Annotated in this window: 116 protein-coding genes and 4 tRNA genes (1 of these 120 cut by a window edge); 49 read left to right on the top strand and 71 right to left on the bottom strand. The window is 59.9% G+C overall.

All coding sequences use genetic code 11. From position 1 onward, the window contains the following. Window positions 1–1096: the 5' portion of an HlyC/CorC family transporter gene (locus DM08_RS06905; RefSeq protein ID WP_035383907.1), read on the bottom strand. The gene continues 188 nt to the left of window position 1, outside the view; only the first 1096 of its 1284 coding nucleotides appear in the window; the start codon lies at window positions 1094–1096; the stop codon falls past the left edge of the window. Window positions 1097–1178: 82 nt separating this feature from the next. After that, complete coding sequence (locus tag DM08_RS06900; protein WP_051937893.1) at window positions 1179–2039, bottom strand: HDOD domain-containing protein; 861 nt, start codon at window positions 2037–2039, stop codon at window positions 1179–1181. Between the two features lie 333 nt (window positions 2040–2372). On the opposite strand from DM08_RS06900, the gene DM08_RS06895 reads away from it, so the two are divergent. The 9 genes from DM08_RS06895 to DM08_RS06860 all read left to right on the top strand — a co-directional run bounded on the left by DM08_RS06895 (window position 2373) and on the right by DM08_RS06860 (window position 11452). Then, on the top strand, window positions 2373–3398 hold the full coding sequence (locus DM08_RS06895; protein WP_237560241.1) for an ABC transporter permease subunit: 1026 nt from the start codon (window positions 2373–2375) through the stop codon (window positions 3396–3398). Next, window positions 3395–4174 (top strand): ABC transporter ATP-binding protein, encoded by a 780-nt coding sequence (locus DM08_RS06890; RefSeq protein WP_035383905.1) that lies wholly within the window; start codon window positions 3395–3397, stop codon window positions 4172–4174. Before DM08_RS06895 ends, DM08_RS06890 begins: the two co-directional genes overlap by 4 nt. Further along, a complete protein-coding gene (locus DM08_RS06885; RefSeq protein ID WP_035383904.1) occupies window positions 4171–4884 on the top strand; it encodes an ABC transporter ATP-binding protein in 714 nt (237 codons plus the stop codon). Before DM08_RS06890 ends, DM08_RS06885 begins: the two co-directional genes overlap by 4 nt. A 12-nt stretch (window positions 4885–4896) precedes the next feature. Further along, on the top strand, window positions 4897–5343 hold the full coding sequence (locus DM08_RS06880) for a phosphate-starvation-inducible PsiE family protein (RefSeq protein WP_051937891.1): 447 nt from the start codon (window positions 4897–4899) through the stop codon (window positions 5341–5343). 153 nt (window positions 5344–5496) lie between these two features. Then, window positions 5497–9171, top strand: a complete 3675-nt coding sequence (gene metH / locus DM08_RS06875) for a methionine synthase (protein WP_035383903.1) — start codon at window positions 5497–5499, stop codon at window positions 9169–9171. Between the two features lie 18 nt (window positions 9172–9189). Further along, the gene (locus DM08_RS12845; protein ID WP_152555800.1) at window positions 9190–9873 is read left to right on the top strand and encodes a hypothetical protein; all 684 of its coding nucleotides are present in this window, start codon (window positions 9190–9192) and stop codon (window positions 9871–9873) included. Window positions 9874–9997: 124 nt separating this feature from the next. Continuing rightward, complete coding sequence (locus DM08_RS06870; RefSeq protein WP_035383902.1) at window positions 9998–10684, top strand: FKBP-type peptidyl-prolyl cis-trans isomerase; 687 nt, start codon at window positions 9998–10000, stop codon at window positions 10682–10684. A gap of 102 nt (window positions 10685–10786) precedes the next feature. Then, window positions 10787–11236 (top strand): FKBP-type peptidyl-prolyl cis-trans isomerase, encoded by a 450-nt coding sequence (locus DM08_RS06865; RefSeq protein ID WP_081908811.1) that lies wholly within the window; start codon window positions 10787–10789, stop codon window positions 11234–11236. Between the two features lie 140 nt (window positions 11237–11376). Next, window positions 11377–11452, top strand: a tRNA-Phe gene (locus tag DM08_RS06860). 40 nt (window positions 11453–11492) lie between these two features. On the opposite strand, the gene DM08_RS06855 is transcribed toward DM08_RS06860, so the two are convergent. The 3 genes from DM08_RS06855 to DM08_RS06845 form a co-directional block, all read right to left on the bottom strand. After that, window positions 11493–12503, bottom strand: coding sequence for a tyrosine-type recombinase/integrase (locus tag DM08_RS06855; RefSeq protein ID WP_051937889.1), 1011 nt, complete (start codon window positions 12501–12503; stop codon window positions 11493–11495). A gap of 10 nt (window positions 12504–12513) precedes the next feature. Further along, a complete protein-coding gene (locus tag DM08_RS06850; RefSeq protein WP_035383901.1) occupies window positions 12514–12732 on the bottom strand; it encodes a DUF4224 domain-containing protein in 219 nt (72 codons plus the stop codon). 130 nt (window positions 12733–12862) lie between these two features. Beyond that, window positions 12863–14188 carry a replication endonuclease gene (locus DM08_RS06845; RefSeq protein ID WP_161780271.1) on the bottom strand — a complete coding sequence of 442 codons (1326 nt, stop codon included), beginning with the start codon at window positions 14186–14188 and terminating at the stop codon, window positions 12863–12865. On the opposite strand from DM08_RS06845, the gene DM08_RS13020 reads away from it, so the two are divergent. Continuing rightward, window positions 14102–14806 carry a hypothetical protein gene (locus DM08_RS13020; protein ID WP_051937885.1) on the top strand — a complete coding sequence of 235 codons (705 nt, stop codon included), beginning with the start codon at window positions 14102–14104 and terminating at the stop codon, window positions 14804–14806. The genes DM08_RS06845 and DM08_RS13020 overlap by 87 nt on opposite strands. A 131-nt stretch (window positions 14807–14937) precedes the next feature. On the opposite strand, the gene DM08_RS06835 is transcribed toward DM08_RS13020, so the two are convergent. From DM08_RS06835 to DM08_RS06785, 11 genes are all read right to left on the bottom strand, one after another. Further along, the gene (locus DM08_RS06835) at window positions 14938–15447 is read right to left on the bottom strand and encodes a hypothetical protein (protein ID WP_035383899.1); all 510 of its coding nucleotides are present in this window, start codon (window positions 15445–15447) and stop codon (window positions 14938–14940) included. After that, a complete protein-coding gene (locus tag DM08_RS06830; protein WP_035383946.1) occupies window positions 15447–16133 on the bottom strand; it encodes a DUF3800 domain-containing protein in 687 nt (228 codons plus the stop codon). The genes DM08_RS06835 and DM08_RS06830 overlap by 1 nt, the downstream gene beginning before the upstream one ends. A gap of 619 nt (window positions 16134–16752) precedes the next feature. Further along, the gene (locus DM08_RS06825) at window positions 16753–18420 is read right to left on the bottom strand and encodes a coiled-coil domain-containing protein (protein WP_035383898.1); all 1668 of its coding nucleotides are present in this window, start codon (window positions 18418–18420) and stop codon (window positions 16753–16755) included. Window positions 18421–18442: 22 nt separating this feature from the next. Beyond that, window positions 18443–18994 (bottom strand): hypothetical protein, encoded by a 552-nt coding sequence (locus DM08_RS06820; protein WP_035383897.1) that lies wholly within the window; start codon window positions 18992–18994, stop codon window positions 18443–18445. A gap of 3 nt (window positions 18995–18997) precedes the next feature. Continuing rightward, window positions 18998–19303, bottom strand: a complete 306-nt coding sequence (locus DM08_RS12840) for a hypothetical protein (RefSeq protein WP_152555799.1) — start codon at window positions 19301–19303, stop codon at window positions 18998–19000. A 343-nt stretch (window positions 19304–19646) separates the two neighbouring features. Beyond that, a complete protein-coding gene (locus DM08_RS06810; protein ID WP_035383895.1) occupies window positions 19647–20066 on the bottom strand; it encodes a hypothetical protein in 420 nt (139 codons plus the stop codon). Between the two features lie 2 nt (window positions 20067–20068). After that, window positions 20069–20278, bottom strand: a complete 210-nt coding sequence (locus tag DM08_RS06805; protein ID WP_237560239.1) for a hypothetical protein — start codon at window positions 20276–20278, stop codon at window positions 20069–20071. Between the two features lie 152 nt (window positions 20279–20430). Further along, entirely contained in the window at window positions 20431–21609 is a 1179-nt protein-coding gene (locus tag DM08_RS12835) for an adenine nucleotide alpha hydrolase family protein (RefSeq protein ID WP_152555798.1), read from the bottom strand. A 9-nt stretch (window positions 21610–21618) separates the two neighbouring features. Next, a complete protein-coding gene (locus DM08_RS12250; RefSeq protein WP_051937883.1) occupies window positions 21619–22677 on the bottom strand; it encodes a tetratricopeptide repeat protein in 1059 nt (352 codons plus the stop codon). A 16-nt stretch (window positions 22678–22693) separates the two neighbouring features. Next, on the bottom strand, window positions 22694–23563 hold the full coding sequence (locus DM08_RS06790) for a helix-turn-helix transcriptional regulator (RefSeq protein WP_237560238.1): 870 nt from the start codon (window positions 23561–23563) through the stop codon (window positions 22694–22696). 273 nt (window positions 23564–23836) lie between these two features. Further along, window positions 23837–24364: a hypothetical protein gene (locus tag DM08_RS06785; protein ID WP_035383944.1), complete on the bottom strand. Its 528-nt coding sequence runs from the start codon at window positions 24362–24364 to the stop codon at window positions 23837–23839. A 245-nt stretch (window positions 24365–24609) separates the two neighbouring features. Between DM08_RS06785 and DM08_RS06780 the strand changes: the two genes are divergently transcribed. Then, window positions 24610–24858 (top strand): helix-turn-helix domain-containing protein, encoded by a 249-nt coding sequence (locus DM08_RS06780; protein ID WP_035383891.1) that lies wholly within the window; start codon window positions 24610–24612, stop codon window positions 24856–24858. A gap of 379 nt (window positions 24859–25237) precedes the next feature. On the opposite strand, the gene DM08_RS06775 is transcribed toward DM08_RS06780, so the two are convergent. Then, entirely contained in the window at window positions 25238–25663 is a 426-nt protein-coding gene (locus DM08_RS06775; RefSeq protein WP_035383890.1) for a hypothetical protein, read from the bottom strand. A 174-nt stretch (window positions 25664–25837) separates the two neighbouring features. On the opposite strand from DM08_RS06775, the gene DM08_RS13015 reads away from it, so the two are divergent. From DM08_RS13015 to DM08_RS12830, 8 genes are all read left to right on the top strand, one after another. Next, window positions 25838–26008: a hypothetical protein gene (locus DM08_RS13015; RefSeq protein ID WP_161780268.1), complete on the top strand. Its 171-nt coding sequence runs from the start codon at window positions 25838–25840 to the stop codon at window positions 26006–26008. Then, window positions 26005–26502 carry a hypothetical protein gene (locus DM08_RS06770; RefSeq protein ID WP_035383889.1) on the top strand — a complete coding sequence of 166 codons (498 nt, stop codon included), beginning with the start codon at window positions 26005–26007 and terminating at the stop codon, window positions 26500–26502. The genes DM08_RS13015 and DM08_RS06770 overlap by 4 nt, the downstream gene beginning before the upstream one ends. A gap of 86 nt (window positions 26503–26588) precedes the next feature. Then, on the top strand, window positions 26589–27083 hold the full coding sequence (locus DM08_RS06765; protein WP_051937879.1) for a hypothetical protein: 495 nt from the start codon (window positions 26589–26591) through the stop codon (window positions 27081–27083). A gap of 638 nt (window positions 27084–27721) precedes the next feature. Continuing rightward, entirely contained in the window at window positions 27722–28135 is a 414-nt protein-coding gene (locus DM08_RS06760) for an antirestriction protein (protein WP_035383888.1), read from the top strand. 662 nt (window positions 28136–28797) lie between these two features. Further along, window positions 28798–30042, top strand: a complete 1245-nt coding sequence (locus DM08_RS06755) for a DUF3631 domain-containing protein (RefSeq protein WP_051937877.1) — start codon at window positions 28798–28800, stop codon at window positions 30040–30042. Between the two features lie 73 nt (window positions 30043–30115). Continuing rightward, window positions 30116–31297 (top strand): site-specific integrase, encoded by a 1182-nt coding sequence (locus DM08_RS06750; RefSeq protein WP_035383887.1) that lies wholly within the window; start codon window positions 30116–30118, stop codon window positions 31295–31297. Window positions 31298–31797: 500 nt separating this feature from the next. Then, the gene (locus tag DM08_RS06745) at window positions 31798–32766 is read left to right on the top strand and encodes a 5'-nucleotidase (RefSeq protein ID WP_035383886.1); all 969 of its coding nucleotides are present in this window, start codon (window positions 31798–31800) and stop codon (window positions 32764–32766) included. A gap of 281 nt (window positions 32767–33047) precedes the next feature. Continuing rightward, window positions 33048–33182 (top strand) — tRNA-OTHER (locus tag DM08_RS12830). 202 nt (window positions 33183–33384) lie between these two features. On the opposite strand, the gene DM08_RS06740 is transcribed toward DM08_RS12830, so the two are convergent. The 7 genes from DM08_RS06740 to rpmH all read right to left on the bottom strand — a co-directional run bounded on the left by DM08_RS06740 (window position 33385) and on the right by rpmH (window position 37867). Then, window positions 33385–33651, bottom strand: coding sequence for a BrnA antitoxin family protein (locus tag DM08_RS06740; protein WP_035383885.1), 267 nt, complete (start codon window positions 33649–33651; stop codon window positions 33385–33387). After that, window positions 33635–33934, bottom strand: coding sequence for a BrnT family toxin (locus DM08_RS06735; protein WP_035383884.1), 300 nt, complete (start codon window positions 33932–33934; stop codon window positions 33635–33637). Before DM08_RS06735 ends, DM08_RS06740 begins: the two co-directional genes overlap by 17 nt. A 221-nt stretch (window positions 33935–34155) precedes the next feature. Continuing rightward, the gene (gene mnmE / locus DM08_RS06730; protein ID WP_035383883.1) at window positions 34156–35547 is read right to left on the bottom strand and encodes a tRNA uridine-5-carboxymethylaminomethyl(34) synthesis GTPase MnmE; all 1392 of its coding nucleotides are present in this window, start codon (window positions 35545–35547) and stop codon (window positions 34156–34158) included. Then, window positions 35525–37165 (bottom strand): membrane protein insertase YidC, encoded by a 1641-nt coding sequence (gene yidC, locus DM08_RS06725; RefSeq protein ID WP_035383882.1) that lies wholly within the window; start codon window positions 37163–37165, stop codon window positions 35525–35527. Before yidC ends, mnmE begins: the two co-directional genes overlap by 23 nt. 18 nt (window positions 37166–37183) lie before the next feature. Next, window positions 37184–37393, bottom strand: coding sequence for a membrane protein insertion efficiency factor YidD (yidD, locus tag DM08_RS06720; RefSeq protein ID WP_088177603.1), 210 nt, complete (start codon window positions 37391–37393; stop codon window positions 37184–37186). Beyond that, the gene (rnpA, locus tag DM08_RS06715) at window positions 37393–37791 is read right to left on the bottom strand and encodes a ribonuclease P protein component (protein ID WP_255358311.1); all 399 of its coding nucleotides are present in this window, start codon (window positions 37789–37791) and stop codon (window positions 37393–37395) included. The genes yidD and rnpA overlap by 1 nt, the downstream gene beginning before the upstream one ends. Beyond that, on the bottom strand, window positions 37733–37867 hold the full coding sequence (gene rpmH, locus DM08_RS06710) for a 50S ribosomal protein L34 (protein ID WP_035383880.1): 135 nt from the start codon (window positions 37865–37867) through the stop codon (window positions 37733–37735). The genes rnpA and rpmH overlap by 59 nt, the downstream gene beginning before the upstream one ends. Before the next feature lie 119 nt (window positions 37868–37986). On the opposite strand from rpmH, the gene DM08_RS06705 reads away from it, so the two are divergent. The 11 genes from DM08_RS06705 to DM08_RS06660 all read left to right on the top strand — a co-directional run bounded on the left by DM08_RS06705 (window position 37987) and on the right by DM08_RS06660 (window position 45764). Further along, a complete protein-coding gene (locus DM08_RS06705; RefSeq protein ID WP_035383879.1) occupies window positions 37987–38466 on the top strand; it encodes an MEKHLA domain-containing protein in 480 nt (159 codons plus the stop codon). Window positions 38467–38559: 93 nt separating this feature from the next. Next, the gene (gene ccmA, locus DM08_RS06700) at window positions 38560–39174 is read left to right on the top strand and encodes a cytochrome c biogenesis heme-transporting ATPase CcmA (RefSeq protein ID WP_035383878.1); all 615 of its coding nucleotides are present in this window, start codon (window positions 38560–38562) and stop codon (window positions 39172–39174) included. Next, the gene (ccmB, locus tag DM08_RS06695; protein WP_237560237.1) at window positions 39171–39854 is read left to right on the top strand and encodes a heme exporter protein CcmB; all 684 of its coding nucleotides are present in this window, start codon (window positions 39171–39173) and stop codon (window positions 39852–39854) included. The genes ccmA and ccmB overlap by 4 nt, the downstream gene beginning before the upstream one ends. Before the next feature lie 16 nt (window positions 39855–39870). Then, entirely contained in the window at window positions 39871–40608 is a 738-nt protein-coding gene (gene ccmC, locus DM08_RS06690) for a heme ABC transporter permease CcmC (protein ID WP_035383877.1), read from the top strand. 145 nt (window positions 40609–40753) lie between these two features. Continuing rightward, window positions 40754–40897, top strand: a complete 144-nt coding sequence (gene ccmD / locus DM08_RS12550) for a heme exporter protein CcmD (protein WP_081908809.1) — start codon at window positions 40754–40756, stop codon at window positions 40895–40897. Continuing rightward, the gene (ccmE, locus tag DM08_RS06685; RefSeq protein ID WP_035383876.1) at window positions 40894–41364 is read left to right on the top strand and encodes a cytochrome c maturation protein CcmE; all 471 of its coding nucleotides are present in this window, start codon (window positions 40894–40896) and stop codon (window positions 41362–41364) included. Before ccmD ends, ccmE begins: the two co-directional genes overlap by 4 nt. An 11-nt stretch (window positions 41365–41375) precedes the next feature. After that, the gene (locus tag DM08_RS06680; RefSeq protein ID WP_035383875.1) at window positions 41376–43361 is read left to right on the top strand and encodes a heme lyase CcmF/NrfE family subunit; all 1986 of its coding nucleotides are present in this window, start codon (window positions 41376–41378) and stop codon (window positions 43359–43361) included. Further along, the gene (locus DM08_RS06675; RefSeq protein WP_035383874.1) at window positions 43358–43885 is read left to right on the top strand and encodes a DsbE family thiol:disulfide interchange protein; all 528 of its coding nucleotides are present in this window, start codon (window positions 43358–43360) and stop codon (window positions 43883–43885) included. The genes DM08_RS06680 and DM08_RS06675 overlap by 4 nt, the downstream gene beginning before the upstream one ends. Further along, the gene (locus tag DM08_RS06670; RefSeq protein ID WP_035383873.1) at window positions 43882–44373 is read left to right on the top strand and encodes a cytochrome c-type biogenesis protein; all 492 of its coding nucleotides are present in this window, start codon (window positions 43882–43884) and stop codon (window positions 44371–44373) included. The genes DM08_RS06675 and DM08_RS06670 overlap by 4 nt, the downstream gene beginning before the upstream one ends. Beyond that, entirely contained in the window at window positions 44370–45632 is a 1263-nt protein-coding gene (gene ccmI, locus DM08_RS06665) for a c-type cytochrome biogenesis protein CcmI (RefSeq protein WP_035383872.1), read from the top strand. The genes DM08_RS06670 and ccmI overlap by 4 nt, the downstream gene beginning before the upstream one ends. A 45-nt stretch (window positions 45633–45677) precedes the next feature. Beyond that, window positions 45678–45764: transfer RNA gene (locus DM08_RS06660), tRNA-Leu, on the top strand. 328 nt (window positions 45765–46092) lie between these two features. On the opposite strand, the gene DM08_RS12245 is transcribed toward DM08_RS06660, so the two are convergent. The 10 genes from DM08_RS12245 to DM08_RS06610 all read right to left on the bottom strand — a co-directional run bounded on the left by DM08_RS12245 (window position 46093) and on the right by DM08_RS06610 (window position 56385). Further along, entirely contained in the window at window positions 46093–46659 is a 567-nt protein-coding gene (locus DM08_RS12245) for a hypothetical protein (RefSeq protein WP_152555797.1), read from the bottom strand. Beyond that, entirely contained in the window at window positions 46643–47020 is a 378-nt protein-coding gene (locus DM08_RS06650) for a hypothetical protein (protein ID WP_035383871.1), read from the bottom strand. Before DM08_RS06650 ends, DM08_RS12245 begins: the two co-directional genes overlap by 17 nt. A gap of 9 nt (window positions 47021–47029) precedes the next feature. Continuing rightward, window positions 47030–47962 (bottom strand): tetratricopeptide repeat protein, encoded by a 933-nt coding sequence (locus DM08_RS06645; RefSeq protein ID WP_035383870.1) that lies wholly within the window; start codon window positions 47960–47962, stop codon window positions 47030–47032. A 150-nt stretch (window positions 47963–48112) separates the two neighbouring features. Continuing rightward, entirely contained in the window at window positions 48113–48364 is a 252-nt protein-coding gene (locus tag DM08_RS06640) for a GIY-YIG nuclease family protein (protein WP_035383869.1), read from the bottom strand. Window positions 48365–48373: 9 nt separating this feature from the next. Beyond that, on the bottom strand, window positions 48374–49870 hold the full coding sequence (gene lnt, locus DM08_RS06635; RefSeq protein ID WP_035383868.1) for an apolipoprotein N-acyltransferase: 1497 nt from the start codon (window positions 49868–49870) through the stop codon (window positions 48374–48376). Between the two features lie 75 nt (window positions 49871–49945). Further along, on the bottom strand, window positions 49946–50749 hold the full coding sequence (gene dapB / locus DM08_RS06630) for a 4-hydroxy-tetrahydrodipicolinate reductase (RefSeq protein WP_035383867.1): 804 nt from the start codon (window positions 50747–50749) through the stop codon (window positions 49946–49948). Further along, complete coding sequence (locus DM08_RS06625; protein WP_035383938.1) at window positions 50746–51069, bottom strand: outer membrane protein assembly factor BamE; 324 nt, start codon at window positions 51067–51069, stop codon at window positions 50746–50748. Before DM08_RS06625 ends, dapB begins: the two co-directional genes overlap by 4 nt. 59 nt (window positions 51070–51128) lie before the next feature. Next, window positions 51129–53744, bottom strand: a complete 2616-nt coding sequence (locus tag DM08_RS12825) for a L,D-transpeptidase Cds6 family protein (protein WP_152555796.1) — start codon at window positions 53742–53744, stop codon at window positions 51129–51131. Window positions 53745–53845: 101 nt separating this feature from the next. Then, window positions 53846–55513 (bottom strand): DNA repair protein RecN, encoded by a 1668-nt coding sequence (recN, locus tag DM08_RS06615; protein WP_035383866.1) that lies wholly within the window; start codon window positions 55511–55513, stop codon window positions 53846–53848. Further along, window positions 55513–56385 (bottom strand): NAD kinase, encoded by an 873-nt coding sequence (locus DM08_RS06610; protein ID WP_035383865.1) that lies wholly within the window; start codon window positions 56383–56385, stop codon window positions 55513–55515. Before DM08_RS06610 ends, recN begins: the two co-directional genes overlap by 1 nt. Before the next feature lie 59 nt (window positions 56386–56444). Between DM08_RS06610 and hrcA the strand changes: the two genes are divergently transcribed. From hrcA to malQ, 4 genes are all read left to right on the top strand, one after another. Beyond that, window positions 56445–57461 (top strand): heat-inducible transcriptional repressor HrcA, encoded by a 1017-nt coding sequence (hrcA, locus tag DM08_RS06605; protein WP_035383864.1) that lies wholly within the window; start codon window positions 56445–56447, stop codon window positions 57459–57461. 226 nt (window positions 57462–57687) lie between these two features. Then, on the top strand, window positions 57688–58971 hold the full coding sequence (gene glgC / locus DM08_RS06600) for a glucose-1-phosphate adenylyltransferase (RefSeq protein WP_035383863.1): 1284 nt from the start codon (window positions 57688–57690) through the stop codon (window positions 58969–58971). Window positions 58972–59031: 60 nt separating this feature from the next. Beyond that, window positions 59032–60756 (top strand): glycoside hydrolase family 57 protein, encoded by a 1725-nt coding sequence (locus DM08_RS06595; RefSeq protein WP_035383936.1) that lies wholly within the window; start codon window positions 59032–59034, stop codon window positions 60754–60756. Between the two features lie 31 nt (window positions 60757–60787). Beyond that, window positions 60788–62290: a 4-alpha-glucanotransferase gene (gene malQ, locus DM08_RS06590; RefSeq protein ID WP_035383862.1), complete on the top strand. Its 1503-nt coding sequence runs from the start codon at window positions 60788–60790 to the stop codon at window positions 62288–62290. A gap of 20 nt (window positions 62291–62310) precedes the next feature. Here malQ and DM08_RS06585 read toward each other — a convergent pair whose 3' ends face one another. Further along, the gene (locus DM08_RS06585) at window positions 62311–63603 is read right to left on the bottom strand and encodes an NAD(P)/FAD-dependent oxidoreductase (protein ID WP_081908807.1); all 1293 of its coding nucleotides are present in this window, start codon (window positions 63601–63603) and stop codon (window positions 62311–62313) included. Further along, a complete protein-coding gene (gene pgl, locus DM08_RS06580; RefSeq protein WP_035383861.1) occupies window positions 63510–64211 on the bottom strand; it encodes a 6-phosphogluconolactonase in 702 nt (233 codons plus the stop codon). Before pgl ends, DM08_RS06585 begins: the two co-directional genes overlap by 94 nt. Window positions 64212–64262: 51 nt before the next feature. Between pgl and gnd the strand changes: the two genes are divergently transcribed. The 3 genes from gnd to DM08_RS06565 are packed head-to-tail and all read left to right on the top strand — an operon-like array spanning window position 64263 to window position 67658. Then, window positions 64263–65180: a phosphogluconate dehydrogenase (NAD(+)-dependent, decarboxylating) gene (gene gnd / locus DM08_RS06575; protein WP_035383860.1), complete on the top strand. Its 918-nt coding sequence runs from the start codon at window positions 64263–64265 to the stop codon at window positions 65178–65180. Then, the gene (gene zwf / locus DM08_RS06570; protein WP_035383859.1) at window positions 65180–66685 is read left to right on the top strand and encodes a glucose-6-phosphate dehydrogenase; all 1506 of its coding nucleotides are present in this window, start codon (window positions 65180–65182) and stop codon (window positions 66683–66685) included. The genes gnd and zwf overlap by 1 nt, the downstream gene beginning before the upstream one ends. A 7-nt stretch (window positions 66686–66692) precedes the next feature. Further along, complete coding sequence (locus DM08_RS06565) at window positions 66693–67658, top strand: glucokinase (protein WP_035383858.1); 966 nt, start codon at window positions 66693–66695, stop codon at window positions 67656–67658. Between the two features lie 65 nt (window positions 67659–67723). Here DM08_RS06565 and tal read toward each other — a convergent pair whose 3' ends face one another. Next, window positions 67724–68809 (bottom strand): transaldolase, encoded by a 1086-nt coding sequence (gene tal, locus DM08_RS06560; protein WP_035383857.1) that lies wholly within the window; start codon window positions 68807–68809, stop codon window positions 67724–67726. Between the two features lie 225 nt (window positions 68810–69034). Between tal and glgA the strand changes: the two genes are divergently transcribed. Together glgA and DM08_RS06550 are read left to right on the top strand one after the other, a co-directional pair. Then, the gene (glgA, locus tag DM08_RS06555) at window positions 69035–70480 is read left to right on the top strand and encodes a glycogen synthase GlgA (protein ID WP_035383856.1); all 1446 of its coding nucleotides are present in this window, start codon (window positions 69035–69037) and stop codon (window positions 70478–70480) included. 58 nt (window positions 70481–70538) lie between these two features. Further along, a tRNA-Val gene (locus tag DM08_RS06550) sits at window positions 70539–70615 on the top strand. A 155-nt stretch (window positions 70616–70770) separates the two neighbouring features. Here DM08_RS06550 and ssb read toward each other — a convergent pair. Then, complete coding sequence (gene ssb, locus DM08_RS06545; protein ID WP_035383855.1) at window positions 70771–71247, bottom strand: single-stranded DNA-binding protein; 477 nt, start codon at window positions 71245–71247, stop codon at window positions 70771–70773. 1 nt (window position 71248) lies between these two features. After that, the gene (locus DM08_RS06540) at window positions 71249–72625 is read right to left on the bottom strand and encodes an MFS transporter (protein ID WP_081908806.1); all 1377 of its coding nucleotides are present in this window, start codon (window positions 72623–72625) and stop codon (window positions 71249–71251) included. A 154-nt stretch (window positions 72626–72779) separates the two neighbouring features. Between DM08_RS06540 and DM08_RS06535 the strand changes: the two genes are divergently transcribed. From DM08_RS06535 to DM08_RS06510, 6 genes are all read left to right on the top strand, one after another. After that, window positions 72780–73133, top strand: a complete 354-nt coding sequence (locus DM08_RS06535) for a hypothetical protein (protein ID WP_035383854.1) — start codon at window positions 72780–72782, stop codon at window positions 73131–73133. Window positions 73134–73230: 97 nt separating this feature from the next. After that, window positions 73231–74178: a glycine--tRNA ligase subunit alpha gene (glyQ, locus tag DM08_RS06530; protein WP_035383853.1), complete on the top strand. Its 948-nt coding sequence runs from the start codon at window positions 73231–73233 to the stop codon at window positions 74176–74178. A gap of 2 nt (window positions 74179–74180) precedes the next feature. Next, window positions 74181–76319: a glycine--tRNA ligase subunit beta gene (gene glyS, locus DM08_RS06525; RefSeq protein ID WP_035383852.1), complete on the top strand. Its 2139-nt coding sequence runs from the start codon at window positions 74181–74183 to the stop codon at window positions 76317–76319. A gap of 114 nt (window positions 76320–76433) precedes the next feature. After that, window positions 76434–76964, top strand: a complete 531-nt coding sequence (gmhB, locus tag DM08_RS06520) for a D-glycero-beta-D-manno-heptose 1,7-bisphosphate 7-phosphatase (RefSeq protein WP_035383851.1) — start codon at window positions 76434–76436, stop codon at window positions 76962–76964. Between the two features lies 1 nt (window position 76965). After that, window positions 76966–77673 carry a lysophospholipid acyltransferase family protein gene (locus DM08_RS06515; RefSeq protein ID WP_035383850.1) on the top strand — a complete coding sequence of 236 codons (708 nt, stop codon included), beginning with the start codon at window positions 76966–76968 and terminating at the stop codon, window positions 77671–77673. Between the two features lie 4 nt (window positions 77674–77677). Next, window positions 77678–78421: a M48 family metallopeptidase gene (locus DM08_RS06510; RefSeq protein ID WP_051937868.1), complete on the top strand. Its 744-nt coding sequence runs from the start codon at window positions 77678–77680 to the stop codon at window positions 78419–78421. Between the two features lie 13 nt (window positions 78422–78434). On the opposite strand, the gene DM08_RS06505 is transcribed toward DM08_RS06510, so the two are convergent. From DM08_RS06505 to DM08_RS06490, 4 genes are all read right to left on the bottom strand, one after another. Then, window positions 78435–78785: a hypothetical protein gene (locus tag DM08_RS06505; protein ID WP_035383849.1), complete on the bottom strand. Its 351-nt coding sequence runs from the start codon at window positions 78783–78785 to the stop codon at window positions 78435–78437. A gap of 17 nt (window positions 78786–78802) precedes the next feature. Then, window positions 78803–80176: an adenylosuccinate lyase gene (purB, locus tag DM08_RS06500; protein ID WP_035383848.1), complete on the bottom strand. Its 1374-nt coding sequence runs from the start codon at window positions 80174–80176 to the stop codon at window positions 78803–78805. A 60-nt stretch (window positions 80177–80236) separates the two neighbouring features. Further along, window positions 80237–81322 (bottom strand): tRNA 2-thiouridine(34) synthase MnmA, encoded by a 1086-nt coding sequence (mnmA, locus tag DM08_RS06495; RefSeq protein WP_035383847.1) that lies wholly within the window; start codon window positions 81320–81322, stop codon window positions 80237–80239. Between the two features lie 143 nt (window positions 81323–81465). Continuing rightward, window positions 81466–81912: an NUDIX hydrolase gene (locus tag DM08_RS06490; protein ID WP_035383846.1), complete on the bottom strand. Its 447-nt coding sequence runs from the start codon at window positions 81910–81912 to the stop codon at window positions 81466–81468. Between the two features lie 98 nt (window positions 81913–82010). Here DM08_RS06490 and DM08_RS06485 point away from each other — a divergent pair, with 98 nt between their 5' ends. Continuing rightward, window positions 82011–83441 carry a PAS domain-containing sensor histidine kinase gene (locus tag DM08_RS06485; protein ID WP_081908805.1) on the top strand — a complete coding sequence of 477 codons (1431 nt, stop codon included), beginning with the start codon at window positions 82011–82013 and terminating at the stop codon, window positions 83439–83441. Beyond that, the gene (locus DM08_RS06480) at window positions 83428–84126 is read left to right on the top strand and encodes a response regulator (protein ID WP_051937866.1); all 699 of its coding nucleotides are present in this window, start codon (window positions 83428–83430) and stop codon (window positions 84124–84126) included. The genes DM08_RS06485 and DM08_RS06480 overlap by 14 nt, the downstream gene beginning before the upstream one ends. Here the strand turns inward: DM08_RS06480 and DM08_RS06475 are convergent. Beyond that, window positions 84106–86646, bottom strand: coding sequence for a [protein-PII] uridylyltransferase (locus DM08_RS06475; RefSeq protein WP_035383844.1), 2541 nt, complete (start codon window positions 86644–86646; stop codon window positions 84106–84108). The genes DM08_RS06480 and DM08_RS06475 overlap by 21 nt on opposite strands. A gap of 12 nt (window positions 86647–86658) precedes the next feature. Next, window positions 86659–87450, bottom strand: coding sequence for a type I methionyl aminopeptidase (gene map, locus DM08_RS06470; RefSeq protein WP_035383843.1), 792 nt, complete (start codon window positions 87448–87450; stop codon window positions 86659–86661). 223 nt (window positions 87451–87673) lie between these two features. Between map and DM08_RS06465 the strand changes: the two genes are divergently transcribed. Beyond that, window positions 87674–88006 (top strand): hypothetical protein, encoded by a 333-nt coding sequence (locus tag DM08_RS06465; RefSeq protein WP_035383842.1) that lies wholly within the window; start codon window positions 87674–87676, stop codon window positions 88004–88006. Window positions 88007–88017: 11 nt separating this feature from the next. Continuing rightward, complete coding sequence (locus DM08_RS12535) at window positions 88018–88353, top strand: hypothetical protein (protein ID WP_081908804.1); 336 nt, start codon at window positions 88018–88020, stop codon at window positions 88351–88353. A gap of 95 nt (window positions 88354–88448) precedes the next feature. On the opposite strand, the gene DM08_RS06455 is transcribed toward DM08_RS12535, so the two are convergent. From DM08_RS06455 to DM08_RS06335, 26 genes are all read right to left on the bottom strand, one after another. Then, entirely contained in the window at window positions 88449–89909 is a 1461-nt protein-coding gene (locus tag DM08_RS06455; protein WP_051937864.1) for a DEAD/DEAH box helicase, read from the bottom strand. Window positions 89910–90216: 307 nt separating this feature from the next. After that, window positions 90217–90609 (bottom strand): hypothetical protein, encoded by a 393-nt coding sequence (locus DM08_RS12820; RefSeq protein WP_152555795.1) that lies wholly within the window; start codon window positions 90607–90609, stop codon window positions 90217–90219. A gap of 96 nt (window positions 90610–90705) precedes the next feature. Further along, the gene (locus DM08_RS06450; protein WP_035383840.1) at window positions 90706–90936 is read right to left on the bottom strand and encodes a hypothetical protein; all 231 of its coding nucleotides are present in this window, start codon (window positions 90934–90936) and stop codon (window positions 90706–90708) included. A gap of 10 nt (window positions 90937–90946) precedes the next feature. Continuing rightward, window positions 90947–91510: a ribonuclease HII gene (gene rnhB / locus DM08_RS06445; RefSeq protein ID WP_035383839.1), complete on the bottom strand. Its 564-nt coding sequence runs from the start codon at window positions 91508–91510 to the stop codon at window positions 90947–90949. Between the two features lie 170 nt (window positions 91511–91680). Then, complete coding sequence (gene lpxB, locus DM08_RS06440; protein WP_035383838.1) at window positions 91681–92832, bottom strand: lipid-A-disaccharide synthase; 1152 nt, start codon at window positions 92830–92832, stop codon at window positions 91681–91683. A gap of 4 nt (window positions 92833–92836) precedes the next feature. After that, window positions 92837–93607 carry an acyl-ACP--UDP-N-acetylglucosamine O-acyltransferase gene (lpxA, locus tag DM08_RS06435; RefSeq protein WP_035383837.1) on the bottom strand — a complete coding sequence of 257 codons (771 nt, stop codon included), beginning with the start codon at window positions 93605–93607 and terminating at the stop codon, window positions 92837–92839. Continuing rightward, window positions 93607–94062: a 3-hydroxyacyl-ACP dehydratase FabZ gene (fabZ, locus tag DM08_RS06430; RefSeq protein ID WP_202593380.1), complete on the bottom strand. Its 456-nt coding sequence runs from the start codon at window positions 94060–94062 to the stop codon at window positions 93607–93609. The genes lpxA and fabZ overlap by 1 nt, the downstream gene beginning before the upstream one ends. Next, the gene (gene lpxD / locus DM08_RS06425; protein ID WP_035383836.1) at window positions 94059–95117 is read right to left on the bottom strand and encodes a UDP-3-O-(3-hydroxymyristoyl)glucosamine N-acyltransferase; all 1059 of its coding nucleotides are present in this window, start codon (window positions 95115–95117) and stop codon (window positions 94059–94061) included. Before lpxD ends, fabZ begins: the two co-directional genes overlap by 4 nt. Window positions 95118–95129: 12 nt before the next feature. Then, a complete protein-coding gene (locus tag DM08_RS06420) occupies window positions 95130–95657 on the bottom strand; it encodes an OmpH/Skp family outer membrane protein (RefSeq protein ID WP_035383835.1) in 528 nt (175 codons plus the stop codon). A gap of 16 nt (window positions 95658–95673) precedes the next feature. Next, on the bottom strand, window positions 95674–97968 hold the full coding sequence (gene bamA / locus DM08_RS06415; RefSeq protein ID WP_035383834.1) for an outer membrane protein assembly factor BamA: 2295 nt from the start codon (window positions 97966–97968) through the stop codon (window positions 95674–95676). A 3-nt stretch (window positions 97969–97971) separates the two neighbouring features. Then, a complete protein-coding gene (rseP, locus tag DM08_RS06410; RefSeq protein ID WP_035383833.1) occupies window positions 97972–99327 on the bottom strand; it encodes an RIP metalloprotease RseP in 1356 nt (451 codons plus the stop codon). A 4-nt stretch (window positions 99328–99331) separates the two neighbouring features. Continuing rightward, on the bottom strand, window positions 99332–100519 hold the full coding sequence (gene ispC, locus DM08_RS06405) for a 1-deoxy-D-xylulose-5-phosphate reductoisomerase (RefSeq protein WP_035383832.1): 1188 nt from the start codon (window positions 100517–100519) through the stop codon (window positions 99332–99334). Further along, complete coding sequence (locus DM08_RS06400; RefSeq protein ID WP_035383831.1) at window positions 100516–101340, bottom strand: phosphatidate cytidylyltransferase; 825 nt, start codon at window positions 101338–101340, stop codon at window positions 100516–100518. Before DM08_RS06400 ends, ispC begins: the two co-directional genes overlap by 4 nt. After that, on the bottom strand, window positions 101333–102097 hold the full coding sequence (gene uppS, locus DM08_RS06395; protein WP_035383830.1) for a polyprenyl diphosphate synthase: 765 nt from the start codon (window positions 102095–102097) through the stop codon (window positions 101333–101335). Before uppS ends, DM08_RS06400 begins: the two co-directional genes overlap by 8 nt. 62 nt (window positions 102098–102159) lie before the next feature. Continuing rightward, window positions 102160–102717, bottom strand: a complete 558-nt coding sequence (gene frr, locus DM08_RS06390) for a ribosome recycling factor (RefSeq protein WP_035383829.1) — start codon at window positions 102715–102717, stop codon at window positions 102160–102162. Between the two features lie 12 nt (window positions 102718–102729). After that, entirely contained in the window at window positions 102730–103455 is a 726-nt protein-coding gene (gene pyrH / locus DM08_RS06385; protein ID WP_035383828.1) for a UMP kinase, read from the bottom strand. Window positions 103456–103458: 3 nt separating this feature from the next. Further along, complete coding sequence (gene tsf / locus DM08_RS06380) at window positions 103459–104361, bottom strand: translation elongation factor Ts (protein WP_035383827.1); 903 nt, start codon at window positions 104359–104361, stop codon at window positions 103459–103461. Between the two features lie 70 nt (window positions 104362–104431). Continuing rightward, entirely contained in the window at window positions 104432–105160 is a 729-nt protein-coding gene (rpsB, locus tag DM08_RS06375) for a 30S ribosomal protein S2 (protein ID WP_035383826.1), read from the bottom strand. A 194-nt stretch (window positions 105161–105354) separates the two neighbouring features. Further along, window positions 105355–106113 carry a flagellar brake protein gene (locus DM08_RS06370; protein WP_035383825.1) on the bottom strand — a complete coding sequence of 253 codons (759 nt, stop codon included), beginning with the start codon at window positions 106111–106113 and terminating at the stop codon, window positions 105355–105357. An 8-nt stretch (window positions 106114–106121) separates the two neighbouring features. Beyond that, window positions 106122–106454: an EscU/YscU/HrcU family type III secretion system export apparatus switch protein gene (locus tag DM08_RS06365; RefSeq protein ID WP_035383824.1), complete on the bottom strand. Its 333-nt coding sequence runs from the start codon at window positions 106452–106454 to the stop codon at window positions 106122–106124. Then, the gene (locus DM08_RS12530; RefSeq protein ID WP_081908801.1) at window positions 106438–107451 is read right to left on the bottom strand and encodes a flagellar hook-length control protein FliK; all 1014 of its coding nucleotides are present in this window, start codon (window positions 107449–107451) and stop codon (window positions 106438–106440) included. Before DM08_RS12530 ends, DM08_RS06365 begins: the two co-directional genes overlap by 17 nt. A 17-nt stretch (window positions 107452–107468) precedes the next feature. After that, on the bottom strand, window positions 107469–107789 hold the full coding sequence (locus DM08_RS06355; protein WP_035383822.1) for a flagellar protein FliT: 321 nt from the start codon (window positions 107787–107789) through the stop codon (window positions 107469–107471). Between the two features lie 3 nt (window positions 107790–107792). Next, window positions 107793–108242: a flagellar export chaperone FliS gene (gene fliS, locus DM08_RS06350; protein WP_035383821.1), complete on the bottom strand. Its 450-nt coding sequence runs from the start codon at window positions 108240–108242 to the stop codon at window positions 107793–107795. A 13-nt stretch (window positions 108243–108255) separates the two neighbouring features. After that, complete coding sequence (gene fliD, locus DM08_RS06345; protein ID WP_035383820.1) at window positions 108256–110238, bottom strand: flagellar filament capping protein FliD; 1983 nt, start codon at window positions 110236–110238, stop codon at window positions 108256–108258. 19 nt (window positions 110239–110257) lie between these two features. After that, window positions 110258–110623, bottom strand: coding sequence for a flagellar protein FlaG (locus tag DM08_RS12225; protein WP_051937860.1), 366 nt, complete (start codon window positions 110621–110623; stop codon window positions 110258–110260). 75 nt (window positions 110624–110698) lie between these two features. Next, window positions 110699–111001: flagellin (locus tag DM08_RS06335; RefSeq protein WP_035383819.1), on the bottom strand; the 303-nt coding region annotated here is incomplete at its 5' end.

Raw genomic sequence — 111001 nt, 5'->3', positions numbered from 1 at the left:
CCAGCTTGCGATTGAGGTCGCGCAAGGGCATCGTACCTTCCACCAGTACGCTGCCATCTGCTTGCGGACGCAATTTCCCGGAGTGCATGGGGGTCTGTGTGGTGAAGTCGCCGACAATCTCTTCCAGAATATTCTCCAGTGTCACCAGACCCAGCAGCTCGCCGTATTCGTCCACGATCAGCCCGAGGCGCAAATGCCGCTCCTGGAACTGTTGCAGCTGGGTCAGCAAGCGGGTGTCGGCAGGTATGAAGTACGGCTCCTGCAAGCGTTCGCGCAGCTCGTCGCGGCTGAATGACTCGTGTTGCAGCAAGGCCAGGGCGCGCCGCACGTGCAGCAGGCCGACGATATTGTCCAGGATGTCTTCGTATACCGGCAGCAAGGTGTGGTGGCAGGTCGCGAGTTGCTCACGCAATTGCTCCACCGGGGCGTTCAGGTCGAGCGCCTCGATCTGGTTGCGCGGGACCATCACGTCATTCACCGAGACACGCTCTACATCGACCAGGTTGAGTAGCATCTTCTGGTGCTTGCGCGGCATGAAGTGCTCGGCTTCCAGTACCTGCATGCGCAACTCTTCCAGGCTGCCCTTGTGCTTGCTCTGGTCGGTCTGCACCTTGATGCGCAACATCCACAGGAAGAGTCTCACCAGTGCGGTGGCGACGAACACCACGGGGTGGAACAGCTTGATGATCGCAGCCAGCACATAGCTGGAGGGCAAGGCCACCCGCTCCGGGTGACTCGCGGCGATGACCTTGGGCATGATCTCGCTGAACACCAGAATAATGAAGGTGATGGCCAGTGTGCCCAGCAGGATGACCCATTCCTCATGCCCGAACAGGCGTTGCAGGATCAGGTCGGTCAGCATGGCCGCCGCCACGTTCAACAGCGTATTGCCGAGCAGGATGGAACCGAGCAGTTTGTCGGTGTGGCCCAGCAGCTTGGAGGTCAGTCGGGCGCTCTTGATGCCTTTGCGCATCAGGTGGCTCAGGCGATAGCGGTTGAGTGCCATCATGCTGGTCTCCGAGGCGGAGAAGAAGCCGGAACAGAGCAGGATGGCAATCAGGGCGAGGAACAACGCACCCAGCGAGAAGTCGTCCAAGGTCGAATCTGATTAAAGGGATGGGCGCAGTATCCGGATGCCCGGAGACGGTGTCAAGAATGTGCGGAGACGGCGCGTCAGGCTAGAGCAGGGCATCGGCCAGGTCGTCCCTCAGGTCCTGCTGGTCGTCTTCATGCAGCCCCAGATATTCAGTGGCCAGATCGCACAACTGGCCGGTTTCCATGGCGGCCTCCCCCAGCACTTCGGCGGACAGTTTTTCGGCCACATGCGCGATGGCGATGAGCGCCCGGACCTCGTCGGAGACGATGTTCAGTTTCGGGTCGAAGGCTTCCGGATCGTGGTGGTGGCGGATGGCTATGACGATGTTCTGAGGGAGTAGCCAGTTCTTGGCCAGCAGCCCGCCGACGATGGCATGGGTGCAGCGATAGCGTTTGGATTCGAGGGGCGGCAGGTCCTGTGCGTTCTTGCCGGCGTATTCCACCAGTTCGGCATAGTCCGGGAAGCGTCGCATCATCACGGGTATGGCGGCATCGTGGAACAGGGCGTAGGTATAGGCACTGTCCGACGAGATGCCTCGCAGCTTGCGGGCGATGAGCCCTGCCGCCGTGGCGACGTTGCTGGCCTGAGTCCAGAACCTTTCCAGGAACTCGGGGGACAGGTCGGAGCTCATGCTCGTGCGCAGGGCGGCAGCTACGACTACGCACACGATGTTGCGTGATCCTAGCCGGGTGACGGCCTGCGCCACGCTGTTGGTGGCATCGCCCCGTCGAAAGAAGGGAGAGTTGGCCAGTTTGAGCGTGAAGGCGGACATGCCCACGTCCGCAGCGATCAATCGCGTTGCCACGGCCAGATCCGGGGATTCCTTCTGGAACTCGGCCATCACCTGGGTGACCAGGACCGGGCATACCGGTATCTCGATGGAGGCCAGGGTGTGCTGGATTTCAGCCGGGCTAAGTGCGTGCTGGTTCTCTGCGGTTTCCATAAGTACACTCTTGGATGGTGAGGGCGTGGCCGGGTCGCTCGGCCAGTGCGCGCTAGGATACCCGAGATGGTCGGGCTTGAGAATCGCCCGCCAACGGTTGAGCTGCTGGGGCGAAGGCAGCATGAGGGGCCGCGCCTGTTGCCGGATAATCCGGTGCTGCCTGAAAAATCTTGCGCCATCGTTCCAGATTGGGCGGGAAGTCAGTAAAATCGCGCCTTCTGATCTCCTACTCATTTGCATTGTGACCATGACCGAACACTGGGTGTCGAGGCAACCCTAGCGATGCGATGCTCGCCAAACTCCCGTTGGTTCTGGGTGGTATCGACCCTCGTCCTGCTGTGCCTGCCGTTCGCCACCGATGCCTTGCTCGGGCGCGGCTGGGTGCGCATCGCGGATTTCGCCTTGCTTTACATCATGCTGGCGTTGGGGCTGAACATCGTGGTCGGCTACGCCGGGCTGCTCGATCTGGGCTACATCGCCTTCTTCGCGGTCGGAGCCTATAACTACGCGTTGCTGTCCTCGCCACAGTTCGGGCTGCACTGGCCGGTGTGGGTGATCCTGCCCTTGGGCGCGCTGCTGGCCTGTGGTTTCGGTGTGTTGCTGGGTGCGCCAACCTTGCGCTTGCGCGGCGATTACCTCGCCATCGTCACTCTCGGTTTCGGCGAGATCATCCGTATCTTTCTCAATAACTTGAACACGCCGGTCAACATCACCAACGGCCCGCAGGGCGTCAGCATGATCGATCCCATCGCGCCGGGCGGCTTTTCCTTCGGTGCGACGCATGAGCTGTTCGGCTTCAGCCTGCCGTCGGTGCACCTGTATTTCTACCTGTTCCTGGCCTTCACCGGCCTGGTGATTTTCGTTTCGCGCCGACTGGAGCATTCGCGCATAGGCCGTGCCTGGATGGCGATCCGCGAGGACGAGGTCGCCGCGCAATCGATGGGTATCAATACTCGCAACGTCAAACTGCTGGCCTTTGCCATGGGCGCGACCTTCGGCGGACTGTCCGGCGGGCTGTTCGCCGGATTCCAGGGCTTCGTCAGCCCGGAGAGCTTCGGCCTGCTCGAATCGGTGATGATCCTGTGCATGGTGGTGTTGGGCGGCATGGGCAACATCGCGGGCGTGGTGCTGGGCGGCTTGCTGTTGGCATTGCTGCCGGAAGCCTTCCGCCACGGAGCCGGGCCGCTGCAACAGGCCCTGTTCGGCCATATCCTGATCGACCCGGAGAGCTTGCGTATGTTGCTGTTCGGCGTGGCCCTGATAGTCATCATGCTGGTGCGTCCGGCGGGACTGTGGCCGTCGGGCAAGCGCCGCCGTGAGCTGGAGGATGAGGGTGCGGCGACCGGAGGCGGAGCATGACGACCGTCACCGACACCTTGCTCGAACTCAAAGGCGTGGGCAAGCGCTTCGGCGGACTGGCGGCGCTGTCCGATGTCTCGCTGCACATCCGGCGCGGTGAGATCTACGGCCTGATCGGTCCCAACGGCGCGGGCAAGACCACGTTGTTCAACGTCGTCACCGGCTTGTATCAGCTCGACGAGGGCAGCTTCACCTTCGCGGGCCAGGCGTATGCCCGTTGCAAACCGAATGTGCTGGCTGAGGCGGGCATCGCGCGCACGTTCCAGAACATCCGCCTGTTCGCCAACATGACTGCGCTGGAGAACGTCATGGTCGGTCGCCACGTGCGCACCCGCTCCGGTATCTGGGGCGCGCTCAGCCGCAATGCCGCGACGCGCGCCGAGGAGCGCGCCATCGTGCAGCGCGCCCGCGAGTTGCTGAGCTACGTTGGCATAGACCGCCCGCACCAGACGCTGGCCAAGCATCTGTCCTATGGCGAGCAGCGCCGGTTGGAGATCGCCCGCGCCCTGGCGACCGAGCCGCAACTGCTGGCGCTGGACGAGCCGGCGGCGGGCATGAATGCGACCGAGACCGAAAGCCTGAAGGGTTTGATGCAGACCATACGCGCCAGTGGCGTGACCGTGCTGCTGATCGAGCACGACGTGAAACTCATCATGGGGCTGTGCGACCGTGTGGCGGTGCTGGACTACGGCCAGAAGATCGCCGAAGGCATCCCGGACGAAGTGCGTACTGACCCCGCCGTGATCGCGGCGTATTTGGGCGGAGGCGAGGAATGAGCGCGTTGCTCCACGTCCAGGACCTCAAGGTCAGCTACGGTGGCATCCAGGCGCTCAAGGGCATCAGCCTGGAAGTGCGTGCGGGCGAACTGGTCGCGCTCATCGGCAGCAACGGCGCGGGCAAGACCACCACGCTGAAGACGCTGGCCGGTCTGCTGCGTCCGACGGAAGGCAGCATCCACTATCAGGGCGACGATCTGGCGCGTGTCCCGGCGCATCAGCGAGTGCGCGACGGGCTGGCGCTGGTGCCGGAAGGGCGCGGCGTGTTCGCCCGGCTGACGGTGGCCGAGAATCTGCACATGGGCGCGTACACCCGGAGCGACACCGCCGACATCGCCGCCGATCTGGAGCGCATGTACGCCACCTTTCCGCGCCTGGCCGAGCGTCGCCAGCAGCTGGCGGGAACGCTGTCGGGCGGTGAACAGCAACTGGTGGCGATGGCGCGGGCGCTGATGTCGCGCCCCAAGCTGCTGATGCTGGACGAGCCCAGCATGGGACTGGCGCCGCTGATGGTCGCCAAGATCTTCGAGACGGTGCGTGAGATCGCGGCGCAAGGCGTGTCTATCCTGTTGGTCGAGCAGAACGCCAAGCTCGCCTTGCAAGTCGCGCAACGCGGCTATGTGCTGGAAAGCGGCAAAATCACGCTGGCCGACGCAGCGGCTACCTTACTTGGCAGCGATGGAGTGCGTCGTGCCTATCTTGGCGGATGATTGGAGGGACTTATGTTTGAACAACGCTTGCTCACCGGGTTGAACGGCTTCAATCGTTTCCTGCATGTATTGCTTGCCGTGGCGATGGGGGCGGCCAGCGTGATGGTGATCCTCGACTTCGGCTCGTCGGCGCTCGCTGCCTGGCACGGTGGCAACGCGGCGCAAGGCTTCTTCCATGCGCTGGGTTCGTTGTTCGTGCTATGGACGCTGTCCACGCTGATCTCGGCGGAGATCACTTACGTGCAGACCGGGCGCGTGTACGTGCGGGTGTTCGTCGAGGTGGCGATGATCTCGGTGATACGCGAGCTGATCATCCAGCCGGTGCAGGTGATGACCAGCGCCACGGCGACAGCCCAGTCGTTCAACCCGGTGCACTACGGCCTGCTGCTGGGCGGCCTGCTGATCTGCGGGATAGTCTACAAGCTGGTGAGTTCTTCCCCCGCCGGTCCCGAGCACTAGGCAAGATGCGGGTCGCCCCCCCCCCGCAGAGCACTATGGGGTCGATTTGTAACCATCGCCTTGCTCGGTTCGGGCATGACCGGGCTGGGGCGGAAGCGCGGTAAGTGGCCGGTTGCGTGGTAAAATCCGCGCTCATTTTTCGAGCCGACAGCCATGACCTCTTCCATCGCCCAACTCCTTCAGCAACGCATTCTCATTCTCGACGGCGCCATGGGCACCATGGTGCAGCGCCACAAGCTGACCGAGGCGGACTATCGCGGCGCGCGTTTTGCGGACTGGCATCGCGACCTCAAGGGCAACAACGATCTGCTGGTTATCACCAAGCCGGAAGTCATCAAGGGCATTCACTGCGAATACCTGGCGGCGGGCGCGGACATCATCGAGACGAATACCTTCGGCGCGAACGCGACCACGCTCAAAGCCTACGGCATGGAGTCGCTCAACTACGAGCTGAACAAGGCGGGTGCGGCGCTGGCGCGGGCGGCGTGTGACGAGTTCGAGAGCGCCGACAAGCCGCGCTTCGTCGCGGGCGTGCTCGGCCCGACCGACAAGACTGCGACCATCTCGCCCGACGTGAACGACCCGGCGGCGCGCAACATCACCTTCGATGCGCTGGTGGCCGACTACGCCGAAGCCACCAACGGCCTGATGGACGGCGGCGCCGACCTGATCCTGATCGAAACCGTGTTCGACACGCTGAATGCCAAGGCGGCCATCTTTGCGGTGCAGCAGGTGTTCGAGCAGCGCGGCGAAACGCGCCCCATCATGATCTCCGGCACCATTACCGACAAGGCGGGGCGTACCCTGTCCGGCCAAGTGACCGAGGCGTTCTATAACTCGCTGGTGCACGCGAAGCCCATCTCCATCGGCTTCAACTGCGCGCTGGGCGCGGAAGAACTGCGCCAGTACGTGGCCGAATTGTCGCGCGTGGCCAACTGCTATGTCAGCGCACACCCGAACGCCGGTCTGCCCAATCCGCTCGCTCCCACCGGCTACGACGACACGCCGGAAAATATGGCGGGGCACATCAAGGAATGGGCCGAGAGCGGATTCCTCAACATCATCGGCGGCTGCTGTGGCACTTCTCCGGACTTCATCCGCGCCATCGCCGAGACGGTGAAGGACATCGCGCCGCGCAAGCTGCCCGACATCACGCCCGAATGCCGTTTGTCCGGACTGGAGCCCTTCAACATCGGCGACTCGTCGCTGTTCGTCAACGTTGGCGAGCGCTGCAACGTGGCCGGTTCCGCCAAGTTCAAGCGCCTCGTCATGGAAGGTCAGTACGAAGAAGCGCTGGAGATCTGTAAGCAGCAGGTCGAGACCGGCGCGCAGGTGATCGACATCAACATGGACGACGCCATGCTGGACGGCAAGGCCGCGATGGTGAAGTTCCTCAACCTCGTCGCGTCCGAGCCGGACATCTCCAAGGTGCCGGTAATGATCGACTCCTCCAAGTGGGAGATCATCGAGGCGGGCCTGAAATGTGTGCAGGGCAAGTCCATCGTCAACTCCATCTCGCTCAAGGAAGGCGAGGAGGCATTCATCCACCATGCCATGCTGGTGAAGCAATACGGCGCAGCGGCGGTGGTGATGGCGTTCGACGAGCAAGGCCAGGCCGACACCTATGCGCGCAAGACCGAGATCTGCAAGCGCAGTTACGACATATTAGTGAACCAGGTCGGCTTCCCGCCCGAAGACATCATCTTCGACCCGAACATCTTCGCCATCGCCACCGGCATCGAGGAGCACGACAACTACGCGGTGGACTTCATCGAAGCCACCGCGTGGATCAGGCAGAACCTGCCCTACGCCAAGATCAGCGGCGGCGTATCCAACGTGTCGTTCTCCTTCCGGGGCAACGAGCCGGTGCGCGAGGCGATCCACACCGTGTTCCTCTACCACGCCGTCAAGGCGGGCATGAACATGGGCATCGTCAACGCCGGTCAGCTCGGCGTGTATGAGGAACTGCCGAAGGACCTGCGTGACGCGGTCGAGGACGTGGTGCTGAACCGCAGCCCGGACGCGGGCGAAAAACTCGTGGCACTGGCCGAGAACTTCAAGGGCGGTGCGAAGGCGCAGGTGGAAGACCTGGCATGGCGCAACGGCACGGTGCAGGAACGACTGTCACACGCGCTGGTGCGCGGCATCACCACGTTCATCGTGGAAGACACCGAAGAGGCGCGTCTGCAAGCGGCGTCGCCGGTCGAGGTGATCGAAGAATCGCTGATGAGCGGCATGAACGTGGTCGGCGATCTGTTCGGCGCGGGCAAGATGTTCCTGCCGCAGGTGGTGAAATCGGCACGGGTGATGAAGCAGGCCGTGGCGCATCTGATCCCGTTCATCGAGGCGGAGAAGGCCAAGAGCGGCGACACCAAGCCCAAGGGCAAAATCCTGATGGCGACGGTGAAGGGCGACGTGCACGACATCGGCAAGAACATCGTCACCGTGGTGTTGCAGTGCAACAACTTCGAAGTCATCAACATGGGCGTGATGGTGCCGTGCCAGCAGATATTGGATGTCGCGCGCGAACACAACGTTGACATCATCGGTCTCTCCGGTCTCATCACGCCTTCGCTGGAAGAGATGGCGCATGTGGCGAAAGAGATGGAGCGCCAGGGCTTCAAGGTGCCGCTGCTGATCGGCGGCGCCACCACCTCGCGCGTGCATACCGCCGTGAAGATCGCGCCGAACTACCCGAGCGGCACCGTGGTGTACGTCACCGACGCCTCGCGCGCGGTGGGTGTGTGCAGCAACCTGCTGTCCGAAACCCTGAGCGCCAACTACGTCGCCGAGATCAAGGCCGACCAGCAGGCGGCGCGCGAGCAGCATGAAGGCAAGCAGGGCAAGGCGAGTTATGTACCGCTGGCCGAAGCGCGCGAACACGGCCTCAAGACCGACTGGGCGAGCTACGTCCCGCCCAAGCCCGCCTTCCTCGGCGTGAAGGAGCTGCGTGACTACCCGCTGGCCGAGCTGGTGCCGTTCATCGACTGGTCGCCGTTCTTCCAGGCCTGGGAGCTGGCGGGCCGCTTCCCCAAGATTCTGCAAGACGAAGTGGTCGGTGCCGAAGCGACCAAGCTGTACGCCGAAGCGCAAGCCATGCTGAAACAGCTCGTGGACGAAAAATGGCTCACCGCCAACGCCGTGTTCGGCCTGTTCCCGGCCAACAGCGTGGGCGACGACATCCAAATCTACAGCGACGAATCGCGCAGCCAGGTTGCGATGACCTGGCACAACCTGCGCCAGCAGACCAAGAAGCCCGCCGACATTCCCAACTATTGCCTAGCCGACTTCGTCGCGCCCAAGGACAGCGGCGTAGCCGACTACCTCGGCGGCTTCGCCGTCACCGCAGGCATCGGCATCGAGCGCAAGATGAAGGAATTCGAGCAAGCCAACGACGACTACAGCGCCATCATGCTGCAAGCGCTGGCTGACAGGTTAGCCGAAGCCTTTGCCGAGCACCTGCACCAGCGCGTGCGCCGCGAGTTCTGGGGCTACGCCGCCGCCGAGGCCTTGGACAACGAAGCGATCATCGCCGAGCAATATCGCGGCATCCGCCCCGCGCCCGGTTACCCCGCCTGCCCCGAGCACAGCGAAAAAGGCCCGCTGTTCGACTTGCTGCAAGCGCCTCAGCACGCGGGTATCACCCTCACCGAAAGCTACGCCATGCTGCCCACAGCGGCGGTATCCGGCTTCTACTTCTCCCACCCCGAAGCGAAATACTTCGCCACCGGTAAGGTGGACAAGGAACAGGTCGCCGACTACGCCCAGCGTAAGGGCTGGACGGTGGAAGAGGCGGAGAAGTGGCTGGCGCCGGTGTTGAGTTACTAACGAGAAAATTGCATTTCGATGAAAATCCCGACCCCAAGAATATTCTGGTTGTTCTGGCAAATATTGCTTTTGCTCGTGATAACCGGCTGTGCGTCTTATGAAAACTACGACTATTACGCACCGATAGATGAGGACAAAAAGAGTGCTTCTGACTTTTTCTCCTCCCGGGATTTTTTTCAATTTTCCCCACTACAAGGAGTTACCGCCTTAGGGCCAGTCGGAATACCTCTTATCCCAGTTTCAATTCCGAGCAGAGCTGAGGTACTGGAGTTAGAAGTTCATTTCGAGCTTAATGAAAATCTGACTTTCTCTTTATTGAAGAAACCCTGTATCCAAGCGGACGATTCAGAATTGATATGCGCGGAAAAATTTTCAATTTTTGGTTTTGCTGAATCAAATATCCCTAAACCGATGACAAGAAAATCATTGGATATCAGCTCTGCTGAGTTGATTGGGGGAAGCGAGAGAGTAACGAATTTGCAAATATTCAAACAGTCAGAGTTTGAGTTTACGCCAGTTTGGCATTGGCTAGTTCTCAATGCCACATACGAATTTCGATGTCACAAAAAATGCCCTTCCTCTTTTCAATTTAACCCATCCGGTCTTTTTGAAGTTAACAGCGCCAGTAAATTTAATACCACCGTCTTGCTCAACCGCAAGACAAGAGAAAGATATACTGCCTTAGTCAATCCGACCAACTAATCCAACGAATATCTGCTATAGGAAATCAGCCAGGTAGGGTGGGCACTCGTGCCCACGCGGAACGAATCGGTGGGCAACGCTGTGCTTTTGCCCACCCTACGAAAATCAATCATAGGAAATCAGCATGACCGAACTCATCAAAACCGACACCACCCTCGGCGAAGGCGCGGAAGCGCAGGCCGGGCAGACCGTTATCGTGCATTACACCGGCTGGCTGTTCGACGCGGCTGCGCCTGACAACAAGGGCGCGAAGTTCGACAGTTCGCTCGATCGCAACGAGCCGTTTGATTTTCCGCTGGGCGGCGGGCGCGTCATTCGTGGTTGGGACGAGGGGGTGGCGGGGATGCGTGAGGGCGGCAAGCGCACTTTGGTCATTCCGTCGGAGCTGGGTTACGGCCCGCGCGGGGCGGGCGGCGTGATCCCGCCGAATGCCACGCTGGTGTTCGAGGTGAAGCTGCTCAAGGTGATCCGCACCGAGTGCATCGACACCCAGGTGGGCGAGGGTGCTGAGGCGCAGGAAGGTCAACACGTGACGGTGCATTACACCGGCTGGCTGTTCGATAAGAACGCGCCGGAGAACAAGGGCACCAAGTTCGACAGCTCGCGCGACCGCAACGAGCCGTTCGACTTTCCGCTGGGGCAAGGTCACGTCATCAGCGGCTGGGACATTGGCGTGCAGGGCATGAAGGTGGGCGGGCAGCGCACGCTCATCATCCCGCCGGAGATGGGCTATGGCCGTCGCGGTGCGGGCGGGGTGATCCCGCCGAACGCCACGCTGGTGTTCGATGTGGAGCTGCTGGGTCTGGACTGATCCCGGCCTCGCCCGATGCTTTAGGGCACGCACCGTCCGGTGTCGTGCCCGCCGCACAGGCTACGCTTGCACCTTTCCCCTGTTTCTTTTCCGAGGTATGTCATGAAGAGTTTCCTTCTCCCGTTCGCCGTGGTGCTGGCCGGCATCGGTCTGATCTACACCACCGTCACCAAGCCCAAGTTGCCGCCGGTGCCGTCCTCCAGCGTGACGCAGCTTGTCGTTACCGAACTGAAGACCGGCGAGGGCAAGCTCGCCGCGTCCGGCCACAAGGTGCTGGTGAACTACACCGGCTGGCTCTACGACGAGGCCGCGCCAGAGCACAAGGGCGCGAAGTTTGACAGCTCGGCTGACCATGGCGGCGCCTTCGAATTCCCGTTGGGAAGCGGGCAGGTCATCAAGGGCTGGGAGCAGGGCGTGGAGGGCATGAAGGTCGGCGGTCAGCGCAGGCTGGCGATCCCACCCGCTCTGGGCTACGGCGACCACGGTGCGGGCGGCGTGATTCCGCCGAACGCGACGCTGCTGTTCGACGTGGAACTGGTGGACGTGCATTGATCGGAGCGGCGCCGGAACCGCGCGTCAAACGGCCAGTTTGCAGGCCATTCGATAATGAAACATCGGGCTGGCGTAAAAAGCGAATTACGGTATAATGCGCGCCTTCGCCAAGCCGGACACGCTCCGGTGAAGTAGAAAATGGCTCGGTAGCTCAGTTGGTAGAGCAGCGGATTGAAAATCCGCGTGTCGGTGGTTCGATTCCGCCCCGAGCCACCAAGAATACAAAGGCTTGCGTCAGTGCAAGCCTTCTTCATTTCTACAACTCTTTTTCCGTTTCTACAATTCTTCCGGCCAGTGGGCGCACTTTATCCCCTTTCCGGTTCCGAGTGTAGTGCTCAGTCATGGCTCGATTGCGATGCCCTAACAGCCGTTGGGCGTGTGCTAGGTCTTCGGTATCTGTCGCTGTTTTGGCGCGGATGTCCCGAAACTGGAAGCTGACTTTCGCCGCTATCCTGGCCTTGTCGAAGCGAGAGCGCAAAGCGCCGTAGGATAGGCGCTGGCCGTTCCCATCTTGCAGCAAAGCATCTACGGCGAGGCCGTAACCTTCGCGGCTCTGTATGCGCTCCAGCAGTGCTAGCAACTCTCCTTCCACTTCGATGCGCAGCTTCTTTCCTGTTTTGTTCTGTGCTAGGCACAGTGTCCCTTCGCGGATGTCGCTTCGATTCATCTTGAGCAAGTCGGCGGGGCGCTGGCCGGTCAGGTGTGCCAAGTCCATCGCATCCTGTACGGCGGCATCTGCTTTATTCCATACGGCAAGGAATTCGGCATCCTCGATGTAACGATCCCGCCCGGCTTCCCTGTGTCCCTTTACGCCCATGCACGGATTGGTGGCATCGGTATAGCCGCACTCCCTGGCGAAGTTGAATACATGGCTGAAAAGAGCGCGCTCCCGGTTCGCTCGTACTTTAGCGGTCTTTCCGCGCTCTTCCAGATAGCGCTTGATATGGTGGGGCTTGATGGTCTCGATAGGCATGCCGCCAAACACGGCCACTAGCCTTTCCAGCTCCTTTTCATTGTCGAGCTGGGTGCGTGGTGCCTTGCTGGGTAACACCTGTTTTTTGTAACGGGCTACGATCCCGGAAAACGTGCAGTCATTCGGATCGGGCTGCTCGCTTTCGATTTCAGCCCACAGCCGTTTGGCTAAGCCTAGATCGTCTGCCAGCTTTGTCCACTTGCGCGGGCTGTCGGTGGAGACGTGGTAATACATCTTCCCCTTGAGGTGCATCCGTGGCGGGAGATTGTGGTTTGTTGTTCTTTTTCTTCCCATGATGACTCTCTTAAACTGCCGACCAGTTTGGCTCAATGTTGGCGGACATTTTTGGAATGGCCTGGTTGAATCCGCCCAGCTTTGCTTGGGCGTGCTCCAGCAACACTTTTGGACTTCCATTCGCGCCGATGGCGAACTTGTACCCGTTCAATTTGAGCCAAGCGATTTGCCTGGCCTTGGTCTTGCGCTCAGTCAATTCGGCAAGCTCTGCTTGGGATAGGAATTTCATCGCTTACCTCACAATTCCGCGCTTTGTCCGGTGTGCCGCCTGTTTGGCTTTGAGGCGTAAGCCCATTGCGTTTTCTGGCTGGGTTGGTTCGGACGATTGTTCTTGCGCGTCTTGTGTGTGGTGCTATTCTTCATTCCGGCCTCCAATTTTGGGCTGGTCGAGCGCCGGATTCTGGCGATTCACGGTGCTTGACTTCTTTCCCTTCCCGATTTCCCCCGATTTCATTTCCTTCACTGCTTGAAGTTAGTGCCTGTTCACACTCCAGACCCTTTGAAACCTTGTGCGTAGAGTTATTTACACGAGTCCAAGGGGCGGAAAAACGGTCTTGCCGTGCGCTTTCTTTCTCGCGCACAATCCATTCACCCTCGCGGGTGGTGATACGAACCTCGCCGTTGACAATCACGCCGCGCACGCGCTTGTTTACTTCGCCGTAGTAGGTGGCGCTTTCTCGCTCTTCCCAGAGAGGTTTGAGGATCAAGCCAGCGCGGTGCAGGCGGGTGTATGCGCAGAAGTCCCCCTCGTCGGCGGCTTTCCAGGCTTCGCCCAGGACGCTTTGCCAGGATTCCGGCACGGCCTGAAGGCGGCGCAACTCGCGGTAGGGGGTAACGGGTGGAGCGCCGAAGAATTGAAACTGGCGGATTCTCCAGAGACTTGCCCAGGCTTCGACACGCTCCGCCGTTGCTCGGCTGTCAGTGGGGGTGTCGGCTTCGTAGTCATCGCCCACGGCATGGCCGTCGATGTTCTTGGAGATGTATTTGGCAACGTAGCCGGTGGCGCTGCCCTTGGCCGGGTCTATGGCCTTCACGGTAAGGCGGCGTTCCTGGGCGCCGGGTTCGTCCGGGCTGTCGCGCAGGGTGTAGTCGCGGAGAATGGCGGTCAAGTTGTCTTGATGTTCTGGCTTGACGAACACCAGCATGTGCCAGTGCGGTGTGCCGTCGTGGTGTGGCTCGACTACGCGAATGCCGAAGTAATCCACGCCTTCACGTTGTAGCTTCGCCATGACAGGTGCCCACACCTTTTTGCAGAGGTATCGGTGCGCCTTATTCGGGCTGGTGTCATCGTATTTCAGGTTGGCGGAACCATCGCCGGAATGGCGGGCGTGCATCCGGCTGGGTGTGGTCAAAGTGAGGAACAAGCCAACGAATCCAAGCTGCCCGGAAAATTCCTCTAGGCCGCGCACGCGGGTCATCAATTCAGTGCGGCGAATGGCCGGATTGCTGGTGTTGGTTGCGGCCAACTCCGCAAGGGTGCAGACCTCGCCGGTCAGGTCGTGGACGGCTTCGAGGTTTTCCATCAGCTTCGCGTTTTTGCGCTTCTGTTGTTGGCGGCGCTTTACGGTTTCATCTGAGGCGTACATACCGGCACGCTTATGGACGAAGCCGGTTTTAATCGCAGCAGCCTCTATTTTCTGAAACCGTTTGCGCAGTTGCTTAAGCTGTGCACCACTTACTTCCAATCTGGAGCCATGATGAAACCAATCCTCCCTCAAGTCGGCAAGGTGTACGAGTGCGGCCTGGTGCCCGGCGTGCGCGTCCAGGTGGTCAGTACATTGCCAGTCTATTATCAGGAGGATTTCAGCGAGTCACCGGACGTGAACAGGCTGACCAATTTTATGGTCACCACCAAATTTATCCCGGAGGAAGGTGGCGCGTTCGATCCGAACGATGAGGAGTTATGTGCTGAGTACGAATTTGTCGGCGACGAATGGGCGCACTTCGGCTTTACCCTGGCCGATCCAGACCACTACGAGCACGTCGAATCCCTCAGTGGTAACGCTGTCACGTTGACCGATGCCACTCGCCTGCGCCTGGAAGAAATCGCCTCCGCCCTGGGTGCCACCCCGCAGCATGTAATGGAACGTCTGCTCAGCGAACACCTCGTGCTAGGCCGGTGGCTATGCACCCCAGAGCCGGAAGTGCCCGAAACCGATCCCCCAAAAATCGACCCCAAATTAGAGGCGTGGCTACATGAGGACCAAGGAAAAACCACTTTCACGCGTGAAAACACCGCTTCCGCAGAAAGGGTCTATAAAACCGCGCAAATGGCGTTACTGAAGGTTTTTGGCGAAAACTGAAGGAAAGTGGGGTAAAGCGCGCTTAAACAAAATGTTTACTTCTGGGTGATTTTTTAATATATTCGCACAGTTCCTTTGCCTAAGGCTTTGGTACGTGGCAGCGCCTCAGTCGCCAAAAGACTGGGGCTTTTTTACGCCCTTCGTTCTTCCAAAAGCGTATTTTCCCGCCTGATCCTCTTCAAGTAATCCAAGTCATACACCGGATATGCGGTAATAAATTGAAAGGGCTTACCTTCAGCATCTGGATCGTTGAGCACAACAAGGTAGTTTTCCTCATGAACTAGGAACGACCGACGCTTAACCTGTCGCCCACGACCAGATTGGCGAGTCCCGACATACCGAAATACAGTTCCATTTGTGGCTTGAATTACTTCTCGTATCCAAAGCATGCGCTTGGCACGCTCCAATGAGAAGGTATCGTGATCCAGCCCTTCGCGATATTGACTAGTCTTGGAAAAAGCGTGATCAAATTGCCACGGAGGGAAATTTACGTGCGCGCCAGTCCAATCGTGTAGCATCACACGCTGGCCATCAGGGGCTTGCACATAAGTTTCTAAATAAACTTTCCGGTACGCATTGATCAAATCGGAGTCAGACAAGCCATCAAAAGTAAGAAAGGGCCACAACGATTCCCTTGGCATCACTTAGCCCCAACCCACTTGAAGATATTGAATTTTGGCTCGGCCGGGCCAGTGTAAAACTTTAAGCTTTGCTGTCCCAAACCTTGCGCAAGCTGTTCACAAAATACTAGCTTTGCTTTGCTAGCATTCCGATCATTCCATTGGTAACCAACTGCACCGATAAGCAAATCCGCCAACTGTCCTAACGGTTGCGTGTGCGACTCAACTGGCTCTAGGCACTCAATACGGGCACGCCCGCGCAATTTCCTGGCCAAGACTTCTCGCAATGTTGCAAAACGTCCTTTATCGCTATTACGTTGCCAATCAAGATAAAGAAAGTATGTCTCGCCAGGCTCCAACCAATGCACTAATAACTGATAGTACAACTTGTAAAAACCCAACTCGGCATCGCCATTGCTGAATTTTTCGTGATCCAACGTTGTGCGATCAACCAAAATACATCGAAAAGACAACTCAGGAGCTTCCAGAAAGAGTTTCTGGATCGCCAGATAGAAATCAAGCTTATTGGGCGAAACCCGACTCCATCCTATTTCGCCTTGCGCTCGATACCTTGCCTTCAATTCGTGGATAGCACGAACCAGTTCATGCTTTTTCTCTCGCGGGCAGCAGATAGCACCAATAACTGCAAAACGATCCGATGGATCGGACGTATGGCGACTCTCGTCACAATAGACGTTAAATACCATAGCGGGGCTGCTCTCTGATGTCATTCCGCGATTCTACTCATCTACTTGCCTAAATCCAATAATTGATACGCGCCCCCCAATATCAGTCTTTCTACAATTCCAAACGAGGCCTTGCAGTCAGTGGGTTACAACGTCAGAAAATATTCCGGTTTGTAGAAAACCGGGAGGCTATGCGGCTAATTTTAAAGGATTCGGATTCGGGTTGAAAATCCGCGTGTCGGTGGTTCGATTCCGCCCCGAGCCACCAAACAAAACAAGCGCTTAGGTCACCCATCGTGGTGGCCTTTTTGCTTTCTGAAGTCCGCATGCCATCCCAGTCCGCGAGCCACTCGCAATGCCTTGATGAGAAAGGGCGAATTGCCCCAATAAATCCGCATGCCATTTTGCGATGCCAAGTAGGGGTAGGCCCTGCCCCCGGCTGCTAGGCCGTTGGGACTGACCTGGGGACGGAGTGTGCCCGAGGTGGGCCATAGGGCACCCAGTGGGAGCGACTAGGGGATGGTCTCACTCTCCCTATCCGGCAGGGCTACGGGGGCAGAGTGTGGTAGGTATGGAGCAGCGCTTGGCATCGAGTCGTCGGGTGCGGCGGGTGTTTCGGGCGGCTAAAATCGAGCCTGAGCTAAACACCAAATACCTTCAGTACTGAGTCCGTGATTCCCTCAAGCCCACGACCAGTTACCCCGCCCCTCTTTCCAAAGTGCGGCATTTCCTCATAGATGTAGTAACCACTGGTCCCCGAGAAGCTGTCATTAAACAACTCTTTCTCGCCCAGTAAGTATGAGGCGAAAGTTTCGCATCTGTATGTAGAGTATTTGATGTTGGCACTAAATCCCATTGTGGCTGCCTGATTGATTGCCCGCCCACTATCTGCGGATTCAATTCGAATCCCTCGGCATCCTTTAAGTGCGATATTGACTGGCCCATGAAACACCAAATACCTGAGTTGCAGCGTTAGCCATGCATGTAAGCTACCTAGTTGCCAGTGCTTAGTAATTTTTGGAGACGCGCCCTTCTGATAAGAAAGGCCTATTAGGCAATGAGGCTGCAACACAACTGATGACCCTTCGGGTATCTCTACCCAACCAACCTCACTCAGCGGATCATTCGTTGATGAGATAACTACGGTTTCTCCATCAACTCCTGAAATTTGCGTTAATGCAACCATCCCTGCCGCCATGCTGGTCAAGGGATATGCCCAGTCCAGCAGCCATTTCGTGCGAATCTTTCCATTGGTGGGGATACTTTGCAGATATTCAGGGTGAATCAAAAGCTCTTGAGATGCACGCAACGTAATCGGGATGGAAACCGATGAGACTTTCTGAGTTTCGTGGGATTTTGCTGAAATGCCGCCCACGCCTGTCATTAACCCATTCGTATCAGGAAGAATACATACCGGTGGTCGGCGTGCGGCGAAAGGCGCTATAACAAAATAGAACAATGCCTTGATAATCAGCGGCGAAAAAATAATGCCAACTAAAATCATAATGGCAGCAGGAATTTTTTCTCCCGCTAAGTTAAGCATTCTCCCTACCAGATTCTCACGAACACTTTTCTCCTTTTCTTTGATTTCAGCATTCAAATCCTTGAGTGCAGTTCCGGTAAATTGACTAAGGCTCTTTAAGGAGCTTTCTAACTTCTTATTTAATAAATTCAGCTTAGCTTCCGCAGCATTTCGTGCTTCTGTCTTTTTGTTATAGTCGTCAATTAGCTCTTTATCTTTACTATTCAGCCCCTTATAGCCAATAACTTCAGTTCTAAAATAGTCGCCTAAGTGTTCAGTATGGTTCGCAACCATTTCGTCGTACCTTTTCCTATTATCAAGATGAGCTTGATAAGCAATTTTCTGCTCATTTATCAATTTAGGTAAACTGGCACTTGTTGTCAGTCTTTGCTGCAAAGTTTGCAACGCTTCTTTCTCTTTACCCAGAAATTGTTCTTTTGCCTTGCATTCTGCTTTGTTGATCAAAAAGGCAGGGGTAATACCTATAGAGCTGCAATTGATTGTTTTGAGCTCACTGTCAATCGCACGAATTCGCTCTTCAACCTTATCTTTCGTTTCAGCTTTAAGTTTAGCAACTCGACCACCAGTCTCAGATTGCAATTTTTCAATTGATGACTGGAGATTTAACTCTCCACTCTTTAGCTCCGTAATTTCAGTTTTAGTGATTTCCAGTGAGCGATATTTGCTTTGGACAACTGCACCAACGACTAGGATTATTACGATGATGAAAAATGAAACGATGTGGCGCACCACCCATTGAGCCAATCCAATAAAGGGATTTCGCATACTTTCCTTATTTTCTGGTGAGTTATATGTTTACTAAAACTGCGGGGGCGACACTGATAGCCATCCGAAAATTGATCGAGGTGACCACCCCCTTGAATGAGATCAAATCGTTAGTCTTCAGTGTAGTTAGGTAATCCCGATCTTTGTCACTCTTTGCGAGAGTACTCACTGTGGCCGTTAAATGACTTTTGCCATTAAAGTTAGGCTGAGTGATGATTAGGTAAGTCCCGTCTTCCTGCGGTGAGATTTCGTATATGGGCAACTCCCACTGAACAAGTTTTCCAATAATCCCTTTCTCCAGATTCGACCGCTGGAGGTCAGTGTAATCACTTCCCAGCAAGAACACATCTGAAACAAACTCAAATTCGATGGGCAAAGGATCCGACTTATCAATGAGACTGATAATTTCACTGTTAGATGGAACGTGCGTTTCAATCTTTTGCTGATCACCACAAGCGCCTAATACTAACAGCAACGAAATGCAAGAAAACTGAATTGACTTGTTTATAACTTTCGCTATTCCGACTTCGCCTGAAATTATAGCGGCCCGACTATAGGAAATCGCCAATTCCATCTTTTATTCTGTCGCACATTCTAGGACATATACAGGAGCTGACCAGTCACGTTGCCCATCAGGACGATAGACATATACCTTAATCCCACCTTCGATCTTGTAGACAGGTGCTGACCAATCTCTTTGTCCATCGGGTCTGTATTGAATGATCTTGTCACCATTCCTGACAAGCACGTTTGCTGACCAGTCACGTTGTCCATCAGCTCTCATTTGCACTAGAGTGCCTCCATCCTCTACACAGGGGAAGGCGTATTCAGCAAAAGAGTTATTGAAAAACAGCAGTGTAATAAATCCGAAAATAGTCTTCATGATGTTCTGCTTAATTTACAATTTTGTTGGCAGGCACAGACCAATCCCTGCGCCCATCCGGTCTCACTGGCACAATCTTCCCGCCCTCTGAGCGATAGGTGTTGGCGCTCCAGTCTCGTTGACCGTCGGGGCGTATAGGCACAGCTTGTCCACTTTCGACTCTGTAGCGGTTTGCACTCCAATCACGTTGGCCATCTGGCCTGATGGGGATGATCTCAGTTCCTTCTTTGAGCGGCATGTTATCGCCCGCAAACACAGAAGGCGATAGCGCGGCACCCAGCAGTAGAGATGTGGCGAGTGCTTTAACAACATGGCTACAGAATGAAATGTTCATCGTTTGTCCTTAGATGTCGATTGAAGTGTCGTCACCACCCCAGGGTGAGTCACCTGAAGATGGATGGTCGGCCGTATTCAGCTCAGACTGCATATCATCCAAAGCGCTCGAAATGGAAGATGCGGTAATCGCATTTGCAACCAGATTTCCCGCTGCAACGCCAGCCATTACCCCAAGCGCAGTCTTAAGTGTGTCGTTTCCACGGTTTATTCCGCCCGCCATAACCTGACTGTAGTTCGCAGGATTGGCCCGAGCCAGCATCAGGGTTTTGATGGCTTCGGAGTCTCCGCTATTCAAGATGTAATCTTCGGCCTCTTTACGCCGCCGCTGTACTTCTTGCTCGGCCTCCAGTTTTTTCTTCTTTTCGGCACTGCTTCCAATCATCCCCAAAATAACAAGGGCAGCGAACAGCCACATGAGCCATGACATGATCATTCCCCTTTGTTGATTTGTTTGGAAAGCCAAACCACCTGCTGATTAGGCTTGGCCGCGAACACCTTGCGCCAAACATAGATGATGCCCAGAACAGCAAGAGCCAATAAGGCCAATTGCAGCGCAACCGCCAGCAATTTCACCATGATGATGAGCATCCCGAGTTTGATAAACACGAATGCCATGAGCAAGCCGACAATCCAGACCATTTTCATTCCCTCCTTAGTGGCTTGATCGAAATGACCAAGTGAGGGCATCATAAAAAGGTTGGGCGACAGGGTGTGTCGTTATTCGCCATAATTTTCTCGGATGGAAATTTTGTAGCGCTAGTTTCTCGCTTCTGGATCAACATCCGATTAGGCTATTTGGAAAAAACGGTCCGATACCACTCCGTCAGTATCGGGTTGTCCTCAGGTAAAGTTCGGACGTTCGATTTCAGTTGGGGGGGATTATCTGAAAGCACGGCAGAATGAGTATCGAGTTGCAAATTATCCTCCGATAGCCGCCGAACTTCCCCACTAATATCCAAGTGTTGTGCGGCTAGCGTGGTAGCTTGATCGGTCAATACAATGTTGAACTCGGCACGATCTAAAAAGTCCTTGAGATGTACATTCCCTTTACACAGCTCACCCAGCAGCATTTGATAAGCTGCCTCGTTAATTTGTAGTGTCGCGCTCAGTTGCCCATCGTGAACTTTGGCAAGTTGTTCTCCTAGCTTATAGGCAACCAGTCCCGCCAGCGCCCCATAGCCGAATGCCACCGACAATGAGAATAGTCCCCCGATTGCGCCTCCGCGAATTGCGTTGATTGATGATTCGCCTAGAGTTTCACCGGCAACTCCATATGCAAGGCCAAACCCGAGTAAAGCAGAAGTCCCCGCACTACCGAGAAACGCGAGTGGATCAACATAGATTGATACGGTTTGATAGGTTGATATAACGCCTGCGATAATATTCTCAGCACCTCCTATAGTTGCGATGGCTGGATTAAAAGCACCCAGTTTCCAAGCATTTTCTGCTGCAAACGCAAGCGCAATTTCCACGCCGCCTTCAACAAAAGTATCGAAAAATGTTTCACTACTCATCGTTAGTGTTCCATTTATCGCTTGAAGGAGATCGGTGGAGCCTTCTGCGATAGCAAGCACACCAAATGCTCCATCCGCCCAATGAATACTCAAATAGCCTTTGGGGATTCCTGCATCCACTAGCCATTGGCCCAAAGTGCCCGAGCCGCCCAGTCCGGGGATTGGAATGCCGGCTTTAGTTGGAAGATCAGTTAGCACTATGTGTGCGGCATGATGAATAGCTCTGCTCGGTCCATGCTCCATGAAGGTTCGAGGGACATCTACTAACAAATCATGCCCCCCTTTCCAGCGATGGCCACCACCTTTGACAAAATCAGCGTCGGCACACTCGCTGATGATTGGTAGCTTTTTATCAACCCATTTCAAAACTACATCAGAGGGTAGTTTTACATAAGCAGCTTGACTTGGCGCTATGACTGCCGACCCTGCAATTAGGGTTGATTGTGAGTTGTCCATCGAGGCCTGTTAACCTTGAACATCCGAAGTAACGATCTTTGATAGCTCTACTTGATATTCATCCCATATCGCGTCAACACCCTTTGAGGTGGAGCTCTTTAGGACTTTGATAAACTTCTCGGAATCCTTGTATTTGTCACTTGTTGTCGCAAAATAAGCGGCAAATCCGGCCAAAGTTACACCACTTGCTGCCCAAGCCAAAGGGCCCAAAAGGTGAGCTCCCGTAAAGAATGTCGTAAATGCTGTTACAGCACTTGCGCCCCAACCAAGTGCGGCACCCACACCAGTCAGAACCAAACCAATCCCCGTCACAGCACCTCCAATGCCAATCGCGGCCTTAAGATGCGTTATCTTTTCCAGTTTTGTGGGGGCAACAACCATTTCACTCAACTGAAGCGCAGCCTCGATTTGAGCCGGGACGATTTGCAGTAGATTCTTGAATATATTTCGTACGGAAGTGGTAAGGATTTGTGCATCAAAATAGGTTAAGAATTTGTCATCACCAGACTTACTGCTCATGATATTCGCAAATTTTGCGTCTATAGTGCTTTCTAATGCTGCTTTAAATTTCTCCCTTTTGATTTGGCTTTCAGTCATCTTTACTGGCTGAGCCTCCTGAGTGAGGCTGGTTAGCCTGTCAACTTCAGTATGACCTACGCTTGGCTCATTTTTTCCTGCAGCAGGAAGCACTTTTGGCTTGGTAACTGCAAGCTTGAAATCCTCGTAATCCACTACTCCATCGCCTGAGATATCTCCAACACGCTTGCCGTCAATAATGACCTGACCTTTCTGGCACATCAGTCCTAGTTTGTATTGAGATTCTTCGTGCCCATTCTCGGCAGCTAACTGGTACCAGAATATTGCCTTGTCATAATCAACCGCAACACCATCGCCCGTTTCATATCGGGTGCCAATCGTACATTGAGCCTCCACATCCCCTTGCTCTGCTGCTTTCTGGAGCATCTCGAATTCAGAAATTTGCTTGGTTATAGGAGCTCCACATCCAACGCATGCCGCTGCCTTGTCAGAAATATCCTTGCCGCACTCGTCACACTTAATCATTGCCATTTTTCTCTCCCTTGATTTAGACCAAACTGCCGACTCGCTCAACGTACGCTTTTAACTCACGCTCTAACTCTTCCTGCAATCCCTCTGGGCTGATGATGCGTATGTTGGGTATCCAGTACCTGACAATCGGCAACACCTGATTTACATGCCCAACTTTGGCGGAGAGGATCAATCCACCATCTTCCAATTCTTTTTCGATGACCTGGTTGGCGATCAGCTTGCGGCGTTTGAAGTAGCTCGCCACTTCGCGGGAGATCTTCAGCACGATCTCTTTCTTTTCTTCGCCCATCCAGATGCCATCTTCTTCGGCAAGTCGCTGGTCTATGGAAGGGGCTGGCTCGAAATGAGTGTCAGTCAACCGCAGCGCGGCAATCTTTGCGAAGGAGTAGGTTTTGAGCTTGTCTCCATCGCGTGCGGCCAAATACCAGATGCCCTTGTGGTTCATTAGTTTGAACGGCGCGATGGCTTGGTATCTCTTGATGCCATCTGCCTTGCTGTAGTCAAACGCAATGTGGCGGCGTGCGATGATGGCTTGTTCCAGCTCGCGGAATAGTTGTTCCTTGCCTGCCAGACTCTCGTAGCTGTGTCCCTTTACCAATAAGGCAGATTGAATGCGGGCATCAAAAATGTCGCGCATGAACTCGTCAGACAGCGAGGGGAATAGCCCCCGAACACCGGCCAAACCTGCAAAACGCTCTATATCCCGCGTCGTGAGTTTCCCAAGATATGCCGGGTCAAGATGATATTTGGTACCTGATCGTTGAATGGGCAGATACGCAAAGCGTTCATTTATGTCGCGCTGAACCGTACGGACATTCACGCCAAACTCATCAGCCAAATCGTGCAGGTCAAGCTTCTCCCCTTGATTAAGCTTCACTAGCATCATTGAAAGTCGATACACCAGTGTGTCGTGTGTGCCTGAGCTCATGGTTCACCATACAGTTTGCGAAGGCACATATTCTGCGGGCCAGTCCTGACAGGGTGTGTCGTTTTTTCTATCCCAGCAACATGTCACCAATCGTAACTCAGCTACTCCACTATCCATATATGTCCCTTGGCTTAGCTTCTGAGCAGATCTTCGCTGGGTCAATACAAGATGGCTAATGGGCGTAACCACAGCCAATTCTTTTTATGCAGCGTGGTATCGGTCAACTATTCATCAAAGCAAAGATTTGGGGATTTCTCGGATCATTTTCCCAACTAGATTCTGGACTGCCGGAACAAAGCCCGCCGCCGCCGCACTGCAAGTGCTATCTGTTGTCCCAACAATCGACCCATGGTACTTATAGGTCTCTTTTACGCTGGCAGACTTGCCATTCGATGAGGTCAGAGTTACGTCAAGCGACCAGCTTGTATCGAAGGCTGTTGCGTTATCGAGCCTATCCAATCGACCAGTAATTGTTATCGGAGCACTCTCAGAATAGGCCCCAGCAATTGTCAACTCTGAAACAAGAGCATTCCTGACGAATTGCCCATAGCTCTCGCCATCGATCGTATTAATCGGTCCCTTGTAGTTACAAGAGGCTTTGGTGTTTGGTGCCTCAGTAAAATTACCCACATTGACCATAACCCCGTTCCAGGATCGGGCTGCCATGACATTGTCGGCAGACATTGAATACCTGTTAGTAACATAGCCACACCCTGTAACCAACATTGCCGCCACCAAAATTGCGATATTTTTCTTCATGCCCTGCATCATCCCTGAATGATCTTATTTCTCTGACTTATAAGCTGTTTCGAGCTGCATACAAAAGTATTGCGTCAGTGCGGCTCCAATCGTAATTCATCCACTCCACTATCCCTATATGTCTCTCGGCCTAGCCGGGTGGTCTATGCCCCGTGACTCTTAGCGCTGAAGTCGCAAGGTTTTCAGAATAGCGCATACATGCGTATGCAGACAAGCGAAGTTGGTTATATGACCCTCCCTAGTCCATGGGAGACAAGAAACAACCAATCAGAGTATTTGGCGCTGTACTGCATGAACTAAGACTGCAGAAGGGTTTGACTCAAGACCGCCTAGCCGAACTGGCCGACACGGAACGCAGTCACATCAGCGCACTGGAACGGGCAGAAAAGGGCCCGGCGTTTGCGACCGTCTTCCGTCTTGCTAAGGCACTGGATATTCCTGCCAGCGAGCTAATCGCCCTAGTTGAGAGTCGGCTCTCCCAAGAGTCTGATTAGTCCCCACTACTTTCTAGTTCTCCCCGTAGCCCCGAGATAACTCTTGGGGCTTTTCTTTTTCTATCCCCAAGAAAGGACTGCCGATGCCCCCTCCCCGCCGTACCCGTATCCAGCGCAACCTTCAATCCGCTGCCTCTGAAGCCACTCGATCATCCCTCAACCTCGCCAGCAAAGCTATCGTCAGCACGTTCAAGTGGGCATCTACCGACCACACTCGATTTAGTCGTGCCATGTCACTCATGCCCGAGATGGGCCTCTGGGACTCCGTGGAGTACATCATGAGGCAACTCGCGACGTCGGTCGTGACCACGTTGATCGGGGCTGTATGGGTGTTCCTGCTCATCGCCTACGTGCTACCGTATCTAATAACCATTTGAAATCAGTGTACTACTGAGCAATCCATCCCGTCATCCTCGTCATATATCCACTCGTCGATCATCAGCGGTTCATGCCCCATGTCCCAGACGATCGAGCGGTATTCGACCTCAAACCATTCCCGGAACATTTTGAGCGTGCGTTTCTGAGGCCAAGCGGATTCGTCCAGTATCCATTCGCCAAGGAAATACTCGAAGAGCATTTTCCAGCGTTTCTCCACCCACTTGATCGCATCACCTGTCCCATCCACAGCATCGACAGGGCTATCGTACGAGGGGATTAGAAACATCTCCCCATCATCGTTGGCTTGCTCCAAGGAGTAGTCAGTGGCCGGTTCGGGGCCTGCGACTCGCGCCCAATCCACATAAGGCTGTTTGTATCGAATGACCACGGCAGCGCGGTTCAGTTGAAATCGTGGTTTTTGTTTCATGGCTTTCCCTTCTTAACTTTTCCTCAAATCGTACCAGCTTCCCTCTGATAACAAGAGCCTTCGACGACGCTATGGGCTCAATAATTATGAAAGCGTCGTATCCCTCGAAAGCTCCTTTGGCCATCCCGGTCATTGGAGCTTTCTTTTTTCCCATCACCCAAAAGGAGCAATCCTATGCACTGGTTCTTTCTGATCCTTGTCGCACTCGCCATCACTTTCATCGCTCTCGGCGCATTGAGCGTCTGGGTAGCTGCACTGTCCTTGGCTCTCAAGTTGGCGATGGCTTGCCTTGCCGCCTTTGCCACCTATACCGCCCTTAATCTCATCATCAGGAGGAAGTCATGATCGACATTCACAACTTCACCGAAGCCCACAACCTGCACAGGCAAGGACGCATCCCTTTCCGGCTTGTTCAGGATCAGGCAATGGTTCTACTGAGTGCCTGCCCGTGGCCTGGCCGACACATCCACGATGCCATCGAGATTGATGCTCACGACATCGACCGACTGCTGTCCAGGCCAGATGCCGCAGCGTCCTATGCCGACATGCTGGGCGGGAACTTCCATGTCTGCGAAACCGAAACCGACCTCAAGCAGATCGTGGGCATGGATATGGAGTTTGCTAAATCCCACGGCGGAAGATGGCCCAACGTCACGGATCAAGTCATGGGGTGGGATGCCTGCGACTACCTTAAGGAACCATCCGGCGAAGCTCAATGGGCATTTTTCCTGCTCTGCTGGAACGATGCGGGTGGGCCTGTCTATTACATCCCGAAACAGCTCTGGCTGGCTGCTCGCATAGCTGAACACATTGCTCTAACACAGCAGAATTGGGCGTAATTGCAAATGCTTACTAGCGCCATATCCGCCATCTTATATGAGGTACCAGTTATCTCGTCACTTCAACACACCACAAGGAGTTACACATGAGCAAGAAGGAAACACAAACTGAAGTTGCAACATCCGCACCCGAGATGCGCATACTCAAGGTTGCATCATGCCCATCACTCAGTCAGAAGTCCGAGCTGATGTATCACATAGGTTGCGATGCCGAAGGGGCGATTTACTTCCGCATCAACGCCAATTCCGCCAAGGGATATTTCAGCCGCGAATGGGTGCCCTCCGAGAAGATCGGCAAGGCGCTAGGGAATGGCGCACTCATCACCTCCTTCACCCTGCAGCAGGTCTATGTTGGCAAGAGCCAGAACAACGGTGGTTTCCTCTTGGCGGCATTGCTGGCAGAGGGGCTTGTTCAGGCATCCGCTGTCCGGGATCGTTGCCACGAGGTCGCAGACGGAAAGGCGTTCTTCGATGCAATGCAGCAACTCATCGAGTCTGGCGTGAGTCTTGATCCTGATACCCGACCAAGGAAGCCATCGAGAAAGAAACAGTCATCAGAAACCGCACCATCAGCCGAGTAAAACTGTTCTGCGGATATCCAATCCGCGTGCCACTCAAGAAAGTCCTTCCATTGTCCTTGAATTCAAAGGGCATCTTTTTCGCTGAAATTTCCCTCGCTTCAATGACAAACCTATACCGGGCCTGACACAGCAATTCCTCGCAATACCCCCTCCATTCCCAACACGCAAGGAGTTCTTCAATGCACGTTCTGACTCTCATCGTCGTCGCTCTGCTTTGCCTCGCCAGTCGATCCACCCGATGGATAGGTGTGGCTGGCCTGACCTTGCTGTCACTTTTGTTTCCGCCGCTCTTCCTGATCGCTCTGATTCTGGGAGGCATTGGATATTACTTTTACCACCACTGGAGAAAACACCATGAATTTCCTAGATTGCCTTTCATCCGCCGTTGATGCTGCTCTGACTTGGGATATGCCCGAGGAGGGCTTCGCAGAAGCTGTCCATTCCCACGCTTGCCTACTGGCTGGTATCAGTCCGGACGACATGCTCTGGCATTACAGCAACGATTGATTTCCCGCAGTACTTCAATACTTCCTCCCCAGCAGTTTCTTCCAATTGAACTCACATGCGATCCGCGCCATGCGGAAGCTCCCGTTCGTCTGGAGAAGTTGCCGGGGAGTCTTTCATCCCAAGGAGACAAAATGAACACGCCATCCATTTCCGCAGTCCTCATCCCAGAAGAGTTGCGCATCACTCATACCGCCAAGCTGTTCGGCCTCCACTTTCCTCTGCAGCTTGAGCCTTTCGTCTACTCCATGGCCGATAGCATGTGCGAGGAGTACCAGGGCGGCTATTGGGATTTCTTTGCGCTGTCCAACGGCGGCTTCTACATGGCACCGCACTCGGGCACGCCATTCAAGGTCGGTTGCGAGAATGGTTTTGATGGTGCACTGTCACCTGATGCGTTCGGGATCGTCTGCTGCCTGTACGCATACAGCCATCTGTCGTTCGGTGATGGGCAGTTCGCTCTAAGCTGCTCAGAACACTATCACCTGCTGCGCGAGTACATGCTGGATCACCCGGAGGCCGGGCAGGTGCTGAGGGCCATCGACTGATGCCCTGCGACTAGGGGGATTTGCCGCAACGCCGCAACACGGGACATAACTAACTGAACTGTATGGGTTTTGGTGTTGCGGATTCATCGTCAGCCTATCCGAAACGCATTGTTGATCTCCCCGGTTTCGCATCGCCCTATTTAGCCGAAACATTTTTCCCCATATTTTTCAACGAAGTTGCGGCGTTGCGCCAATCCCCCCCCGACATCTACACAAGCATCCTGCTGCCCAATTTTCGACGTTTGCTAGCGATTTCGTGACACGTTACTAGACTTCGAGCAACTCGCCGTTCGACTGGAGACTTAATAGGTTTAGCACGGAATGTTCTTCGCTTGATAAACGTCCATCCAAAACAGTTTCGCCCCAAGCAAGACACTTTTCAATGAATGTATTTGTTTGCTATCAAGTAGTTGCAATCGCCTTGCTCGACGTGTAGCATGCGTACATTGCCAACTTTCTGGAGTAATACTCACCTGATATCTCCCGCCTGACCTACCTCACGCCGACTATTCGGCACCACTTTCAGCCTTCTGGCGCTTGCCGATTTCGAGTACTCGGAATTCGTAAGCACGGAGCTTCCACCGCGCAGGATAAATCCTGCGGCATGACGGACGCGAAGCTCAAAAAACCATCGTGCAACCTCCTATTTAAGGAAAAATACCATGGCAATTAAAGCTAGCAGTGGTGGCGAACTGTTCCCACCAGTTTCACCGTTTCCAGATCCAATCAACCTTGCCGAGCTGCTGGATGAAGTCTCCAAGCTGATTCGGCGCTACATCGTGCTTACCCCTCATCAGGCCGATGCGGTCAGTCTGTGGATTGCCCTTACTTGGGGCATCGATTCTGTCCAGATTGCCGCACTTCTGCTGATCAATGCGCCCGAGAAGTCATGCGGGAAATCGCAACTTCTAGAACTGGTCGGACGTATGTCAGCTCGTCAGCTTTCGGTGTCGAACATCACCCTAGCGGGCCTGTTTCGGGTGATTGAGAAATATTCGCCAACGCTGCTCATCGACGAAGCCGACACGTTCTTCCGTGAAAAAAATGAGCTGACTGGTCTGATCAACGCCGGGCACTCTCGCTCGGCTGCTTATGTACTTCGCATCGTTGGTGAAAACCACGAGCCCATGCGATTCTCGGTCTGGGGAGCTAAGGCCATTGCCGGAATTGGCCTTGAACGGCACCTTCCCTCAGCGACGATGAGTCGGGGAATCCAAATCAACTTGCGCCGTAAAACGCTCGAAGAAAGGGTGGAGCGACTTCGACACGCCGATGCTGGATTGTTTGGGCACATTGCATCAAAACTTGCGCGCTTTGCAGTTGATTTTTGTGATGCCATCCGCACTGCTCGTCCACCCGTCCCTGATGCGCTTGGCGATCGTGATCAGGACAACTGGGAGCCTTTGCTTGCCATTGCTGAGCTGGCTGGTCATGGGTGGCTTGAACGAGCCACAGCTGCTGCGCTTGCTCTGTCCAATCTGAATGAGCCGTCGACCAGCTTCGGAAACGAGTTGCTCGGCGACATCCGGGATGTGTTTCAGGGGAAGCGTGTCGGTCGCATCACCACTGCCGAGATGATCGGGGGGTTGATCGAGGATGATGAGCGGCCCTGGGCGACGTACAACTACGGCAAGCCGATCACCCCACGCCAGCTTGCGAAGCTTCTTTCACCGTACGGCATCAAGTCAAAAACCGTCCGGCAAGGCCCGTATAGCACGCCCAAGGGCTTTGAGCTTACCCAGTTCGAAGATGCTTTCGACCGCTACCTAACTTCACCGAAAACACCAGAGGAAATTCCGGACACCTCGGCAACATATGACGAAGAAGCGCCTGACGATGGTTTAACCCCGTTCCAGCGGACTTGGGTGAATGGACTGCCCCCAGGTAGGACCGAGGCCGATTTCTGACTATGTATCTCGCTAACCCCTCCCTTCGAGGGGAGGGGCGCGGCCACCTATTCACTCAATATGGAGATTTAATATGCCAATCGTACAACTCACGCAACAACTCATCCCCAGCCTGCAGTGTCCAGACGGGAAGCTTCGCATCGAGTACTGCGACCGTGATCTGCCTGGACTAGTCCTTGAGGTCAGGAGAAATGGCGGCAGTACGTACCAACTTCGTTACAAAGGAAAGGAGGATGGCAAGACCAAGTACGCCAAGATAGGTCGCGGTGATGTGGTATCGCTTGCCGAGGCCCGGAAGAAGGCCCGTGCATTGAAGGCTGAGATTCAACTCGGCTCCGATCCACGTGCTGAGGCTGAAGCCAAGAAGGCTGTGATTACCCTAGACGAGCTGTGGCAGCACTACCTCGCCTATGCCAAGCCAAGAAAGCGATCCTTCACGCGGGACGAGCAGCTATATCGCATCCGCATCCAGGGCAAGTTCGGCAAGATGCGTCTGAATCAAATCACCCGGCATCAGGTGCAGTCATTCCACACTGCGTTGCTGGCGGAAGGGTTGGCCCCGGCCTCTGCAGATCACCATCTGAAGCTGCTCAAAAGGATGTTTAATCTTGCTCACGATTGGGGGATGTTCGAGGGCAGTAATCCAGTTGCCCGTATTCAGTTAGCTAACCCGGACAACAAGGTCGATCATCTGCTGAACGACAGTGAACTGCAGAAGCTGCTGACCGTGCTGCACACCGATGAGAATCGCCCCGTGTGTAATATCGCACTGTTCCTGCTCTCGACCGGTGCCCGCCTGAACGAAGCTCTCTCTGCAAAGTGGGAGCATATCGACCGGCAGAATAGGTTATGGCGAATTCCGGCCAGCACGAGCAAGTCCAAGAAGGTCAAAACCATCCCGCTAAACGACACCGCACTAGAAATCTTGGATCATGTCGGAACGGAAGGTAGGTTCGAGGATGTGTTCGTGAACGCTCAAACCGGGTTGGCCTACACCACCATAACCCGCGTATGGCACCGACTCCGGGGGAAGGCTGGGCTGCCTCAGCTTAGGCTCCATGATCTGCGCCACCAGTACGCCAGTCTGCTTGTTAGCGCAGGGCAGAGTTTGTACACCGTGCAGAACCTGTTGGGTCACGCCAGTCCGGTCACAACGCAACGTTACTCGCACTTGTCAGCGAAGACCTTGCAGGCGGCATCGAACACAGCCTCGGAGATCATCAGGGAGGTGATGCGTACCAAGCAGGCTGCTTAGCAACACCATGGCTCGGGACGGGGAAACCTGTCTCGGGCCTATTTCTTTCAATATATTTTTTCGACCCATTTTGACAGGGCAGGCAAACCGCCACGGAATGCTGCCATTCCGTTTGAACGAAGGATGTACGGCGGGCAGATACAATTGCTTCAGTAGGTTATGAACCAGAGGCGGACGATATGAGGTACAAGTCATCTGTCTGAGATTCAGTCGGGGGCAGCCATCCTCGACAATTGAGGGTATGGCCGCTTTCCACATCATTTCGAACATCGTCCCCTCATCGAGACTAGGCCGAATATCTAGTCCCTCGGCCTATATATTCATGCGGGGCAATGTGGTTCAATGTATCTCTGAGTCTGCGTATCTATATTAACCATGTGACAAGGAGATTCCATAATGAACAAACACTTATGTTTCATAAGGATATCTTCGATATTTGTCTATCCCTATGTAAAATAGGGTGAGGACCAATGTGTCTCTACAATCGTTAGATTTTTCCTATGGCATACCCGATAGAACGCAAATTAGTTATCAGCATCGCATCCAGCGCGCTGTTTGATCTATCTGAATCCCACGACATCTATCTGACCAAAGGGGTCGATGAATATCGGAAGCATCAAGAAGAGAACATCGACATCCCCTTTCCGAAGGGGGTTGCCTTTCCTTTTATCCGTCGCTTTTTAAGTATTAACAAAGCATTCCCCAAGCAATTGCCTGTCGAGGTAGTGCTTCTATCAAGAAACTCTCCAGAAACAGGATTAAGGGTCTTTCGCTCAATTCGACACTACGGCCTTGACATCACTCGTGCAGGATTCATGAGGGGAAATTCTCCTCATGAATACATACCCGCATTTAACGCTTCATTATTTCTAAGTTCTAACGAGGACGACGTTCAAAAGGCTATCGATGCCGGCCATCCGGCCGGAGTGGTGCTTCCTTCAATAGTCTATGACGATGAGCTTGACGGAGAATTAAGGGTTGCCTTCGACTTTGACGGTGTAATTGCCGACGACGAAGCAGAATCTGTTTTCAAGAGAAATAACAATCTCGATGAATTCCAAGCCCACGAAACAGCAAAGCAATCCGTACCGCACAAACCCGGTCCTCTAGCTGACCTATTTAAGAAGCTTTCGTTTATGCAAAAGCTAGAGGAAAAGCGTCAAAAGGATGATTCTGCATACAAGAAGATTCTGAGGATTGCAATCGTCACAGCTCGTAATGCCCCCGCCCATGAAAGAGTTGTAACCACATTGAAAGTGTGGGGAGTGTCAGCAGACGAGTCATTTTTCCTAGGCGGAATGCAAAAGTCACGAATACTGACGGTTCTTAAGCCTCACATGTTTTTTGATGACCAACGGAGTCATTTGGAATCGCCTGCTGGCGATATTCCAATGGTTCATATTCCGTTCGGGATCGCAAACAGAAATCCAACAACTCATCCAACCACACCTGCGCAAGAATCCGCGTAGGCCGGTAAGTTCAAATGTTGAACGTCCGGTGTTGATTAGGTATGTAGAACAAATTCTGCTTCGACAAAAAGTCAGTAATTGCGGGAGCTGCCAATCGAATTTCCCTTGCCAATCGACGCACTCGACGACTTGACGTGCCCCCCCAGCCGGTTCGGTCATTACGCCAGCAGTTCGGTCGCGGGGAGGTTCGGAAAAAGCCCGGTCAGCACGCGAGAAAGCCATTGAACCTGTTCGGGAAACTGAAAATTTGTGGAAAAGTGTGCATGATTGAGCTCGGTATAGGCTCGGTCGCCGTGGCAACCAAAGGGGAGGTCAAAAAATTCCCTTACGTTTCTTCAACTATGAGGTGAAAGACCGGACTGTTTTTTGTCTTGAAAATCCGCGTGTCGGTGGTTCGATTCCGCCCCGAGCCACCAAACAAAACAGGCGCTTAGGTCACCCATCGTGGTGGCCTTTTTGCTTTCTGAAGTCCGCATGCCATCGCAGTCCGCGAGTCACTCGCAATGCCTTGATGAGAAAGGGCGAATTGCCCCCAAAAATCCGCGTGCCATTTTGCGATCATCCTAACATGGCGATGGACACTGTTAAGGCGGCACTTATTCTCATCCGTCGGTGAAACTAGTGGCTGTGCAGCTTTTCCTGCAACCATACCTTGATAAGGGACTGGTAAGGTACGTCGCGGGAATTGGCGGCGGCTCTGATCGAGTCCAGCATGTGCTGCGGTAAGCGCAGCGAAATCGTTTTTGTCGAGGGCTTCAGGTTGGGCAGGGTTACGCGCTTGGCCTGCGACCAGTCCAAGTATTCGGTGGAGTTGTTGGCTTCCCAAAAGGCGCGCTCTTCAGCCTCGCTGGCGAATTGCGGTAGAGTTTTAGTTGGCTTGTTCATAGATGCTTCGCTCCTTTCTGTGCATGTCTCGGGCCGAAATCACGCGAATCCTTTTTCCTGCATCCCGCAGGGTGAATGTAATGTGCAATAGCCGTCCGTCATCGGTTTGGCCCAACGCGTGGAGTCGGGGCTCCTGCTGACTGTGCTTCACGTCATGCAGGAGCAATAGCGGATCGTTGAAGAAAAGCTGTTCCGCCTCGGCTATCGAAACGCCGTGCTTCTCATTTTTCCGAGAATTCCCATCGTCCCAATCAAACCCGGTGATTTTGGAGAAATCAGTCATGTGTGTATATTATGAAACTATACGAATATTGCAAGAAAATTTTCTGTTCTGGCCAGAGGCGGTGTAGCCATTTCGTTATTTGATGTGGCTGTTATTCTAGATGGCGAGCGATGCAGGTTGCTGATTGATAATGATTAAAAACTCTCTGCGCAACTCTGGTTTTTTTGAAAATCCGCGTAACTAGAACGTGACGACGGCACGACGTTTCCGGCGCAGCTTGGTTATTTGCCTATGCAGAATCGGCTGAATATCTCGCCGAGCAGGTCGTCGGCGGTGAATTCGCCGGTGATGGTGTTGAGGGCTTCCTGAGCGAGTCGGAGTTCTTCGGCGAAGAGTTCGGCGCGGGCGATCTCGGCGGCGGCGTGTGCGAGGTGGCTGCGGGCGGAGGATAGGGCGCGAAGGTGGCGTTCGCGGGCCATGAATACGCCAGCTTCCTGATGCCAGCCGATGAGGGCGAGCAGGCGCTGGCGCAGCTCGTCCAGCCCGGTGCCGGTTTTGGCGGAGAGGTAGAGGTGCTCGGTGGGCGCAAGTGGTTCGACTGGCCTGTCCTGAGCGGAGTCGAAGGACTCACCGCGAACGGGAATCTCGAACTCATCACCGCTCAGCAAATCACTCTTGTTGAACACGAACAGGCGCGGAATCGCGGCGGGGAGTTGGGTGAGGATGTCCTGGTCAGCCGGGGTGAGGCCGTGGCGGGCGTCGAGCAGGACGAGGATGAGGTCGGCCTTTTCGGCGGTGCTGCGGGTGCGGGCGATGCCCATTTGTTCGACCACGTCGCTGGATTCGCGCAGCCCGGCGGTGTCGTGGATGTGCAGCGGCACGCCTTCGAGCTGGATGGCCTGGCGGATCACGTCGCGGGTGGTGCCGGGGATGTCGCTGACCAGAGCGACCTCTTCGCCGGAGAGACGGTTGAGCAGGCTGGATTTGCCGACGTTGGGCTGGCCGACCAGCACGATGTGCGCGCCTTCGCGCAGCAAGCTGCCCTGACGGGCGAGGCTGCTCACTTGCTCCAGCTCCGCACGCACGGCGGCGAGCTGGCGGTTGCGGCGGTCGAGATCGAGCTCGTCCACCTCTTCTTCGGGGAAATCCAGCATCGCTTCGACCAGCATCCGCAGGCGGATCAATTCGTCCACCAGGGCGTGAATGGCACGGGAGAAGTCACCTTGCAACGAGCGCATGGCGCTGCGCGCGGCCTGCGCGGTGGTGGCGTCGATCAGGTCGGCGACGCTTTCGGCCTGGGCCAGGTCGAGCTTGTCGTTGAGGTAAGCGCGTTCGGTGAATTCGCCGGGGCGGGCCAGTCGTGCGCCGAGGTCGAGGCAGCGTTGCAATACGGCTTGCAGCACCGCCGGACCGCCATGTCCTTGCAGTTCCAGCACGTCTTCGCCGGTGTAGGAATGCGGCGCGGGGAAGTAGAGCGCGAGGCCTTGATCCAGCACGCTGCCGTCGGCATCGAGGAAGGAAGCGTAGCTGGCGCGGCGCGGCGCGGGTGTTTTTCCGGTGATGGCTTGCGCCAGCGCAGTCAGGCCGTGGCCGGAGATGCGCACCACGCCGATGCCACCGCGCCCGGGGGCGGTGGCGATGGCGGCGATGTTATCGAGGGTCGTTCGCTGCACCTTTGGGGGCAGATTCCAGACTGCGGGTGATGTACCACTGCTGGGCGATGGACAGTGCGTTGTTCACGATGGAATACAGCACCAGGCCCGCAGGGAAGAAGAAGAACACCACGGCGAAGACCAGCGGCATGATTTGCATCAGCTTGGCTTGCAGCGGGTCAGCCGGGGTCGGGTTCAGCTTGGTCTGGATGAACATGCTGATCGCCATGGCCAGCGGCAGGATGTAATACGGGTCAGCCGCCGAGAGGTCGGTGATCCAGCCCACGAACGGCGCGTGGCGCATCTCGACGCTGGACAGGATGGACCAGTACAGCGCGATGAACACCGGGATCTGGATCAGCATCGGCAAGCAGCCGCCGAGCGGATTGATCTTCTCGGTCTTGTACAGCTCCATCATCTCCTTGTGCAGGCGCTCGCGGTCGTCGCCGTACTTCTGCTTGATGCGCTCCAGCTTGGGCGCGACCACGCGCATCTTGGCCATCGAACGATAGCTCGCGGCGGAGAGCGGGAAGAAGGCCAGCTTGATCAGCACGGTCAGCAGGATGATGGCGACACCCCAGTTGGAGACGATGCCCTGAATCTGGGTCAACAGCCAGAAGATAGGCGTGGCGATGATGGTCAGCCAGCCGTAATCCACGGTCAGGCCGAGGCCGGGCGCGATCTCGTCCAGCTTGGCTTGTGCCGGGCCGGCGTACAAAGGCACGGTGACTTTACCCGATTGTCCCGGTGCGACGGCGGCCACCGGCACGATCACACCGGCAGCGAACAGGTTGTTGCCCAGCGCCTTGGTGTAATACTCGCGCTGCGTCTTGTCCTTGGGCAGCCAGGCCGAGACAAAGTAGTGTTGCAGCATGCCCACCCAGCCGTTGTCAGCCGTTTTCGGGTAGTCGGTCTTGCCCTTCTCGATGTTGGAGAAATCGACCTTCTGGAACTTCTCTTTGTCGGTATACACCGCCGGGCCGGTATAAGTTGGCACGAACTTGGAGTCGCCTTCGGGGGCAGACTTGTCACGCACCAGCTGGAAGTAGGCCGATGCTGCGATCGGGGTCGCGCCAGTGTTCTGGATCTCGTAGCTCACGTCCACCACATAGCTGCCGCGATGGAAGGTGTAGACCTTGCTGACGGTGGCATTCGGGATGTCGGTGGCGGTCAGGCGAACTTCAAGCACGTTCTGGCCAGCGGCCATGCTGTATTCGGTGGCGGTGCTGCTGAAGGCGGAGTTGTGTGTCGGCAAGCCCGCACCCAGCAGTCCGGTCTGGGCCAGGTAGTTGTGTGCGCCCTGTTCCTGCATCAGCACGAACAGCTTGCTCTTGTCCTTGGCGTCACGGTGCTGGGCCAGCTCCAGATGGCGCAGGTCGCCACCAACGGTGTTGATCTCGGCGACGAAGTTGTCGGTTTTGACGAGGATCTTCGTACCGCTGGCACGCTTGACTTCGGTCGCCACTGTGGCGGCAGCGTTGGCTGCCGGGGCTGCGTTCAGCGCGGTGGTCGCCGTAGGCACGCCGGAAGCGGCGGTGACCGGCGCAGGCGCGGGATGTTGCGCGCGCTGCCAGTTCTCCCACACCAACATGGAAGAGACAGAAAAGATCAGAAAGAGAAACAGCCGTTGAAGGTCCATGATGATCTTTGCGTAAATTCAAGGGACGGGGTCGTAACCGCCGTCGTTCCACGGGTTGCAACGCAACACCCGTTTGATAGCCAGCCATGCGCCGCGCACCGAGCCGTGTTTCTCCACCGCCTCGCTGGCATAGCAGGAACAGCTGGGAGTAAAACGACACGACGGCGGAAACATCGGACTGATCGCACATTGATAGCCGCGTATCAGTTTGAGCAGTAGCCAGCGCATCACGCCTGCACCGCCTGAAACAACTGCGTCAGCGCCTCACGGCACTCCGCCATCGCTTCACGCCGTACCGGACGACGCACTCGCACCACCACATCCAGCGCGCATTCCACGGGGAAGAGTTGCCGGAAGGCTTCCCGCACCGTCCGCTTGGCCAGATTACGCGCCACGGCGGTCGGCATCACCCGTTTGCTGGCGACGATGCCGAGGCGGGAGACTCCCACCTGATTCGCCCGCTGGTAAATCACAAAACACTTGTTGGGCAGGCCCTTGCCAACCATCACCGCATCGAACTCGACACGCTGGCGCAAGCGGCGCTCGCCCGAAAAAACCTGTCTTTCCTTAGACGGCAAGACGTGCGCGGCCCTTGGCGCGACGTGCGCGAATGACGGCGCGGCCACCCTTGGTTTTCATGCGGACCAGAAAACCGTGAGTGCGCTTTCTCTTGGTGACGGAAGGTTGGTATGTACGTTTCATTTGGAGACTCCTGTGGCGAATTGTAAAAAAGCGCGCAATTACAATGCCTGAGCGACTTTCTGTCAAGCTGTTTGTGCCCGAAAAGACAAGGGGCGCGGCGGCTGGCTATAATCCGCGTCATGCCGGAATCCATCAAAAAACCAGTCATATCCGCCGAGTTGGATGCTCGGTTGCATCTGATCTTCGATAGCTTCCATAGATTGACCGGGCGGGTGCTGGTCGAGTCGAACCAGCACGAGCGCTTGTCTGACCTGCTGTGGGACGCGCCGCGCGCCATTCTGGCCCACGGCACGGAGGCTGATCCGGTGTTCTTCTATGGTAACCGGCTCGCGCTGGAGCTGTTCGAGCTGGATTTCGCGGCCTTCACCCGGTTGCCGTCGCGCTATTCCGCTGAGCCGTTGGCGCGCGAGGCCCGCGCCCGGCTGCTGGAGCGGGTGACGCAGCACGGCTACATCGACGACTATTCCGGCGTGCGCATCTCCAGTAGTGGCAAGCGCTTCCGTATCGAGCGCGTCATCGTGTGGAATCTGCTGGATGAAGCTGGCAAGCTGCATGGTCAGGCGGCGACTTTCACTGAATGGCTTGGTTTGCCGGACTGATGCGGGGGGAGCCGGTCATGCCGATTCCGGTGCCTGCCGCGCAGCTTCGTATATAATCCCGCGCTGTTTGTATTTCAGGATCGCGCTGTAACCATGCTGGAAGTCAGCAACCTGGCTTGTTCCCGAGGAGACCACCCGCTGTTCACTGACCTTAGCTTCGCGCTGGAGGCGGGTGAGCTTTTGCAGGTGCAGGGCGAGAACGGCAAGGGCAAGACCAGTTTGCTGCGCACGTTGTGCGGCTTCATGCAGCCGGTGGCGGGCGAGATACGTTGGCGCGGCGAAAACATCGAGGAGCTGGACGAGGATTACTACGCCGAACTGCTCTACCTCGGCCATCACAATGCCATCAAGGATGAGTTGAACGCGCTGGAGAATCTCCAGATCTCTGCCGGGCTGGCCGGTATCGCGTTGAGCGAAAAGGAGGCCGTCGCCGCCTTGCGCCGCATGGGACTGAAAGGGCGCGAGCATCTGCCGGTGAAAGTGCTGTCGCAGGGACAACGGCGCCGTGCCGCACTGGCGCGCATGTTGGTGTCGGACGCGCCATTGTGGGTGCTGGATGAACCATTGACCGCGCTGGATGTCGGAGCCGTCGGTCTGATACAGGAATTACTGGGCGAGCATCTGGCGCGCGATGGCATGGTGATCTTCACCACGCACCAGCCGCTAGTGGTCGAGGGCGTCGAATTGCGGCGCTTGGTGTTGTCGTGAAGAAGCTCTCGTTGATCGCCCTGTTGCTGCTGGTGATCCGGCGCGACCTGTTGCTGGCTATGCGTCGCCGCGCCGATGTGCTGACCACGCTGATCTTCTTCGTGATGGTGGTGAGCCTGTTCCCGCTGGGCGTGGGGCCGGAGCTGGACATGTTGCGCAAGATGGCTCCCGGCGTGGTGTGGGTGGCCGCTCTGCTGGCTTCCATGCTGTCGCTTGCGCGCTTGTTCGCGGCAGACTACGCCGACGGCACGCTGGAGCAGATGATGTTGGCACCGCAATCCTTGTCGGTGCTGGTGCTGGGCAAGATGGTGGCGCACTGGATGGTGTCCGGTCTGCCGCTGGTGTTGATGGCACCGGTGCTGGGCTTGCAGTTCGACATGGCTCCGCAGGCGCTGGGGATATTGATGTTCGGTCTGTTGCTGGGTACGCCGGTGCTGAGCATGTTGGGCGCGGTCGGCGCGGCGTTGACACTGGGCTTGCGCGGTGGCGGAGTGCTGGTCTCGCTGCTGGTGTTGCCGTTGTGCATCCCGGTGCTGATCTTCGGTACCGGTGCGGTCGAGGCGGTGAACAGCGGCTTGAGTCCCAATGCGAATCTGGCGTTGATGGGCGCGATCGTCACCATGGCGCTGGTGTTCACGCCCTGGGTGACGGCGCAGGCCTTGCGTATTTCTATGGAATGAGTTTCGGGAGTTAGACTTGGCAATCAACTGGTTCAAATATTCGGCACCGACCAACTTCTACAGTCTGGCGGGCAAGCTGATCCCCTGGTTCGCAGCCGCTGCGCTGCTGCTCTTCGCGGCGGGCATGTATGTCGGCTTCGTGGTCGCGCCTACCGACGCAGTGCAGGGCGAGGCCTATCGCATCATGTTCATCCATGTGCCGGCCTCCATCCTGTCGATGTTCGTCTATCTGATCATGGCGGGTTATGCCGCACTGGGATTGATATTCAAGACCCGCCTCTCGGCGATGATGGCCTCGGCGCTGGCCCCGACCGGCGCGCTGTTCGCCTTCATCTCGCTGTGGACCGGCGCGCTGTGGGGCAAGCCGATGTGGGGCGCGTGGTGGGTGTGGGATGCGCGCCTGACGTCCGAACTGATCCTGCTGTTCCTGTATCTGGGCTTCATTGCGTTGCACGCCTCCATCGACGACCCGCGCCGTGCCGACCGCGCTGCCGCCTTGCTGGCCATCGTCGGCTCGGTCAACGTGCCCATCATCTATTTCTCGGTGAAGTGGTGGAACACCTTGCACCAAGGCTCGACCATCAAGTTCAGCGGGACTTCCATGCACGTCGCCATGCAGCAGGCGCTGTTGCTGATGCTGCTGGCATGCTGGTGCTATGCCATCGCGGTCGCCTTGGCGCGGGTGCGCAGCATCATTCTGGAACGCGAAGGCGCGACACAATGGGTGGGTGAATTATCTGAGGTGCGGTCATGACACGGTGCGCGTATGCGGTGGGTGCGGGACAACGTAGTTGCGGTGTAGGCTCATGCGCACAGCGCGTGATGCCGAAGCCAATGACCGCGACTCACCTCCAACGAAACTCGGTCAGTTATCACAAAAGCGTGATGGAGGTGAAGGCATGAGCGATCACAGTTTCTTTATCTGGGGCTCCTACGGTATGGCGGCCCTGATCTTTGTAATCGAGATATTGCTGGTGCGGCAGCGCCGCAAGAGCACGTTGCGCGCTTTGCGTTTGCAACGTGACGCAGGAGACGAGGCATGACCAAGAGACAAAAACGGCTGGCTTTCATCGTGGGTGGTCTGGCGCTGGTGGGCGCGGCGGCGGGTCTGGTGCTGTATGCGCTGAAGGACAACGTCAGCCTGTATTTCACCCCGACCCAGGTGGCCAACCATGAAGCGCCGCAAGGTCGCAACTTTCGTATCGGCGGTCTGGTCGAGCCGGGCAGCGTCAAGCGCGAAGGCGACGGTCTGACGGTGCATTTCCGCGTCACCGACAACGTGCAGGGCATGGATGTGGTCTACAAGGGCATCCTGCCCGACCTGTTCAAGGAAGGCAAAGGCATCGTCGCGCAAGGCAAGCTGGAAGCGGGCAACCTGTTCCGCGCCGACGAAGTGCTGGCCAAGCATGACGAGAACTACATGCCGCCGGAAGCCAAGGCTGCGCTGGATGCCGCCGCCAAGGCGCAATCCGGTGTGCCCGCTGCTGCCAGCGCCCCGGCTGTGAAATAAGGAAAGACGGCATGATTCCAGAGATCGGTAATTTCGCCCTCATCGTCGCGCTGCTGCTGGCGCTGTTGCAGGGCGTGCTGCCCATTTGGGGCGCGGCACGAGGCAACGCGGTGTTGATGGGCATGTCGCGCTTCATGGCGGCCGGGCAATTCGTGTTCGTGGCGGTGGCCTTCGGCTGTCTGCTGCAAGCCTTCATCGGCAACGACTTCTCCGTGCTCTACGTGGCGCAGCACTCCAATTCGCAATTGCCGGTGCAGTACCGCATCGCGGCGCTGTGGGGCGGTCACGAAGGCTCGTTGCTGCTGTGGACGGTGATCCTGACCGTGTGGACGGTGGCGGTGGTGATGTTCAGCAAGCACTTGCCGGAAGAGATGGTGGCGCGCGTGGTCGGCGTGATGGGGCTGATCTCGGTCGGCTTCCTGCTGTTCATGTTGTTCACCTCCAACCCCTTCGACCGTCTGCTACCCGCCGCGATGGATGGCCGCGACCTCAACCCGCTGCTGCAAGACCCCGGTCTGGTGATCCACCCGCCGATGCTGTACATGGGCTACGTCGGCTTCTCGGTGGCGTTCGCTTTCGCCATCGCCGCGCTGCTGGGCGGTCAGATGGATTCCACCTGGGCGCGCTGGTCGCGTCCGTGGACGACGGTGGCCTGGGTGTTCCTCACCGTGGGCATCGCGCTGGGTAGCTGGTGGGCCTATTACGAGCTGGGCTGGGGTGGCTGGTGGTTCTGGGACCCGGTGGAGAATGCGTCCTTCATGCCCTGGCTGGTGGGCACCGCGCTGATGCACTCGCTGGCGGTGACCGAGAAGCGCGGCGCGTTCAAGAGCTGGACGGTGTTGCTCGCCATCGCCGCATTCTCGCTGTCGCTGCTGGGGACGTTCCTGGTGCGCTCTGGCGTGCTGACTTCGGTACACGCCTTCGCCACCGATCCCAAGCGCGGCATCTTCATCCTGTCCTTTTTGGTCATCGTCATCGGCTCCTCGCTGCTGCTATTCGCTTGGCGCGCACCCAAGATCGGTCTGGGTGGCCGTTTCGAGCTGGTATCGCGTGAATCCCTGCTGCTGACCAACAACGTGTTGCTGTCGGTGGCCTCGGCCTCGGTGTTCATCGGCACGCTGTTCCCGCTGTTCGTGGACGCGCTGGGCATGAGCAAGCTCTCAGTCGGCGCGCCGTACTTTAACAAGGTGTTCGTGCCGCTGATGGTGCCGATGATTTTCATGATGGGCCTCGGCCCGCTGGCGCGCTGGAAACAGGCGAGCGTGCCTGATCTGGCGAAGCGCGTGCGCTGGGCCTTCGCCTCTAGTCTGGTCATCGCACTGATCCTGCCGGTGGTGCTGGGCAAATGGTCGGCCATGATCTCGCTGGGTTTGCTGATGGCGTTCTGGGTGTTCACCACCTGTGCGCTGGACCTCCGCAAGCGTCTCGGTGGCCGTGACAAGGTGTTGTGGGAGCGCCTGCGCAGCCAGTCGCCCAGCTATTACGGCATGCAACTGGCGCACCTAGGCATCGGCATCTTCATCGTCGGCGTGACGCTGGTGAAGGGCTACGAGATCGAGCGTGACGTGCGCATGAACGTGGGTGACACCGTGTTGGCGGGAGGCTACACCTTCCGCTTCGACGGCGTGCGCGAAGAAAAGGGGCCGAACTACATCGCCGCACAAGGCCGGGTGACCATCACCCGAGACGGCAAGCAGGTGACGCAGTTGTTCCCCGAGAAGCGCCAGTACAACGCTTCCGGCATGCCGATGACCGAGGCATCCATCGAAAGTGGCCTGCTGCGCGACCTGTACGTTTCGCTGGGCGAGCCCATCCCCGAATCGGAGGGAGCCTGGGCGGTGCGCGTCTACGTCAAACCGTTCGTGGACTGGATCTGGGCGGGCTGCCTGATGATGGCGCTGGGCGGCATCCTGGCCATCTCCGACCGTCGCTACCGCATCCACGCCCGCCGCAAACAGGCGGCGCACACTGAACAACTCAAGGAGCAAACAGCATGAAGCGTTTCATCCTCCCCTTGGTGATCTTTCTGGTACTGACGGGGTTTCTGTACAAAGGCCTGAGTCTGGATCCGCGCGAAGTGCCCTCGCCGCTGGTGGGCAAGGCCGCGCCAGCCTTCGTGCTGCCGCTGCTGCACGAGCCGGAGAAGACTTTCTCGCCCAAGGATATGGCCGGCAAAGTGTGGCTGCTCAACGTCTGGGCGTCCTGGTGCGGCGCGTGCAAGGACGAGCATCCGGTACTGATGGCGCTGTCGCAGCAGAATCTGGTCCCCATCGTCGGCCTGGATTACAAGGACAAGCGCGAAGACGGTGAAGCCACGCTGCGCAAGGCGGGCGATCCTTACTCCCTGACCATCGCCGATGCCGACGGCAAGGTCGGTTTCGACTACGGCGTGTATGGCGTGCCGGAGACCTATGTCATCGACAAGCAGGGCATGATCGCTTACAAGCTGATAGGCGCAGTCACCGCGCAGAACCTGCGTGACACCATCCTGCCCCTGGTTGCGGAGTTGCAAGCCAAATGAGATACCTGTTGATCGCCCTGTTGTGCTTGCTGCCGCGCTTCGCGCTGGCGGGTGAGGCCAAGGACATCGCCGACGACCCGGTGATGGAAAAGCGCATGATCCTGCTGGCGGAGAAGGTGCGCTGCCTGGTGTGTCAGTCCGAAGCCGTGTCCACCTCGCATTCCGACTGGTCGAACGACGTGCGCCAGATCATGCGCGAGAAGATGAAGGCGGGCGCGACCGATCAGGAGATCCTCGATCTGCTGGTCGAGCGCTTCGGCAAGTCGGTGTTGTTCGATCCGCCCATCGACGAGGAGACCGCGCCGCTGTGGGTCGCGCCGTTCGCCCTGATGTTGCTGGGCGGCATAGGACTGTTCTTCAAGCTGCGCAAACGCCAGACCGAACTGACCACCACCGAACTTTCCAGTGCTGAGGCGCAACGCGTCAGCGCACTGCTGGACGATGCCGCCGAGTCGGCCCCGTCGTCGAAGAAGGATTCCCAAGCATGACCCAATTCTGGATGATCTGCGCCGCGCTGCTGCTGGTGGCGCTGGCTTTCGTGGTGCTGCCGCTGTGGCGCAGCCGTGTACGCAACAACGATGTGGCGCGCGATGCGGCCAACCTCGCCATCTTCCGCGACCAGATCGCCGAGATGGATGCCGACCTTGCCAACGGCCTGTTGACCGAGGAGCTGTACGAGCAGGGCAAGCGTGAATTGCAGGCGCGGCTGCTGGATGAGGTGAAGTCGTCGCAGGCCGACGGCCTGACGCAAGGCGACCCGCACCGCAAGCTGGCCATCGGCTTGGTCGTGGTCATCCCGCTGCTGGCGCTGGGTTTGTACGGAGTGGTGGGCAATCAGAACGCCTTTCTGCCGCAGGTGACGCATGCTGCCGCCGACGGTTTTGGTGCCATCCGTTCCGAGGCGGCGCTGGAAGAGTTGCAGAAGAAGCTGGCGCAGGAGCCGGCCAATGCCGAGGGCTGGTTGCTGCTTGCCCGCTCACTGGTCGAACTGGAGAAATATCCCGAGGCGGTGGGCGCGTTCAAGAAACTGGTGGAACTGGTACCGAACGAATCCCCGGTCTGGGCCGACTATGCCGATGCGCAAGCCATGGCCAACGGCCAGAGCCTGGTGGGCGAGCCGACCAAGATGCTGGACAAGGCGCTGGCCATCGATCCGGCCAATCCCAAGGCACTGGCACTGTCCGGCTCGGCAGCGATGGAGCGTGGCGACTATCCGGCAGCCATCCGCCACTGGGAGAACCTGCTCAAGCAGATGCCCAAGGACAGCGAGGATGCCAAGATGGTCGAGGGCGGAGTCCAGCAGGCGCGTGAGTTCCTGAAGCTATCCAAGAGCGGCAAAGCGCCGATGATGGCCGCGCCCCAGCAGCCGGAGAAGATCGTCAGCGACGGCAAGGAGCGCATCACGGGCACCATCACCTTGGGCGATGTGGTCAAGGCGAACGCAAGTCCGGAAGACACGCTGTTCGTCGTGGCGCGCGCAGTCCCCGGTCCCAAGATGCCGCTGGCCATCATCCGCAAGCAGGTCAAGGATCTGCCGCTCAAGTTCACGCTGGATGACAGCATGGCGATGTCGAGCGAGATGAAATTGTCCAACTTCGATCAAGTGGTGGTGATCGCCCGCGTGTCGAAATCCGGCACCGCCATGCTGCAAGCCGGTGATCTGGAAGGCATGAGCCAGCCGCTCAAGCCGGGCAGCAAGGACGTGAACGTGACGATCAACAACATCGTCCAGCAGGGCGCGAAGTAGAAGTTGAACCGCAGGGGCGATTCGTGGATAATGCGCCCCTTCCCAGCCGGGATGGTGGAACTGGTAGACGCGCCGGACTCAAAATCCGGTGCCAGAGATGGCGTGGGGGTTCAAGTCCCCCTCCCGGCACCAAATAGCAAACGGGCTACGTTACAACGTAGCCCGTTTTGTTTTCTGCCGTTGTTGCGTCATCGCCGTTCAGCCACGCCTCTCAGCCCATGCGCCCGACATCGGATTTTTCCAGTCGTATGCGCCGAAGCGGATGCCCGCGCCGACTTCCATGTCATAGGATGCAGCAAGACGCAGCCTTGTTTGTCGCAGTATTACTGCAGGGTGAGTGACCTGTTGAAAGCGCTGCCTCTGACGGGCTTTCGGCGAGAGGTTCTGCATCGTTCGGCCCGGTGGGCTCTTCAAATGGCGCATTTGATCGGTCTGCGTACCTTGGGCAACACCCCGCCCTTTACAGCGCCCCCGCCTGACGCCGCGCCTTGGCTGCGCGCTCGTTGGACGACTGCTGGCGGAACGCCTTGTCAAAGCTCGTCGTGAAGTAACGCAGCTCCATGCCAAACCCCATGTGCGGGGCAGAAAGCTCGATAATGGCATCGCCTTGATGCAGCTTGGCATAAGCGTCGCCGACGAAAGGCACGCGCTTTTCGTCCAGCGTGTACTTAGCGGCCAGCGTGTTTAACGTCCGCTTGAAATTGCTGCTTTCCAGATCCCCCATGCCATCGCCTTTTGGCATCTTCATCAGCACTGCCGCCAGCTTGTCGGTACGATCAAAGATGAAAGTGATCTCCGACAATCCCTCGATCTCCAGCCCCGCGCCATCGCTTTGCAACATGCGCCCGCCGGAATACTGATTGGTTCCCGCCGCACTCAGCACCGTCTTGCTACCAAGCTGCTGCTTCACCTGCGCATAGCTGACTACGCCCAACTCCAAGCCAAGCGGAGCAGCGTTACCGGCGAAGGCCCAACCAGAAAATAGCACGCCCACCAGCGCCACCCCCCACTCAATCAACTTTTTCATGGCTACCTCCCTGTATGATGCGAATTGCCGTTTGCTTTCCATCATGATGGATGGAAATATTCAAACCATTTCCACCTGCACTCACTGTCTCCACGGCAGAAGCCGTATCCCCACGCTGAATGCGGGCCAGATCAATTTGCCTTAACCCTGCAATCATCAGCCCCACAGCTATTATTCCCCCGATGCCAAGCAATAAAATTGCCCACATAAACAATTGATCCGTTGCACTAATTAATTTCACCGCAAACCCACCGCCCACCAAAGCTGAGAAGACGGAAGTCAATATCGACTTGGCTATTTCCAACATAAATTGGCCATGCTTCTCTCTCGCATACGCCGATTTGAATTCTTGATCAGACATCACTCAACCTCATTCTTGAGCAATAATTTTGGCCAACGCATCGGCCGATGCGTTATCCCCGATTGCGCGATACAGAGCGACTCCCTCCTCACCCCATTCCCGCCATGGACGGCCAAGGACCACATCGTTCTTTTCAAAGGAAAGCGCAGCTAACTTCCCGCAGGCTGCCGCCTCCCAGCTCTTATCTCCGATCAGACGGATGGCGTTGTAGCCTGCCGTCAGCTCCTTTTCTGCGTCCTTCAATTTGCCCTGTCGTCGTAATACGTCACCAAGATTCAGTTGGTATCTTGCTAGACTATGCGCATCACCGTTCTTGCGATTAATTTCAATGGCCTGACGCAACTTGGTCACCGCTTTGGCGTAATCTTTGCGATCCAAATAAATCACTGCCATGTTGTTCAATATAGTGGGTTTCTTCGCCCCATCGGACTGGAGCGCCAGCGACTCCTGATACAAGGCCAGCGCACGCTCGGTATCGCCGCGCGCTTGTGCCACCAGCCCCAGGTTGCTGAGCATTGACGCCTCAAGGCTTTTATCTCCCAACTCCCGAGCAGCCTTGAGGGCGCGTCGGTCATACAGCTCAGCGCGATCCAGATCGCCCACGCCCTGATAGACAGAACCCAGCCAGACATAGGCCGCGACCAACTCCTTCGTACTCTGCGACAGTGCTTCAAGCTGCTGGAACGCGGGCAAGGCATCGCGTGCCCGTCCTTGCGCGGAAAGCGCCTTCCCCAGACATAGATGGGCTAACATCTCCCCAACCCGATCCAAGCCGCCACGTTGCAACAGTGCTCGCGCCTCGTTTTCTGCACGGGCATAGTCCTGCGCATTGTAATAATTAAAACAAATGTCCGTTGCATCCGCATGTGCCAGCGGCGCGGCCAATAATGCTGCCAAAAACACGGCGGCCAAACGCGCGCCGCTCAAAAATTGCCTTCCCATTACTTTTCTCCTGGAGTCTTGATCAGGCGAAACCGCCCGGCGCGGAACTTTATCATTAGTTACGTTATTAGCAAGGTGGTGCGCGAAGTCATCGAAACTTTCGCGCGGGCCTATCCTGCCAGCGAAAAACACTCTGTCCAGTGCGAGGACTCAAGCCACTGATGCAGCCAGTGCCAGCTTGGCGGCGCGCGGCAGTTTCTTGATAGCCGCCTCGCGCCTCAGCGCCGCTGAACGATCTTCGCAAGACTCCGCATAGACCAACCTCACGGGCAAGCGGCTGCGCGTGTACTTGGCACCTTCGCTGGAACTGTGGGCGGCGAGGCGGCGGTCCAGGTCGTTGCTGATGCCGCAGTACAGCGTGCCGTCGGCGCATTCGAGCAGGTAGCAGAACCAGCCAGACATTCCCGCTCCCTATCCCGCTTGCGGGCGAGGGCATGATTTGCGCAGCATTCTTGCGCTGCCCAGCATCAGCACCAGCAAGCCCAGTACCAGTGCGTTGCCCCAGCGGGCGTAGGGCGTCAGGCCGGAATAGCCTTGCGCCATGCCGCTCAGTACCGCTTCCTGGAATGGCGGCAGGGCGGCTTGCACCACGCCGTCGCGACCGATGATGGAGGTCTGGCCGGTGTTGGTGGCGCGTAGCATCATGCGGCCACTTTCCAGCGCGCGCAGTTGCGAGATCTGGTTGTGCTGGGCGGCGGCGTGGGAATGGCCGTACCAGGCATCGTTGGTGACGTTGACCAACAGCGTGGCGGCGGGCAGCGCGCGCACGATCTCTTCGCCGAACACGTCTTCGTAGCAGATGTTGACGGCGACCTGCTGGCCGGCCACCGCCAGCGGCACTTGCGTCTTGCCGCCGCGTCCGAGGTCGGACATGGGGATCTGCAGCACGTCGTTGATGAGTGCGCCGAACAGCGAGCGCAGCGGAATGAACTCGCCGAACGGCACCAGATGATCCTTGCGGTAGTGCTGCTCGGGCGACGCGCCCAGACTGACCACGCTGTTGTAGTAGTTCTCGCCATCGCGCTCAAACAGGCCCGCCAGCAGATCGCCGCCCTGAGCATGCACCGTGGCGGTCAGCGCGGCGAGATAGTCGGGCGACAGGTCATCGCGCAGCAGCGGCAGCGCGGTTTCCGGCAACACCACCAGTTTGGCATCGCCGGATTGGGCGGCCAGCTTGCGATACAGCTCCAGCGTGCCGAGGCGGAAACCTTCCTCGAACTTGCGGTCTTGCGGGATGTTGCCCTGCACCAACGCCACCTTGAACGGCGCGCCTTGCGGCTGCGTCCACTCGACGGTGCGCAGACCGAGACCCGTCAGCCACAGCAGTGCCAATACGCCCAACGCGACCTTACATTTCTCCGTCCATGCCCAAGCCAACAGACCTGCACTCACTGCCACCAGCAGCGACACGCCGTACACGCCGAGCAGCGGCGCGTAAGCGGCCAGCGGGCTGGGAGGGGTCTGCGAATAGCCCAGCGACAGCCACGGGAAACCGGTGAACAGGTAGCCGCGCAACAATTCGACGGCGACCCAGCAGGCGGGCATCGCCAGCGTCAGCCGCACCCAGACGGGCGCGGTGCAGCGCGCTTGCAGCGCTCCGGCCAAGCCGGGCAGCAATGCGAGAAAGGCGGCGAACAGCAGGATGGCAGCACCCGCCAGAGGCGCGGCCATGCCGCCGAAATCGTGCAGGGCGACGTAGATCCAGCCGACACCGGCGGCGAACAGCCCCAGACCAAACCACCAACCCAGCCTGAACGCCGCCCGCGCGGAGTCGGCCCGCAGCCACAGGACGAAGAGCGCGGCGAGCGTAATGATGGGGACGGGAAACAGGCCGAACGGCGCGAAGCCGCCCACGGTCAGGAATCCGATCAGGCAAGCAAAGATATTCGGGGCGGCGAAGAACTTCATTGGATGCGACTACCCTCTCCCCCACCCCTCTCCCTCATGGGCGAGGGGTGTGCAGGTTGCTCGTATCAGGTCGATTTACTTCAGGCTCAGCACGTCCTGCATGTCGTACATCCCGGCGGGGTGCGCTTGCAGGAAGCGGGCGGCGCGCAGTGCGCCCAGGGCGAAGGTGGCGCGGCTGCTGGCTTTGTGAGTGATCTCGATGCGTTCACCGATACCGGCGTAAAGCACGGTGTGATCGCCGACGATGTCGCCGCCGCGCACGGTGGCGAAGCCGATGGTGGACGGATCGCGCTCACCAGTCACGCCTTCGCGGCCATACACCGCGCACTGCTCCAGGTCGCGGCCCAAGGTGCGGGCGACCACTTCGCCCAACCCCAGCGCAGTGCCGGAGGGTGCGTCCACCTTGTGGCGGTGGTGGGCTTCGATGATCTCGATGTCGTAGCCGTGCGACAGCACGCGCGAAGCGGTCTCCAGCAGTTTGAATAGCAGGTTCACGCCCACGCTCATGTTGGGGGCGAACACCACGCCGATGCTCTGCGCTGCTGCGCCCAGTACGGCTTTTTCCTGCGCCGAGAAGCCGGTGGTGCCGATGACGATGTTCACGCCGTGCCGCTGGCAGATCTCAAGGTGCGTCAGCGTGCCTTCCGGGCGGGTGAAGTCGATCAGCACGTCTGCGCCCTGCAAGGCCGTGGCCGCATCCGCCGTCACGGTCACGCCGCGCGCACCGCCGAACTCGCTGGCATCACGACCCAGATGTGGACTGGATGCGTGATCGAGCGCTGCGTGCAGTTCCAGATCATCGGCCTGCGCCACACAATCCAGCAACACCCGCCCCATGCGACCAGTGCAACCGGCGATCGCCACTTTCAGCTTGCTCATTGCTTGTCTCCCAGCGTCGGACCGTCTTCCAGACGGACCAGGACATCATCCTCGAAGTGCGCGGTCAGCTGCGTCTGGCGGACCAGCTCGCCATCCTGTTCCAGACGGTAGAGATAGTCCCAGCGCTTGGCATGGAACGGGTCGGCGATCATCGGCGTGCCGAGCGCCGCCTTGACTTGCAGGCGCGTCATGCCGACCTTGACCCGCTCGCGCATCTCGGGGGTGATGAGATTGCCCTGACGGATCTCGATCTTGTGGGGGGTGAGGATGCCGCTGCACGAGGCCAGCAGCAGAGTGAGGGTGAGTAGTAGCAAACGCATGGTGTCTAACGGTGGATGCGGGAAAGGGCGCATGATACCTCAAGCGCCCAGACCCGACATCAGCGGCGAGCGGTGGATTTGACCGGCGCGCTTGCCTCTTCGCGCACGATGCGCCACTCCGTACCAGCCTTCTCCAGGATCACCGTCTTGCTGACCACATCGCGGTAATTGTCCGAACGATAACGCTGGGTGAAGCGCGCCTTGGCGTAATCACCATCCAGCAGTTCGACCGACAGGTCGTCTACCCCGATTTCGATGGTCGTGGCCTTGCCTATCCGTGCTCTGCGCTGTGCCTCCCAGGCGGCGAAGCTTTCTCCGCCAGCCGGCTGGAAATGCTCCCCATAGCAGGCCAGATAGGCCGCAACGTCGCGCGAGGCCCAAGCCTTGGCCCAGGTTCCGATCAGGTCGTGGATGCCCTGCGTTTGTTGCGGAGTGACGGTGGTCTGAGCAACGACCGTGGTGCCGCTTACGCTCTTGGTGGTTTCGGCGTAGGCCTGGCTTGCTGCCTGGGCTTCCGCTGCCTTGCGTCGTGCAGTTTCGGCATTGGCTTCGGCTTTGGCGCGGGCCGCGTCGGCGCGGGCTTTGGTCGCTTCGGCTCGGGCGGCTTCGGCACGTGCCTGCTCGGCTTTGGCGATCTCTACCCTGGCCTTGGCTTGTTCGGCCTCTGCTGCGGCCCTGGCCTTGGCGGCCTCGCTCTTGGCGCGGTTCGCCTCTGCCTTGAGAGCATCGGCCCGGGCTACATCGGCGCGCGCCATCTCGGCTTTCTCTCGTGCGGCCTGTGCATCGGCTTCAGCCTTGGTCTTGGCCTGAGCGGCTTCAGCCTTGGCGCGCTCGGTCTCTGCCTGAGCTGCCGCGATCCTGACGCGGGCCTGTTCGGCCTCGGTCTCAGCCTTGGCTCGTGCCGCGTCAGCCTGGGCCTGAGCGGCTTTCGCCCTGAGCGCTTCGGCCTTGGCCGCCTCGGTGCGTGAGGCCTCAGCCTTTTCCTGTGCTCGTTCGGTCTCCGTGTGAGCCACTGCGGACGGCTGTCTATTAGAGGCATCGGTCTGCTCGGCCATGATTATCCAGCGCCCGTTGACCTTCTCCAGAGCTAGGAACTTCGGCTTGGCCACTTCGCGGTAGATGTCAGAACGGAAAGATTGCTCGAACTTGATCTGGGCATGGCTTTCATCGCTGACATGGATCACGGGGTCATTCAGGCCGATCTCTATGTACTTGACACGCTTGAAGTAGTCGCGGCGGCGTGCTTCCCATGCGGCTCTGGGTGAGCCATCCTCAGGAGCGAAGCTGGCTCCGTAATGGCCGATGAACGCATCGGCGTTCAGCGAGCCCCATGCCTGTGCCCACGATTGGACTGTTGACCAAGCCTCTAATCCCAGACGTGTGTGGTTGCTGTGCGTTTCTGGAGGTGCACTGCTTGCTTCGGTGGTGCCCGCGCCGGTTTTGGCAGCATCAGCACGGGTAGCTTCGGCATGAGCAGCTTCGGCATGAGCAGCTTCAGCACGAGCAGCTTCAGCACGGACAGCTTCGGCACGGGCAGCTTCGGCACGGGCAGCTTCGGCACGGGCAGCTTCGGCACGGGCAGCTTCAGCACGGGCGGCTTCAGCACGGGCGGCTTCAGCACGGGCGGCTTCAGCACGGGCGGCTTCGGCACGGGCGGCTTCGGCACGCGCAGCCTCGGCACGGGCAGCTTCTACCTTGGCCGCTTCCATCTTGGCGATTTGGTACTCGGCCAGGCGGGGATCGGCCTGCTCGGTCACGATACGCCATAAGCCGTTCACGTTCTCCAGAGTCAGCTGCTTCCTGCTGATCTCCTTGAACACGTCGGAACGGAAATCTTGCGTGAACCGCACTTCGGCTCGCCCCGTGCCGGTGAACTCTATCGTCTGCTCGGTCAAGTCGATCTGAATGGACTTGACCTTGGCAAAGTAGTCGCGACGGCGTTTTTGCCAGGCATCCAGGCTGGAACCATCGTTGGGCCTGAAGCGCGTACCGTAATGGCCGAAGAAGGCTGCGGCATCTTTTGCTCTCCAGGCTTGCGCCCATGCCTGAATGACAGCCCAAACCTCTTCCGTGCTTTGCACCTGAGGCTGCGAAGGTGGCTGAGGCGCGACGGGGACGGTTTCTACCGGGGCCGATTGGACGATAGGTGCCAGACGGACTGGCGCAGGTGCTTCAGCCAGCTTGGTGTGCGCTATCGGGTCGATCCTGGAGGCCAAGGATTGCTCTTCGGAGATCATCCACAGGCCGCCCACCTTGGTCAGCGACATCGTTTTCTCATCCAGAGACTGGATCTGCCCCGTTCTTATCGACTGTGTGAAGCGTACCTTGGCATGCTTGTCGTCAATCATGCGTATCGCAGGGAAGGTGACGGTGACTTCGACCAGTTTGGTCTGCCTGAAATAGATGCGGCGACGGCTGCTCCAATCCGCGAAGTTGGAGCCGTCTTCAGGCTGGAATCCTTTGGCGTAGAACGCCAGGAAAGAGAACGCGTCACGCGCCGACCATGCTGCTGCCCAATCCTGCACGGTATGCCAGACCTCTTCCTCAGCCCCGCGTATCGGAGGGGAGGAAAGAACGGGTGTCTGCGCGGAGGGTGGTGTCGGGAGGGGCTCAGCCAGGGCTGGGGTGCCGCAGGCGGCGAACAGGACGGAAGTCGCGATAAGCTTGATTCTCATAGCAAAACCTTTATGAATAGGCCGCCATGATACAGAAATAATTACCTTTTACCTACTGAGTTCCAAGTAGATTTTAAAAGCACCACTCCTGTCGAGTGGTTTCAGTCGGCAAGGGTATGGCCCAGCATCTCGGCGGCATGTTTGCGGGTGGTTTCGGTCAGGGTGATGCCGCCCAGCATGCGGGCGACCTCGTCCACCCGCTGGGCGGGAGACAGCACCGAGATGTCGCTGAAGGTGCTGCCGTCTCGGGTGGTCTTGCTGACTTGCCATTGCGCGTCCGCCGAGGCGGCGACTTGGGGCAGGTGGGTGACGCACAGTACCTGGTGGCGCTGTCCCAAGCGTTTGAGCAGCTTGCCGACGATCTCGGCGACACGTCCGCCGATGCCGCTGTCCACCTCGTCGAAGATCAAGGTCGGTACCTGGGCGACCTCGGACAGCGCCACTTGCATGGCCAGGCTGATGCGCGCCAGTTCGCCACCGGAAGCGGTCTTCGCCAGTGCACGCACCGGCATGCCGGGATTGGCGGCGACCTGGAATTCGATGCTTTCCAGTCCGTGTCGGTTCCCTTCGGCCAGTGTCGCTAAGCTGACGACAAAGCTGCCGCCCTGCATCGCCAGGGTCTGCATCGCGGCGGTGATCTCGCGGGACAGTTGGTCGGCGGCCGCCCGCCGCTCCCCGCTCAGCCGCTGTGCCACGCCCAGATAGCTTTGATAGGCCTGCGCGGCTTGTCGCTGCAATGCGTCGAGATCGGCATCGCCGCCCAGCTCGGCCAGGCGTGCCGCGACGCGCGCCTGTGCCTGCGGCAGCTCTTCGGGTGTCACCCGGTATTTGCGTGCGGCATCCACCACTGTCTGGATGGTACGTTCCAGAGTGCGCTGGCGTTGCGGGTCCAGCTCCAGTCGGCGCTGATACTGGCGCAGCGCGTACACCGCCTCCTGCAATTCGGCGCGCGCGCTGTCCAGCAGTTGCAATGTCTCGCCCAGGGCGGGATCGACCTCGATGCCGGTCTCGATCCGGGCGATCAGTGCATTCAACTGCGGCAGGCAGGCGACTTCGGATTCACCCAGCACATCGAGGCCGAACTCAGCTGTTTCCAGCAGGCTGGCTGCGTGCGACAGGCGAGCATACTCGGCCTGCGTCTCCTGCCAGCCAGCGATACTGAAATCGAGCGACTCCAGTTCCTGCGCCTGGAACGACAGCAGTTCGCGTTCGGCAGCCATGGCCTCGGCGTTCTGGCTCAGTTCGCGGCAGCGCTGCTCCAGCATCTGCCAGGTTTTGTACGCGCCGGACACTTGCTCGGCCAGCCCGCGCGCTCCGGCATACGCATCCAGCAAGTCGCGTTGTGCGTCGGGCCGCAACAGCGATTGATGGGCGTGTTGGCCATGGATGTCCAGCAACCACTCGCTGGCCTCGCGCATCTGTTGCAGGGTGGCGCTGCGGCCATTGATGAAGCCGCGCGAACGCCCGCCCGCATCCAGCACCCGCCGCAGCAGGCAAACGCCGTCGTCGCCGGGCAGTTCTTGCTGTTCCAGCCAGAGTTGGAGTCCGGGTAGTCCGGCGATGTCGAATTCGGCGCTGATCTCGGCGCGCTCGCAGCCGGAACGGACCATACCGCCGTCACCGCGCTCGCCCAGCGCCAGTGACAGGGCATCGAGCAGGATGGATTTGCCCGCACCGGTCTCGCCTGAGAGTGCGGTGAATCCGCCGGTGAAATCTAGTTCGAGCTGGGCGACGATGACGAAGTCGCGGATGGACAGGTATCTCAGCATTACAAGGGCTGGTTCCAGAGCAGTTTTTCGCGCAGGGTGCGGTAAAAGCTGTGGCCTTGTGGGTGGAGCAGGCGGACGGCGGTCGGGAAGCGAGTCACTTCCAGTGTGTCATGCAATTGCAGGTCGAACCAGGTGTGGCTGTCGAAGCGTACACGTACGTCGTTGGTGCGATGCATCAGCACCTCGACACGCGCATCTCCACTGACCACGATGGGGCGGTTGCTCAGGGTGTGTGGGCAGACCGGCACCAGTTCCATCACATCCAGCCCCGGATGCACGATGGTACCGCCTGCCGACAGGGCGTAGGCGGTCGAGCCGGTCGGGGTGGAGACGATCAGGCCGTCGGCGCGCTGGGTGTAGAGGTATTCGCCGTCGATGCGTACCTCGAATTCGATCATGCTGCTGATGTTGCCACGATGTACCACCATCTCATTCAGCGCCAGCGAGCGGAAGATCTCGGCCCCTTGGCGCAGCACGCGGGTCTGCAGCAGCAGGCGGCGGTCGGTGACGTATGCGCCGTCCAGGATGGCGGCCAGCGTTTGCTGCATGGTGTCGAGCGAGATGTCGGTCAGGAAGCCTAGTCGCCCCTGGTTCACCCCGACCAGAGGGACATCGCAGGAGGCGAGTGCCTGCGCGATGTTGAGCAAGGTGCCATCGCCTCCCAGCACGATCACCAGATCGACGCTGCAGCCGATCCCGCTCAGGGGCAGGGCGGGGTAGGGGATGTGGGGCAGGTGCTCGGCGGTCAGGGTGTCTACTACGACCTTGAGGCCACGGGCGGACAGGAATGTGCCCAGTTGCAACAGCGAGCCGGCGATCTCCGGAGACTTGTACTTGCCGATCAGCGCGACGGTTTTGAAAGGGGTATCCATGGCTGGCGATTAAACCATATCGCTGGTTCAATGACAAAGCCGCGCGGTAGAATGCCGCCATGATCAATGACCGCGCACAGATCCTGCTGAAGACCCTGGTGGAACGCTACATCAGCGATGGGCAGCCGGTCGGGTCCAGAGCCTTGCAGCAGTTCTCCGGACTGGAGGTCAGTCCCGCCACCATCCGCAATGTGATGGCTGATCTGGAAGCCATGGGGCTGGTCGCCAGCCCGCATACCTCCGCCGGACGCATCCCCACTGCACTGGGCTATCGTCGCTTCATCGATACCATGATGGTGGTGCAGCCTTTGGATCTGGAACGTATCCAAAGGCTGGAGCATCAACTGCAGCCGGACAACCCCTCGCGCTTGCTGGCCCAAGCTTCCCATCTGCTTTCCGAACTCACCCATTTTGCCGGAGTGGTCGCTACACCGAGTCGGCGTGCGGCTTCGGTCCGGCAGATCGAGTTCCTGCGCCTGTCCGAACGCAGGGTGTTGCTCATCATCGTGATGCCCGACGGCGATGTGGAGAATCGGGTGTTGCTGACCACGCGCGACTACAGCCAGTCGCAACTCACCGAGGCCGGCAATTTCCTCAGTCAGCATTATGCCGGTCAGGCGCTGCACGATATCCGCCAGCGCATCCAGCTGGAACTCGGTCAGTTGCAGCACGACATGAGTGAGTTGATGACTGCGGCGATCTCGGCAGGCGACGAGGCGCTGGCTGGCAAGGGCGAGGATTATGTGCTGAGCGGCGAGCGCAACCTGCTGCATGTCAACGACCTGTCCGGCGACATGTCGCGGTTGCGCAAGCTGTTCACTGTGTTCGAGCGCAAGACCGAGTTGTTGCAGCTGCTGGATGCCAGCCGTCAGGCGCAGGGCGTGCACATCTTTGTTGGCCACGAGTCGGGCGTATCCTCGCTGGACGAGTGCAGCATAGTCAGCGCACCTTATGCCGCCTGCGGTCAGATCGTCGGCACCTTGGCGGTCATCGGTCCCAAGCGCATGGATTACCAGAAGGTCGTTCCCATCGTGGACATCACGGCCCGCTTGCTGGGAAACGCCTTATCGGCGTGACCTGACGGCGATGCAAGGCGCACGATGGCCGAATCTGCTATAGTCGGGCCGCCAATAAGGTAGGAGCGGGCACCCGGGGGAACCGTCGAGAGCGGTCGGTGTGCACAAAGTTGCACGGCCCACCACGTCGCAAGACGTAGGGAGTGGTCAGCCGAACGCTCAAGGTCGCGATGCAGCATTCGCACGGCAGATTTGGGATGCCCTAAACAATAGTCGGGGAGGAATCATGTCGCAGCAGCAAGAGAAGTCTCGTTATGTCAGCCTGATGACCAAGAATACCTATGCCATGGTGCTGGCTGGTGGTCGGGGGAGCCGATTACATCAACTGACCGACTGGCGAGCGAAGCCTGCCGTACCGTTCGGGGGCAAGTTCCGCATCATCGATTTCGTCCTGTCCAACTGTGTCAATTCGGGAATCCGCCGTATCGGCATCGCTACCCAGTACAAGTCTCATAGTCTGATCCGCCACATCCAGCGCGGCTGGAGCTTCCTCAACGGTAAGTTCGGCGAGTTCATCGACATCCTGCCAGCCCAGCAGCGCATCGACGAAGAGTGGTATCAGGGCACGGCGGATGCCGTGTTCCAGAACATCGACATCCTGCGCGAGATCGATGCCGAATATACGCTGATCCTGGCTGGCGACCACGTCTACAAGATGGACTACGGCAAGATGCTGGCCTTCCATGCCGACAATCAGGCGGACATGACCGTGGCCTGTATCCAGGTGCCGCTGGATGAAGCCCGCGCTTTCGGGGTGATGGGGGTGAACGAGAGCTCCCGCGTGGTCACCTTCACCGAGAAGCCGGACCAGCCCGCTCCCATGCCGGGCAAAGCCGATATCGCGCTGTGCAGCATGGGCATCTATATCTTCAATACGCGCTTCCTGTACGAACAGCTGATGCGAGACGCTGACGATCCGCATTCCAGCCACGATTTCGGCAAGGACATCATCCCGCATCTGGTGCAATCCAACTATCGTGTGTTCGCCCAGAGTTTCGATGACAGCTGTGTCAAGCCGGAGGGCGGCGTGCCTTACTGGCGCGATGTGGGGACCATCGACTCCTACTGGGAGGCCAACATGGAGCTGACCAAGATCATCCCCGACCTGAACATGTACGACCAGGAGTGGCCGATCTGGACTTATCAGGAGCAGCTTCCACCCGCCAAGTTCATCTTCAATGAAGGTGAGCGACGCGGTCAGGCCCTTGATTCGCTGGTCTCCGGCGGCTGTATCATCAGCGGTGCGACCGTCACCAACTCCCTGCTGTTCTCCGATGTGGTAGTCCATAGCTATGCGGCTGTGCAGGAGTCGGTCATCCTGCCCAACGTCAGTATCGGTCGTAACGCCGTGCTGAAGCGGGTGGTCGTGGACAAGGGCTGCAACATCCCCGAAGGGTTGGTGGTCGGGGTCAATCACGAGGAGGATGCCAAGCGCTTCTTCGTCACCTCGCGCGGCATCACCCTGATCACTCCGGACATGCTCGGGCAGGACAACCACCGAGTACGCTGAGCCGCATAACACTTGGGCATCCCCGGTCGCGGGATGCCCGCCGCTTTCCCCGGATACATCATGAACACATCCCTCGATCTCGTTTTCCTCTGGCACATGCACCAGCCTGACTATCGCGACTATGCGACAGGCGAGTTCTCGCTGCCCTGGGTCTATCTGCATGCCATGAAGGACTACTCCGACATGGCCAGTCATCTGGAACGCCACCCCAAGGTGCGCGCCGTGGTGAATTTCGTCCCCATCCTGCTCGACCAGCTGGAAGATTACGAACAGCAGTTCGCCAGCAATCAGCTGCGCGATCCCTTGCTGCGCCTGCTGGCGCGTGACGACCTCAGTTGTCTCAGTCCGGCTGAGCATCAGTTCATCCTGGACAGCTGCTTCCGCAGCAACCACACCAAGATGATCGCGCCTTACCCGGCCTACAAGCGCCTGCATGATCTGTTCCGCACGCTGGAGCCCTCGGGCGACGTGGTGCTGTCCTACCTATCCGGCCAATATCTGGCCGACCTGTTGACCTGGTACCACCTGGCATGGTGCGGCGAGAGCGTGCGTCGCGAGCACGATGTGCTGGTGGAGTTGATGAGCAAGGGCGAAGGATTCGATGCGAGTGATCGCCAACAACTGCTGAGCGTGATCGGTCACACCGTGTCCGGCATCATCCCGCGCTATCGCAAGCTTGCCGCATCGGGCCAGATCGAGATCTCCGCCACGCCGCACTACCATCCGCTGGCCCCGCTGCTGCTCGACCTGAACAGCGCCCGCGAAAGCATCCCGGATAGCAGCCTGCCGCAATCGGTGCGTTATCCGGGCGGACACAGCCGTGTCGCCGCCCATATCCACTCGGCGCTGGAGACTCATCGCGCACGCTTCGGCGTCACCCCGCAGGGGATCTGGCCTGCCGAAGGTGCGGTTTCGACCGGCCTGCTCGAATTGCTGGCGCAGCAGGACTGCCACTGGGCGGCCAGCGGCGAGACGGTGCTAGCCAACAGTCTGCGTGCCGCCCACGGGAGCGATCTGGCCGACCGCTCGTACTATCTGTACCGCCCTTATCACATCTCCGGGGCATCTAAGAAAGTGCACTGCTTCTTCCGTGACGACAAGCTCTCCGACCTGATCGGCTTCGAGTACTCGCGCTGGCACGGCAAGGATGCCGCGCTGCATTTCGTCGCCCAGGTGGAAGAGATCGCGCGCCAGAACCACAGTGGCGACTCGCCCGTGGTCAGCGTCATCCTCGATGGCGAGAACGCCTGGGAGTATTACCCGTACAACGGCTACTATTTCCTCGACGACCTGTACACTGCCCTGGAAGACCATCCCGTCATCCAAACCAACACCTTCAGCGACTACCTGGCCAACACCGGCAAGCAAGGGAGCTTCGCGTTCTCCAACGAGGGCGAACTGCCGCGACTGGTCGCCGGTAGCTGGGTGTATGGCACTTTCTCCACCTGGATCGGCTGCCCGGACAAGGACCGGGCGTGGGACCTGCTGTGCATGGCCAAGCAGAGCTACGACATGGTGTTGGTCAGCGGCCATCTGACCGAGGTCGAGCGCAAGGCGGCCGAGCGCCAGTTGGCCTCGTGCGAGAGCTCGGACTGGTTCTGGTGGTTCGGCGACTACAACCCGTCGCACGCGGTCGAGAGCTTCGATCGCCTGTACCGCCACAACCTGATCCACCTGTACCATCTGCTCAAATTGCCTGCTCCGGCGACCTTGAACCACCCGCTCAGCCACGGCGGGCGGGGTGACGAGGTCGAGGCGGGCGGGGCGATGCGGCGCGGTTCCTGAGGCTCAAGCACTTTCCTGAAAGGTCGTACTCATGCATTTCGCCCGCAGCAGCGGCATCTTGCTCCATCCCACCTCGCTCCCCGGCGCTCACGGCTCGGGCGATTTCGGGGCGGCGGCCTACCATTTCGTGGACTGGCTGGCATCCGCCGGACAGACGTTGTGGCAGATCTTGCCGCTGGGCGGCATCGGCCCCGGTAACTCGCCCTACATGAGCAGCTCCGCGTTCGCCGGGAACGTGCTGCTGATCGACCTGGCCGAACTGCGCGAGCACGGCTGGCTGAACGAAGCCGAGTTGGTGCCCCATCCCGGCTTCCAATCGCATCGGGTGGATTACGGTCTGGTGCACCGCTTCCGCATGGACAGGCTGCGACTGGCCGCGCGCCGTTTCTGCGCCGCCGCAGCGCCCACCGATTACGCCGCTTTCTGTGCCGACCAGCATTCCTGGCTGGACGACTATGCCCTGTTCATGGCCCTGGCCGATCATCACGACTGGCAAGACTGGAGTGCGTGGGAACCGAAGCTGGCGCGCCGTGACAAGCGCGCCCTGGCCAAGGCTGCGGCCAGCCTGCATGACGAGGTCGAGTTCTGGAAGTTCTGCCAATGGTGCTTCTTCCGCCAATGGCACGCACTGAAGCAGTACGCCAACCAGCGCGGCATCCAGATCGTCGGTGACATCCCGATCTTCATCGCCTACCAGAGCGCCGAGGTCTGGGCGCGACAAGAGCTGTTCATCCTGGACCAGGATCGCCGCCCTGCGGTGGTGGCGGGCGTGCCGCCCGACTTCTTCAGCGCGACCGGCCAGCGTTGGGGTAACCCGCTCTACCACTGGCCCGCGCATGAGAAAGAGGGGTTCGCCTGGTGGATAGCCCGTATCCGCCAGACCATCGCGCTGGTGGACATCGTACGCATCGACCATTTCCGGGGCTTCGCCGGTTACTGGGAGATCCCCGCCAGCGAGCCGACCGCCATCCATGGGCGCTGGATGCCCGGCCCCGGCGCGAAGCTGTTCGAGGCCATCCAGCAGGCTCTGGGCAAGTTGCCCATCATCGCCGAGGATCTGGGCATCATCACGCCGGATGTCACCGCGCTGCGCGACCAGTTTGAGCTGCCCGGTATGCGCATCCTGCAATTCGCCTTCGGCGGCGATGCCAGCAACAGCTTCCTGCCGCACAACTATGCCCGCAACACCGTGGTGTACGGCGGCACCCACGACAACGACACCGCTATCGGCTGGTTCGAGGCCGCCACCCCGCATGAGCGCGCCTTCGTCTGCAGATATCTCGGCAGCGATGGCCAGGAGATCCACTGGAGCTTGATCCAGGCTGCATCGCAATCCATCGCCGACATCGCCATCCACCCTTTGCAGGATGTGCTGGGTCTGACTTCGGACTGCCGCATGAATCTGCCCGGTAAGGGCGAGGGCTACTGGGAATGGCGCTTCAGTTGGGATCAGGTGCAGCCCTGGCACGCCGAGCGGCTATACGAGATCACAGCAGTGCATGGGCGTTGTGCGATGGACCGGCTGAGCTTCTAGTCAACCGGCGACATTCCAGACTAGCGCAGCAATATCCTGAGCCAGGTCTTCCAGCAGAACAGGTTGGCCGGGTCGGCGGTCTCGTTGAACAGCGCCTCCAGACGGGTACGCATGTACTCACCCCGCGCGGCGCGCCGTACCAGCATGTTGGCCAGCCAAGGCCAGCGCAGCAGCAGTTCGGCTTTGCGGTAAGCCGCGTATTTGGGTCTGAGTGCGGCTAGGCTGGCGGTGTGGGCGGCGGCCACGGTGGCCCTCCCCTGAGCGGCGTGGGCCAGCAGATTCTCCGCCGCCAGCAGCCCGGTCTCCAGCGCCTTGCCTATGCCTTCGCCGGTGAGCGGGAAAGTGGTGCCTACACATTCGCCGGTCGCCAGCAAACCACCCTCGGCGAAGCGCGTCCCGTCCAGCCCGGTGCGCAGCGGCGCGCCCTTGAGCGGCGAGACCACTACTCCGTCACGCATCAGGTCGCGCGCCAGTGGCTGGTGAGCGATGAAGTGCTCGTAATCCCGGCGCAGGCCCGCGTTCTTCTCGGCACTGCCAAAATAGCCGATACCGATGTTGAACACGCCGTCGGGGCCGGGGAAGATCCAGCCGTAACCGCCGCGCACGCTGTGATCGAAGATGAACACCAACTGGTCGAAGTCGCGAGCCAGACGCGGGTTGCGTACATACTGGCGCACGGCGAAACTGCTCGCCGCATGGCGCTCCAACAACCCGGCGCGGGCGATGGGCGCGGCATGGGCACCCGTCGCCAGCAGCACCCAGGGCGCGCGCACGGCGACTTTGCCGCTCTCGGTCAGGAACTCCACGCGGTACAGCCGACCATCTTCGTCCCGGACCGATTGGAAATCATGGCCGGGCCGGAAATCCGCCCCGACTTCGCGCGCGGCCTCCAGCAACAATCCGTCCAGTTGCAAGCGCGGGACCACGGCGGTGCGGCCACGCACCGACACTGCGCTGCCGTCGAAACTGATGAGCCGCAAGGCGCGGGTCGGGTAGGCGAGCTGTTCGACCCGCGCGCGCAATCCCAGCGTATCCAGCGCCGCGTGCGCATCGGGGATGAGCGCATCGCCGCAGGTCTTCTCGCGCGGGAAGTCGGCTTTGTCATACAAGCCGACGCGCCAGCCGTTCTGGGCCAGCAGCCGTGCCGCTGCACATCCAGCCGGGCCTGCGCCAATGATGACGATGTCATGGTCTTGCCCGGTGCCGGGCGCGTCGTGGCTCACGCTTGCGCGCAGCAGAGCTGCTCCAGCCAGATTTCCACGCCCTGCGCTGGCGTGATACTGGTCGCCGGGATCGCTTGCCCCGCGCGCCATGCGGCGACGGCATCGCGTTTGCCCGTACCGGTCACCAGAAAGGTCACGGCGCGTGCCCGACCAAGTCGCTGGGCCGAGAGCGAGACGCGTTGCGGCGGCGGCTTGGGCGCATCGGATACCGGCATCGCATCCGGCGCAGCGGGCAGGGTGCCCCAGTTGTGACCGGGGAACAGGCTGGCGGTATGGCCATCCTCGCCCAGACCGAGCAGCACCAGATCGAACTCGCCCACGTCGGCCAGTGCCTGCGCATAGCGCCCCGCAGCCTCTGCCGGCCCCAGTTCGGCGGGGATGGCATGCACCTGTCCGGCTGGGATCGCGACATGGTCCAGCCAGGCCAGGCCCGCCATGCGACTGTTGCGTTCGGCATGCTCGGGCGGCAGGCAACGCTCGTCGCCGAACCAGACATGCCAATGCGCCCAGTCGGCGTGCGCCGAGCGCAACGCTTCGTACACCCGGCGCGGGGTGGTGCCGCCCGCCAGCACCAGATGGAACGCTCCACGCGCATGGATGGCCGCCTCCGCTGCTGTGAGAACGTGCTGCACCGCAGCCTGTTCGAGCTGGGTGGCTGTTGCAAATGTGCGCCAAAGGCAGAGTTGACGTGTGGGCATGTTGCTAGTCCGGTAAAATGCCCGGATTCTAACGGAAACGAAGGTCTTGAGATGCGCTTGGCGATGATCGGTTTGGGCAAAATGGGTGGCAACATGGTGCGGCGCTTGCGGCGCGGTGGTATCGAGGTGGTCGGCTACGACCGTTCGGCAGAGGTGGTGGCGCAACTGGCGGTGGAGTCCGGGATGCTTGCCGCCGCTTCGGTGGCGGATGCGGTCGGCCAGCTCGCCGCACCGCGTGTCGTCTGGCTGATGTTGCCTGCGGGCGCGCCGACCGAGCAGCAGATCACCGATCTGGCCGGGATGCTGGCACCGGGCGACATCGTGGTGGACGGCGGCAACTCCAACTACCACGACACTCAGCGCCGGGGTGCCTGGCTGGCTGAACGCGGTATCGGCTTCATGGATTCCGGCACCTCCGGCGGCGTGTGGGGGTTGGACAACGGTTACTGCCTGATGGTGGGCGCGACACCTGAAGTGGCCGAGGTGATGAAGCCGGTATTGCAGGCACTCGCCCCCGCACCCGATCGCGGCTGGGCCCACGTCGGCCCGGTCGGCTCCGGCCATTTCACCAAGATGATCCACAACGGTATCGAGTACGGCATGATGCAGGCTTACGCCGAAGGTCTGGACCTGCTGCGCGGCAAGGAAGAGTTCAACCTCGACCTGGCGCAGATCACCGAGTTGTGGCGACATAGCTCGGTGGTGCGCAGCTGGCTGCTCGACCTCACCGCCGAGGCCCTCAAGCACGACCAAAGTCTGGAGAACATCGCCCCGGTGGTGGCCGACTCCGGCGAGGGCCGCTGGACCGTGGTGGAGGCGGTGGATCAGGGCGTGGCCGCTCCCGTACTGTCGCTGGCTCTGCAGATGCGCTTCGCCAGCCAGGGCCAGACCGGTTACGCCAACCGGCTGCTGGCTACCATGCGCAACGCTTTCGGCGGTCACGCCGTCACTTCGACCCAAGGCAAATAATGAAAAAGATCGACCCCTGTACACTCGTGATCTTTGGTGCGGCAGGCAACCTGTCCCGCCGCAAGCTGATACCCGGATTGTTCCGGCTGGACATGGCTGGCCGTCTGCCTGAGGGCATGGTGATCCTCGGCTGCAGCATCGAGCCACGCAGCCGAGAAGCCTGGATCGACGAGGTCTGCCAGATGCTCGAACCGCTGTTCCCGAACGGTATGGACAGTACGGCCAAGGCCCGGTTCTGCGCCCGCCTGCACTATCAGCCCATCCTGCCGAACGACGAGTTGGCCTATGAGAAACTCAGCCAGCGTTTCGATGACCGCAGCACGTTCACCAGCAACATCGCCTACTACATGGCGGTGCGACCGACCGAGTTCCCGCGCATCATCGAGAGCCTGGGCAAGGTCGGCTTGCTGAAAGAGCACGCTGGCTGGCGCCGCGTGGTGATTGAAAAACCGTTCGGCTCCGATCTGCTCTCCGCGCAGTCCCTGCAAAAGACCTTGTACCGCCACCTCAACGAGCCGCAGATCTTCCGTATTGACCACTATGTCGGCAAGGGTACGGTGCAGAACATCATGGTGTTCCGCTTCGCCAATCTGATGCTGGAACCACTATGGAACCGTAACTACATCGACCATGTGCAGATCACCCATTCCGAGACGCTGGGGGTGGAAGGGCGCGCCGATTACTATGAGGGGGCCGGTGCGCTGCGCGACATGATCCAGAGTCATCTGCTGCAACTGTTCACGCTGGTGGCGATGGAGCCGCCGGTGAGCATGGCCGCCGAGCACCTGCGCGACGAGAAGGTGAAAGTGTTGAAAGCGGTGCGCCCGATCACCCAGAGTGCGGTCAATGCCCACGCGTTCCGTGGCCAGTACGCCAGCGGCCAGATCAACGGCCAGCCGGTGCCCGGATACCGCGAGGAGCCCGGCGTCAAGCCGGACAGCGTGGCCGAGACATACGCGGCACTCAAGTTGTACATCGACAACTGGCGCTGGGCGGGGGTGCCGTTCTATCTGCGCACCGGCAAGCGGCTGGCCGAGGGTGCTTCGGCGATCAGCATCCGCTTCAAAAATCCGCCGCAGGACCTGTTCCGCAACACCCGCTGTGACCCGTCACACCCCAACTGGCTGCTGCTGGGCATTCAGCCTAACGACTGCCTGAAGATGGAGATGAACGTGAAGGTGCCGGGGCTGGATCTCTCTACCCGCACCATCAGCCTGGATGCGGCCTACCGCAAGGACGACGACGTGGACAGCGATGCCTACGAGGGTCTGTTGCTGGACGTGATGGAAGGCGATCACTCGATGTTCCTGCGTTATGACGAGGTCGAATCGTCCTGGCGCGTGGTTGACCCGGTGCTCAAGGTGTGGGCGATGGAGCGCGAGTTCATCAACACCTATGCCGCTGGTAGCTGGGGGCCGCGCGGAACCTACCGCCTGTTCGATCGCGAGGACCAGTTCTGGCGTCACTCGCTGGAGATCGAAGGGGCCAATTTGCAGGCCTATTGAGCATGCCATGAGCCTTTTTCTCTCTGCCGACATCGGTGGCACCAAGACGTTGCTGCAACTTTCCGACGCGACGGGCGTATCGCTGCGGCAGCAGAGCTTTCCGAGTGCGCGCTATGCCACGCTGACCGCCATCCTCGGGGAATTTTTGGCCGAAGCAGGGCAGCCTGCCATCGCGGCGGCCTGTTTGGCGGTCGCTGGGCCGGTCTCCGGGCGGCGTGTCAAATTCACCAACCTGCCTTGGGAGGTCGATGCCGACCAGCTGGCGGCGCACTTCGGCATCTCCCGGGTCGTGCTCATCAATGATTTCGAGGCAGTCGGGCTGGGTATCGCCGCCTTGCGACCGGCAGACTTGCTCACGTTGCAAAGCGGCCAGCCACAGCCACACGGGGTGCGGCTGGCCGTGGGTGCGGGGACCGGGCTGGGGGTGGCTTGTCTGACCTGGCAGGGCAGCGGTCATGCCGTTCACCCTTCGGAAGGCGGCCACCTCGACCTTGCCCCGCAGAACGAACTACAGATCGAATTGTTGCGCTATCTGCAAGCCCGCCACGGCCATGTCTCCTATGAGCGCGTGGTCTCCGGCCCCGGTCTGGTGGCGATCCACGACTTCCTGCGCGACAGCGGCCATGCCACGCCTTCGGCGGTGTTGGTGCACGCCATGCAAACCTCCGATCCTGCGGCGGCGCTGACCCAGTCTGACGAGCCCATTGCACGGCAGGCGGTGGACCTCTTCATCGCCCTGTACGGCGCAGCCGTGGGCAACTACGCGCTGCTCGCCCTGCCGCGCGGCGGCATCTATCTTGCTGGCGGGATCGCCGCCAAGATCCTCCCGCGCATGCAGCAGGGCGATTTCCTCGCCGCCTTCCTGGCCAAAGGTCGCTATACCGAGCTGTTGCGTTCCTTGCCCGTGCATATCGTCACGCATCCCAACATCGGCTTGCTGGGTGCCGAACTGGCTGCCCGCGCGCCGGGTTGAGATTATCGTCGCCACCATGAAAAACGGGACGCTGAGCGTCCCGTTCTCGTTCGACGGTGTGTCGGCTATTTGACGATCTCTAGCAGCTTGTCGAAGGCCTGCACGAACAGCAGCAGTCCTTCGCTTTGCAATTGCTCACCCACCTCATCGAGATCGATGCCCATGGCAGCGAGTTGCGCGTGCTGAGCTTTGGCCTCATCCACGCCTTCCGTCACCGTGTCTGCGGCATGGCCGTGGTCGCGGAAGGCGGCCAAGGTCGCATCCGGCAAGGTGTTGATGGTCTCGGCACCGATCAGCGGCTCGACATAGAGTACGTCGGAATACGCGGCGTTCTTGGTGCCGGTGCTGGCCCACAGCGGATACTGCGGACGTACGCCGAGTGCGGCGAGGTCGGCGAACTCGGCACCGTGGAAGCGTGCCAGATAGTTCTGGTAGGCCAGTTTGCCGAGCACCACGGCGGCGTGGCCGCGTAGTGCCAAAGCCTCGGGCGTGCCGATGGCGGTCAGCTTCTGATCCACCAGCGTGTCCACCCGGCTCATGAAGATACTGGCGACGGATTTCAATACGCGCGGGTCGCCGCCGTTGGTGACCCAGCGTCGGGCACCGTTCACATAGGCCTGGGCTACCGCATCCTCGTGACGCAGCGAGAACATCAGGGTCACGTTGACGTTGATGCCTTCGGCGGTCAGGCGCTCGAAGGCACGCACGCCTGCCGGTGTCGCCGGGACCTTGACCAGCAGGTTGACCCGATCGACCTCGGCCTTCAGGCGGCGTGCGGCTTGTACCGTGCCTTCCTCGTCATCGGCCAGCTGCGGAGACACTTCGAGGCTGACGTAACCGCCGTCACCGGAGCTCGCATCGAACACGGCGCGCAGTTTGTCGCACGCCTCCTGAATGTCGGCGATGATGAGCTTTTCGTAACGCGCTTCGGCATCCAGCGCCGAGGCTTTCAGTGTCGCCAGTTCTTCCTGATAGTACGGGCTCTTGGACAGGGCGTTGTAGAAGATGGCGGGGTTGGAGGTCAGGCCGCTGATGCCGTCTTCGGCGATCAGTTTGTCGAGCTCGCCTTCGCGTAGCAAGGTGCGGGAAAGGTTGTCCAGCCAAAGGGACTGACCCAGTTTTTCGGTGTCGCGTAGTGCGTTTGCAGGCATTGATCTTTCCTGAACTGAACATAGGGGATGCCATGATGCGCCCGGTAGCTCGGCTCCGCAAGCGAGAAATCCAGTGATATTGTTCCTGCCCGGATCAATATTCCTGTTCCGCAGACCGGATTGAAAGCATAAACTAGCGCCCTGAATGCGACAGGCCGGGAGCTCGGCGACCTCTGGAGTGATTCCAATCCTGAGCCTGTACCCATCGTAACCAAGGATATTTTCATGCGAGTATTGTTTGCCACTTCCGAAGCAGTTCCCCTGATCAAGACCGGCGGTCTGGCCGATGTGAGCGGTGCCCTGCCTGCCGCCTTGCTCAAGCTGGGTGTCGATGTGCGCGTCCTTCTGCCGGGCTACCCGCAGGTGTTGCAGGCGCTTCCACCCATGCCCATCGTCGCTACCTTTTCCGGCTTGTTCGGATTCCCGGCGGCACGCCTGCTGGAGGGAAGTCTGCCGGGTGGTGTGCCTCTGTGGGTGCTGGATTGCCCTGATCTGTACCAACGTGGCGGCGGGCCTTATGTGGATGAGCGCGGGCAGGACTGGTCGGACAATCCGCGCCGGTTCGGCTTGCTGTCGAAAATTGCTGCGGTGCTGGGCAGCGACGAATCCCCCATGGCCTGGCGGCCCGACGTGGTGCATTGCAACGATTGGCAGACCGGCTTGATCCCGGCCTTCCTGCGCTATGCCCCCGGCGCGGCGCGCAGTGTCATGTCCATCCACAACATCGCCTTTCAGGGCGTGTTCCCCGCCCACTGGACCCCGGAGCTGGGGCTGCCCTGGGATTGTTACAAGGCGGATGGTGCGGAGTATTACGGCAACTTGTCGTTCCTCAAGGCCGGGCTGTATTTCTGCGACCATATCACCACGGTCAGTCCCACCTATGCCCGCGAGATTCAGACCGATGCGCTCGGTTTCGGCATGCAGGGGCTGTTGCAATACAAGAGCCACGCCCTCACCGGCATCCTGAACGGCATTGATTACGATGAGTGGAACCCGGCCACCGACCACCATCTGAGCGCCCATTACGACAGCCAGAATCTTGCTGGCAAGGCTGTGAACAAGGCTGAACTGCAGCGTCGCATGGGGCTTGATATCGATCCGGCGGTGCCGGTGTTCGGTCTGGTCAGCCGTTTCACCTACCAGAAAGGCATCGAGGTCATTCTGGAGATAGTCCCGCAATTGCTGGAGATGCCGGCGCAACTGGTGATGCTGGGTAGCGGTGATCCCGGCATCCAGAGCTGGGCGCAAGAACTGGCCTACCGTTATCCCGGCAAGATCGGTGTGCAGGTTGGCTTCGACGAGGGGTTGTCGCACCTGATCGAGGCCGGATCGGACTTGTTCCTGATGCCATCGCGTTTCGAGCCGTGCGGTCTGAACCAGATGTACAGCCAATGCTACGGCACGCCGCCTGTCGTGCATGCCACCGGAGGGCTGGTCGACTCGGTGGTTGATTGCACCGAGGCTACGCTGGCCGATGGCACTGCCACGGGTTTCGTCATCCACGGTCTGAGCGGTGCCACGCTGTCAGCCACGGTCCAGCGTGCGGTCGAGGCATATCGCGATCCTGCGGTCTGGAGTGCGCTGCAACTCAATGGCATGACGCGTGATTTCAGTTGGGGGCAGAGCGCCGCCGTTTATCGTGACATCTACCAGCGCGTGCTGGATCGCTGAAGGCACGAAAATTCGGCTTGACGGGCGCGCGGTTTCGGTTAAAATGCGCGTCCTTTGTAGGCGCGTAGCTCAGCTGGTTAGAGCACTACCTTGACATGGTAGGGGTCGTTGGTTCGAGTCCAATCGTGCCTACCAAAATTCAGGACGATGTCGTCCGAAAAAACCCCGCACAGCTCACGGCTCTGCGGGTTTTTTGTTGCCAATTCGTCCCGGTCCGATGCGGTCACGCAAAAAGGCCCACTGCTGTGGGCCTTTCTTGTTTTTATATACGTTCTATAAAAACGTACTGGTCAGAACGGGATGTCGTCGTCGAAGTTGTCGAAGCCGCTGCTCTTGGCCGGAGCCGGTTTGCTGGCTGCCGGTGCTGGGGCGGCTGCGCGTGGCGCGTAGGCGGGCTGGCCGTTGTCCACCACTTCGAAGTTGCCGGTGCCGCTTTTCTTGTCGCCCAGCATCTGCATCTGGTCAACGATGATCTCGGTGGTGTAGCGGTCTTGGCCGCTGTTCTTGTCCTGCCACTTGCGGGTCTGGATCTTGCCTTCGATGTATACCTGCGAACCCTTCTTCAGGTATTGCCCGGCGATCTCGGCCAGCTTCCGATAGAACACGAGGTTGTGCCACTCGGTCTTTTCCTGCTTCTCGCCGCTCTTGTCCTTCCAGTTCTCGGAAGTCGCCAGCGTGGCGTTGGTCACCGCCTCGCCGCTGGTCATGTAACGGGTCTCCGGGTCTTTGCCCAGACGGCCCACCAGTATCACTTTGTTCACCGACATCTCACTCTCCCTTGACTAGTTGTTCTACCGCCGATTCGTCGAATCCGGCCATCTCCACCTTGAGGCAGGCCATACCTTCGGCTGCCACCACCAACGCCTCGCGCACCCCGCTGAGTTGTGCCAGACGCTGCTGCAGGGCTGCGCCCTGCGCCTCGTTCAATGAGCCGAGATGATACATTTTTGTGCGCACGGCCGCAGGCGCTTTCATGCCACTGGCGACCAGCAGCCACAGCAGCAGCAGGCCGATGGCAAAGCCGAACACGGCGTTGCCGCCGGCGCTTTGCAACAACATGCCGCCCATCGCCGCGCCGAAGAAGGCGCCGAGGAACTGTACGCTGCTATACACGCCCATCGCCGTGCCCTTGGCCGACAGCGGCGCGATCTTGCTGATGAGCGAAGGCAGGGTGGCTTCCAGCACGTTGAAGGCGGTGAAGAACAGCAGCAGCGCCACCGCCACGCCCCACACACTGCCCTGCAACAGCAGCAGCGACAACTGCGCCAGCGCCGCCAATGCCACCGCGCCCATGAATACTTGTTTCATCTTGGCTTTCTTCTCGGCGATGATGATGGGCGGCACCATCAGTCCGAAGGCCAGCAACATCACCGGCAGATAGACTTGCCAGTGTTGCGCCACATCCAGCCCGTTGTTGCGCAACACGAAGGGGACTTGCATGAACACCGACATCAGAATGGCGTGCAGCGAGAAGATACCGAAATCCAGTCGCAACAGCTCCGGGTTGCGCAGCACCTCGTCCAGCTTGCTGGTGCTGGCCTCGGTGTCGGTGTGGAAGCGGGTGATCGCGGGCTGCGGGATGAGCCACAGCACCACCGCGATGGCGGCCAGCGACAGCACGCCGGTCAGCGCAAAGATACCGGGTACGCCGATGTGCTGGTACAACAGCGGCGACAGGATGAGCGAGATGGAAAAGGTGATGCCTATGGTCATGCCTATCATCGCCATCGCCTTGGTGCGGTGCTCCTCGCGCGTCAGGTCGGCGGTCAGCGCCATCACAGCGGCATTGATCGCGCCCGCACCCTGGATCACCCGTCCGGCTATGATCCAGTAGATGTTGTCCGCCGAGGCGGCGATGAAGCTGCCCAGCGCGAACAGCAGCAGGCCGACCACGATCACCGGCTTGCGCCCGAAACGGTCGGAAGCCCAGCCCGCCGGGATCTGCAAGATGGCCTGGGTCAGGCCGTAAGCGCCCAGCGCGATGCCGATCAAGAGGTGGCTTTCGCCGCCGGGAAGATGCTCGGCGTACAGCGCAAAGATAGGCAGGATGATGAACAGGCCCAGCATACGCAGGCCATAGATACTCGCCAGCCCCATACTGGCGCGGCGTTCGGCGGGGGTCATCTTTTCACTGGTGGCGGACATTCGGAGTTATCTTGACTGAAAGGGTCGCGCATTTTAGCAGGGCACTAACCCAAGCGGCAGACTTGTAGTCGTGCAAAGCGTGTCGAGGTGGTCATCAAAGCCTGACTCAGGCATACTTCCGCCCCGTTGGACTAAATTTCACCCGAGACTTCGCATGAAGAGATTCTTGATCCCCGTGGTCCTGGCCAGTGTGCTGACCGCTTGTGCTTCCACCGCCCCCTCGCCGGATGAGGTTCGCCTTGAGCGGGAACGTCTGGAGCGGGAGCATGCTCGCTTCGAACAGCGGCGTTTGGAGCAAAAACGCCAGGAGCAAGAGCGGCTTGAGCGCGAGCGCGCAGAGCGTGAGCGCATCGAGCGTGCCGAAAAGGAGCGCGCTGAGCGGGAACGTGTCGAACGTGCTGAGCAAGAACGTGCGGAGCAGGAGCGTGCCGAAAAGGAACGCAAGGATGCCGAGCAGCGCCTTATCCGCAAGAAGATCGAGGATGCACGCGATCGCCTGCATATGTAGCGCGGCTCCGGCACTTGGCCGGTCTTGGTCAAGAGGGTGACGCGGATGGCCTAAACCTCGTAAAATGCGTCCTTTAGCAAATCCGCCGGACCGAACGATGCAGAACCCTTCCCCGAAAGCCAGTCAGGGGCTGAGCTTTCAACAGATCATCCTCACCCTCCAGCAATACTGGGACAAACAAGGCTGCGCCTTGCTGCAACCCTACGACATGGAAGTCGGTGCGGGCACGTCGCACACCGCCACTTTTCTGCGCGCGCTCGGCCCGGAGCCGTGGAAAGCCGCTTACGTGCAGCCTTCGCGCCGTCCCAAGGATGGCCGCTACGGCGAGAACCCCAACCGTTTGCAGCACTATTACCAGTTCCAAGTGGTGCTGAAACCCGCGCCCGCCAACATCCTTGAGCTGTACCTCGGCTCGCTGGAGGCGCTGGGCTTCGACCTCAAGCAGAACGACATCCGCTTTGTCGAAGATGACTGGGAAAACCCGACGCTGGGCGCGTGGGGGCTGGGCTGGGAGGTGTGGCTGAACGGCATGGAAGTGACCCAGTTCACCTATTTTCAGCAGGTCGGCGGCATCAACTGCAAGCCCATCACCGGCGAGATCACCTACGGTCTGGAGCGCCTCGCCATGTATCTGCAAGGCGTGGAGAACGTGTACGACCTGACCTATGCGCCGGGCGTGAGGTACGGCGACGTGTTTCACCAGAACGAGGTCGAGCAATCCACCTACAACTTCGAGCACAGCGATGTCGAGTTTTTGCTGCACGCCTTCGGCAGCTACGAAAAACAGGCCAAGCATCTGATGGAAAACCAGCTCGCCCTGCCTGCCTACGAACAAGTGCTGAAAGCCGCCCACAGCTTCAACCTGCTGGATGCGCGCGGCGCGATCTCGGTGACCGAACGCGCCGCCTACATCGGCCGCATCCGCAACCTGGCGCGCAGCGTGGCGCAGAGCTACTACGAAAGCCGCGAACGGCTGGGCTTCCCGATGGCGCCGAAGGCGTGGGCCGAGGAAGTGCTGGCGCAGAATGCGAAGAAGGCGGCGTAATCATGACTACCAAGAATCTGCTCGTTGAATTGTTTGTCGAAGAACTGCCACCCAAGGCGCTGAAGAAGCTGGGCGAGAGCTTCGCCGCTACGTTGTCTGACAGCCTGAAGGCGCAAGGTCTGGCCGCTGCCGACAGCGCCGTGACCGCTTACGCTTCGCCGCGCCGACTGGCGGTGCAGGTCGCCAACGTCGCCGCCAAGGCAGCCGACAAGCCGGTGTCGCAGAAGCTGATGCCAGTCTCCGTCGGGCTGGATGCCAGCGGCAACGCCACGCCTGCACTGTTGAAGCGACTGGCTGGTTTGGGTGCCGGCGCGGAAGCGGTGGCGCAACTCAAGCGCGCACCGGACGGCAAGAATGAAGCGCTGTTCTACGACAGCCTGGTCGCCGGAGCGACGCTGGCCGACGGCCTGCAAAAGGCGCTGGACGAGGCGCTGGCCAAGCTGCCCATCCCCAAGGTGATGGGCTACCAACTGGCCGATGGCTGGAGCACGGTCAACTTCGTGCGTCCGGCGCACGGGCTGGTGGCGCTGCACGGCAGCGACGTGGTGCCGATCTCGGTGCTGGGGCTGACTGCGGGCAACACCACGCAGGGCCACCGCTTCGAGGCGGCCAACCCCACCGTGACGCTGAACAGCGCCGATAGCTACGCCGAACAACTGGCAACTGAAGGTGCGGTGATCGCCAGCTTCGAATCGCGTCGCGCCGAGATCGTGCGCCAGCTCAATGCCGCCGCCGACGCACAGGGCTTGAAACCGATTGAGGATGATGACCTGCTGAACGAGGTGACCGCGCTGGTCGAGCGTCCCAATGTGCTGCTGGGTCAGTTCGAGGAAGCCTTCCTGGAAGTGCCGCAGGAGTGCCTGATCCTCACCATGAAGGCCAACCAGAAGTATTTCCCGCTGCTGGATGCCAACGGCAAGCTGACCAACCAGTTCCTCATCGTCTCCAACATCCGCCCCGCCGACCCCAGTCTGGTGATTGGCGGCAATGAGCGCGTGGTGCGTCCGCGCTTGGCCGATGCGAAATTCTTCTTCGATCAGGATCGCAAAAAGACGCTGGAATCGCGCGTGCTGGGGCTGGCCAAGGTGGTGTACCACAACAAGCTGGGCACGCAGGGCGAGCGCGTGCAGCGCGTCTGCGCCATCGCCAAGGCGATCGGCCAGCAACTCGGCGGCGACACGCTGGCGCTGCAAGCTGAACAGGCAGCGCTACTCGCCAAGGCCGACCTGCTGACCGACATGGTCGGCGAGTTCCCCGAACTGCAAGGCATCATGGGCCGCTACTACGCCCAGCACGACGGCCTGCCGGACGACATCGCCTACGCCATCGAAGATCACTACAAACCGCGCTTCGCAGGCGACGAACTGCCACGCAATCCGGTCGGCCTCTGCGTCGCGCTGGCGGACAAGCTGGAAACGCTGGTGGGAATGTTCGGCATCGGTCAACTCCCGACTGGCGACAAGGACCCGTTTGCGTTGCGCCGCCATGCGCTGGGGGTGATTCGGATGCTGGTCGAACGAAAACTTGTCCTATCAATCGAGCAAATACTAAAAGCTGCCTGTAATGCCTTTCCTGATGGTCTGTTGCAACCGACATTTGATGAAGGAAGTGCCGTAGTTCCACTATGGGTCAAAATCCATTCTTTCCTACTTGATCGAGCTTCAGGCTATTTGAGAGATCGTGGTTACAGCGCACAAGAGGCGGACTCCGTTATTTGTTTGGCTGAACCAGCTGAATTCATCGCCCGACTTCATGCTGTTCGTCAGGCTCGTGAGAGTTTCCCAGCTGAATTGTCAGCACTTGCTTCAGCTGATAAGCGTGCACGAAATATTCTGAACAAATCAGGCGGAGCATCTGAATACATACTGACTGATGAGAATGTGCTGATTGAAAAGGCAGAAAAAATTTTACTTTCTAAGACTCGACAACTCAGAACTACTGTTGATGAGCAAGCGAGCAAGGGGAATTTTGATGAGGCACTATTTGCTACGGTGACGGTAAGCCAAGCAGTTACCGAATTTTTTGACACGGTCATGGTAAATGCTGATGTTGAAGAGTTACGACTAAATCGATTCCGGTTATTGCACGAGGTCGTTGGGTTAACTAACCGTGTTGCAAATCTTTCCAAGCTGGCAGCATGAGAAAACAGTCTTTAGGCGTAAGTCGGAAGTCTGCAGTTAACTGCCAGCGCCCCCCAACTTACGTCTTACGACTTACGTCTTGCGTCTTGCATCTTACGTCTCCCAACTGACCCTATGAAACTCATCATCCTAGACCGCGACGGTGTCATCAATTACGACTCCGACCAATTCATCAAATCGCCCGAAGAGTGGAAGCCCATTCCCGGCAGTGCGGAGGCGATTGCGCGCTTGTGCCAGGCGGATTATCGCGTGGTGGTAGCGACCAATCAGTCCGGCATCGCGCGCGGGCTGTTCGATCTGCCGACGCTGAACGCCATCCACGACAAGATGCACAAGACCGTGGCGCTGGCGGGCGGACGCATCGAGGCGGTGTTCTTCTGTCCGCACGGGCCGGAGGCCGATTGCCATTGCCGCAAGCCGCGTCATGGCATGCTGGAGGAGATCGCTTCGCGCTACAACACGAATCTGGCAGGCGTGCCCGCCGTGGGCGATTCGCTGCGTGATCTGGAGGCGGCGGTGAAGATGGGCGCGCAGCCCATTCTGGTACGTACCGGCAAGGGTGAACGGACGCTGGCCAAGGGCGGGTTGCCCGAGGGTACCCAGGTCTATGCCGATCTGGCGGCGGCGGTGGCGGAGCTGGTCTGAGATGGTTCTGCTGCGCTCGCTGATCTATCTGCTGTTGCAACTGGTGTTCACGCCGCTGTTCCTGCTGGTCGGGCTCTGCGTCATCCCGTTGTCGCCCATGCGGCGCTACGCCTACATCTCGAAGTGGGCGAAGATCTCGCTGTGGATGTTGCGGGTGGTGTGCGGCGTGCGCATGGAAGTGCGCGGGCGCGAGAACGTTCCCAAGGAACCCTGCCTGATCCTGTGCAAACACCAGTCGGCCTGGGAGACGATGGCGCTGCAGCTGGTGTTCCCGCCGCAGGTATGGGTGTTGAAACGCGAGCTGCTGCGCATCCCGTTCTTCGGCTGGGGACTGGCCATGACCAGCCCCATCGCCATCAACCGTGGCGAGACGCGCGAGGCGATGAGGACTTTGCTGCGCGAAGGCAAGGACAGGCTGGCGCGCGGTTTCTGTGTGGTGATCTTTCCCGAAGGCACGCGCGTGCCTTATGGCGAGCGCGGGAAGTACAAGATCGGCGGTGCCCTGCTGGGAGTCTCGGGTACTGCGCCGGTGGTGCCGGTGGCGCATAACGCGGGCAAGCTGTGGGGCAAGAACGCCTTCCTGAAATATCCCGGCCTCATCACCCTGAGCATCGGCCAGCCCATTTACCCGCACAAGGGCATGAAGGCTGACGAGTTGAACCGCCAGGTGGAAGAGTGGATCGAGGCGGAGATACCCAAGCTTCCCTGATGACGTGCTGCGCAGACTACGCCGCCTGAACGCCACTCCGCCGCCTGCCCCCGAGCAGCGCAGCATCGAACTGTCCGGACAGACCATACCCTATACCCTGAAGCGCAGTGCGGGCCGACGCAGCGTCGGTCTGCGCATCGACCATCGCGGGCTGACGGTCAGCGTGCCCATGCAGGCGAGCGACACCTGGCTGCATGGCGTGCTGCGCGAGAAGGCCGACTGGGTGGTGGGCAAGCTGGGCAGCTGGCAGTCGCGCCAGACCGTGACGCAAAGCTGGGCGGATGGCGAGGCGCTGCCATTCCGGGGCGAGACCTTGCGGCTGCGGGTGGTGGCGGGTCGCCGTCCCTCGGTAGCGCTTTCCGCAGATGAGTTGACCGTGCAGGTGGCCGACCCGGACAATGCCGCCGCCATCGAACGTGCCGTCACCGCCTGGTATCGGCGGCAGGCGGTGATGCTGTTCGATGAATGTGTGGCCTTCTATGCCGAGCGCATGGGCGTGTCGCCCAAGGAAGTGAAGCTCTCCTCGGCGCGTACCCGCTGGGGTAGTTGTACCTCGCGCGGCGTGGTGCGGCTGAACTGGCGGCTGGTGCGCCTATCGCTGGAGCTGGTGGATTACGTGGTGGTGCACGAACTGGCGCACCTGCGCGAGATGAACCATTCGGCGGCGTTCTGGAGGGTGGTGGAGAGCGCTTGCCCGGACTATGCGGAGCGGCGCAAGGCGCTCAAGCGGCACGCCCTGACCGAGTGAACGCGGGTTCGACTCAGTCCGACGTACACATGCGCTCGTCGGCTTCCTGATAGACCAGGATCGCCACGACCTTTTTTTCCACCGTCTCGCGGTCGCCACCCAATGTCAGGCTGTCGATGGCGCGGCGATAGCGGTCGCAGTGGCCGGTCTCATGCACCCGCCCGCCTATCTCCGCGATACTGGCTTGGGCGAAGCGCGGGTCTTTCAGCACGTCCTGGTATTTCGCCAGGGGGTCGACCGGGCCGCTGAGCTTGAAGTCGCCCAGGTAGTCCTTGCAGGCATTGTCCTGGCAGAGGCCGAATGCGGCGAGCACAACGGCGAGGACGGTCACTGTCCCGGTGGCGATGTAGTACTTGTTCAGCATCGGTCAGCCTTTCGGTGTCAGATACGTTTGGCCAACTCCGCTGCCTTGCCCAGGTAGGTCGCCGGGGTGAGGGCGGACAGGCGCTGTTTCTCGGCAGCCGGGATGTCCAGCGTGGCGATGAAGGCGGCCAGGCTGTCTTTGTTGATGCCGCCCTTGCCACGTGTCAGGTCCTTCAACTTGTCGTAGGCGTTCTCGATGTTGTAGCGGCGCATCACGGTCTGGATGGGTTCCGCCAGCACTTCCCAGCTATTGTCCAGGTCTTCCGCCAGACGTGCCGGATTGGCTTCCAGCTTGTTCAGCCCCTTCAGCAGCGACTCGTAGCCCAGCAGGGTGTAGCCCAAGCCCACGCCCATGTTGCGCAGCACGGTGGAGTCGGTCAGGTCGCGCTGCCAGCGCGAGATCGGCAGCTTCTCGGACAGGTGGCGCAGCAACGCGTTGGCCAGGCCGAGGTTGCCTTCCGAGTTCTCGAAGTCGATGGGGTTGACCTTGTGCGGCATGGTCGAGGAGCCGACCTCGCCCGCGATGACCTTCTGCTTGAAGAATCCCAGCGAGATGTAGCCCCACACGTCGCGGTCGAGGTCGATCAGGATGGTGTTGACGCGGGCGAACGCGTCGTACAGTTCGGCCATGTAATCGTGCGGCTCGATCTGGATGGTGTAAGGGTTGAAGGTGATGCCGCGCGCTTCCACGAAACGGCGCGCGAACGACTCCCAGTCCACGTCCGGGTAGGCGGAAAGATGGGCGTTGTAGTTGCCTACCGCGCCGTTGATCTTGCCCAGGATGGCGACATCGGCGATGCGGTCGCGGCCACGCTGCAAGCGGTACACTACGTTGGCCAGCTCCTTGCCCAGGGTGCTGGGCGTGGCGGTCTGGCCGTGGGTGCGGCACAGCATCGGCTGATCGGCCAGTTGCAGCGCCAGGTCGCGCAGTCTGGCGATGACCGCGTCCAGCATGGGCAGCATCACCTCGTCGCGGCCCGCCTTCAGCATCAGCGCATGCGACAGGTTGTTGATGTCTTCGGACGTGCAGGCGAAGTGGATGAACTCCAGCACGTTCGTCGTTTCGGGATGGGCGATGAGGTGGTCGCGCAGCCAGTATTCGATGGCCTTCACGTCGTGGTTGGTGCGCCGTTCTATGATCTTGATCTCATCGGCATCGTTTTCACTGAAGCGCTCCACCAGCAGATCGAGCAGTTCGAGGGTGGCGGCGGAGAACGGCTGCATCTCGACGATGCCACGCTCGGCGTTCAAGGCCTTCAGCCATTCGATCTCGATCAGCACACGGTTGCGGATCAGGCCGAACTCGCTGAAATGGCGGCGCAGTGCGTCAACCTTGCCGTGGTAGCGGCCATCGAGAGGGGACAGGGCGGTGAGGGTGGAAAGAGGAGTCATGGCGCAATTCAAGTGAAGAATCAAAGGTCGTATTTTACGTGAAAGCGGGAGGCGGATGGTTCAGCTTCTACTGCTTTCGATGATGCCGCCGCCCAGGCACACCGCGCCGTCGTAGGCCACCACCGACTGGCCGGGCGTGACTGCCCATTGCGCTGCAGGGAAGTGGAAGTGGATGCTGCCGTCCTGTGCGGCGATGCGGCAGTCTGCATCCTGCTGGCGGTAGCGGGTCTTGGCGGCGTAGTCGCGGCTAAGGTCAGGTGCTACGCCTGCAATCCAGTGCATGTCCAGCGCGGTGAGGTCGTGCGCTTGCAGCGCGGGGTGGTCGTGGCCCTGCACCACGATCAAGCGGTTGTGTGCCATGTCCTTGCCGCACACAAACCACGGCTCGCCGGTGGAATCCTTGCCGCCGCCTATGCCCAAGCCCTGACGCTGGCCGAGGGTGTAGAACGACAGGCCTTGATGCTGCCCGACCACCTTTCCTGCGGGAGTGACCATCTCGCCCGGCTGGGTCGGCAGGTAGCGGTTGAGGAAGTCGCGGAAGGGGCGTTCGCCGATGAAGCAGATGCCGGTGCTGTCTTTCTTGGCGTGGTTGTGCAGGCCGTACTGGCGAGCGATATCGCGCACCTGCGACTTCATCAGCTTGCCCAGCGGGAACATCGACTTCGACAACTGCGCCTGATTCAGCCGGTGCAGGAAGTAGCTCTGATCCTTGCTGGCATCCTCCGCCTTGAGCAACTGGAACAGGCCGTCTACCTCGCGCACCTGCGCGTAATGGCCGGTGGCGACGGCATCCGCACCCAGCTCCAGCGCATGGTCGAGGAAGGCCTTGAACTTGATCTCCGAGTTGCACAGGATGTCCGGATTAGGCGTGCGCCCGGCTTCGTATTCGCGCAGAAAGTAGCTGAACACCCGCTCGCGGTACTCCTGGGCGAAATTCACCTGGTCGATGGGGATGTCGATCACGTCCGCCACCGACACCGCATCCAGCAAATCCTGCCGCGAGGAACAGTAGTCGTCGGTATCGTCGCCCTCCCAGTTCTTCATGAACAGGCCGATCACCTCATAGCCCTGCTGCTTCAACAGCAGCGCGGTGACGGAGGAATCCACCCCGCCGGACATGCCGACGACGACGCGCTTAACGGCCATGACCCGGCTCCGTCATTCCCGCGCAGGCGGGAATCCAGTTAGTCGTCATTACTCCGCGTAGCGGACAACACCATTTTGACTCCGCTACGCGGAGACCTGCTTTGATTGCTGGATTCCCGCCTGCGCGGGAATGACGGAGTGGTTTATTCATAGTGCGTAATCAACTCCAGCGGATAGCGCTTGCCGGCGAGGTAATCCTCCACGCAGCGCAGGATCAGAGGACTGCGATGGCGCGCCTGCGTGGCGCGGATCTCGTCCACCGTCATCCACACCGCGCGCACGATGCCTTCGTCCAGCGTTCGTTCGGGGTGGTGGGCCAGAATCTTGCCGCAGAAGGCGAAGCGCAAGTAAGTAGTGCCGCCGTCCGGCGTGGGCCAGCGGTAGATGCCGATCAGGTGTTCGGGCGCGAAGTCGTAGGCGGATTCCTCCAGCACCTCGCGCGCCGCGCCCGCCGCCAGCGTCTCGCCCGGTTCCCAATGTCCGGCGGGCTGGTTGAAGCGCAGACCCTGGCTGGTCTGTTCCTCGACCAGCAGGAACTTGCCGTCCTGTTCCAGGACGGCGGCGACGGTGACGTTGGGTTTCCAGATCATGACTCAAGATCCATGGGCAAGCGGGGCGCGTATTGTACTACTGATACGAACCGACAGCTTTGGCGGCGGAAGCTGTGCGGGCGGCGTATGATACGGGCATGGAACGGCTCGACGCATTCATCTCCCGAATACCCAGGATCTACCTCGCGCTACTCGTGCTCGTCATGGAGTTCGGCTTGTTCTTCCTCGACAACTACGTCGGGCCGGACCTGCCGCTCTCGCTGCTGTATGCCCTGATGTCCCTGTTCTCGCTGCGCTACATCGACCGGGGATACGCCTATCTGATGGCCATTCTCGCGGCGCTGGGCAGGACGTATTCCATCTGGTTGTTCAATGCCGAATTGCAATTGCAGCCCAGCGCGGAGATATTCTTCTCCAATGCGGCATTGAACCTCCTGTTCTGCATTCTGATGGATGGGCAGATGTCCGCCCGGGCCAAGGCGGAAGCCGCGCTCGATGATCTGTCCAGGATGACGCAGGCCATCGTGCGCAAGGCCGACTCGGGGATCCAGGTTTTCGCGGCGGACGGGCAGTGTGTGCTGGCCAATGAGGCGGCGGCGGCAATCTTGGGAACGACCACCGAGCAGCTGTTGCACGAGAATCTGCGCCGGTTCTCGTCATGGCGCGAGACGGGGCTGATCCGGCTGGCGGACGAGGTGTTGCTCACCGGGGTGTCCGGTCAATACGAAGCGCAGATGCACACCAAGTATGGCCGCGACATCTGGTGTATCGCCACTCTGGGGCAGATCGCGCTACAGGACGGCGATTACCTGTTGCTGGTGTTCAACGATATCTCGAAGTTCAAGCATGCCGTGAGCGAAATGAGTGCTGCCCAGCAATCGGCCCAGCTGGCCCTGTTGCGGGCGAGCATGGCGGAGCGGCGCATCATCAGCATCAGCGAGGAGACGCAGCAGCGCATCGGACAGGAGCTACATGATGACCTTGGCCAGCAGCTGACGGGAATCGCCTTCATGACCCAAGTGCTGGTACAAAAACTGACCGCGCTGGGCTTGCGGGAAGAGGAGCGCGATGCGGCCAAGATCACCGGCTTGGTCAACAATGCCGTGGCGAAGACGCGACAGTTGGCGCACAGTCTGTACCCGGTGGAGTTGATGGGCTATGGCCTGCGCGAGATGCTGGGGCAGTTGAGCCGCGAGGTGAAGGCGATTTTCCAGCTAGAATGTGAGCTGTCGTTCGACGAATCCTGTGCGGTCGAAGACCCCGAGCAGGTGATCCACCTGTATCGGATATGTCAGGAGGCGATCAGCAATGCGGTCAAGCATGGCCATGCGAGCAGGATCGAACTGTCGGTGTCCCGAACCAACGAGGGGATCCAGGTCAAGGTCTGCGATAACGGGGTGGGCATGGATACGTCGAGACTGGAAGAAAGCAACGGCCTGGGGATGCATACGATGCGTTACCGCGCCGAGATGATAGGTGCCACGCTGGCCATTGACGTGTCTGTCGCCGGTGGTGTGAGTGTGGTGATCGAGTTACCGCAGAAACGGGGGGGACATGGAATACACTGAACAACACAAGGCACGCATCCTCATCGTTGATGACCATCCCATCGTGCGCGAGGGCATCTCCATGTTGATCAACCGCGAGCCGGAGTTGCAGGTCTGCCATGAGGCGAGCGACATCAAGCAGGCCACGCTGGCGAACAAGGATTGCCGGCATGACTTGGCCATCGTCGATCTGTCGCTGGCCGGGCTGTCCGGGTTGGACCTGCTGAAGAAACTCCACGTGGACTACCCCGAGTTGCCGGTGCTCATCATGTCCATGCACGACGAGGCGGTCTATGCCGAGCTGGCGCTCAAGGCCGGTGCGCGCGGTTACCTGATGAAGCAGGTGGCGACCAGCACCATCCTGTATGCCATCCGGCTGATCTTGCGCGGCGAGATCTACATCAGTGACCAGTTGCGTACCCGTCTGGTGCAAAAGATGACCGGCAGCAAGAAGGAGGCCTCGCCGATCAGCAGTCTGACCCCGACCGAATTCGAGGTGCTGCACCTGATCGGTATGGGTTTGGGGACTGCGGAGATCGCGTTCAAGCTGGCGCGCAGCTCGAAGACCATCGAATCGCACCGCGCCAACATCAAGCGCAAGCTCAATCTGAACTCAGCCAGCCAACTGACCCACTTCGCCATCAATCTGGTGTCGCCTATCGGCAGCGGAGGCGAGGGGCTGGGTTCAGGTCAACCCGGACAATAGTTCGTCACGCAACGCCTGCTGTCTCGCAGGCGTTGCCAATTCTGCCCCTGTGATCCAGAAGGTGTCCTCGGCACGGCTGCCCAAGGTGTTGATCTTGGCACTGCGTACCGTGATGGCGTGGCTGGACAGGATGCGCGCGATGCGCGCCAGCAGGCCGGGTCGGTCGCCCGCGACCAATGACAGTAGATGGCGGCCTTTCTCGTCCTGTTCGATGACGACCTCGGGCGCGATGGGAAAGTGCTTGAGTTGCCGGTTGATGCGTCCACCCTGCGAGGCCGGGGCGAGTGCGCTGCCTCGATCGATCTGCTGTGCCAACTCGTGTTCGATGTAACTCATCACATCGCGGTATGGGGTCGCATCGCCGGAAGCGTCCATCACCAGAAAACTATCCAGCGCGTAGCCATGCTGGGTGGTGTGCACCTTGGCTTCGACGATGTTGTAGTTCATGTCGGCGAAGAAACTGCAGATACGGACGAACAGCTGTGGCCGATCCGGACTGTAGACCATCACCTGTAGTCCTTCGCCGATACGGGCAAGGCGCGCCTTGACCACGGCTTCTGTGGTGTTGACGCGATGCGCCAGCAGGCGTGTGTGCCAGGCGATCTCGTGCGGTTCATGTTGCAGGAAGTAATCGCTTTCCAGTTGGGCCCACAGCAACTGGTAACTGTCGGGTGCGATGGCGTATAGCGCCAGGGTCTGGGACGCAGCCATCCGCGTCTCGCCCACCTGGTCGGCGGTTTTCCCCTCGCTGAGGTAGCGGCGTGTGGCGTTGAACAGGTCTTCCAGCAGCTTGCCCTTCCAGGCGTTCCACACCTTGGGGCTGGTGCCGCGCACGTCGGCCACGGTCAGCAGGTAGAGTGCGACCAGATGGCGTTCGTTGCGGATGCGGGCGGCGAACGCGGCGATCACGTCCTGGTCGCTCAGATCCTGTTTCTGTGCGATGGCGGACATCGCCAGATGTTGCTCGACCAGCCAGATCACCAGTTCGCGGTCTTCGTCACTCAGGCCATGCTGACGGCAGAAGCGGTCGGCATCGGCGCGTCCCAGCAGCGAATGGTCGCCGCCGCGCCCCTTGGCGATGTCGTGGAACAGACCGGCGATATACAACACCTCCGGGCGGGCGAAGTCGTGGATGAGTCGGCTGCACAAGGGGAACTCATGCGCCAGTTCCGGCAGGGTGAAGCGGCGCAGGTTGCGCACCACCATCAGGATGTGTTCGTCCACAGTGTGGATGTGGAACAGATCATGCTGCAACTGGCCGACGATGCGACCGAACGGCGGCAGATAGCGCCCGAGCACGTCCAGCCGGTTCATCAGGCGGAGTGCATGGGTCAGTCCTTGTGGCTGACGCAGGATGCGCATGAAGGCTGCGCGATTGTGCGGGGCGCGGCGGAACTGGGCATCGATGAGCGGGCGGGCACGCCACAGCGCACGCAAGGTGGAGGCTGCCAGCCCGGTCAGACGCGGGTGTTGTTGCAGCAGCAGGAAACACTCCAGTATGGCGGCAGGCTCGCGCTGGAACAGTTCCTCGTCGCGCGCTTCGAGCAGGGTGTCGCGGGCGATGAAACGCGCGTTCAGCGGATAGCTCGCGCCGCTTTCCGGGAACAGGCGGCTGTGCAACGCTTGCAGCAACACTTCGTTGAGCAGGCGCACCGCACGACGGGTGCGGTAGTAGCGCTGCATCAGCTGTTCGCTGGCGCGGCGGGCGCTGGGCGCGCGTATGCCCATCTGCTCGGCCAGCGCAGCCTGGTGATCGAACAGCAGCCGGTCTTCGCGTCGCCGCGCCAGATAGTGCAAGCGGATGCGTAAGGTCTGCAACAGCGCTTCGTGACGGGCAATGGCGCGCGCCTCGCTGGTGGAGATCAGCCCGGCAGCGGCCAGCTCGCGCCAGGTGCTGCCGCAACCGCTGGCGCGGCTGATCCACAGCACGGTCTGCAGGTCGCGCAACCCGCCGGGGCTTTCCTTCAGATTGGGTTCGAGGTTGTAATCGATGTCGAGGAAGCGGGAGTGGCGTTTGCCCTGTTCCTGTTGCTTGGCGAGGAAGAAGGCGCGGCGGTTGAGGTGGTCGCTCAGCGCCAGTCGCATCTCCTCGAACAGTCGCGGTGCGCCGGTGATCAGGCGCGCTTCCAGCAGGTTGGTCTGCACCGTCACGTCCGAGCATTCGGCCATACAGTCGCCCACGGTGCGGATGCTGTGGCCGACTTCCAGTCCGATGTCCCACAGGGTGCCGACCAGGTCGCGCAGGCGCTCCTGCAAGGCGGCATCGGGTTGCTCAGGCAGCAGGATCAGCAGGTCGATGTCGGACTTCGGGAACAGCTCGCCGCGTCCGTACCCGCCCACCGCCGCCAGTACCAGTTCGGGCGGCATGGCCAGGCTTTGCCATACCAGCCGCAGATGCTCGTCCACCAGTCCGGCATGGGCGCGCAGCAAGCGTTGCGGCGACATCGCCTGATCGGCGTAGCGACGCTGCAGTGCCTCGCGGGCGGCTTTCAGGCTGGAGCGGATGGCGGCAGGAGTCACGGAGCGTTCGGGTCAGTCCGGGATGGCGGGCGCTCCGGCGGACAGGGTCATCACCTCGAAGCCTGTCTCGGTGACGAGGATGGTGTGTTCCCATTGCGCCGACAGGCTGTGGTCGCGGGTGACCACGGTCCAGCCGTCGCCGAGTTGCTTGATGCCCGCCTTGCCCGCATTCACCATCGGCTCGATGGTGAAGATCATGCCGGGCTCCAGGCGCAGGCCGGTGCCCGGTTTGCCGTAGTGCAGCACTTGCGGTTCCTCGTGGAAGCGGCGACCGATGCCGTGGCCGCAGAACTCGCGCACCACGCTGTAGCCCATGCCTTCGACGTAACTCTGGATGGCATGGCCGATGTCGCCCAGCGTCGCCCCCGGCTTGACCGCACGGATGCCGCGCCACATCGACAGATAGGCCGTCTCGCACAGGCGGCGCGCCTGGATGGACGGTTCGCCGACGTAGTACATGCGGCTGGTGTCGCCGTGGAAACCGTCCTTGATGGTGGTGATGTCCAGATTGACGATGTCGCCGTGCTTCAGCTTCTTGTCGCCGGGCACGCCGTGGCAGACCTGATGGTTGATCGAGGTGCAGATCGACTTGGGGTAGGGATTGTGACCGGAAGGCGCATAGTTGAGCGGCGCGGGGATGCAGCCCTGCACGTTCACCATGTAATCGTGGCAGAGCTGATCCAGCTCGTTGGTGGTGATGCCGACCTTCACGAAGGGGGCGATGTAATCCAGCACTTCACCGGCCAAGCGTCCGGCGACGTGCATCTTTGCGATCTCTTCGGAATTCTTGATACTGACTGCCATGGTACCGACTCGTAATTTGATGGGGCATGAGGATAGCAGGAAGCCGCGTTCTCGTCCTGTCGATGGGCATCACGACTCCGGCGGTTGACAGGAAAAATGTATGGGTCACCAGGTAGGTCAAGGTGGTAGAGTGGATTACAATGGTCGGCATCGCGGAACCAATCGGGTAGCGATGACTCTCAGTACCGCGCTTCTGGCGCGCTTATCTCAAAAGGAGGACAGCATGAAGGTTTCTGGTTTTGTATTGTTGGCGGCGATGACGGCGAGCAGCGCAGCTTACGCGGTCGACGCAGGCGCGGTGTTGGGCGGTGCGCTCGGCGGTGGTGTCGGAGCTGCCGTGGGTTCGCGTGTAGGCGGTCAGAATGGAGCCATCATCGGCGGTGCGCTGGGCGGAGCGACAGGTGCTGCCGTGGCCACCAGCGGTCGTCCGCAAGCCGCACCTGCGCCTGCGCCACGCCCCCAGCCACAAGCACGCAACTATGGTGGCGAGCGCGAACACGAGCATGAACATGAACACGAGCATCATCATGGTCATGACCACGGTGATCGGGACTAAAGGAGATGAAAATGAAACTGACTATGCTTGCAGCCTCGTTGCTGCTTTTGGCAGGGTGTGCTGATCCGTATCAGAACCGCGCGGTCCTTGGCGGTGCGGTCGGTGGCGGCGTGGGCGCGGGTGTCGGCCATGCGGTCGGCGGCGAAGGCGGCGCGATCCTGGGTGGTGCGGTCGGCGGTGCGGTAGGCGCTGCCGTGGGTACCGGCGGCCAGCAACGCCAGCAACAGCCCGTGTATCAGCCACGCGGCGGACGTGATCGCGACTACGAGGATCGCGACGAAGGGCGCGGACGTGAGTACCGTCGCGAGCACAGACGCGACCGCGAGCATGAGCGTGAGCGCGACTGAAACGGTATGACCGAACAAACAAAAAGCCCGCTGGATGCGGGCTTTTTGTTGAGCTGGCCGGGGCTTAGCGCACCGGCCTCCGTCCTTGCGGTGGATTAGCGCTTGTTGCCGTTGGTGTTGCCACCGTTGTGGCCGCGACCCAGGCTGAAGCTGTTGCCGCTGCTCGGGCGACGTTGACCGCCGGCAGGTGCGCCGCCATTACCTGCGCCAGGTGCACGGTTGCCGTTGGCGTTACCGAAACGGTTGTGCGAGTGACCTTCGCGGCGCGGTGCATTGCCGTTGCGGTCATCGCGCGGGAAGCCGTGACGGCTGTCCGGTGCAGTGTGGCGACCGAAACCGCCGCGACCCTGCGGCTTGGACGCTGCTGGGCGCGGCTTGAACTTCGGCTCCATGCCCGGGATGGTGTGCTGGGTGATGGGCTGGCCGGTGTAGCGTTCGATGCGCTTGAGCAGCATGGTGTCGCGGTTGGAAGCGAACGACACGGCGATGCCGGATGCGCCGCCACGGCCGGTACGACCGATGCGGTGCACGTAGTCTTCAGCGAACTTGGGCAGGTCAAAGTTGATCACGTGCGAGATGCCGGCCACGTCGATGCCGCGTGCGGCCACGTCAGTCGCTACCAGGATGCGCACCTGGCCGCGACGCAGATTGGTCAGGGTACGGTTACGCTCGCGCTGGTTCATGTCGCCGTGCAGAGCAGCCACGGAATGGCCTTGGGCTTGCAGCTGGTCGGCCAGCATGTCGGCATCGCGCTTGGTAGCGGTGAACACCACGGCCTGATTCAGGTCGATGTCGGTCAGCAAGTGGCTCAGCAACTGGCTCTTGTGCGCCATGTCGTCGGTGAACATCAAACGCTGTTCGATGTTTTCGTGCTTCGCGTGCTGCGCGGCGATGCTGATGCGCTTCGGGGTCTTCAGCAGACGGTCGGCCAGTGCGCCGACCACGCCGTCCAGCGTGGCGGAGAACAGCAGGGTCTGACGGGTCTTGGGCGTGGCGTTGGCGATGCTTTCCACGTCTTCCGAGAAGCCCATGTCCAGCATGCGGTCGGCTTCGTCCAGCACCAGCATTTCCAGACGCGAGAAGTCGATGCGACCGCGCTGGATGTGGTCGATCAGACGGCCCGGTGTCGCCACCAGGATGTCCACCGGATTCGACAGCAGCTTGTTCTGCAGCGGGTAGGGCATGCCGCCCAGGATGCTGACGGTCTTCACGCGCATGTGCTTGCCGTACTTGGCAGCGGCTTCGGAAACCTGTTGCGCCAGCTCGCGGGTCGGGGTCAGCACCAGCACGCGCGGTCCCTTGCTGCGCACTGCCGAAGGCTCGGCGATGCGGTTCAGCGCGGGCAGGATGAAGGCAGCTGTCTTGCCGGTGCCGGTCTGGGCGGAAGCCATCAGATCGTGACCCGCCATAACTTCGGGGATAGCTTGCGCCTGGATCGGCGTGGGCACGGTGTAACCGGACTCTTCCACGGCTTTCAGGATGAGCGGGTTCAGGCCGATGGAGGCAAAAGTGGTCTCGGCGGCAGTGTTGACTGCCGGGGTATTTTCTACGGACATGTTGATTCCTTACATACAAGCAATGGCGCACTGTGCGGCTAGGCCACACAGCAAAATTCAGTAGGGGGTAAGTTCTACCGGCGCAAACACATCGTCGCTAACCGGTGAATCGAGGCGCAATCCGCAAAGACGGGGGACGCAGGGGGTCAGATAACGATGAACCAATGCCGCAATGAGCGGCAAGGCGCGCATTATAGAGGCAAGCGATTAAATAGCAAGAGAAATTTATTGGACTGATGATTGGAGGGGCGTGCAGGCTGTGGAAGAGAAGAACATGCTGTTCGCCCATCCCTCTAGATGCGTAGGGCTAGGGTGCATTATTACGAATCTCAGGTGCAGAATGGCAAATAACACTAAGGCAATCATCTACACCTTTTACGAAATACTCCTTTGCTGCAGGATTCATTGGATCAATGCAGCTACCAGGACGACTTGCTTCTTGAGAAAGCCAACCGCCAGAATAAATTTCAAAAAGCAAATCTTTTGGTATTGAGCACTCAGGCCAGAATTCCATCAAATCACGTTCATCAAGAACACGAAAGCCAATAACATCCGAAAAAATAATAACCAATTCCAATTGGAGGCTAATGTCACGAACAAATGCTTGGAGATTGCCGAGAGCGTACTCAATGCGCACAATTTCAGAACCCTGTAAAAATGGAATTCCAGTCTCAACAGGCTTAGCATCGAGCTTAATCATGCTTCATCACTGACAAATGAAGGGACGTTCCTGTCCCAAAGATAGCGATGGAGGAATGGCAAGTATCACCAAAAACGAAAAACATACCCTAGTAGTTCAGTGTCCTGACGCTTTGAAATAGGTGTACAGGGCTAGTCCGATGAAGGCGAGTAGCATGAGCACGATGAGTCCGGCGAACACCAGCACGGCATTGGATTTCGCCTCGATGTAGCGCATGTCCGGCTCGACCAGTTCAGCGTTCTCCGGAGGCTTCGTGCCGCAGCCGGGGCATTTCACCGAGGTGGCGGTGAACTCTTTCTTGCAGACGTGGCATTTGATGACGGCCATGATGATCCTTTCAAAGTTTCAATAATGCCTTGACCGGCCCAAAGCTGCGGCGATGTTCCACGCAAGGGCCGTGCTGGCGCAGGGCTGCGAGGTGGGCGGCGGTGGGGTAGCCTTTGTGGATGGCGAAGCCGTAGTGCGGGTGGCGTTCATGCAGTTCCAGCAGCGAAGCGTCCCGAGCAGTCTTGGCCAGGATGGACGCGGCAGAGATGGCGGCCACCTTGCTGTCGCCCTGCACGATAGCGCGGCTCTTCAATCCGGTGTCGGGGCAATGCAGGCCGTCGACCCAGACCTCGTGCGGGGTGAGGTTCAGCGCTGCCACGGCGCGCTGCATCGCCAGCAAGCTGGCGCGCAGGATGTTGATGCGGTCGATCTCTTCGACGCTGGCACTGGCGATGGCCCAGGCGAGAGCGTGCTCGCGTATCTCCAGCGCCAACTTGTCGCGCTTTTTCTCGCTGAGTTTCTTGGAATCGGCCAGCCCGGCGATGGGGCGGGCGTCGTCGAGGATGACGGCAGCTGCGTACACCGCCCCGGCCAGCGGGCCGCGCCCGGCTTCGTCTACGCCGCAGATGAGCACGGCGGCGAAGTCATCCTTCGACTCCGCTGCGCTACCACCCGCAAGGGGTGCGCCGGTGGGTGCACCCGTAAAGGGTACGCCGTCAGACGCTCGCCCCTCGGGCTGTCTTAACGCAGCCCCGCTGCTATGCAGCGACCCTTCCGCAGGCTCAGGACGAACGGAGTTCGTGTTCATGTCCGACTAAGATACGGCAGCAGCGCCTGGGCGGCCTTGTGGGCGGTGTCCTGGCGCAGGGTTTCGTGGATGCGGCTGAACTCGATCTCCAGTCCTTCCAGCGCGCGTTTGTTGCCCATCAGGTTGAGCAGCGCCTGGGCCAGGTGCTCCGGCGTGGCATCGTCTTGCAGGATTTCCGGCACCACGAAACGTCCGGCCAGCACGTTGGGCAGGCCGACCCAGGGCTGGTAGGCCTTGCCCTTCATCAGGCGGTAGGTGAGGGCGGGCATCTTGTAGGTGATGACCATCGGGCGCTTGAGCAGGGCGGCCTCCAGCGTGGCGGTGCCGGAAGCGATGAGGATACCGTCGGCGGCGGTCATCGCATCGTGGGCGTGGCCGAACAGGATGGTCAGCGGCAGATCGGGGCCGTGCCGCCACAGCGCGTCCTCGAAGATCTGCTTGGTCTCGCGGCTGACCAGCGGCACCAGGAAGTGGGCGTTGGGCAGTTTTTCGGCCAGCAGCTTGGCGGTCTCGATAAAGGTCACGGCGTGCTGGCGCAGCTCGCTCTGGCGGCTGCCGGGCAGCAGGGCGATGATCTTCGCCTCCAGCGGCAAGCGCATGCGTTCGCGCATCTCGGTGCGGTTCGGCACCATAGGCAGGCGGTCGGCGGTGGGATGGCCGACGTAGGTGCAGGGCACGTCTTCGCGCGCGTAGATCGCCGGTTCGAACGGGAACAATGCCAGCACGCGGTCCACCGCGCGCTTGATCTTGTGGATGCGCTCGCCGCGCCAGGCCCAGATCGAGGGGCTGACGTAATGCACGGTAGGGATGCCGCGCTGCTTGAGCTTCAGCTCCAGATCGAGGTTGAAATCGGGCGCATCGATGCCGATGAACAGGTCGGGCGGCGTGTCCAGCAGCTCACGGCGCAGGGTGTTGCGGATGCCGACGATCTCGCGGTAGTGCTTGAGCACCTCGACGTAGCCGCGCACCGCCAGCTTCTCCATCGGGAAGCGGATCTCCATGCCCGCCGCCTTCATCTTCGGCCCGCCGATGCCGACGAAACGCACATGCGGCGAATACTGGCGAACAGCCTCGATCAAGTGAGCGCCGAGCAGATCACCCGACGCTTCACCCGCGACCAGGGCGATGGTTTTGATGCCTTGCTGCATGGGCTTAGCGGACGATGCCGCGTTCGGATTCGGCCAGGGCTGCGGCGAAGATGGCCAGTTCCGGGTGGGCGGCGACTTCGGCGCTGATGGCGGTGCGCGCTTGTTCCAGCGACAGACCTTGACGGTACAGCGTCTTGTAGGCGCGCTTGACGGCGAGAATGGCTTCCGGTGAGAAGCCGCGCCGCTTCAAGCCTTCGGAGTTGATGCCGTGCGGGGCGGCCGGGGTGCCGGAGACGGTGAGGTAGGGTGGCACGTTCTGGCGCACCACGGCGGCGATGCCGGTGATGACGCTTTCGCCGACGCGGCAGAATTGGTGGACGCCGGTGAAGCCGCCCAGAATCACGTAGTCATCGATGATGACGTGGCCAGCCAGGGTGGACTGGTTGGCGAAAATCGTGTGGTTGCCCACCACGCAGTCGTGCGCGATGTGGACGTAGGCCATGATCCAGTTGTGGCTGCCGACCGTGGTCTCGCCCCTGTCCTGCACGGTGCCGAGGTTGAAGGTGCAGCTCTCGCGGATCACGTTGTGGTCGCCGATCACCAGCCGGGTCGGCTCGCCCTTGTACTTTTTGTCCTGCGGCACTTCGCCCAGCGAGCAAAACTGGAAGATCTGGTTGTGCTGGCCGATGGTGGTGTGGCCGTGGATGACCACGTGCGGGCCGATCACCGTGCCTGCGCCGATCTCGACGTGTTCGCCGATGATGGAATACGGCCCGACCTGAACGTCGTCCGCCAGGCGCGCGCCGGGATGGATGATGGCAGTCGGGTGGCGCATCACTTGGCCTTCATGGTGCACATGATCTCGGCTTCGGCGGCGAGTTGCCCGTCCACCTCGGCCACGGCCTTGAACTTCCACAGTCCGCGCAGGTTGCGCAGAGGCTGCACCTTGAGGATGAGCTGGTCGCCCGGCACGACGGGGCGCTTGAAGCGTGCGCCGTCAATGCCGACGAAGTAGTACACCGAGTTCTCGTCCGGGCCGCCGTTGTCCATGCTGGCGAACGAGAGCAGGGCGGCAGTCTGCGCCATAGCCTCGATGATCAACACACCCGGCATCACCGGATGGTGCGGGTAATGGCCGGGGAAGAAGGGCTCGTTCATCGAGACGTTCTTCAGCGCGACGATCTCCTTCTCGGGTTCGAGCGAGAGCACCCGATCCACCAGCAGGAAGGGATAGCGGTGCGGCAGGCGCTTGAGTATGTCGTTGATGTCCATGGTGATGGGGGTGCTCATGCTTGCTCCTCGTGGTTGGCCTGGCTCTGCAAGGCGGCCAGTTGTTTTTCCAGTTGTTTGATGCGTTGGGCAAAGTCGCCCAGATGGCGTAGCTGCGCGGCGGTCTTGCGCCACTCATCCTTGCGGCTCAGCGGGAAGATGCCGGTGTAGCTGCCGGACTCGGTGATGGATTTACTCACCAGCGAGAAAGCGGAGATCTCCACGTTGTCGGCAATGGTCAGATGACCGATGATGCCCGCGCTGCCGCCGATGCGGCAATACCTGCCGATGGTGGTGCTGCCCGCGATGCCCACGCAGCCAGCGATGGCGGTGTGGTCGCCGACCTTCACGTTGTGGGCGATCTGGATCTGGTTGTCCAGCTTCACGTCGTCGCCGATCACCGTGTCGTCCAGTGCGCCCCGGTCTATGGTGGTGTTGGCACCGATCTCCACATCGTCGCCGATGATGACGCGGCCGATCTGCGGAATCTTCAGCCAGCGGCCTTCGTCCCAGGCCAGGCCAAAGCCATCCGCGCCGATCACCGCGCCGGAATGCGCGATCAGCCGGTCGCCGATGACGCAGCCGTGATAGATGGTGACGTTGGGATACACGCGGCAACCGGTGCCTATGTGCACGCCGTCACCGATGACGCAGCCCGCCATGATCACGCTGTGTTCGCCGATCTTCACCTGTTTGCCGATGACCACGTTCGCGCCGATCTCGGCGCTCTCTGCGATCTCCGCCGAGGGGTCGACGCTGGCGGAGGCGTGGATGTCCGGTTCGGCTGATGGCAGCGGGTTGAGCCAGGCCGAGATACGGGCGAAACAGGCGTAGGGATTCGGGCTGACCAGACGCGGTAAGGTCGTGGCATCGGCATCGGCTTCGCTCACGATGACCGCGCTCGCACGGGTGGCGGCGAGTTGCGCGCGGTATTTGCTGTTGGTGAGGAAGCTGATCTGGCCTTGGCTGGCGTTGTCCAGCGTGCCGACCTGAGTGATGGCGGTGTCGGCATCACCCAACACCCGCCCGCCGAAACGTTCGGCCAGTTCTGCCAAACGGTAGGAAGTGGGACTCATACGCGCGGCAACCTATTTCTTGCCAGCTTTGTCTTCTTCAGCGGCCAGGAATTTCAGCACCTTGTCGGTGATGTCGATCTTGGGGGTATGGAACACGCGCGACTGAACATCCAGCACCAGATCGAACTTGTCGGCCTCGGCGATGGTTTGCAATGCCTTGCTGGCCTGTTCCAGCACGATGGCCAACTCTTCGCTCTTGCGCAGATTCAAGTCCTCGTTGTATTCGCGCTGCATGCGTTGCAGGTTGGAGTTCAGGTTGGCCAACTCGCGCTCCTTGCTGCGATGTGCCGCATCGGGTGGTGAGCCGACATCCTTCTCCAGCGTGGCCTGGATATCTTTGGCTTGCTTGAGCAGCCGTTTTATCTCCTGGTCGCGCGCGGAGAACTCCTTCTCCAGCTTGCTTTCGGCCTTGGTGGCCGGCACGGATTCGCGCAGGATGCGCTCGGTATCGACCACGCCCACGCGGAAGTCTGCCGCCACCAGCTGCGAGCTGGCCGACAGTAACAACGTGGCAAACAATAATCTGATCATGTTCGGCATCTGTGACTCCTGACTTCTAGAATAGCGAACCCAAGGTGAACTGGAACATCTGCAGTCTATCACCCTGATGCTTGTTGATGGGAGTGCCAACACTGACCTTGAGCGGGCCGACCGGCGACAGCCAAGCCAGTGCCAAGCCTGCCGAATAGCGGAAGCCCGCTACACCAGCGATCACTCCCCCTCCGGTCTGTCCATAGATCGCGCCCGCATCGACGAACGCGCTCATGCGGAAGGACGGGTCCCTGCCCTGGCCAGGGATGGGGAACAGCAGTTCGGCGTTGCCGACGATGCGTTTGTTGCCGCCGGTCGCATAGCCGCTGGCATCGATCGGGCCGAGAGAGTTCGGTTCATATCCGCGTACCGAGCCGATGCCGCCCGCGTAGAAGTTCTTGAAGAACGGCAGTGGGCGGTTGCCGTAACCGTTGCCGACCCCGACTTCGCCGTTCAGCATGAAGGTCACGTCGCGCGCCACCGGGTAGTACCACTGCTGCTGGTAGTTCAGCTTGTAATACTGTTGGCTGCCGCCGGGCAGGCCGATTTCGGTGTAGGCGCGACGCACCGAACCTTGTGTCGTGTAGATGGCGCTGTCCCGGCTGTCGTGGGTCCAGCCCAGTGTAGTGGAAAGCGTGGTATTGGTTGCGCCGTAAGTGTTGATGTAGTCGATGTAGCGCTGCGGGGTCAGCGCGGTGATGCCTAAAGTCGTGCGCTCGGCCCCCAGTCCGTACTGCAGCGAATCGTCGTCGTCCAGCGGGACCCCGTAGCGAATATTGGCCCCGAGCGTGTCGGACAGGTAGCGTGCCATGACGCTGCGATTGGTGTTGGTCCGGGTCGAGCGCTTGTAGATGTCGAAACCCCGGCTGATGCCGTCGTCCGTGTAATAGGGGTTGGTGTAGGACAACGATATGACGCGGTTGATCTTGCTGGTGTTGATCTGGGTGGACAGGAAATTTCCCGAACCGAAGATGTTGCTCTGCGATATCGAGCCGCTCAGGATCAGGCCTTCACCGCTGGATATACCGGCACCCACGTTCAGGCTGCCGGTGGACTTCTCTTTCACCGTCACGTTCACGTCCAGCTGGTCGGCGGTGCCTTGGACCTGTGGAGTTTCGATGTTCACGGCGCTGAAGTATTCCAGTCTGTCGACCTTTTGCTTGGATTTCTTCACCTTGGAGCTGGCGAACCACGCGCTTTCCATCTGGCGGAATTCCCGGCGGATGACCTCGTCGCGGGTCTTGGTGTTGCCGGCGACATTGATCCGGCGGACATAGACGCGCTGTCCCGGGTCGTTGGTGATGGTCAGCGAGGCGGTATGCTTGTTCTTGTCCAGCTCCGGGATGACGTTGACGTTGGCGAAGGCGTAGCCCTGATCGCCCAAGCGCTCGGAGATCCTGCGGGTGGATTCCGACAGCTCCTTGCGCGAGAACACATCGCCCGGCTTGAAGGTCAACTCGGCGCGTGCTGCGTCATGCGGGAGTACCTTCTCACCACCGGCGAACTTGATGTCGGAGATGGTGTACTTGGCACCCTCGGTGATGTTCACGGTGATGTAGATGTCCTGCTTGTCCGGGCTGATCGAAACCTGGGTGGAGTCGATGTTGAACTCCAGATAGCCGTTGTCGAGGTAATGCGAGCGTACGGTCTCCAGGTCGCCGGAGAGCTTTTGCTTGGAGTATTGGTCGTCCTTGCTTATCCAGCTGATCCAGTTCGAGGTGTTCAGCTTCATCAGGTCTTGCAGCTCGTTCTCGGGGAAGGCGTGATTACCAACGAAGTTGATCTGCTTGATCGTGGAGACGCCGCCTTCCACGACATCGAGGTAGACGGCGACCCGGTTACGTTCCAGCTCGGTGACGCGGCCTTTCACCGTCACCGCGTACTTGCCGCGTGCCACGTATTGGCGTTTCAGTTCCTGCACCGCTTTGTCCAGTGCCGACTTGTCGAAGATGCGTCCTTCCGCCAGTCCGACCATCTTCATCGAGCTGCCGAGCTGATCCTTGGGGAAGTCCTTGACACCCTCGATGGAGACGCTGGCGATGGCAGGGCGCTCGCGCACCAACACGATCAGCACACCTTGCTCGACTTCCAGGCGCACGTCCTTGAAGAAGCCGGTAGCGAACAGGGCGCGAACGGCTCCGGCGGACTTGTTGTCGTCCACCGTGTCGCCCACCTTGATAGGCAGATAGCTGAACACGGTTCCGGCTTCGGTGCGTTGTATGCCCTCGACACGGATGTCCTTGACGACGAACGGTTCGATGGCGGAGCTTGGGGTCGCATAAAGCAGCGAAAGGAGTAGAGCGAGTTTCTTGAAATCCATTTTTCAACCTAAAATCAGGCGGCTGATGTCGTTATACATCGCCATCGCCATCATGGTCACGAGCAGGGCGGTGCCTACTTTCTGTCCGATCTCCCATGTCCGTTCGGACACCGGGCTACCCTTGATCAATTCAGCCGAATAATACAGCAAATGCCCCCCGTCCAATAAAGGAACCGGCATCAGGTTGAGGATGCCCAGACTGATGCTGATCAGCGCGAGGAAGCCGAGGTAGGCGACCAGGCCCATCTGGGCGGATTGCCCGGCATAATCGGCGATGGTGAGGGGGCCGCTCAGATTCTTCATCGACACTTCCCCCGCGATCATCTTGCCCATCATCTTCAGGCTGACGACGGAGGTCTCCCAAGTCTTGCGCACCGCCTGCGGCAGGGCCTCGAATGCGTCGTAACGCACTTCGGTCAACATCGCATCGAACAGCTTCCGGTCGACCTGGGGGGCGGCCCCGATCTTGCCGACGCGCTGCCCCGCTTCATTCACTACGTCAGGTGTCAGGGTGAGGGTGACGGGAGCGCCGCTGCGTTCAAGCTCCAGTGCAAGCGCCTGCCCCGGATGGCTGCGTATCACTGCCACCAGCTCTTCCCATAGCTGGATGTCCTTGCCATCGGCGCGGACGACTCGGTCACCTGGCCGCAGACCGGCGCGCTGCGCCACGCTGCCCTCGGTGAGTTGGCCGATCACGGCATGGACGGTGGGTTGCCAGGGCTGCAAGCCCAGCTTTTTCAGGAAATCGCCATCCAGATCGGCGGGCTTGAGGCTGGAGGCATCCAGCTGGTGGCGCAGCCGCATGCCCTCGGCGGTCTGCGCCTCGATCGCGATGGGTCCTTGCTTCAGCGCGGCATCCAGCAGCATCCAGCGTGCTTCCTGCCAGGTCGGCACGGCCTGGCCCTCGATGCTGACCAGCGTCTCACGTTCCAGCAGGCCGGCGACAGCCGCAGGCGATTGTGGCGGAATGGATCCCAGTGTAGGTTTCAGGCCGGGCACGCCGTACAGGAACATGACCCAGTAGAGCACGATGGCCAGTAGCAGGTTGGCCAGCGGCCCGGCGATGACGATGGCCATGCGCTTGAACACGGACTGGCGGTTGAAGGCGCGCGGCAACTCGTGCTCTGCGACCTCGCCTTCGCGCTCGTCCAGCATCTTGACGTAGCCGCCTAGCGGCAGGGCGGAGAGCACCCATTCGGTCTCGCTGCGGGCGGAGCGTTTGCTGTAGATGACTTTGCCGAAGCCCACCGAGAAGCGCAGCACCTTGACACCGCACAGCCGGGCCACCCAGTAGTGTCCCAGTTCGTGGAACACCACCAGCACCGCGAGGGTGAACAGGAAGGACAGCAGGGTGGTCATGCGTTCAGCGGAACGATGGCAGCAGCTCCCGCGCCATGGCGCGGGCCTGGTCATCGGCAGTCAGGACATCGTCCACAGCGGTGACGGCCCGGGTCGGCAGGCGTTCCAACACGGCTTCGATCAAACGCGGGATGGCGAGGAAAGGGATCTGGCGGTTCAGGAAAGCATCCACGGCGACCTCATTGGCGGCGTTCAGGATGGACGGCGCGGTGCCTGCAGCACGCAGGGCTTGGTAGGCCAGCGCCAGACAGCGGAAGCGCTCGAAATCGGGGGCGACGAAATTCAGCTGGGCGATCTTGAACAGGTCGAGCGGCGCGACCCCGGCATCGATACGTTCCGGATAAGCCAGACCGTAGGCGATGGGCGTGCGCATGTCGGGGTTGCCGAGCTGGGCCAGCACCGAGCCGTCCACGTATTGCACCAGCGAGTGGATCACGCTCTGCGGATGTACTACCACCTGGATGCTGTCGGCGGGCGCATTGAACAGCCAATGTGCTTCGATCACTTCCAGCCCCTTGTTCATCATGCTGGCGGAATCCACCGAGATTTTGCGCCCCATGCTCCAGTTGGGATGGGCGCAGGCCTGCTCCGGGGTGACTGCGCCCAGTTCGGCCAGCGGCGTGTTGCGGAACGGGCCACCGGAAGCGGTGAGCAGGATCTTGCTGATGCCGGAGGCAGCCAGGTCGCCCGAGTAATCGTGCGGCATGGACTGGAAGATGGCGTTGTGCTCGCTGTCTATGGGCAGCAGCACAGAGCCGCTCTGGCGCACGGCATCCATGAACACCGCACCGGCCATCACCAATGTCTCCTTGTTGGCGAGCAGGATCTTCTTGCCGGCGCGTGCGGCAGCCAGGGTGGGGCGCAAGCCTGCTGCGCCGACGATGGCGGCCATCACCGCGTCCACTTCCGGCGCGGCGGAAACCTGCTCCAGCGCCGCCACGCCGCACAGCACTTCGGTGGCAGAACCGGCGGCTTTCAGCTTGGCACGCAGGCGTTCGGCGGCGGCTTCGTTCAGCAGCACAGCGAACCTGGGCTGATGTTGCTGGCATTGCTCGAACAGCAGGCCGTCCTGCTGGTTGGCGGTCAGGGCGTGCACGCGGTAGCGCTCGGGGTGGCGTGCCACCACGTCCAGCGTGCTTTTGCCTATGCTGCCGGTGGAGCCGAGTACGGTCAGGCGGGTGAGGGTGCTCATTCCAGTCTCTGCAACAAGATGACGAGGGTCGCCAGGGGTAGGGTGGAGGTCAGCGCGTCGATGCGGTCGAGCAGGCCGCCGTGGCCGGGCAGGAGGGTGCCGCTGTCTTTGACGCCGGCCTGGCGTTTGACCAGGGATTCGAACAGGTCGCCGATGACTGCCAGTCCCACCCACCACCAGGCGGCCAACACCCCGGAGGGGAAGATCAGATATTGCTTGTACAGGCCGCTGTACCAGGCCACGGCCACCACGTAGATGGTCACGCCCAGCATGGCTCCAGCCACGCCTTCCCAGGTCTTGCCGGGGCTGATGGCGGGAGCGAGTTTGTGCTTGCCGTAGCGCCGACCCGCGAAATAGGCGGAGATGTCCGCCGCCCACACCAGCGCCATCAGGCCGAGCAACAGCCAAGGGCTGAGGGTGCGCAGATCGAGCAGGGCCAAACCGGTGGGCAGCAGCAGGGCCCAGCCGATCACGCCCATCAACCAGGGGTGGTTGGGTTTCCAGTTGGCGATCATCCAGGCGGGTACGACGAAGATCCAGAACAGCGCCGACACGACATACAGCAGGAGCTTGGGAGCGAGCTGGAGCGTGGTCGGGGCGAACAGGTCGAAGGCCAGCATGGCCAAGATCAGCGTCAGGCTCAGCCAGCGGTATTGGCTGGCGCTGGCATCCTTCAATCCGGCCAGTGTGATCCACTCGTTGGTGCCTTGCATCAGTACCAGTCCGACCAGGATGGACCAGCCCCAGGCGGGCAGGGCGAACAGCGCGAGCAGGAACAGCACGAGCAGGAGGGTGGCGGTGATGACACGTTGCCTAAGCACTTGGATCGTCCTGTCGCAGTTGTTCGCTGATCCGGCCAAAACGCCGCTCGCGGCGCTGATAGGAGGCGATGGCGCGGTCGAGCTCGGTGCGGTCGAAGGCGGGCCAAAGGGTGTCGGTGAAATACAGCTCGGTGTAGGCCAGCTGCCACAGCAGGAAGTTGCTGATGCGCTGTTCGCCGCCGGTGCGGATGAACAGGTCCGGCTCGGGGGCGTAACTCATCGACAAGTACGGGGTCAGCGCCTCTTCGTCGAAACCGGCAGCGGCTTCAGGGTGTTCGCGCAGCAGGGTCTGCATCGCCTGCATGATGTCCCAGCGCCCGCCATAGTTGGCGGCGACGGTGAATGTGAGCGCGGTGTTGTCAGCGGTCAGCGCTTCGGTCTCATCTATCATCCGGTTGAGCTTGTCGCCCAGACGGCTGCGGTCGCCGATGATCTTGAGGCGCACGTTGTCTTGGTGCAGATGCTTGAATTCGCGCTGCAGGACTTTGACGAACAGATCCATCAGGAACGAGACTTCGTCTGCCGGGCGGCGCCAGTTCTCGCTGCTGAAGGCGAACACGGTGAGGTATTCGATCTTCATGTCCAAACAGGTGAGCACCAGCTCGCGCAGGGTCTTTACGCCGCGCTGATGACCGGCGACGCGCGGCAGGAAGCGCTGTTTCGCCCAGCGGCCATTGCCATCCATGATGACGGCGATATGGCGCGGGACGGCGGGCGCGTCGGGGATGGTGAGTGTGGGGCTTTTGAAGAGGGCCAAGTCGCCTACCTTGTAACAGTTTGCCAGCAGGGGCGGCGCATGGCACCGCCTGTTTCGCTACCTTAAACCGCCATCAGGTCGGCTTCCTTGACTTGCAGCGCCTTGTCCATCTCGGCGACGAAGCGGTCGGTCAGCTTCTGGATGTCGTCCTGGGCGCGACGTTCGTCGTCTTCGCTGATGGACTTGTCCTTGAGCAGTTTTTTCAAGTGTTCGTTGGCATCGCGGCGGATGTTGCGCACGGCGACCTTGCCGTTCTCGGTCTCGCCACGCACCACCTTGATCAGGTCGCGGCGGCGTTCTTCGGTCAGCATGGGCATCGGCACGCGGATCAGATTGCCCTGCGAGGCCGGGTTCAGGCCGAGGTCGGAATCACGGATGGCGCGTTCGACCGGGCCGATCATGTTCTTTTCGAACGGCTGCACGCCGATGGTGCGGGCATCGATCAGGGTGACGCTGGCGACCTGGTTGATCGCCATCGGGCTGCCGTAATACTCGACAGTGACGTGGTCCAGGATGCCGGTGTGGGCACGGCCCGTGCGCACCTTGCCGAAGTCCGCCTTCAGCGTCTCCAGCGATTTGTTCATCTTCTGCTCAGCGGTCTTCTTGATGTCGGCGATCATCGCTTGTCTCCTTTAAACGCGCACCAGCGTGCCTTCGCTCTCGCCCATTACCACGCGGGTCAGCGCACCGGGTTTGAAAATGCTGCATACGATGATGGGCAGCGCCTGATCGCGACACAGGGTCAGCGCAGTGGCGTCCATCACCTTGAGATTCCTGGAAATAGCCTCGTCGAAACTGAGGCTGCTGTAACGGATGGCGCTCGGGTCCTTCTTCGGGTCGGCGGTGTAGATGCCGTCCACCTTGGTGGCCTTGATGACCACTTGCGCATCCATCTCCACCCCGCGCAGGGCGGCGGCGGTGTCGGTGGTGAAGAACGGGTTGCCCGTTCCGGCACCGAAGATCACCACGGTGCCTTCTTCCAGGTAGCGCAGCGCCTTGCCACGAATGTAAGGCTCAGCGACCTGTTCCAGATTCAGTGCGGATTGCACGCGGCATTCCAGCCCGCCGCGTTTCATCGCGTCTTGCAAGGCCATGGCGTTCATCACCGTGGCCAGCATGCCCATGTAATCGGCAGTGGCTCTATCCATCCCGGCAGCGGCAGGTGCCACGCCACGGAAGATGTTGCCGCCGCCGATCACCACCGCCACCTGCACGCCCAGCGCAACCACCGAGCGGATCTCGGCGACGATGCCTTCGATCACGCTGCGGTTGATGCCGTAGCTGTCCTCGCCCATCAGGGCTTCACCGGACAGTTTGAGGAGGATGCGCTTGTAGGCAGGTGCGGCGGTGTTCGTCATGGTTTAACCCTTGTTGGCTGCGGCGATGGTGGCGGCGACTTCGGCGGCGTAATCTTCGACCACCTTTTCGATGCCTTCACCGACCACGAACATCTGGAACGCCGTCACGGAAGCGGTGTTCGCTTTCAGCAACTGCTCGATGGTTTGCTTGCCGTCTTCCGCCTTGACGAAGACCTGGCCCAGCAGGGTCATTTCCTTCAGGAACTTCTGCACGGTGCCTTCGGCGATCTTTTCCAGCATGGCTTCCGGCTTGCCGGATTCGCGTGCCTTCTCGATGGCGATGCGGCGCTCGGTGGCGATGTCGTCCGCGTTTACGCCGGAAGCGTCGATGGCCTTGGGCTTGCTCGCGGCGATGTGCATCGCGATGTCACGGCCCAGAGTGTCGTTGCCGCCGGTGTAGTCCACCATCACGCCGATCTTGCTGCCGTGCAGGTAGGTGGCCAGTTTGCCGGTGGTGGTGGCGTAACGGGTGAAGCGACGCACGGTCACGTTCTCGCCGATCTTCATCACCAGTGCCTTGCGGGCTTCTTCCACGCTGCCTTCGCCATTGGCGATGGCCAGGCCGGACAGGGCGGCGACATCAGCCGGGTCTTGCTCGGCCACGGTCTGTGCCACGTTGCGGGCAAAGGCGTTGAAGTCGTCGTTCTTGGCGACGAAGTCGGTCTCACAGTTCACTTCGACCACGGCGCCGGACTTGCCGTCAGTGCTCACGAATGCGCTGACCACGCCCTCGGCGGTGATGCGCGAGGCGGCCTTGGTGGCCTTGGCGCCACTCTTGATGCGCAGCAGTTCTTCGGCAGCCTTGGCATCGCCGTTGGTTTCGATCAGCGCCTTTTTGCATTCCATCATGCCCAGACCGGTTGCGCCACGTAGTGCCATCACCATGCTTGCGGTAATTTCCGCCATATTTGACTCCTTGATTCTTTGAATAGTTACAAAAAAGGGGGCTTGCGCCCCCTCGTTCATCTGCGGGGAATTAGGCAGCGACTTCCGCGTCAGCGACCTTGGCTACCAGATCGCTCAGCGCTTGAGCGCGACCTTCCAGCACTGCATCGGCCACGCCGCGAGCGTACAGGCGGATCGCCTGGCTGGAGTCATCGTTGCCGGGAACGACGTAGTCCACGCCCAGCGGAGAGTGGTTGGTGTCGACGATGCCGATGACCGGGATGCCCAGCTTCTGCGCTTCGACGATGGTGCCCTTTTGGTAACCGACATCGATCACGAAGATCGCTTGTGGCAGGCCAGCCATATCCTTGATGCCGCCCAGGCTACGTTCCAGCTTTTCCAGTTCGCGCTTGAACATCAGGCCTTCCTTCTTGGAGACCTTCTCGATGCTGCCGTCTTCCATCATGGTTTCCAGCTCTTTCAGACGCTTGATGGACAGTTGCACGGTCTTGAAGTTGGTCAGCATGCCGCCCAGCCAGCGATAGTCAACGTAAGGGCAGCCAGCGCGCTGGGCCTCTTCCTTGATGATCTCGCGTGCCTGGCGCTTGGTAGCGACGAACAGTACGGAGCCCTTGTCAGCGGACAACTTGCGCACGAACTTCAGCGCATCGTTGAACATGACGACGGTCTTTTCCAGGTTGATGATGTGGATCTTGTTGCGGTGGCCGAAAATGAACGGAGCCATCTTCGGGTTCCAGAAACGGGTTTGGTGACCGAAGTGGACACCGGCTTCCAGCATTTGACGCATTGTTACAGACATGCTTACTCCATGATTGTTAAGGGTTAGTACTTTCCACCGTTCCGCTAGACCCTTGCGGGCACCCCAACCGGACCGGTGTGTGGATTCTGCTGACCCCACAGCCCGAAAGAGGGCGGCGGACAAGCAGGGCGCGGATTATACCCTAAGCCAAGGGGCAGACTCAATAATTTGCCATGGCCTGCGGGCGGAGGGCATCACTTCATGCCCTGTAACTGCATCAGGGAGATGTAGCGCTGCAGCATGATCTCGCTGGCACCATCCAGTTTCTGGAACTCGCAACCGGCGCGCTTCTGCATCGAGCCATCAGAGTTGACGGCCTCGAAGGTGTTTTTCACCTTGATCGCCGCATTCAGCGTGCCGATGTCCGGCAGCTCGATCTGGCAGTTCTGGTAGACATTGCCGGGAAGCAGGTCGATGTTGTGCTCCTCGCATACCAAGGCGACTCCGCCCACGCTGATATCCATGATGGTGATCGGCTGGTCCGACAGTATCGATGCCGGATCAGGCGAGGCGATCACGCACTGCAGGGGGGGCTGGGTCGAGGTGGGTAGACGGAAATAGTCGCGTCGCTGCATGCGTAGCAAGGCTTTGGGGAGCGGGATGAACAGAGCATCCTGATCGCGGTGGCGGCCAGCCTCCAGTCTTTCCGCATTGAACTGCACACGAACCTGATAGTGCGAGCTGACGAAGATTACATCCTGACTGGCGAGAGCGGCCTGGTTCTCCGCTTCCACTCCGCTGGTCCCCAGCCACAGTCCCTGTTCGTTGACGGCGAGCAGGGTGGTGAGCAAAAAGTTCTTGCCGTCGTTGAAGAACAGGGCGGCCCGGCTCTGTTTGTGCTCGATGGTATGGAGAATGAACAAGACTTCCTTTTCGGATGAAATGAGGAATTGTTGCGCTTCTGCCGGACTAAGCCGTGTGATGTTGAGCGGTACTTCGGGTTCTTTGTACATCGTGTCTCTCATTCCAGTGGGATGTTCTTCGATTGTCCCCCGCCGATCTGCCGGGCAATCGCGGAATCAGGGGGGATTTTCCCATGCTCTAACTGGTATAGCCAAGCGAGCAACTCCGCCACGGCCAGATACAACTGGGGAGGGATCTGCTGGTCAAGCTCCACTTGCATCAGCAAACCGACCATATCTTCCGATTGATGCACGAACACACCGCTTTCCCTGGCGCGCTCGATGATGGCCTCGGCGATCAGGCCGCGCCCTTTGGCAACGACCTTGGGCGCAGCATCGTTACCGTGGTAGGCCAGGGCGACCGCCATCTGGCGTTTATTCAGCGTAGCCATGCTCGCTCACTCGCGTGCTGGTGACGGGGATGCCGCGCTCGGCCAGCGCACCTACCAGTTGTGTGCTGGCGCGCTCCAGCACAGTGCGCGTTCTCGCCTCGGGGGCGTTGAGTTGCAGGCTGAGGCCTTGGCCGGTGAGCATGAGCTGGGCCGATATTTCGCCGAGATTGGGTAATTCCAGGTGGATCTGTGTTACCCATTGGTGCTCGTTTGGGGCCTCGCTCTGACGGGAGGCTTGACCATGGATCTCCCATTGCATTTCCTGACCCTGCCAGACTTGTCCCTGCCACATCACTTGCCCCGTATCCAGCGCATTGAGCTGTTGCTGTACCAGATGTTGTACGTGTTCGGGCGCGCCTGCCAGTGGGCTGTTGAGGTTGGCGGAGGCCGATGCCGGGACGGCGCGGGAAGCCTCGGCTGTACCGGGCAGCCTTGCTTGCTCTGCGGTCTGGTTCTGAGGTTCTTGCAGCAAGTGAGCGGTGGAGCGGCTACCTTCCAGCCACTGGACCTGATGGGATTCGTAGAACAAGCCGCTTTGGCTGAGTGCCTCATGCAGATTTGCGGCCAGTTGCGGCACGTCCGGCGGCTGTGCTTGTAGCCACAGGGCCTGTCCCTGAGCGGCACGCACGACCGCGCGTTCTGGTGGATGCTGCGACAGGGCAGAGAACAGGCGGGCGGCATCACTGAGCTGTTCTGGTGTCGACTGCGGATTGACCGAAGCCGACAGGCTGAACGTCAACTTGGGGGGGAGGGATACGACCTCCAGATCGATCAGGTCACCCGTGCGCAGATGCGATGGCAAAGACAACTGCAGGGAGTGGTCGGCCACCTTGACCCTGAACACCCCTTCGCTGATCTGCGCTTGCACCCGGCCCTGCATCTTCTGGCCGATCTCGAAATTGGCCCCGACCGGAGCCACATCCGACACGCCGGTGACTAGCGGGCGCTGGTTAAGTGCAAGCTGCTGGATGGAGGTGAACAGCTGAGTGGGCAGCATTTCCGGCTACCACCCGCTCATTGACCCGCAGAGTAGGCCTGTTGCAGGCGACGTTCGCTGCGGGCGCTCGTCATGATGCGCTGAAGCTGCTCCATCCATACTTCAGTGCGGTTGCGTATCTCGGCATCGTCCGCCAATATTTTCTTGATCAAAGCCACCTTGCGCTGTCGAGTCTCCTCGTCCGAGGGAGCGGAGGGCTGCGCTTTCATCGCCGCCACCCGCTCACTGCACTTGAGTTCCAACTCCACGAGATGATCCCACTCGCCCTGCTGAGCGGCATCACGCATCTGTCCGGTGATGCTGGACAGATATTCGTAGTTATCAAGTACAGCGCTCATGGCTTACAGCCTGTCGTAGGTCATGGCTACTCGATTGGAGGCAGGCTGGAAACCAGCATCCTGACTCGCCGGGCGTTTGATGCTTTCCCATGCTCCCAACAGGTCGGTCAGCAGCCGCTCCACCTCGTCCAGTATGGCGATGTCGTTGTTGATGTTGGCTTGCACCAGGCGCTGGACCATGTAGCTGTACAGGTCGAACAGGTTCTGCGCGATCTCCCCGCCAGCCTCGCGATCCAGGCTGGCCTGCAGCCCGCTACCGACCAGAGAGATGGCGCGGCTGATGGATGCACCCTTGGCGGCGACCTCCTGTTGCAGGATCTGTCGCCTTGCATTGCCTACGCTGTCTATCGCGGCCTGATACAGCATGATGATCAGATCATGCGGCGATGCTCCCGCGATGTTGGATTCAACTCCGACCTTGTTGTAGGCATTGATTCCTTGTGTTGAGACCATGATTCTCTCCCTCTTAGAGCTTGCTGAGTTGTTGCGAGAGGTAAGTGCTGGTGGTACTCATCCGACTCAACATGGCATCGAGGGATGAATACTGTTTGCGCAGGCGTGCCTCGATGACAGTCATGCGTGCGTTCATCGAGTCGATCTGCTTACCCAAATCACGTACCGAACTGGTGAGCCCGTCGGTGCGGGATGTCAGGGAGCCGTTCGAAGCAAGAGCATCCGTGGCGATCTGGTTGAGCTGGTAGGCATAGCCACGGGAGTAGCTCACCGTACCGCGCGCACCGAGCGCACCACCGCTGACAGTCACGGAAAGTCCATTCGAATTGCCCGTGCTGGAAGTCAGGGTACGACCGGAGCCGACGATGCTGGTGCCATCGATACTGCCCTCGACATTCAGCCCGGCTACGGCAGTCGGACCGCCGCCCAGCAGGCTGGTCGCCCCATTGCCACCGGTGACTGCAATGCTGGAAGTCGAGCCGTAAGTGCCGGAGGTGATGCTCAATACTCCGCCACTTTCGGTGACACCAACCGACACTCCCGCCGAAGACAACGCGCTGGTACCGTTGATCTTGCCTTGCACTTCGGCTGCGAGCTGGGCTGCGGTGTAGCTTCCCGCGCCGAGTTTGATGGTGGATGCGATGCCGTTTATGGTCAGATCCACGGTATCGTTCACCCCGGCGGTGATGGTGGTGCCCGCAGCAACGGAGCCAGTCAGTTTGCCCTGTGTGGCCAACTGAGTGACGCTGACGGCGTAACTGCCGGGTTTGGTGGACGTGCTGCCGGAGGCGAAGCTGACCAAGCTATCGGTTGCACTGCCGGAGGCGGCGAAGATGTTGGTGACATCCTTGGCATTGGTGCTGAGCGCCGCACTCAATTTGGTGGAATTGAGTGCCAGCGAGCCGTCGGACTGGAAGCCTACCCCGATCTGGGACAGGGTGTTGACGGTGCTGCCGTTGTTCGACAGAGGGGCGCTCAGGATGCTGCGGATCTGACTTTGCAACGAGCGGATCAACGAATCGCCGTGCAGCGGCGCGGTCGAACCGATCACCCCGCTGGCGAGCGCCGTGCTCAGTGATTTGTTCAGAGTGTTGTAGGCATCAACGAAGCCTTGTACGGATTTCGTCACGGTGCTGGTGTCACTGGCTACGTCCAGCGCGACGGGTGACGTGCCGGGCTTCTTCAGCGTCAAAGTGACACCGGCGATCGCATCCGTGATGGTGTTGCTGCTCTTGCTGATGCTGATGCCATCGACTTTGATCTGCGCGTTCTGTGCTGTGGCGGTCTCGGCGAGACTCTGTGTGCCGGCAGGGTCATGCGAGAGCAAGCTGCTCAGGGCTGCGTCGCCAGTCACGGAGATCTTGATGCTGTTGCTGCTGCCCATGCTGCTCGAACTCAACGCCAGGCGGTAAGGGGTCCCGCTACCATCGTTCACGATGGATGCCGTCACGCCGAGTTTGGCCGAGTTGATCGCATCCCGGATGCCTTGCAGGGAATTGTTGCTCGCGTCTATGGTGACGCTACCGCTACTTGCGCCGCTGTTGGTGAAGCTCGCCCCGGTGTACTTCCCGGTGACCGAGTCGAACGTGCCACCGCTGATGGTGCCGAAGTCGAAGGTCAAGGTACCGTTGCCGATGGCAGTGGTCGTGCTCGCCAGACCGGCAGTGGCCAGTTTCTGGGCCTGCGCGATCTTGCTTACTTCGATGGAGTAACTGCCAATGGTGGATGTACTGCTCGCCGTGGCCGAGAAGACCGAGCTGTCGCCGGAGGTGGCGGTAGTTGTCTGCAAGCTGCTGGCATTGGCCATCGCCCCCATCGTCGCCTGGAACGTCGAGACGGCGCTCTTGATGCTTCCCATGGCGGACAGTTTGGCCTGGTAGCTGGTCTGCTTGCTCGTCAGCAGGGTGACCGGGCGTCTTTCGACGCCCATCAGCGAAGTGACCAAGCCGTTGACATCGATCATGCCACCAGAGGTGATGCTGGAAGTGGTTGCCATGATGGATACCTCGTGCCTGTTATGCGCTCTGCTTGACCAGCAAACCCTGCTGGAAGCGGTCTATGGCTTTGGCGATGGCCAATGCCTCCTCCGACGGGAACTGTTTGATGACATCACCCGTCTTGGACTCGACGACCTTGACGACGACCCTTTTCGTATCGTCATCGATGCTGAACTGCAGGTTGGAGTTTATCTCCTTCATCGCGCTGTTGATCTTGTCCACCGCACCTTGTAACTGGGCCGGGGTTGGCTCGGTGGTCTTTGTAGCCACCGGGGCAGCGGCCTGCACCTCGGACGAGGCGCTGGCTGGGGGCGAAGAACTTACCCCATCCACGCCGCTCCATCCTGGTTTGGACACGCTGTTTACTGTGTTCTGAATGTGCATTTTGCCTCTCCTTTAACCAAAATCCCAGCCGGAGCTACTGCTTCGACTGGGATGTTCAGTACCAGCCGAGCCAGCTTAGCGCAGCAACGACATCACGCTATTGGGTGCGGTATTGGCCTGAGCGAGCATCGCGGTACCGGCCTGTTGCAGGATCTGAGCGCGAGTCAGGTTGGCTGTTTCCGCAGCGTAGTCGGTATCCATGATGCGGCTGCGAGCGGCGGTCAGGTTCTCGGCAGCGTTGGACACGTTGCTGATGATGGCCTCGAAACGCGACTGGGTGGAGCCGAAGGTGGCGCGGGTCGAGTTGACGGTGGCGATATCGGTATCGAGTTTGGCGAGTTCAGCCGAAGCTGTGGCCGCAGTCGCGCCGAGTGTGGC

Source organism: Ferriphaselus sp. R-1 (assembly GCF_000746095.1).
GTDB lineage: Bacteria > Pseudomonadota > Gammaproteobacteria > Burkholderiales > Gallionellaceae > Ferriphaselus.
This window is presented reverse-complemented; position numbering and strand designations above follow the sequence as displayed.

Excerpts from the sequence above, each read along its gene's own strand:
- DM08_RS06900 (WP_051937893.1), bottom strand. The coding sequence starts at position 2,039 with ATGGAAACCGCAGAGAACCAGCACGCACTTAGCCCGGCTGAAATCCAG.
- DM08_RS06890 (WP_035383905.1), top strand. The coding sequence starts at position 3,395 with ATGACGACCGTCACCGACACCTTGCTCGAACTCAAAGGCGTGGGCAAG.
- DM08_RS06885 (WP_035383904.1), top strand. The coding sequence starts at position 4,171 with ATGAGCGCGTTGCTCCACGTCCAGGACCTCAAGGTCAGCTACGGTGGC.
- DM08_RS06880 (WP_051937891.1), top strand. The coding sequence starts at position 4,897 with ATGTTTGAACAACGCTTGCTCACCGGGTTGAACGGCTTCAATCGTTTC.
- metH (WP_035383903.1), top strand. The coding sequence starts at position 5,497 with ATGACCTCTTCCATCGCCCAACTCCTTCAGCAACGCATTCTCATTCTC.
- DM08_RS12845 (WP_152555800.1), top strand. The coding sequence starts at position 9,190 with ATGAAAATCCCGACCCCAAGAATATTCTGGTTGTTCTGGCAAATATTG.
- DM08_RS06870 (WP_035383902.1), top strand. The coding sequence starts at position 9,998 with ATGACCGAACTCATCAAAACCGACACCACCCTCGGCGAAGGCGCGGAA.
- DM08_RS06865 (WP_081908811.1), top strand. The coding sequence starts at position 10,787 with ATGAAGAGTTTCCTTCTCCCGTTCGCCGTGGTGCTGGCCGGCATCGGT.
- DM08_RS06855 (WP_051937889.1), bottom strand. The coding sequence starts at position 12,503 with ATGGGAAGAAAAAGAACAACAAACCACAATCTCCCGCCACGGATGCAC.
- DM08_RS06850 (WP_035383901.1), bottom strand. The coding sequence starts at position 12,732 with ATGAAATTCCTATCCCAAGCAGAGCTTGCCGAATTGACTGAGCGCAAG.
- DM08_RS13020 (WP_051937885.1), top strand. The coding sequence starts at position 14,102 with ATGGACGAAGCCGGTTTTAATCGCAGCAGCCTCTATTTTCTGAAACCG.
- DM08_RS06835 (WP_035383899.1), bottom strand. The coding sequence starts at position 15,447 with ATGCCAAGGGAATCGTTGTGGCCCTTTCTTACTTTTGATGGCTTGTCT.
- DM08_RS06830 (WP_035383946.1), bottom strand. The coding sequence starts at position 16,133 with ATGGTATTTAACGTCTATTGTGACGAGAGTCGCCATACGTCCGATCCA.
- DM08_RS06825 (WP_035383898.1), bottom strand. The coding sequence starts at position 18,420 with ATGCGAAATCCCTTTATTGGATTGGCTCAATGGGTGGTGCGCCACATC.
- DM08_RS06820 (WP_035383897.1), bottom strand. The coding sequence starts at position 18,994 with ATGGAATTGGCGATTTCCTATAGTCGGGCCGCTATAATTTCAGGCGAA.
- DM08_RS12840 (WP_152555799.1), bottom strand. The coding sequence starts at position 19,303 with ATGAAGACTATTTTCGGATTTATTACACTGCTGTTTTTCAATAACTCT.
- DM08_RS06810 (WP_035383895.1), bottom strand. The coding sequence starts at position 20,066 with ATGTCATGGCTCATGTGGCTGTTCGCTGCCCTTGTTATTTTGGGGATG.
- DM08_RS06805 (WP_237560239.1), bottom strand. The coding sequence starts at position 20,278 with ATGGTCTGGATTGTCGGCTTGCTCATGGCATTCGTGTTTATCAAACTC.
- DM08_RS12835 (WP_152555798.1), bottom strand. The coding sequence starts at position 21,609 with ATGGACAACTCACAATCAACCCTAATTGCAGGGTCGGCAGTCATAGCG.
- DM08_RS12250 (WP_051937883.1), bottom strand. The coding sequence starts at position 22,677 with ATGGCAATGATTAAGTGTGACGAGTGCGGCAAGGATATTTCTGACAAG.
- DM08_RS06790 (WP_237560238.1), bottom strand. The coding sequence starts at position 23,563 with ATGATGCTAGTGAAGCTTAATCAAGGGGAGAAGCTTGACCTGCACGAT.
- DM08_RS06785 (WP_035383944.1), bottom strand. The coding sequence starts at position 24,364 with ATGAAGAAAAATATCGCAATTTTGGTGGCGGCAATGTTGGTTACAGGG.
- DM08_RS06780 (WP_035383891.1), top strand. The coding sequence starts at position 24,610 with ATGGGAGACAAGAAACAACCAATCAGAGTATTTGGCGCTGTACTGCAT.
- DM08_RS06775 (WP_035383890.1), bottom strand. The coding sequence starts at position 25,663 with ATGAAACAAAAACCACGATTTCAACTGAACCGCGCTGCCGTGGTCATT.
- DM08_RS13015 (WP_161780268.1), top strand. The coding sequence starts at position 25,838 with ATGCACTGGTTCTTTCTGATCCTTGTCGCACTCGCCATCACTTTCATC.
- DM08_RS06770 (WP_035383889.1), top strand. The coding sequence starts at position 26,005 with ATGATCGACATTCACAACTTCACCGAAGCCCACAACCTGCACAGGCAA.
- DM08_RS06765 (WP_051937879.1), top strand. The coding sequence starts at position 26,589 with ATGAGCAAGAAGGAAACACAAACTGAAGTTGCAACATCCGCACCCGAG.
- DM08_RS06760 (WP_035383888.1), top strand. The coding sequence starts at position 27,722 with ATGAACACGCCATCCATTTCCGCAGTCCTCATCCCAGAAGAGTTGCGC.
- DM08_RS06755 (WP_051937877.1), top strand. The coding sequence starts at position 28,798 with ATGGCAATTAAAGCTAGCAGTGGTGGCGAACTGTTCCCACCAGTTTCA.
- DM08_RS06750 (WP_035383887.1), top strand. The coding sequence starts at position 30,116 with ATGCCAATCGTACAACTCACGCAACAACTCATCCCCAGCCTGCAGTGT.
- DM08_RS06745 (WP_035383886.1), top strand. The coding sequence starts at position 31,798 with ATGGCATACCCGATAGAACGCAAATTAGTTATCAGCATCGCATCCAGC.
- DM08_RS06740 (WP_035383885.1), bottom strand. The coding sequence starts at position 33,651 with ATGAACAAGCCAACTAAAACTCTACCGCAATTCGCCAGCGAGGCTGAA.
- DM08_RS06735 (WP_035383884.1), bottom strand. The coding sequence starts at position 33,934 with ATGACTGATTTCTCCAAAATCACCGGGTTTGATTGGGACGATGGGAAT.
- yidC (WP_035383882.1), bottom strand. The coding sequence starts at position 37,165 with ATGGACCTTCAACGGCTGTTTCTCTTTCTGATCTTTTCTGTCTCTTCC.
- yidD (WP_088177603.1), bottom strand. The coding sequence starts at position 37,393 with ATGCGCTGGCTACTGCTCAAACTGATACGCGGCTATCAATGTGCGATC.
- rpmH (WP_035383880.1), bottom strand. The coding sequence starts at position 37,867 with ATGAAACGTACATACCAACCTTCCGTCACCAAGAGAAAGCGCACTCAC.
- DM08_RS06705 (WP_035383879.1), top strand. The coding sequence starts at position 37,987 with ATGCCGGAATCCATCAAAAAACCAGTCATATCCGCCGAGTTGGATGCT.
- ccmA (WP_035383878.1), top strand. The coding sequence starts at position 38,560 with ATGCTGGAAGTCAGCAACCTGGCTTGTTCCCGAGGAGACCACCCGCTG.
- ccmD (WP_081908809.1), top strand. The coding sequence starts at position 40,754 with ATGAGCGATCACAGTTTCTTTATCTGGGGCTCCTACGGTATGGCGGCC.
- ccmE (WP_035383876.1), top strand. The coding sequence starts at position 40,894 with ATGACCAAGAGACAAAAACGGCTGGCTTTCATCGTGGGTGGTCTGGCG.
- DM08_RS06680 (WP_035383875.1), top strand. The coding sequence starts at position 41,376 with ATGATTCCAGAGATCGGTAATTTCGCCCTCATCGTCGCGCTGCTGCTG.
- DM08_RS06675 (WP_035383874.1), top strand. The coding sequence starts at position 43,358 with ATGAAGCGTTTCATCCTCCCCTTGGTGATCTTTCTGGTACTGACGGGG.
- DM08_RS06670 (WP_035383873.1), top strand. The coding sequence starts at position 43,882 with ATGAGATACCTGTTGATCGCCCTGTTGTGCTTGCTGCCGCGCTTCGCG.
- ccmI (WP_035383872.1), top strand. The coding sequence starts at position 44,370 with ATGACCCAATTCTGGATGATCTGCGCCGCGCTGCTGCTGGTGGCGCTG.
- DM08_RS12245 (WP_152555797.1), bottom strand. The coding sequence starts at position 46,659 with ATGAAAAAGTTGATTGAGTGGGGGGTGGCGCTGGTGGGCGTGCTATTT.
- DM08_RS06650 (WP_035383871.1), bottom strand. The coding sequence starts at position 47,020 with ATGTCTGATCAAGAATTCAAATCGGCGTATGCGAGAGAGAAGCATGGC.
- DM08_RS06645 (WP_035383870.1), bottom strand. The coding sequence starts at position 47,962 with ATGGGAAGGCAATTTTTGAGCGGCGCGCGTTTGGCCGCCGTGTTTTTG.
- DM08_RS06640 (WP_035383869.1), bottom strand. The coding sequence starts at position 48,364 with ATGTCTGGCTGGTTCTGCTACCTGCTCGAATGCGCCGACGGCACGCTG.
- lnt (WP_035383868.1), bottom strand. The coding sequence starts at position 49,870 with ATGAAGTTCTTCGCCGCCCCGAATATCTTTGCTTGCCTGATCGGATTC.
- dapB (WP_035383867.1), bottom strand. The coding sequence starts at position 50,749 with ATGAGCAAGCTGAAAGTGGCGATCGCCGGTTGCACTGGTCGCATGGGG.
- DM08_RS06625 (WP_035383938.1), bottom strand. The coding sequence starts at position 51,069 with ATGCGTTTGCTACTACTCACCCTCACTCTGCTGCTGGCCTCGTGCAGC.
- DM08_RS12825 (WP_152555796.1), bottom strand. The coding sequence starts at position 53,744 with ATGAGAATCAAGCTTATCGCGACTTCCGTCCTGTTCGCCGCCTGCGGC.
- recN (WP_035383866.1), bottom strand. The coding sequence starts at position 55,513 with ATGCTGAGATACCTGTCCATCCGCGACTTCGTCATCGTCGCCCAGCTC.
- DM08_RS06610 (WP_035383865.1), bottom strand. The coding sequence starts at position 56,385 with ATGGATACCCCTTTCAAAACCGTCGCGCTGATCGGCAAGTACAAGTCT.
- hrcA (WP_035383864.1), top strand. The coding sequence starts at position 56,445 with ATGATCAATGACCGCGCACAGATCCTGCTGAAGACCCTGGTGGAACGC.
- glgC (WP_035383863.1), top strand. The coding sequence starts at position 57,688 with ATGTCGCAGCAGCAAGAGAAGTCTCGTTATGTCAGCCTGATGACCAAG.
- DM08_RS06595 (WP_035383936.1), top strand. The coding sequence starts at position 59,032 with ATGAACACATCCCTCGATCTCGTTTTCCTCTGGCACATGCACCAGCCT.
- malQ (WP_035383862.1), top strand. The coding sequence starts at position 60,788 with ATGCATTTCGCCCGCAGCAGCGGCATCTTGCTCCATCCCACCTCGCTC.
- DM08_RS06585 (WP_081908807.1), bottom strand. The coding sequence starts at position 63,603 with ATGGCGCGCGGGGCAAGCGATCCCGGCGACCAGTATCACGCCAGCGCA.
- pgl (WP_035383861.1), bottom strand. The coding sequence starts at position 64,211 with ATGCCCACACGTCAACTCTGCCTTTGGCGCACATTTGCAACAGCCACC.
- gnd (WP_035383860.1), top strand. The coding sequence starts at position 64,263 with ATGCGCTTGGCGATGATCGGTTTGGGCAAAATGGGTGGCAACATGGTG.
- zwf (WP_035383859.1), top strand. The coding sequence starts at position 65,180 with ATGAAAAAGATCGACCCCTGTACACTCGTGATCTTTGGTGCGGCAGGC.
- DM08_RS06565 (WP_035383858.1), top strand. The coding sequence starts at position 66,693 with ATGAGCCTTTTTCTCTCTGCCGACATCGGTGGCACCAAGACGTTGCTG.
- tal (WP_035383857.1), bottom strand. The coding sequence starts at position 68,809 with ATGCCTGCAAACGCACTACGCGACACCGAAAAACTGGGTCAGTCCCTT.
- glgA (WP_035383856.1), top strand. The coding sequence starts at position 69,035 with ATGCGAGTATTGTTTGCCACTTCCGAAGCAGTTCCCCTGATCAAGACC.
- ssb (WP_035383855.1), bottom strand. The coding sequence starts at position 71,247 with ATGTCGGTGAACAAAGTGATACTGGTGGGCCGTCTGGGCAAAGACCCG.
- DM08_RS06540 (WP_081908806.1), bottom strand. The coding sequence starts at position 72,625 with ATGTCCGCCACCAGTGAAAAGATGACCCCCGCCGAACGCCGCGCCAGT.
- DM08_RS06535 (WP_035383854.1), top strand. The coding sequence starts at position 72,780 with ATGAAGAGATTCTTGATCCCCGTGGTCCTGGCCAGTGTGCTGACCGCT.
- glyQ (WP_035383853.1), top strand. The coding sequence starts at position 73,231 with ATGCAGAACCCTTCCCCGAAAGCCAGTCAGGGGCTGAGCTTTCAACAG.
- glyS (WP_035383852.1), top strand. The coding sequence starts at position 74,181 with ATGACTACCAAGAATCTGCTCGTTGAATTGTTTGTCGAAGAACTGCCA.
- gmhB (WP_035383851.1), top strand. The coding sequence starts at position 76,434 with ATGAAACTCATCATCCTAGACCGCGACGGTGTCATCAATTACGACTCC.
- DM08_RS06515 (WP_035383850.1), top strand. The coding sequence starts at position 76,966 with ATGGTTCTGCTGCGCTCGCTGATCTATCTGCTGTTGCAACTGGTGTTC.
- DM08_RS06505 (WP_035383849.1), bottom strand. The coding sequence starts at position 78,785 with ATGCTGAACAAGTACTACATCGCCACCGGGACAGTGACCGTCCTCGCC.
- purB (WP_035383848.1), bottom strand. The coding sequence starts at position 80,176 with ATGACTCCTCTTTCCACCCTCACCGCCCTGTCCCCTCTCGATGGCCGC.
- mnmA (WP_035383847.1), bottom strand. The coding sequence starts at position 81,322 with ATGGCCGTTAAGCGCGTCGTCGTCGGCATGTCCGGCGGGGTGGATTCC.
- DM08_RS06490 (WP_035383846.1), bottom strand. The coding sequence starts at position 81,912 with ATGATCTGGAAACCCAACGTCACCGTCGCCGCCGTCCTGGAACAGGAC.
- DM08_RS06485 (WP_081908805.1), top strand. The coding sequence starts at position 82,011 with ATGGAACGGCTCGACGCATTCATCTCCCGAATACCCAGGATCTACCTC.
- DM08_RS06480 (WP_051937866.1), top strand. The coding sequence starts at position 83,428 with ATGGAATACACTGAACAACACAAGGCACGCATCCTCATCGTTGATGAC.
- map (WP_035383843.1), bottom strand. The coding sequence starts at position 87,450 with ATGGCAGTCAGTATCAAGAATTCCGAAGAGATCGCAAAGATGCACGTC.
- DM08_RS06465 (WP_035383842.1), top strand. The coding sequence starts at position 87,674 with ATGAAGGTTTCTGGTTTTGTATTGTTGGCGGCGATGACGGCGAGCAGC.
- DM08_RS12535 (WP_081908804.1), top strand. The coding sequence starts at position 88,018 with ATGAAACTGACTATGCTTGCAGCCTCGTTGCTGCTTTTGGCAGGGTGT.
- DM08_RS06455 (WP_051937864.1), bottom strand. The coding sequence starts at position 89,909 with ATGTCCGTAGAAAATACCCCGGCAGTCAACACTGCCGCCGAGACCACT.
- DM08_RS12820 (WP_152555795.1), bottom strand. The coding sequence starts at position 90,609 with ATGATTAAGCTCGATGCTAAGCCTGTTGAGACTGGAATTCCATTTTTA.
- DM08_RS06450 (WP_035383840.1), bottom strand. The coding sequence starts at position 90,936 with ATGGCCGTCATCAAATGCCACGTCTGCAAGAAAGAGTTCACCGCCACC.
- lpxB (WP_035383838.1), bottom strand. The coding sequence starts at position 92,832 with ATGCAGCAAGGCATCAAAACCATCGCCCTGGTCGCGGGTGAAGCGTCG.
- lpxA (WP_035383837.1), bottom strand. The coding sequence starts at position 93,607 with ATGCGCCACCCGACTGCCATCATCCATCCCGGCGCGCGCCTGGCGGAC.
- fabZ (WP_202593380.1), bottom strand. The coding sequence starts at position 94,062 with ATGAGCACCCCCATCACCATGGACATCAACGACATACTCAAGCGCCTG.
- lpxD (WP_035383836.1), bottom strand. The coding sequence starts at position 95,117 with ATGAGTCCCACTTCCTACCGTTTGGCAGAACTGGCCGAACGTTTCGGC.
- DM08_RS06420 (WP_035383835.1), bottom strand. The coding sequence starts at position 95,657 with ATGCCGAACATGATCAGATTATTGTTTGCCACGTTGTTACTGTCGGCC.
- bamA (WP_035383834.1), bottom strand. The coding sequence starts at position 97,968 with ATGGATTTCAAGAAACTCGCTCTACTCCTTTCGCTGCTTTATGCGACC.
- rseP (WP_035383833.1), bottom strand. The coding sequence starts at position 99,327 with ATGACCACCCTGCTGTCCTTCCTGTTCACCCTCGCGGTGCTGGTGGTG.
- ispC (WP_035383832.1), bottom strand. The coding sequence starts at position 100,519 with ATGAGCACCCTCACCCGCCTGACCGTACTCGGCTCCACCGGCAGCATA.
- frr (WP_035383829.1), bottom strand. The coding sequence starts at position 102,717 with ATGATCGCCGACATCAAGAAGACCGCTGAGCAGAAGATGAACAAATCG.
- pyrH (WP_035383828.1), bottom strand. The coding sequence starts at position 103,455 with ATGACGAACACCGCCGCACCTGCCTACAAGCGCATCCTCCTCAAACTG.
- tsf (WP_035383827.1), bottom strand. The coding sequence starts at position 104,361 with ATGGCGGAAATTACCGCAAGCATGGTGATGGCACTACGTGGCGCAACC.
- rpsB (WP_035383826.1), bottom strand. The coding sequence starts at position 105,160 with ATGTCTGTAACAATGCGTCAAATGCTGGAAGCCGGTGTCCACTTCGGT.
- DM08_RS06370 (WP_035383825.1), bottom strand. The coding sequence starts at position 106,113 with ATGTACAAAGAACCCGAAGTACCGCTCAACATCACACGGCTTAGTCCG.
- DM08_RS06365 (WP_035383824.1), bottom strand. The coding sequence starts at position 106,454 with ATGGCTACGCTGAATAAACGCCAGATGGCGGTCGCCCTGGCCTACCAC.
- DM08_RS12530 (WP_081908801.1), bottom strand. The coding sequence starts at position 107,451 with ATGCTGCCCACTCAGCTGTTCACCTCCATCCAGCAGCTTGCACTTAAC.
- DM08_RS06355 (WP_035383822.1), bottom strand. The coding sequence starts at position 107,789 with ATGAGCGCTGTACTTGATAACTACGAATATCTGTCCAGCATCACCGGA.
- fliS (WP_035383821.1), bottom strand. The coding sequence starts at position 108,242 with ATGGTCTCAACACAAGGAATCAATGCCTACAACAAGGTCGGAGTTGAA.
- fliD (WP_035383820.1), bottom strand. The coding sequence starts at position 110,238 with ATGGCAACCACTTCCAGCATCACCTCTGGTGGCATGATCGATGTCAAC.
- DM08_RS12225 (WP_051937860.1), bottom strand. The coding sequence starts at position 110,623 with ATGCACATTCAGAACACAGTAAACAGCGTGTCCAAACCAGGATGGAGC.